Consider the following 113070-nt stretch of genomic DNA (forward strand, 5'->3'; position numbering starts at 1 on the left):
GCGAGCACCGCGACGACACCGCGCGATGCGGTCAGCTCGATCATCACCGTGAAGATCACCATGATCACCGTCGTGACACGGCGGTAGAGCGAGAACAGCATCACCATGATGACCCCGATGGTGATCAGCGTGGTCTTCAGCGTGCCGTGCCGGCCCACTTCGAACTGGTCGGTGATCAGGGGCGCGGCGCCGGTGAGAAATACCTTCAAACCTGCTGGCGGCGGCGTGGTTTCGATGATCCGGCGGACGGAGTCGACGGACTCGTTGGCCAGCGACTCACCCTGGTTGCCGGCGAGATACACCTGAACCAATGCGGCCTTGCCGTCGGCGCTCTGTGAACCGGCCGCCGTCAGCGGGTCACCCCAGAAGTTCTGCACGTGCTGGACGTGTTTGGTGTCGGCGGTGAGCTTGTCGATCAGGCCGTCGTAGTAGTGGTGCGCGGCGGCGCCCAATGGCTGATCGCCCTCCAGGACGATCATGGCCGAGCTGTCGGAGTCGAACTCGTGGAACACCTTGCCGATCTGTTTGGCCGCCTGCAGCGACGGCGCGTCCGTCGGGCTCAGTGACACGTTGTGCGACTCGGCCACGGTCTCGAGTTGCGGCACAAAGACGTTCGTGACCACGGCCAGGCCCAGCCAGAAGAAGGCGATCAGCACCGAGTATCGGCGGATGAAGTCGGGTACGCGGCCCGCGCTCATCCTGATTTGTCCAGACAGTAGGTGAAGGCGTGCACGGTGTTGACCGTTCTCTCGTCCTTGACGGCGTCATCGATGGTGATGCGGCAGCCGATCGAGTCGTTGTCGCCCTGGGCCTGGAGATTGACGAACACCGCGGGCTGCGTGGTGGTCGTGTCGTAGGTCCACGGCAACGTGACGGCGTCGGCGCGCTGCGGTTGGGCATTGACGTCCAGGTAGGTGACGGTGGCGACCGTTCCCGGCGGCCCGTACACCTCCATCACCACGTGCTTGGGGTTGAAGGGCACGATGTCGTTCACCGCGCCACTCGGCGTCGAGGTGACGTCATGCGAGGCGAAGATGCCCTGCAGCCGGTACACCGCGAACCCGGCGACCACGACCACCATCACGGCCACCACGTACATCCAGTGCTGACCGAGCCGGCGTCTGATCGAAAGTCGCTGCATCCGTGAACCTTTCGCACGGGCGAACTGCGCGGAACGTCTCTACTTCCTGGTTCATCAACGGGGTTGACGGTATGACATTAACCCCGCCGGGGCTATAATTCAACACGTAAAGAATTCTGTGAGTGGGGAGTCGAATGACGCAGCGACCTACCCGCGGTGGACGTCGCCCGGGACCCAACGAGACCCGTGAGGCGATCGAGCAGACCGCGCGAAAGCTGTTCGCGGAACTCGGATACGAGCGGACGTCCCTGCGGCAGGTCGCGTTGCAGGCCGGCGTCGACCCCGCGCTGGTCAGCCACTTCTACGGCAAGAAGTGGGATCTGTTCCTCGCCGTGGTCGAATTACCGGTCGAACCCGCCGTGGTCATCGGCCGGGTACTCGACGGCGACAAGGACGAGGCCGGCCTGCGACTGGCGACGTTCATTCTCAACGCCCTGGAGGATGAAGTCAGCAGGCGGCCCATGATCGGCATGGTGCGCGCCGCCACCTCCGAGCCGGAGGCGGCAAAGCTGGTGCGAGATTTCCTGGCGCGCAACATCATTGCGCCGATTGCTGAAGGCCTGGGGTCCGCGGATGCCGAGTACCGCGCCGCCCTGGTGATGTCGCAGGTCAACGGTTTCGCGCTGGCGCGCTATGTCTTCGGGCTCGAACCGCTGGTCAACCGCTCGAACGAACAACTCGCCGCCGACCTCGGCGTGACGCTACAGCGTTATCTGCTCGGTGAGCTCGCGCCGGACTGAGCCAGCTCATGGCGGATTAGGCGCGAGCTGTTGGTGACAACGGCGACGGACGACGCGTTGTGCAGGATCGCGGCCAGGACCGGGGACAGCCCGCCGACCGCTCCGAGTAGCAGCCCGACGGCGTTCACCGCGATCGACATGGCGTAGTTCTGCCGGATCACCCCGACCGCATGGTCGCTGAGCCCTCGGACGTCGAGCAACCGTCGCAGGTCGTCTGTCGACAGTGCCACGTCTGCGGTCTCGACGGCGACGTCGGTGCCGGCCAATCCCATTGCGATACCGATGTCCGCCGCGGCCAGTGCGGGTGCGTCGTTGACCCCGTCCCCCACCACCGCAACGGTGTAACCCTCGTCATGGAGAGTGCGCACCAGCGCGAGTTTGTCCTCGGGCAGCGCGTTGGCCTTCCATTCCGTGATGCCGAGTTCGGCGGCGACTGCCTGCGCGGTCTCGGCGTGATCGCCGGTGAGCATGACGATCCGGCGCACCCCCGAGGACCGCAGGCGCGCAAGCACTTCCGCCGCTTCGGGGCGCACCTCGTCGCGAAGGCTGATCAAACCCACCAGTTCGCCGTCGACGGCGAGCAGTAGCGGCGTCTCGGCCTGACGGCGCAGGCGCTGCACCCACTCATCGGATTCGCCGCACACGGTGACATTCTCCCGATCCAGGAGCGACGGGCTACCGAGCAGCAACGTGCGGCCGTCGGCGCGGGTCCGCATGCCCAGACCGACGAGCACCTCGCACTCCTCGTGCGGCGGAATCACGATGTGTTTGTCTTCGGTCGAACGGATCACCGCCTCGGCCAACGGATGCCGTGAGTGAATCTCCGAACTCGCCGCGTACGCAAGAATTTCCTCGGGAGTCCAACTCTCCTGAAAAGAGACAATGTTGGTGACAATGTGCCGGCCGAGAGTCAGGGTGCCGGTCTTGTCGAAGACCACGGCGTCGGCCCGGCCGGCCGCTTCCAGGTGCGAACCACCTTTGATCAGAATGCCGCGCCGGGCGCCGTTGCCGATCGCCGCACTGATCGCGGTCGGGGTGGCCAGCCCCACCGCGCACGGGCATGCCACCAGCAGCATGGTCATCGCCCGGCGTACATCGCCGGTGACGAGGAACGTCGCCGTTGCCAGAACAAATGAGGCGGGCACGAAGCGACGGGAGAAGTTCTCGCCCACCGTCTGGATCGGTGCCCGATCACGTTGCGCCTCTTCGACTCTCGCCACGATGCGGCCCAGCACGGTGTGACTGCCCACCGCCCGGGCCCGCACGACCACACGGCCCCGCACGACCACTGATCCGGCGTGTACGGCCGCACCCGGCGCCACGGTCACGGGCAGGGTCTCGCCGGTGATGGCCGACTGGTCGACGATCGCCTCGCCCGCGACGACGTCACCGTCGACGGGAATCGCGACCTGCTCATGAACGACGACCAGATCGCCGATCCGTAGCGCTTCGGCGTTGACCTGCACTTCGGTGCCGTCGTCCAACTGCACCCACGCGGTGTCCTGAACGCCGCGCAGCAGGTCCGCGATGGCTCGACGCGTACGACGCAGCGTCAGATCCTGAAGGTATTCACCAATGTTCAGCAGCCACAGCACCGTGAGTGCGACGACGTTCTCGCGCAGAACCAGACTCGCTATGGTCGCCGCGGACACCAGCAGATCAGTGCCGGGCGACTTGCCGCCGCGCAGCGCGCGCAGCGCCCCGCGCAGGAACGGGTATCCGGTGACGATGGTCGCGCCGGTCGCGAATGTCCGCGCGGCCGGCCCGAGCAGCCGCGGCCGGGACAGCCCGTAGCGACGGACTCCCAAGAGCGCCAGAGCCAACGCCCCGAGCACCATCCGCAGTACTTCGGCATTGTGAATATCGGCCGAACGCGGCGAGCGGGCGGGGACCAGCTGGGCCGGGGTGGCTTGCGCGGCCCGGATCGCAGTCAGCAGCTCCGCGGTATCGCAGCGCTGCGGCGAGTACCAGATCACCACCGACGCCGTGCGCGGGTACGCGTGGACGGTTCTGACGCCACCGACCTTGTCGACGGCGTCTTCGATCGCCACCGCTCGGACGGCGTCACCCCGCAGCCACGGGGCATGAACCCGAATCCGCCCCGCCGCAACGGATATCACCGCAAGCTCGGCGTCGGCATCGATGCTGGGCGCATCGGCCACGTCGGTCAGCACATCAGTGGTCATGGGAATGTTCGGCGTCGGCCACCGACGGCGGGGGCACTTCTTCGCCGATCCGCTCGCGCGCCTCGGCCATCACGTCGGCGACCTTCAGCCGGGCGTTCTCCGCGGCTTCCTCGGCTTTGCGCGTGCCGCGCAGCGCCCACGCTGCGGTGGTGACACTGGCTTCGTGGACCGGCGCCGCGCGCAGCGCCTTCCGCAGCACATCGTATGCCGCCACGCCGATGACGCCGGTGGCCACGGTCCGGGTGGCCTTGATCAGTGCTGGGTGAATCGACATCGGGCGGTACCTCTCGTCGTGTGATGTGTTGTTCAGTTCCGGTTTTCGGGCGTTCCGCAACGGAGCGGCATCAGTCGCGGTCGCGATCGGCGGATCAGGCCGGCGCCGCGGACACATGTCATACCGACCAACGTAATGCCTGACATCGGTGCTGTGGTGGGCTTGCACCAGTTGACGCGCCGGTAAGCACGGCAGCCGCGCCGCGACGCACTCAGACGTGGCTGTGCGCGGCGGTCCAGGCCGGCAGCGGGTCCGCATAACGCAGCCAGGCACTCGTGCCGGCCGCCATTTCGTCGTCGGTGAGGAGCGCTGAGTCGAGAAGTGCTCGTACCGAGCTGGTTTCGAGGCGGATACCGATGAAGACGATCTCCTGACCGGGATCTATGTCGGTACTCGTCCAGTACTGCGCGGGCTCGATCGTGAGATTGGGGCCGGCCTGCGACCAGATGGCGGCGATGTTCGGGCGGGTCGCGATCCAGCAGAAACCCTTGCTGCGCAACAGGCCTCGCACCTGATCGAGGGCCGCGGCGAGACGCTGCGGATGGAACGGGCGAGCAGCACGGAACGTCATGCTGCTGATGCCGTATTCCTCGGTTTCGGGAGTGTGCCCATTGGCGATCTCCTCGTCCCACCCGGGCGCTTCCGCGGCCAGTTCCGGATCGAACAACCCGGTGTCCAGAACGGTTGCCAGCGGGACGATCCCGTGCTCGGTGTGCTCGATCCGCGCGGTGGGGTTGAGGCGCCGCACGACGGCCTCGACGGTCGCAATCGTCTTCGCGCTCACCAGGTCGGTCTTGTTGACGAGGATGACGTCGGCGAACTCGACCTGATCGACCAGCAGATCGGCGATGTTGCGGCCGTCGCCGTCGGCCACCGCCAGGTTCCGGTCGGCCAGCGCCTCCCCGCGCGCCAATTCCGGCAGGAAGGTGCACGCATCGATGACGGTGACCATGGTGTCGAGTCGGGCCAGCTCGGACAGGATGAAACCGTCCTCGAACTCCCAACTGAAGGTCGCCGCCACCGGCATCGGCTCGGAGATGCCCGTCGATTCGATCACGATCTGGTCGAATCGGTTCTGCCGGGCCAGATCCGCGACCGCGGTGATGAGGTCTTCACGCAGGGTGCAGCAGATGCATCCATTGGTGAGCTCGACGAGCTTCTCTTCGGTCCGGTCGAGATGCCCCTGCCCCGCGATGAGCGCCGCGTCGATGTTCACCTCGCTCATGTCATTGACGATCACCGCCACCCGGCGCCCCTCCCGGTTGGCGAGGATGTGGTTGAGCAGCGTCGTCTTGCCTGCTCCCAGGAAGCCCGAAAGCACGGTCACCGGGATGAGGTCAGCTGAGGTCGAGGACATGACCTTAACGATAATCATTTTCATTAAGGAATGCGAGTCGATGGCCGGAATAATCCGGACTGCGGTCCGGTTGGGCAGTGCAGAGTCCGGACGAGCCGGTGCTCACACACGAGAGACAAAGGACAGGCACATGACCACCGCAACCGCTCCCCTCAGCGTCGGCACCTGGGCGATCGACACCGCCCACTCGACAGTCGAGTTCTCGGTACGCCACCTGATGGTCAGCAAGGTCCGCGGGAAGTTCGAGAACTTCAGTGGCACCATCACCGTCGACACGGACGGCACGCCGTCGGTCACCGCCGAGATCGATGTGACATCGCTCAACACCGGCAACGAACAGCGCGACGGCCACGTGAAGTCGGCAGACTTCTTCGACGCCGAGAACCACCCCGTCGCGACCTTCGTCTCGACCGCCGTGCGGCCCAACGGCTCGTCGTACCTTCTCGACGGCAACCTGACCATCAAGGGCAACACCCGCCCGGTCACCCTGAACCTGGAATTCAACGGCGTGAGCCCCGGCATGGGCAACGGCGAGGTCTCCGGCTACGAAGCGTCAGTTGTCATCAACCGCAAGGACTTCGGCGTCGACCTCGACCTGCCGATGGAGACCGGTGGCGCCGTCGTCGGCGACAAGGTGACCATCACCCTCGACATCGAGGCCGTCAAGCAGGCCTGATCGAAGAGACGACGCCGGGCCGGGTTTTCCCCTGCCTGTCGCCCGGCCCGGCGTTGTCCATCGCCATCATTTGCGTTCATTCCGGCCAGGCGTTGCCCTGAATGAGGTCAACCATGTCGATGCGTTCGAACGACGGGTCGAAGTGCGCCAGCACGTCGTCGTTCATCGTCCCGAACGTGGTGAGCGGACGATCGACCATGCCGGCGTTGAACGCCCGCAGGATGCGGTTCTTGAAATCGGGGCGCGGATGGGCGGCTACCACCTCGGCGCGCTGCCGGTCGCTGATCTCGTCGAGCCCCAGACCGATGACGTCGGTTTCGACGCCCATGATGACCACCGCGATCTCGGGCGCCAGGTGATGCGGGACCTCCGGCGTGGTGTGCAGCGCGATCGCCAACCACACGTTCGTCGCTTCCTGCTCGCTACGGCCGAAGTCCAGCAACAGTTTTCGAGCCAAGTCGGCGCCGTCGATCTCGAACCGCTGATGCTTGGTGCCGTACTCCGTCGTGAGGCCCAGGTCGTGGAACATGCCGCCCACGTAGGCAAGTTCCGGGTCGACATCGAGGCCGCGCGCAGCGGCCTTCAACGATCCCCACAGGAACACCCGGCGGGAGTGGTTGAACAAGGTGTCGTCGGTCGCCTTCCGGACGATCGAGGTGGCCTCCCGGACCAGCTCGGTATCCGGAATCGTCACTCCTGCAATGACTTCGGTCATGATCGTCAACCTTCCATCGGACTAAATTGGATACATTCCATTTTGTCCGCGGATCGACCAGACTTACAGGGCGCGCAATGCCACGCATCCCACAGATCAGGACATGATCAGACGTACTTCTCGTGCACGTAGCACCACCGCCAGTTCTCACCCGGCTCGAAGGACTGCACAATCTCGTGCCCCGGCGTCTGCGCGTGCGCACTCGCGTGTTTCATCGGCGACGAATCGCAACAGCCCACATGCCCGCACGTCAGACACAACCGCAGGTGCACCCAGCGGGTGCCGGCCGCAATGCAGTCCTGGCAGCCCTTGGTGGTCTGCGGGGTGACCAGGCGGACGTTCTTCAAGTGCGAGTCGCCGAAGATGGATGCCACGGCCGCGCCCTCCTCCGACTGTCGACGCTTACGGTAGCGCACCCGCGATCAATCCACCGTAGCGCGCGAAAGTCCATCCGCTTCGTCGAGATACGCTCAGGACGCTGCCAGGGCTGCAGCGACTGCGCGCGAGTATCTTGGTTGAGCTTCACGTCATCTCCGCGTGGACCGCACGCGCCGTTGCGTTTGCCTGAATCAGGGTCGTCGCCAGCTTTATTACGAGCTTCTCCGCCACCCCATTCCGGTCGGGTTGGCAGACTTCCTTGTCTTTGGGCAGCGGCCCACGCTTCCCTCCCAGCAACACCGTCACCACCCTGCTGGTCTGGTCACGATAACGCCGACAACACCAATACCGCGCCCGACAATCCCACTACAAGCGACGCGAATACCACGGATCACGATCTAACAGCCGCGTGCCCGACAACTCATCGAGAAGCAACAAGCACACGCACCGTGCTTACAGAGCCTCGCCGCCGGCCGAAGCTTCGAGGGCCGAGGCCACTGCCTCGAACTCTGCGAGCGCCGCCGTCAAGTCTTCAACGATTTCCCTGGCAATCACCTCAGGCGCCGGAAGGTTGTCCGCGTCCTCAAGTGACTCGTCGCGCAACCAAGTGATATCGAGGTTGACCTTGTCGCGGGCGAGGAGATCGTCGTAGGAGTACGCGTGCCAGCGAGTGGATTCGACCCGCTCGTCGCGGGGTTTGCCCGACAGATATGACTCGACGAAGTCATCAAGGTGGCTGCGCCGCAACGGATTCTGCTTGAGCGTGAAGTGCTGGTTGGTACGCAGGTCGTACACCCAGAGCTTACTGGTCCACGGGTGCTCCGACGCTGGCTTCTTGTCGAAGAACAGCACGTTGGCCTTCACGCCCTGAGCGTAGAAAATACCTGTCGGCAGTCGCAGCATGGTGTGAAGGTCGAAGTCTGCCAGGAGTTTCCGGCGCAGTGTTTCCCCTGCGCCGCCTTCAAACAACACATTGTCAGGCAGGACAACCGCCGCGCGGCCATTTATATCCAAGATCGTCATGATGTGTTGCAGGAAGTTGAGCTGCTTGTTGCTCGTAGTGACGACGAAGTCTTGACGCTCGATTTCGATATCGTCGCGAACCTCGCGTCCGTCCGCGCCAATCATCGTCAGCGACGACTTGCGCCCGAACGGAGGGTTGGATAGCACGACCGACCACCGACGGCCCGGGTCAGCGATCAACGCGTCACGCACCTCAATCAGCGACGCGCCATCCGCAGCGCCGATACCGTGCAACAGCAGATTCATCGCAGCCAACCGGGCAGTACCATCAACGAGTTCGTAGCCGGCGACTAAGCTATCGCGAAGATGAGCCCGCTGCGTCGGCGTGAGCTTACCCGCCGCTTCGGCTACGTGTTCGTGCGCGACAAGGAGGAATCCGCCTGTGCCGCATGCAGGATCGACGACGGTGTCTGCCACTGAAGGATCGATGACGTCGACGATAGCGCGGATGAGATCACGTGGCGTGAAGTACTGTCCGGCGCCAGAACCCTTGTCTGAGGCACCCTTGGCAAGCAACTCCTCATATGCGTCGCCTTTGAGGTCCGTACCCGATGCGGACCAGTTCTCTTTGTCGATGAGGTCAACAATCAGTCGCTTGAGCTTGGCTGGATCCTGAATCCGGTTCTGGGCCTTGCGGTAGATGGTGCCCAATGTTCCTGGCTGCTGACCGAGCCCGACGAGAATCTTGGTGTACTCGACTTCGAGATCGGTTCCCTCGGCATCAAGGAGCTTCTGCCAGGAGAACTCGTTGGGAACGATCTTCTGCGGGTTTAGTCTCCGCGTCGCCCGCTCGTGCGCCATTTTCAGGAACAGCAGGTACGTGAGCTGCTCGGTGTACTCGATGACACCAACGCCGTCGTCGCGCAGCACATTGCAGTACGACCACAGCTTGTCGACGAGGCGACGCGATTCAGACATGCGTTCCTTCGAAATCAGTTGAGAACATTGAGGTTTGGAGCACCCTGAAAAATTGCGTCTCCAGATAACAGCTCGAAGTGCTTGGCGATGGCGCAAGCTGCGATCCAGCGATCAGCAGTGTGAATCTTGTCGTGGAGCGGATGACCCTCGGCGCGGCAATCTGCTGAGAGCGCGGCATACGCCCCGACTACGTCGACATCTGCATAGATCGTCGGCGTGCGTTGAAGCACTTCGAGCAGACGCACCATCCGGGCAGCGCCCCAATTCGCTTGGCGGGCACCGCTGAGGACCTCGCCTTGAGTCTGAAAGGAAATGACCGTGGGCCGCCCCGCCAAGACGTCACGCCATTCCTGCGCGCGCGAATCGGCAGCTACTGGATTGACGTAGACACGACTAAACACATCGGTATCCACGACCGTCGCTCCCGGCCGGCTCATGAGCGAATTGCCTGAAGGAAAGCGGCCCATTCCTCGTCTGTGGGGTCAACACCGCCGTTCGGATCCGGCCCGGGAGCACTCGCAAGAATTTCGTCCGGAGAAACGACGTCGCGCCGCCGAAACTCGGCGACCGGATCGACTGTTTCGTGTACCCGTGCGTCATCCAAGACCACTACCCGTCCAGACGGACTGAGCATTGCCAGGCCCTCGGCATAAACCCATTGTCCGACGAGCCGCGCAGCAGCTGCGTCATCGGCGACGCGGCGCAATTCGACTGTGTTGCCGACGTCGTCGCGGAGTCGGAACTTGTGGGAATGCAGGTCCACCTTCTCGAGCCGCCCAGCCGCAGTGCCGGCGCCACCAGCAGTCTGTCGGGTCGTTGCCCAAGTCTCGGGATGGGCGTTTGAGGCCTCGATACGAATGTCCCCGCGGGACGGCGAGGCTACGACGACGGTGTCTGCGGCAGCCCTCATCGCGAGAGTCAGCTTGCCTGCCGACTCGGCGATCAATTCACTGACCCAGTCCGGCCGATGGTCGGTGCTGATCGCCGTCAGTACCTCCCAGAACCTGTCGTCGGCATCGGCCAGCCCGGGAACCTCGACGTCGAGCTTGTCGGTCGGTCCCTTGCTGAACTGGAGCACCGTGCTCCCCTGCTGAATGGCGCCCAACCGCAGTTCGGCGAACTCCTCCACGTACTGCTTGGATCGCCCAGGGCCAGCCGCGTCTGCTGCATCACGGCTGAGTCTGGTGACCAACTCCTGCAGCGCAGCCGATATGGCGCTCAGGTCTTTCAGTGTGATCTCGCCGCTGGGCGCAGAGCCGCCGACGAGGCGCAGTTCGATCTGCTTGATCATGACCATCGCCTCCCATCTGCGATTCCATGCGGTCGGTCAGTTGCCTCCGGACCATTGTGCCGCGCGAAGCCGCTCTCGCTCACAGAATAATTGCAGTGCCCACCGACAACCTGCTCGCGCCGCTACTCGACGCCGCGACTCTCCCAGTCGCCAAAAGTTGAACCGTCCGAGGCGATCCACTCTCGGCGCCCATTGCAGGAGTGTCCCCATGCAACAGCGCCCGCCGTGGAAGGTGAGCTGAACGGGATGCTCCGGGTGACCACGCCCTTCCCAGCTTCGATGACGATCGCCCCGTCGGCGATCAACTGCTCATGGTGCGCACGGTACGACGCATACGACTTAATCGTGCTTTGAGCCTTGCCAATGCCCTGCCAGACCGCCACGACAATCGACCCGGCGAGCATGGTGAACTCGCCGTCGATCTGCTGGGCCTGAGCGTCGACACCTTGCTTGGCGTTGCGCAGGTGAAATACCGGCGAATCCGAGTCCACGACGTCCCGGATTCTGGGTTTCGGGAGCGGGATGCGGATGGCATTGACGCCAAGAACCGGCAGCACGATCTCAAGTTGCGAAACGAAGTAGTCCATGTCGGAGGCATCCGCTTCGGGCAACGCCGGCGGCGACGGAGCCGTACCGTTATCCACCTTGACGCGCCCAGCTCTTGTCGCCAGATCGATGAGGCGTGACTCAAGGTAGCGGCCATGGGCCTTTGTCAGATTCGCGTCCTTCGACGTGATCACGACGACGCGATCCCAAAAATCTTTCTCCCGTTGGTGATAGCGCAAGCGCTCAGCGACGACGTCGGCCTCACCTATGTAGCAACGAGTGTTTCCGACAACAGCTTCATCTTCGCCCATCAACAGGTAGGCGCCGGTGCGTTGTGCCTCCTCACGTTTGAGGAGATCGGCCAATTCTGACCGCGGCGCCGACAGCACATGCCCAGTCCAATTGGTGATCTCAGCGGTGGTGAGTCCACCGGCACTACCGTCGACAAGAAAGATCTTGATCTGCTTGCCGCTCATACAGATTCGACTTTTCTCAACTCGGCGGAGGAACCCGTGAGGCGGCCGGAGAAAGCTGCGGATAGGATAGCGCCGCGAAGGCGATTACTACGCATCTTCGCCGCGCTTAGCTCAGCGCTGAGACGCTCGCGACTTGCATTCAATTCGTCCAGTTTCCCCAACAACGTTGCGCGAATCGACTCGGGTGGGATCGGCACTTCGATCGAACGCACTAGTGACAGGTTGAGATTCGGCTGAACCCCGCCCGCAGCCATCCGGCGCATCGCTGTGTAGTTGGCATCAAGCACCAAACGTACCCATGCCCGGAGCTCAGGATCGTCAAGAACTACCGCCGCGCAAGCCTGATTCGTAGTCGCATCGATGCCAAGTTCGGCAACGGTACCCCGCGTTCGCCCTTCCCCGTACATCGCGATCAGCAGTGAACCTGCCGGCACCAATTTGATGTTTGTCCTCGCCAGTGCCGCCTCGGTCACGAACTGAGACGGCTTTGTCACGCGGCCTTGATGTAAATCACCGCTCGTAATCCATGGAATCGTTCCATTGAGGTAGAAGTCCGAGTTTGATCTCAACGGCGTCGCACCAGTAAGCACTTGCGAAATTTGACCGAGCGGAACGACTTGAGTCCCGTTGACCGATGACAACTCCCGAACACATCTCGCAAGGAAAACGTCCTTCATCGCGGAGACTCGTCTCGCACACCTATCGAGCGCTGCGTTTGCCGAATTCAAGCGCGACAGATGGTCTTCAAGAATCTCTACGATGCGGTGCTGCTCATCCGATGGAGGTAACGGCACCGGAATTCTCCTCAACTGCTGCTGCGGAAGGTGCGCGATTGTTGAGCCGGTGGCAAACGCCGCTAACGTTCCGTTATTCGCTTGGTGCTCAAGCAGGTAACGCAGAAAGCGCACATTCAACACTGCAGAGGGTCTAATCCGGTGCAATGCCTTCTGAAATGCGATGTACTCGGGCCGGCCGCGCCAAATAGCACAGCGGCCGATCTCACCACCTTCACAAACGAGGAGATCTCCTTCAAGAACCTCGAACCGTTCGAGCTCTGCGTCGGCAAGTTCCATCGACAGCAAGTCGTCCGCGTCGATCCGCCCCCACTGAACGTTGACGTTGCGAAGATACTGAACCCGAGGTTTGCCCGAATCTCTGCCCTTGTCCAGCATTTTCCCAAGTGCCGTATCAGCGACCTCACCCAGCGGCTTAACTGGCCAGCTCACGCCGTCAACTCCGCGTTCAATTGGTCAATCAACTGTGCTGCTCGATCGCCCAAATCCCTTATCGCCCCGTCAGTTCCGCCGCGCTCTGTGAATGGCGCGTCGTCCAGGTCTTCGACCCGGATGCCCGCAGAACTCGCGATCACCGACACCATCCGGTCCAGCCACCACCGCTCGGTCTCGCTGAAGACTGCGCCCGACTGCTCCTGTTGCGCCAGCCAGGCGGCATATCGTTCACGCACCCGCTCACCGTAGGGCACCAGCTCGTCATCAACACCAGTGGCGTAGCGAATCAACGACACCAGGTCGGTAAGCGTGTGGGTGGCACTCTTGCGCACCTTCGCCCCATCCACCGCGGCATAGGCGTTCCAGATCGCGTCGGTTGTCCAATTGTGCGGTGGCCGTGAGATTCTCGCCGCCAGCCCCTCGATGACCGCGAAGTCGATACGCCGTTCGCCCGCCTCATAACCGACTTGCAGTGCGGTGATCTCGTCGCGATGTTCAGCCAGATAAGCGGCCCACGACTCCACCACCGAGCGAGCCTTGTCCGTGTCGACCACACCCCCAGCTTCGATCAGTTCGTCGCGACTGACCTCGTCGATCACTCGATCATGCGCAGCCCGGAGCTCCAAAATACGGCTGCGCAGCTCAGGGTTCGAGGCCAGCGGTTCAATCGCACGATCAATGGCTTCTCGTGTCGTGGTCGATGGTTCGACCGCATCAACGAGATTCCGGATGATGTCGCGAACCGAACCGGATGCGACCTCATCTAGTTCAACCCGCTCTTTGTCGGTGAGGTCAAGCTCCAATTTGGCTAAACGCGAAGCAAGAGTGGCTGCTTCATCCTCGGTGATCGTTAGATTGGCCGCTTTCTCCAGCAACTTCTTGAGCGGCACCGACCGTTGCCGGTTCAGGGGCGGCTCCACGAAGTCGTGCTCGGTGACGCCGACGGCGTCGACTATCACAAACCGCGTCTTCGTCTGCGCATCCGGTGTGACCGATTGAAAGTCAGCGTCCGGAATTGTCCGTGCCCCACGACCTTTCATCTGTTCGAAGTACTGCGCTGAGCGCACATCGCGCATAAAGAACACACATTCCAGTGGTTTAACATCGGTACCGGTGGCGATCATGTCGACAGTGACGGCGATGCGCAGGCTCGGGCTGGTCCGCAGGGCTTGTAACTGCTCCTTGGCATTTCGCGCGTTGTAGGTGATCTTCGCAGCGAAATCGTTGCCCTTACCGAACACTTCACGTACTTGCTTGACGATCTCCTCCGCATGGTTGTCATCTTTGGCGAAGATCAGCGTTTTCGGCACCGTGCTACGTCCCGGGAAAATCTCGGTGAAGAGCCGGTCCCGGAATGTTTCGAGCACCGTCCGGATCTGATCGGTCGCGGTCACTGCCCGATCGAGCTGTGCTGCAGCGTAATCCAGATCATCGTCTAGTGTCTCAAGCCGCTGTTCACGAGTACGCCGGTCAACCTTCGGCACGATGGTGCCTGCCTCAATCCGCGAACCCGCATCGCTGATCTTCGTGCGGATCCGGTACACGTCGAAGTCGACGTTGACGCCGTCAGCTACGGATTCGGGATAGGTGTAGTCCGACACCAGGTTCTGCCGGAAGAACGCGAACGTCTGTTTACCAGGAGTGGCCGTTAGCCCGACCACGTGGGCGTCGAAATACTCGAGGACACCCCGCCAAACCCCGTAGATGCTCCGATGAGCTTCATCGACAACGATGAGATCGAATGTCTCCGGTGGGATTTCACCGCTGTACGAAACAGTCACCGGCACCTCCGGGGTGTAATCGTCGATGTCCGGGTCGTCGGTGTCGCTCACTTCGCCAACCTTGATGGCCTTGAAAACCCGCTGAATCGTCGAAATCGATACCTTCGTCGAACCCAACAATCCCGCCTTGGACAGCTTGGCGACGTTGTACAGCTCCGTGAAACGCCGACCGTCGTCAGGCGTGCGATAGTTCTGGAATTCAGCAAGTGTCTGGTCGGCCAGGTTGTTTCGGTCGACCAGGAACAGAATTCGATTGAAGCCACCGTGTTTGAGCACGCGGTACGACTGCGCCACCGCGGTGTACGTCTTGCCGGCGCCAGTCGCCATCTGGATCAGCGACCGATCGAACTGCTGTGCAGCCAAACTCTTTTCGACGCCATTGATAGCCTCGATCTGGGCCGGGCGGAGCGGAGCAGTATCGAGCGCAGGCAGGTTCTGCACCTTAGCCCGCCATGTCGGTCGACCTGGGTCCGCTTCGGCGTCACGCAGAATGCGGGCCAACGCCTCGGGCCTAGGCACATTGAAGATCAGCCGCGCGCGTGGTTCCGGATCGAATCCGTTCGTGAAATGAGTTTCGACGCCCGAAGCCTCGAACACGAATGGCAAGCGACCTTCACGCGTCTTCGCGGCGATCCGCACATCGGCTGGCAAACCCTCGGCATACATGGCTGACTGCCACTCGACCCCAGACAACGGCGTACCGACTGGTTTCGCCTCAATGACGCCGACCACTGCCTTATCGACGTAAAGCAAATAGTCGACCCGTCCGTGGCTTGGCTCCATCACCACTTCGCGAACAGCAATGCCCGAACCCGCGAAGAGGTTCAGGTCCTTCTTATCTTGGACTACCCAGCCCGCCTGGGTGAGCTGCTCATCGATGAGCCGTCGCGCACGCGCCTCGGCCGGCAGCAGAGAATCGCCCCCCACGTCGCTCATTAGCACAGCTTATCGACTTCGATCGTATGGAAAGCCAGTATCAGACGAGTCATACCCACAACGGAGTACAAAGTCGTGCCCTCCGAGGCATCCAACCGACAGTGCTAAGCCTTATGGAGTGCACGATCTCGTGGTCCGGCGTCTTCGCATGGACACTGGCATGGCGCATCTGCGACGAATCGCAGCACCCGCCGGACCACATGCCAGACAAGGCCGCAGGTGCACCCAACGGGTGCAGGCGGCGATGCAGTCCTGGCAGCCCTTTGCGGTCTGCGGAGTGACCAGGCGGACGCTCGTTAAGTGCGAACCGCGAAGATGGATGCCACGACATCCACGGTAGCCCCGTTGCTCCCTGATTACCCGGGCGCGCTCGACACGTCGGCCGAGAGCATCTCGGCCAACTCGCCAGTCCGACGGAACCCGCCAGGCTCCTCGTCGTCTTCGTGTCGAACACCGGGGACGAACTGAAAGTCGACGACCCGCTTCGGTAAGTTGTTCGCCTGACGGCTCCACGCGAAAGCTGATGAACTGGAGCCACTTCGGGACGGACGGGGCGGGCACGATGGCACATCGGTATGACGTCGTCGTCGCCGGCGGCGGTCCGTCAGGCGCCGCCGCGGCGTGGCAGGCGGCGCAGGTGGGCGCCAAGGTGCTGGTCGTGGACAAGGCAGAGTTTCCCCGCGACAAACCGTGTGGCGACGGCTTGACGGCCCGCGCCGTCAGTTACCTGCAGAAGATGGGCCTGGCCGACGAGGTCTCCACCTTCCACCGGGTCGACCGTGTCACGGTGTTCAGCCCGAGCCGGTGGGAGATGTCCTTCCCGCAGCGCCCCGGCATGCCCGATCACGGACATACCGTCAGCCGAACGCATTTGGACACGGTGTTGCTCAGGCACGCCGAGAAGGCGGGAGCCGAGGTGCGCGAGGGCGCCGAGGTGGCGGGGCCCGAACTCGATGCCGGCGGCCGGGTGGTCGGCGTGGTTCTCAAGTCCGGCGAGAAGATCTCGGCAGACGCGGTCATCGCCGCCGACGGCGCGTACTCACCGATCAAGCGCGCCCTGCACATCGATTCGGAGTACAACGGCTACTCGGCCATCGCGATCCGCGCGGAGGTGCAGGCCAACCGACCGAACACCGATTCGCTGGACATCTACCTCAAACTGCAGTTCCAGGGCAATCAACTGCCCGGCTACGGCTGGGTGTTCCCGATGGGCAACGGCGTGCTCAACATCGGCGTGGGCTACGTCAATTGCTACCGGAACTGGCAGGCGATCAACGCCACGCAGTTGCTCGGCGAATTCCTGCGGTCCCTGCCGCGTGATTGGGAGCTACCGTCGATCACGGAATTGAAGAAGAGCAAGAGCGTGCGCGCCTGGCGACTGCCGATGGGTTTCACCGCGTGGCCGCCGTGGCGCCCGGGCGTGGTGTTCACCGGCGACGCCCTCGGTGCCGCCAAACCGGTTTCGGGCGCTGGCATTTCGAAGGCGCTCGAGGCCGGCCTGGGCGCCGGCGAGAGTGTGATCGCGGCACTGCAGAACGGTGGCCCCGACGACTTCACCAACTACACCCGGCGCCTGGAGGCTGCCTGGGGCAGGGAGTACCGCATGGGCCGCTTCGGCCACAAGCTCGCCGGTATCCCGATCATCCCGAACACCGGCATCAAGCTGCTCGACAAAGGATTCGTCCGCGACGGCGCGCTCAGAGTGATGTACGGGAAGTCATACGGCCCCCTGCACACATACTGACAGCCCTAGCGCGGCGTCCCGCCGCCGTCCACGATGACGACCTGTCCGGTGATGTAACTGCCTGCACCCGAACACAACAGCAGCGCCGTGCCCACCATTTCGTCGGGGCTGGCCAGCCGCTTCAGCAGCGTGTTGGACGCCATCACGTCGATGGCCTCCTGCGGGTTGTTGCGCACCATGTCGGTATCGACGGGACCGGGCGCGATGGCGTTCACCCGGATGCCATCGGCCGCGTAGGCGGCTGCCATCGACCTGGTGAACGACAGCAGCGCCGCCTTGCCCGCGGCGTACATCGACACGAACGGCGCGAACTGGAACGCCCCGACCGACGACATGTTCAGCACGGCGGCGGCCGGGCTGGCCTTCAAGTGCGGCAACGCTTTCTGCACCAGGAACACCGGGCCACGCAGGTTGGAGTCGTAGGACTTCGCCCAGGCCTCGGGCGTCATCTCCCCCAGCGGCTGAGCGAGAGCGTTGGCCGCGTTGTTGACCAGGACGTCGATGCCGCCGAATTCCGCGACGGTGGCGTCCACCAGCCGGTCGAGATCGTCGAGGTTGCCCATGTTCGTCGGGACACCGATCGCCTTGCCACCCAGCCCGCGCAGATGCTCGGCCGCGGCCTCGCACGCGTCGGGCTTGCGGCTCGCGACCACCAGATTGGCGCCCGCGAGCGCGAATCCCTCGGCCATCGCGAGGCCGATACCGCGCGTGCCGCCGGTCACGATGGCGGTGCGGCCGGTCATGTCGAACAGGCGGTCAATTGTGGTGCGGTCCATGGCTAGCAGTAGAACACAGGGTCATACGCGCTGACCCGGGCCGACCTGTCGAGCGGACACAAGGCCGCCGCGGCACGTCTTCATTCATTCCGCGCTGAGGGCGACAATTGTCGAGTAGACGCAGCCGTGCCCGCAGAGTCGATCCCGGTCCCTGGTTGATCCCGCGGCAGGGGCGAGAAAGTTCGAGCACGTGACGCCGCTGACGCAGAGTCAACGCAGGCGCGGGTGATTCTGCGGTCAGGGCGCGTCACCCACATGGCCCCTTACGTCTCCAACGTTCGCTCGCTGACGAACTCCCGCTCCACCCCGGTCACCGGATCAGTGAACGCCAGCCGATGCGCCAACAACTGCAATGGCGTCGAGAAATCGCCGGCAGGAACATCAAGCACCGTGGGGTACAACGGATCACCATCAATGGGCAGCCCCAGCGAGTTCATGTGCACCCGCAGTTGGTGGGTGCGACCCGTCGACGGCGTCAGCCGGAACAGCCCATCCCCAACCGGCTCAACGAAAGTCACCGCGTTGACCGCACCGGGCTCGATGACGGCCTGTAAAGACCCGCGCCGCTTCACAATTCGATTCCGCAGCTCGACGGGCTCGGGCAGCGTCCCGGCCGACGACCGCGCCAGATACGTCTTGGACGCCCCGCCGGACGCGAACATCGTCTGATACGCCCCACGGACCTCGCGTCGTGCGGTGAACACCAGGACGCCCGCCGTCAGCCGGTCCAGCCGATGTGCCGGCGAGAGCTCCCATAACTTCAGTGACCTTCGCAACCGCACCAACGCCGTCTGCACCACATGCCCGCCGCGCGGCATGGTGGCCAGGAAGTGCGGCTTGTCGACCACGACGATGTTCTCGTCGCGGTATAGCACCGGTACGTCGAACGGCACAACGACCTCGTCGGGCAGGTCCCGATACCAGTAGATGTACGCGCCCGCCGGCAGCTCGGTCGCCTCATCGACCACCGACCCGTCAGCGCAAACCACCTCGCCGGCAAGGACTTTCGCGGCCGCGTCGGCGCCGAACCGGGACCGCACCTCGGCCAGCACCGGCCCGCCGTACACCCGCAGCCGAGCAGGTCCGATCCCCTCGTAACCGGGACGGACGGGCAGACTCAATCGAGCGGAACCGGCTCGAGGATCTCCGAACGGGCCTCGGGAGCCGCCGCGCGCAGCGCATCTGCCGATTCGTCGTCGGGCTGCGTCTGTGACAGCACCTCGGCTTCGACGCGGGCCAGGTACGTCGCGACCTCGCGGTCGACGTCCTCGGCACTCCAACCCAGCACGGGCGCAACGACTTCCGCGACCTCGCGGGCGCAGTCGACGCCGCGGTGCTGGTACTCGATGGAAATCCGCATGCGGCGGGCCAGGATGTCCTCGAGGTGCAGCGCGCCCTCGGCCGCGGCCGCGTACCAGGCCTCGACCTTCAGGTACACCGGCGCCTCGGTGATGGGCTCCAGCAGCTCGGGGCGGTCGGCCGCCATGTCCAGCACCTCGCCGATCAGCGAGCCGTAGCGGTCCAGCAGGTGCCGCACCCGGTAGGGATGCAGCCCATAGTGCTGGCCCACGTGTTCGGTCTGGTTGATCAGCGCGAAGTAGCCGTCGGCCCCGAGCAGCGGCACCTTCTCCGTGATCGACGGCGCCACGCGCGTCGGCACGAACTCGCTGGCCGCGTCGATGGCGTCCTCGCCCATGACCCGGTAGGTGGTGTACTTGCCGCCGGCGATGGCCACCAGGCCGGGAGCCGGCACCGCGACGGCGTGCTCGCGGGACAGCTTGGAGGTCTCCTCGCTCTCGCCGGCCAGCAGCGGACGCAGGCCCGCGTAGACGCCGTCGATGTCGTCATGGTTGAGCGGCGTGGCCAGCACCTTGTTGACGTGCCCGAGGATGTAGTCGATGTCGGCCTTGGTCGCCGCCGGGTGCGCGAGGTCGAGGTTCCAGTCGGTGTCGGTGGTGCCGATGATCCAGTGCGTGCCCCACGGGATGACGAACAGCACCGACTTCTCGGTGCGCAGGATGATCGCCACCTCGCTGACGATGCGGTCCCGCGGGACGACGATGTGCACGCCCTTCGAGGCGCGGACCCGGAACCGGCCGCGCTGCTTCGACAGGGCCTGAATCTCGTCGGTCCACACTCCGGTGGCGTTGACCACGACGTGGCCGCAGACCTCGGTCACCGCACCGGTTTCCGAATCGCGGACCCGTACACCGGTGACCCGGTCGCCTTCGCGGAGCAACGCCACGACCTGCGTCGAAGTGCGGACGACGGCGCCGTAGTGCGCAGCGGTGCGGGCGACGGTCATGGTGTGCCGCGCGTCGTCGACGACGGTGTCGTAGTAGCGGATCGCGCCGATCAGCGAACTGCGCTTGAGCCCGGGCGCCAGGCGCAGCGCGCCGGCCTTGAGCAGGTGCTTCTGCGCGGGCACCGACTTCGCTCCGCCGAGCTGGTCGTACAGGAAGATGCCTGCGGCGATGTAGGGGCGCTCCCAGACCCGCTTGGTCAGCGGGAACAGGAACGGCAGCGGCTTCACGAGGTGCGGTGCCAGCGTGGTCAGGGACAGTTCGCGTTCGTACAGCGCCTCACGAACCAGGCCGAACTCGAGCTGCTCGAGGTAGCGCAGGCCGCCGTGGAACATCTTGCTGCTGCGGCTGGAGGTGCCGGAGGCGAAGTCGCGCGCCTCGACCAGGGCGACCTTCAGCCCGCGCGTCGCCGCGTCGAGCGCCGCACCGGCGCCGACGACACCGCCGCCGATCACGATCACGTCGAACTGCTCGGAGCCCAACCGGTTCCACGCGGTGTCGCGCTGTGCGGGGCTCAGCAGGGTCTGACCATTGCCCGGACCGGGAATCGGGTCACTCACGGCGGAACTCCTCGTGGTTACTCGTCGGTAGGCCTTGCGTGACCGAGCCTACGTGGTCGGCCTGGTTCGTGTGTCAGTCCAGATCGTCGTGAGCCATGAGCCGGCGGGCCGTCTCGATGATCGAGCCCGACAGCGACGGGTAGACCGACAGCGTCTGCGCCAGATCGGTCACCGAGATCCGGTTCTGCACGGCCAGCGCGATCGGCAGGATCAGCTCGGACGCGATCGGCGCGACCACGACGCCGCCGATCACCACGCCGGTGGCCGGGCGGCAGAAGATCTTGACGAAGCCGTGCTCGAGCAGCGACATCTTGGCGCGCGCGTTGGTGTTCAACGGCAGCATCAGGGTGCGGGCCGGAACCGTGCCGGCGTCGATCGCCGATTGCGGCACGCCGACCGCGGCGATCTCCGGGCGGGTGAACACCGCCGCCGCGACCGTCCGCAGCTTGATGGGCGAAACCCCTTCACCCAGTGCGTGATACATCGCGATGCGGCCCTGCATGGCGGCCACCGACGCCAGCGGCAGCAGCCCCGTGCAGTCACCTGCGGCGTAGATGCCCGACGCCTTGGTGCGTGACACCCGGTCGACCGTCAGGTAGTTGCCCGGGCCGAGCTCGATGCCGACCTTCTCCAGGCCCAGACCCGAGGTGTTGGGCACCGACCCGATGCTCATCAACGCATGGCTGCCCTCGACGACGCGGCCGTCGGCCAGGCTGACCTTGACGCCGGTGTCGGTACGGACCACCGAATCGGCGCGTGCGTTCTTGACCAACGTCACACCGCGCTCGGAGAACACCTCCTCCAGCACCGCGGCGGCGTCGGAGTCCTCGTGGGGCAGGATCTGGTCGCGACTGGCCACCACCGTGACCTTGACGCCCAGCTCGGTGTAGGCGTTGCAGAACTCGGCGCCGGTGACACCCGAGCCCACGATCACCAGGTGCTCCGGCAGTTCGGTGAGGTCGTACAGCTGGCGCCAGTTGAGGATGCGTTCGCCGTCGGGCACTGCGTTGGGCAGCACCCGGGGGCTCGCGCCGGTGGCGATCAGCACCACGTCGGCCTTCAGCACGCCGGACCGCCCGTCGGGCGTCGTGACCTTGACCCGGTGGTGTGCCATGCCCGGGATGCTGTCGACGAGCTCGCCGCACCCGGCCACCACGTTGACGCCGGCGCGCAGCAGCTGCCCGCCGATGTCGACCGACTGGCTCCGCGCCAGCGTCTTGACCCGATTGTTGATCTGCGGCAACGAGATCTTGGCGTCCTCGATCTTGATGTCGAAGCCCAGCCCGTCGGCGCGGCGCAGCTCGGTGCGCACCCCGGTGGACGCGATGAAGGTCTTGGACGGCACACAGTCCCAGAGCACGCAGGCACCACCGATACCGTCACGGTCGACGACGGTGACCTCGGTCGCCTCACGGCCGTAACCGGCGGCCACCAGGGCTGCCTCATACCCGGCGGGACCGCCGCCGATGATCACGATGCGGGTAGCCACGGCTACATCTAACCCTGAGTTGGGTGTTGGTCGCCCGACAACAAGCCGTAGGCTTGCCGAGTGCCGCTCTACGCCGCTTACGGATCGAACATGCATCCGGAGCAGATGCTTCAGCGGGCCCCTCATTCTCCGATGGCGGCCACGGGGTGGCTGCACGGCTGGCGGCTGACGTTCGCCGGCGCGGACATCGGCTGGGAGGGCGCGCTGGCGACGCTGGTCGAGGATCCGCTGTCGAAGGTCTTCGTCGTGCTCTACGACATGACCCGCGAGGACGAGGACCGCCTGGACCGCTGGGAAGGCTCCGAGCTCGGTATCCACAAGAAGATCCGCTGCCGGGTGCACCGGGTGTCGTCGGACACCACGACCGACCCCGTGCTGGCCTGGATGTACGTCGTCGACGCCTGGGAGGGCGGCCTGCCCTCAGCGCGCTACCTCGGCGTGATGGCCGAGGCCGCCGAGATCGCCGGCGCCCCCGCCGACTACGTCCACCACCTCCGCACCCGCCCTTCCCGCAACATCGGGCCGTAGCCAGGCCTCCCCTCTCCCCGCGAGCGGCATGTGAGGCGCCGCGGGATGTGAGGCGCCACGGGATGTGAGGCGCCACGGGACAGCTCGGGGTCAGAACGCGGCGGCCTGCTCGATGATGTTGACCAGGACCCGGACGCCGACGCCGAGGGCGCGTTCGTCGAGGTCGAAGGTCGGCTGGTGGAGGTCCAGCTGCGGGCCGACGCCGGGCCACACACCGAGCCGCGCCATGGCGCCCGGCACCTCTTCCAGGTACCACGAGAAGTCCTCGCCGCCACCGGATTGCTTGGTGTCGGCCAGGGCCTCGGCGCCCAGCGCCTCGATGGCGTGGGTCATGATCCGCGTCGACAGCTCCTCGTTGACCACGGGCGGGACACCGCGGCGGTACAGCACCGTGTGATCGACGTTCAGCGGCGCCAGCAGCGACGAAACAATCTCGCGGACAATCGATTCCATCTCCACCCAGGCGTCCCGGCTGGCGGTGCGGATGGTCCCGGCCAGGGTCCCCGTCTGCGGAATGGCGTTCGAGGCGAAACCGGCGTTGACCGCGCCCCACACCATCACGGTGCTGTGCCGCGGGTCGACGCGACGCGACAGGATGCCGGGCACCCCGGTGATCAGCGCACCGAGCGCGTAGACGAGATCACCCGTCAGATGCGGGCGGGACGTGTGCCCGCCCGGCGAGTGCAGTGTGATCTCCATCTGGTCCGCGGCCGACGTGATGGGTCCCGGAATCGTGGCGACCTTGCCGACCTCGAGCCGCGGATCACAGTGCAGCGCAAAGATTCTCGACACACCGGCCAGAGCGCCCGCAGATATCGCGTCCAGCGCGCCACCGGGCATCAGCTCCTCGGCCGCCTGGAACACCAGGCGCACACCGACCGGCAGCGTCGGCGCCGAAGCCAGCGCCAACCCGGTGCCGAGCAGCACCGCGGTGTGAGCGTCGTGCCCACATGCGTGTGCCACGTTGGGGACTGTCGAGGCGAACGGCAGGCCGGTGCGCTCGTCCATCGGCAACGCGTCCATGTCGGCGCGCAGGGCGATCCGCGGCCGGTCCTCGGGGCCGAAATCACACGTCAGGCCGGTACCGCCGGGCAGAATCTTCGGGTTCAACCCGGCCTCGGCCAGCCGCGTAGCGACAAACTTGGTGGTCTCGAACTCCTGCCGGCCCAACTCGGGGTTGGCGTGCAGATGCCGCCGCCACCCGACCAGGTCACCGTAGTTCGTGGCCAGCCAGCGCTCGGCGTGGTCCGAGAGGGTCATCCGCGCCCTGCCTTCACTTGTTGCTGAACCGCTGCCCGGTCCGCCATCTTCTGCAAAACCCGGGCGCGCTCGTCAGGTGCCTGCGCCAGTGCAACCACAGTGCGCGCCAACATGATCGAGCCTTCGGTGACGGCCTTGTCGGCACTCGGTCCCGCCGCGGCCGCGGTGAACTCCGGTTGGTGGATCGAGGCCCCGTTGGCCTCGATGCCGACCACCGGATGGATACCCGGCATCACCTGCGTGACGTTACCCATGTCGGTACTGCCAAGGGGCACAGACACTTCCAGATCCATCGGCAGCGGGGTACGGCCGAGGCGCTCCATCTCGGCACGGAACACCGTCGTCAACCACGGATCGGGCGTCAGCGCGTCGTACCGCGGTGACACCTCCGTCACCTCGTGCGTGCAGCCGGCCGCCAGCGCGCCGGCCGCGAAGCACGAAAACATGCGCACTTCCAGTTCGTCCAGCGACGCCGAGTCCGTGGCCCGCATCGTGTACAGCAATTCGGCATGCGCCGGAATGACATTCGGCGCCTGACCGCCGTCGGTGACGATGCCGTGCATCATCTGGCCGGGCGTCAACTGCTGACGCAGCAGCCCGATCGCCACCTGCGCGACCGTCACCGCATCGGCAGCATTGATGCCGAGATAGGGCGCGACGGCGGCATGGGACTCGCGCCCGCGGTACGCCACCGACACCTCGGACAGCGCCAGCGACCGCGCTCCCGCGATGTCCACCGGACCGGGGTGCAGCATCACCGATGCCGCGACATCGTCGAACACTCCGGCGTTCAGCAGCAACGCTTTTCCGCCGCCGGCCTCTTCGGCGGGCGTCCCGATCAGCGCCACGGTGATGCCGATGTCGTCGGCGACCTCGGCCAGCGCCAGGGCCGTTCCGACTGCCGACGCGGCAATGATGTTGTGCCCGCACGCATGTCCGATGCCGGGCAGCGCGTCGTACTCGGCGCAGATGCCGATCACCAGGTCGCCGCTGCCATAGTCGGCGCGGAAGGCGGTGTCCAGACCGCCGGCGGCCGGAGTGACGTGGAAGCCCCGCTCGGCCACGAGCGCCTGGGTCTTGGCGCAACTGCGGTGCTCCGCGAAAGCCAGTTCCGGCTCGGCGTGAATCGAGTGCGACAGTGCGATCAAATCGGCACGGTGACGCGCGACGGCATCGGTGACCGTCTGCAGTGCGTCTCCCGTCGGCATCATGGAAGTATCGCACCGGCCCGTTCGGCCGCGGTCGGCAACTAAGGTGGACGCCGTGACCGATCCGCAGGCCACCCCTGACTCCGCCGCCGCTGCGGCCGCCGCCACCATCCGTGACCGCACCGGAATCGCCGACTTCGACGTGGCTGTCGTCCTCGGTTCCGGCTGGGCCCCGGCCGCCGCCGTGCTGGGCGAGCCGTCCGCCGCCATCGCCATGGGTGACCTGCCCGGATTCACCCCACCGACGGCGTCAGGCCATGGTGGCCAGGTGCTCGCGCTGCAGGTCGGCGGCCGCAATGTGCTGGTCCTGCTGGGCCGCATCCACGCCTACGAGGGTCATGACCTGCGGCATGTCGTGCACCCCGTGCGCACCGCCATCGCGGCCGGCGCGGGCACCGTGGTGCTGACCAACGCCGCCGGCGGCCTGCGCGAGGAGTACTCGGTGGGCCAGCCGGTGCTGATCAGTGACCACCTGAACCTGACGGCCCGCTCACCGCTGGTCGGGGCGCAGTTCGTCGACCTCGTCGACGCCTATTCGCCGCGGCTGCGGGCACTGGCCCGCGCTGTCGACCCCACGCTGGCCGAAGGCGTGTATGCCGGGCTGCCCGGCCCGCACTACGAGACGCCCGCCGAGATCCGCATGCTGCGCACCCTGGGCGCCGATCTGGTCGGTATGTCGACGGTGCACGAGACCATCGCGGCCCGCGCCGGCGGCGCAGAGGTGCTGGGCATCTCGATGGTGACCAACCTGGCCGCCGGCATGACCGGAGACCCACTCAGCCACGCCGAGGTGCTGGAGGCCGGACGCCAGTCCGCGACCCGGATGGGCACGCTGCTGGCCGAGGTGTTGGCGAGGCTTTAGCGATTCCAATGGGGAGTAAGACATCGGGGGCAGGGCAAGAAGTCCGGAAAGCTCGGAAGACACACACGCCTAAACCCCTTTATCGGGAAGCCAATACGCTCGCGCGCGGCTTCCACCATCCAGCTGGGGGTGATTTCCGGGATACGCGCAACACCAAGGCGGAAATCGCGAACGATCGAACCCGTGGTTCGATGCGGCCGGTCGTGCGTGGCCACCGAGTGGGCCGCGACTACACACCACTGTTCAAGTTCTTGCTGGCTGCCGTGGGTCGGCACTGGCGGGATGTTCATTCCGAGGCCACTGCGCGGCTCGACACCGACGAACCCTTGTACTGGATGGTGGCGGTCAACGAAGCCGACCGTGTCGAGGTCGTCCGCCTCGGCGACTGTTCGTTCTACAGCGGCCTCTTCGTCGACGACGAGGGACTGCTTCGCGTCACCAATCCCGATCTCACCGCGGCGGAAATGACGCCCACCTGCTCATGCTGCACTCATACCTTCAACGGGGTGCCCTTCGGCACGAGCACAATGGCCCCGTGACCACCACACCCCTGACCTTCGGCACCGCCGGCCTGCGCGGCCCCATGCGTGAGGGCCTCGACGCCATGAACGTCACGACCGTCAGCCGGGCGACGTGGGCCGTGGCGAAGGTGCTCAAGGACCGTTGCCTGGGCGGGTCGACGGTCATGGTCGGCCGGGACGCGCGGCACCACTCCGACGAATTCGCCACGGCGACGGCCGAAATCTTTGCCGCCGAAGGCTTTTCGGTCGTCCTCCTCCCCTACCCGGCGCCAACCCCGGTCGTGGCGTATGCGGTACGTCGGCTCAACGCCGTCGCCGGCGTGCAGATCACCGCGTCGCACAATCCCCCGGCCGACAATGGCTACAAGGTGTATTTCGACGGCGGCATCCAGATCGTCCCGCCCACCGACCGGGACATCGAGACAGCCATGCGGCAGGCGCCGACCGACATCGCCCGCCAGCCCGTCACACCCACCGACGAGACGCTCATCGAGCAGTACGCCCGGCAGGCCGGTTCGCTACGCCGGACCGAAGGCGATGTCCGGGTGGCGCTGACCCCCATGCACGGCGTCGGAGGCGCGCTGGCGGTCGACGTCCTGCACCGCGCCGGTATCACCGATATCCACACGGTCGCAACACAGTTCACCCCGGACCCCGACTTCCCCACCGTGGCGTTCCCCAACCCCGAGGAACCCGGCGCCACGGACCTGCTGCTGGCCCTCGCCGCCGAGACCGACGCCGAAGTCGCCATCGCCCTGGACCCCGACGCGGACCGCTGCGCCGTGGGCATCCCGACCGCACAAGGCTGGCGCCTGCTGTCCGGCAACGAAACCGGTTGGCTTCTGGGCGATTACCTGCTGTCGGGCCTGACTCCCGACGAAGCCCAGAAGACCGTCGTCGCCAGCTCGCTCGTCTCGTCGCAGTTGCTCGCCACGATCGCCGCCGACCACGGGGCCCACCACGTCGAAACCCTGACCGGTTTCAAATGGCTGGCGCGCGCCGACCAGGACATCCCCGGTGCCACGTTGCGGTATGCCTACGAGGAGGCCATCGGGCACTGCGTCGACCCCGATGCCGTGCGCGACAAGGACGGCATCAGCGCAGCCGTGGTGGTCTGCGATCTGGTTGTGGCACTGCGGAATCAAGGCCAGACGGTACAGGACCGGTTGGACGCACTGGCCGCGAAGTACGGCGTCCACCGCACCGGTGCGGTCTCGGTCCACACCGACGCCGACGCGGTGATGGCCCGGCTTCGTGCCGAACCGCCGGCTCAGATCGCCGGTATCGCCGTCGGCGTCGAAGACCTGGACCAGCTTCGCGGTCAACGCCGCACCGACGCCCTGATCTTCACCGGCGAGGGCTTGCGCGTCGCCGTGCGCCCGTCGGGCACCGAGCCAAAGGTCAAGTGCTATATCGAGGTCAGCAAGCCGCCGGCCGGGGACGTCGCAGCGAGCGGCGCTGCAGCCGAGTCCGAACTACGCGCGATCGAGGCCGCCGTCACCGGCCTGCTGGCTCCAACCTGACCGCGAACCATAGGGAAATCCCTTATATCCCGCGGGCTCCGCTGCACCCTAGCCTCGACTCATCGGAGGAAAGAGGTGTCGGCATGTTGGACAACGCACTCGTTCGACGCTGCGGTAGCGCTGCGACAGTCATGATCGGCGCAATCGGCACCGCGGGTATCGCCCTCGCACCACCGGCGGCCGCCGTCCACGCCGAGCAGTACATCTCGACGTACTGCCGGCCCGCCACCGTCCAGGACTGCCGGCAGCCGGCGGTGCTCCGATTGGATCTCCCGACCGACGACTGGGTACAGCCGTCCTTCACCAATGCCGCAGACGGCTGTTCCGATATCTCGGTGCGCTTCTCGGTCAGCCCCGCGGGGACCCCGGGCACCCTCAGCAGCAGCTACCGGCTCAGCCCGGGCCAGACCGCGGTGGGCCCGCACGCCCACATGTCGGCAGGCGCGATGCAGGTGAGCGTCTTCGCCACGGGTATCGAAGGCGGCTGCAACACCGGCGCTCTCATGGCATGGGGTGGCACCGTGTCGGTCGACTCAACCGGAAAGCCGAACCTGCCCGACGCCGGTCCGCGGCCGACCCCGACCCCGATACCGACCCCGACCGGCCCGGTCGTCCACTAGCGCGGACCGAACTGCCGATCCCCCGCATCGCCCAGGCCCGGCACGATGTAGGCGTCGTCGTTCAGCTCGGCGTCGATGGTGGCGGTGAACAACTTCAGCGACGGAACTGCCTTCTCCACCAACGCAATTCCCTCGGGCGCACACACCACGCACACCGCGGTGATGTCGTCGGCCCCGCGGTCGACCAGGAGTTGCAGGGTGTACGCCATCGACCCGCCGGTGGCCAGCATCGGGTCGAGCACCATCACCGGCCGGCCACTCAGGTCCGCCGGCAGCGACTCGAGGTACGGCGTCGGTTGGTGCGTCGACTCGTCACGCGCCATGCCGACGAAGCCGACCTGAGCCTCCGGGATCAGCGCATGCGCCTGATCGACCATGCCCAGACCGGCCCGCAGCACCGGGACCAACAGCGGCGGGTTCGCCAGGCACGAGCCGGTCGTCGCGGCCACCGGCGTCTGCACCGGCAGCTCCGCGCAGGCCAACGAGCGAGTGGCCTCGTAGACCAGCATCAGCGTCAGGTCGCGCAGCGCAGCCCGGAACCCGGCATTGTCGGTGCGCTCGTCGCGCAGGGTGGTGAGCCGCGCAGCGGCAAGCGGATGATCGACGACCCGGACGTCCATGCGCGCAAACATTAGTGGAACCGAACGAGCCCGACGGCCGTCTTATCCACATGACGCGAAACCTGACCGTGGCCCCGTCGGCCCTGCACACCCTGGCCGCGGACTACCGCGGCCACAGCACCGGACTCGCCGCGCACGCCGCGGATCTGGCCGCGATCGGCGGTCAGGTCGACGTGTTCGGACCGGTCGGCGCCGCCTTCGCGGCCGCCCTGACAGAGGCGACCCGCCACCAGGCCCAGCTGGCCCACCACCTCAGCGCGCGTCTCGACGCCGGTGCCACCACCGCCGTCGCCACCGCGAACACCTTCATCGTCACCGACCACAACGCCGGCGGCCGGATCGGAACCTGGTGGTGACGGGCTCGCTGACAGCCGCGCTGGCCGCGCCGATCCGGGAGGTGCGAGCGCTGGTCGATCCAACCGGCCCCGATCCGGCGGCAGCCCTGCGGGCGGTGCAGTCCGGGCTCGACGGTGTCGCTGCCGCTGCCGACGGTGCGTGGCAGCGGGCCCAGGGCGAGTGGACCGGCGCCGCGGCGGGCGGTGCCAGCCAGTTCGCGAACGCGGCCGTCACCGCGATCGTGGCGATGGCGATGACCGCCGGTCAGCTGAGCACGCACACCGAGCAAGCCGCGGCCGCCGTGGCAAGGGCACGCGAACGGCTCGACGCCATTCTGCGAGATTTCGAGACCCGGGCCGCCGAGCTCGAGGCCGCCCTCGAATCCCCCACGGACGCCGCCGCACTCATCGACGAAGCCAGCCGGGCGCTCGATGCGGCCATCACCGTCGTCGACGAGCTGCACACCGAACTCGCCGCTCAGGCCGAGCAGGTCACCGCAACCGTGCATGCCCCCGCGCCCCAGAGCCATGGATCACCTTGGGAGACAGGCGGATCGGGTTCTGGCACCGGCCCGGCCGGTCAGGGTGCGAACTGGGCCGGCGGGCTCGGCGCGCTCGCCACACCGGCGGCGCATACCGCCCAGGCCGCGCTCGGCGCACGAAATCACCGCCGGCCGCCCGATCCGGAGAAATTCGGCGCCGGTGAAGCGGTCACGCTGCCCGACGGCAGCACCGCCACGGCGCCGAACAAGGTCGCGGCCGACGCGGTCCGGCACGCGCTCACTCAACTCGGCGTGCCGTACGTGTGGGGCGGCACGACGCCCGGCGTCGGACTGGACTGCAGCGGCCTGACGCAGTGGGCCTATCGCGAAGCCGGGCTCGACCTGCCGCGGCTGGCGCAGGAGCAGGACGTCGGCGCCGCCGTCGACCGTGGCGCGCTGCGTCCGGGCGATCTGGCGGTCTGGGATGGCCACGTCGCGATGATCGTGGGGAACGGCCTCATGGTGGAGGCGGGCGATCCGGTTCAGCTGTCCCCGATCCGAACGACCAACCTGAATCAGGGTTTCCACGGCTTCTTCCGCCCGACGGCATGACCACTGCCGAATACGACGACGCGATGGCCCGTGCCCGGGCGGCGCTCGCGGTGCTCAAGCGCGCCGCCGCGGAACTGTCGACGCCGGGCCACGATTCCGGAGCCGACGGCGCCGTGCTCCAGCACCTGCGCGACGATCTGCTTCAACACGGCCCGCCCGCCACCCGACGACAAGATGCCCCCAGCGTGGCCCAACCCACACGTCGATAGGCTGTGCCGCATGGCTGCTGACATCGTGCCGGTTCGGCTCGGGTTGACCAATGGCGATCTGTACACCCTGTGGGCGCCGCTGTGGCGCGACTCCGACGACGAGTGGGAAGCGTTCCTGGGCCACGGGGACGACCTCTACGCCTTCGAATCCGTCGCGGACCTGGCCGCTTTCGTGCGGACCAACACCGACAACGACCTCGCCGACCACCCGAAGTGGAAGGCGCTCGGCGAGGCCAACGCGCACCGCCTGAACCCTGACCAGAGCCACCTGCATGACCTCGTCGGCGTGCCCGAGCTGGTCGCCGAGAAGCCCACCGAAGAATCCGTCACCGCGCTGCGGCGGACGCTCCAGGTGGTCGGTGCCCTCGGCTCGGTCTGCGACCTGATCGCCGTCGCCAAGTTCTTCAACGGCAACCCCGTGCTGTCGACGCTCGGCGGTGGCGCCGAGGCCTTCTCGGGCCGCGCCGGTCGTAAGCGCTGGGCCGATATCGAGGCCGCTGTCGGCCGCAGCTGGGACCACGTCCTCGATGCCATCGACGCCCTGGTGACCACCCCCGAGGTCGACGCCAAGGCCGCCGAGAAGGCCCAGGCCGAGCTCGACGAGCCCGCACCCGAGCCTGAAGAAGACGAACTCGACGAGGTCGACGAGACCGACGCCGACGACGTCGTCATCGAGGACGAAGTCGACACCGACTCCGAGGAGGCGGCGCTCACCGCGCAGGCCGAGCGGCAGCTGCTCGGCAGCGACGAGGACTTCTGGGAGCGCGTCGGCATCGATCCGATCCGCATCATGACCAAGGGCGGCACCCTCTACACGCTGCGCTGCTACTACAACGACCAGCCGCGGTTCCTCGGGCGCAACGGCCGCATCAGCGTGTTCGGCTCGGAGCGCACCCTGGCCCGCTATCTGGCCGACGAGCACGAGAGCGACCTGTCCAGCTTCGAGGCGTACAGCGACATCCGCACCGCGGCCACCGACGGCTCGCTGCAGATCCGCGTCACCGAGGACAACGTCTACGTGCTCAGCGGTCTGTCCGACGACATCGCCGACGGCCCCGAGGCCGTCGACCGCGAGCAGCTGGACCTGGCGGTCGAGTTCGTCCGCGACGTCTGCGACTACGCCGAGGACGGCACCGCCGACAAGTACCTGACCACCAGCCAGCCGCTGGGCAAGTTCGTCGGTCATGTGCTGGAGCCGGAGACCGTGGGCGCCCCGTCGAAGCCGTATGCCGAAGCTGTCGCCCAGTGGGAGACGCTGGAGCGCTTCGTCGAGTCGCGCCTGCGCCAGGAATGACGCGCGCTGCGATGAGTTAGGGCCGCTGGTCGGGTCTGCACTGACATGACCCAGACCAGCGCCCAGCCCGTCGTCCGAAACCTCGCCGTCCCCGGCGCCACGCTGCAGTACGAGGTGCGTGGCGACGGGCCGGTCCTCGCCGTCATCGGTTCGCCCATGACGGCGTCCGAGTTCGCCGCGGTGGCCGACGCCCTGGCCGTCGACCACACCGTCGTGACGTACGACCCGCGCGGGCTCGGCGCCAGCCCCATCGACGAACCCGCGCAGGACTCCACGCCCGAACTGCGGGCCGACGACGTCGCCGCGATCCTCGACGACCTGGGCGCCGGCCCGGCCCACGTGTTCGGCTCGAGCGGCGGCGCCGTCACCGGCCTCGCGCTGGCCGCCAGGTACCCCGGCTGGGTCCGGACGCTGGTCGCGCATGAGCCGCCGCTGCTCGAGTTGCTGCCCGCATCGGAAGCCGCCGAGCAGCGCGCCGCGACGCGGGACATCATCGCGACCTTCCACAGCGACGGCCCGGGCGCGGCCATGGCGAAGTTCATGGCCACGGCCGGCTTCGAGCAGTCCGAGGACGGGACGCCGGTGCAGCCGGGACCGCCACCCTCATCCGACGAGATGGCCGGGCAACTCGCCGACCTGTCCCGGTTCTTCAATCATGAATTGCTCTGCACCACAACGTATGTGCCGGACCTCGAGGCGTTGCGAGCAAGCCGGGTGATCGTGGGCATCGGCGCCGATTCCGAACCCCTCATCACCCACGGCACCTCGCTGGCACTGTGCCGCCTACTGGGCGTCGAGCCCGTCACCTTCCCCGGTGACCACGGCGGGTTCATGAGCGCGCCTGCCGAATTCGCCGACGCGCTGCGGGCCGTACTGGCCGACTGAACTCCCACGTCACCCGCGCTCACAGCCGACACACAACTTCACCGCGTTGCAAAATTAGTTAGCAAGGCGTAAGAATTTCCCAAGAATCCGCTGAGTGAGCGGAGCCGCCTGCCCAGGGCAGGCGAGGCAGCAGCTTGATCGTCGGGGATTCGATCAGCGCGCGTTGAGCGGAAGGTGGTCGGGTGCGGTCGGAGTCGAAAGGCCTGCTGAAAAAGGTCTGGATACCGCTTGTCCTGGTGGCCGTGCTGGCGGTGTCGGGCCTCGTGGTGTCCCGCCTGCACGCGAAGTTCGGGTCGGAGAACCTCAACGCCCATGCCGGCGCGGGCATCGAGATCGTCCAGTTCAATCCGAAGGTCCTCGTGTACGAGGTCTACGGCCCGCCCGGAAGCTCGGCCGAGATCAGCTATTTCGACCCCGACGCCAACGTGCACTCGGTGAGTGCCGCGCTGCCCTGGTCCGTCACCCTGTCCACCACGCTGCCGACCGTCAGCGCGAACCTGATGGCGCGCAGCGACAGTGAGCGCAGCAGCGACCACATCGGCTGCCGCGTCACCGTGAACGGCACCGTCCGCGAAGAGCAATCCGCCGACGGCGTCAACGCCCAGACCTACTGCCTGGTGAAGTCCGCATGACCGACACCGTTCAGACGCAACACAATCCGGCCCTCCCGAAGCGGGGCAAGTTCGCGCATGCGCTGCGCATCCTGTCGGTGCCGATCATCCTGTTCTGGATCGCGATGGCCGTCCTGGTGAACGTGATCGCGCCGCAGCTGGAAGTCGTGGGCGAGGAGCACGCCGCACCGATGGCACCCGAGGACGCACCATCGATGCACGCCATGAAGTTGATGGGCGCCAACTTCAAGGAGTTCGACTCCAACAGCACGATCATGATCGTCGTCGAGGGCAAGGAGCCGCTCGGCCCGGACGCCCACAAGTACTACGACGAGATCATCCGCAAGCTCCAGCAGGATCCCAAGCACATTCAGCACATCCAGGACTTCTGGGGCGACACGCTGACGGCTGCCGGCGCGCAGAGCGCCGACGGCAAGGCGTCGTACGTGATGATCAACCTCGCCGGTGAGCAGGGCATGACGCTGGCCAACGAGGGCGTCGAAGCCGCCCGTAAAGCGATCGAGGAAACCAAGGCCCCGCCCGGCGTGCAGGCCTATGTTGCAGGTCCCGCGGCGCTGACTCGAGACCAACACGTCGTCGGTAACGCCAGCCTCGGCATGATCACCCTCATCACCCTCGCCGCGATCGCCGGCATGCTGCTGGTGGTCTACCGCTCGATCCGAACCACGCTGATCCAGCTGTTCCTGACCTTTCTCGCCTTGCTCACCGCTCGCGGGGTGGTCTCGGTGCTGGCCTTACACGGCGCCTTCGGGCTGACCACTTTCGCGGGCAGCATCCTGACGATGCTGGCGATCGCCGCGGCCACCGACTACGGCATCTTCATCTTCGGCCGGTACCGCGAAGACCGTGGCATGGGCCTGGATCGCGACGACTCGTACTACGCGACGTTCACGTCCGTCGCACCCGTCATCGTGGGGTCCGGATTGACCATCGCCGGAGCGACGTACTGCTTGAGCTTCTGCCGCCTGCCGTACTTCACCACGATGGGTGCCCCCGTCGCGATCGGCATGATCGTGGTGGTGGCCATCTCGGTCACCCTCGGCCCGGCCGTCCTGTTCCTCGGCAGCAAGGTGGGACTGTACGAATCCAAGCGACCGCCGCAGAGCAGGTTCTGGCGCCGCGTCGGCACCGCCGTGGTGCGTTGGCCCGCACCGATTCTGGTGGCCAGCCTGTTCATCGTGCTGGTTGGCGTCGTCGCCATCCCGGGCTACAAGCCGGCCTACAACGACCGCTATTACCTGCCTGCCGATGCCCCGGTCAACATCGGCTTCGCCGCGGCCGACCGGCACTTCACGCAGGCCCGGATGAACCCCGACATCCTGATGGTCGAGTCCACCCACGACATGCGCAATCCCGCGGACATGTTGGTGATGAACAAGATCGCGAGCAACGTGATGCACACCGAGGGCATCGCGATGGTGCAGAGCATCACCCGGCCGCTGGGCATCCCCATCCAGCACAGCTCGATTCCATTCCAGACGAGTGTCTCGGGCCAGACCAGCAACATGAATCTGCCGTTCCAGCGCAAGCAGCTCGAAGACCAGCTGCGGATGGTCGACGCGACCAACGTGTCGATCGGCATCCTGGAGAAGCAGTACGCACTGTCGCTTGAGCAGACCAAGCTGACCCAAGACTCGGCCAAGAAGTCGGAAGCGCTCCTGCAGGTCACCGAGGAGATGCGCAACAACATCGCGAACTTCGACGACCAGTTCCGGCCGATGCGCAACTACTTCTACTGGGAACCGCACTGCTTCGACATCCCCATGTGTGCGGCGGTGCGGTCGGTGTTCGACGCGCTGGACGGTATCGACGAGCTGACCGACCGGACCGGCGACGTCCAGGTCAACACCGACAAACTGGCCGACCTGGCGCCGAAGCTGACGGCGCTGCTCCCCCAGACCATTGCGTCGATGAAGACCAGCCGGGACCTGTCGCTGGCGTCGTACAACTCGCAGAAGGCCCTCATCGACCAGATGCAGGCCATGAACGACACCGCACTGTCGATGGGTGCCGCGTTCGACGGCGCCAAGAACGACGACCTGTTCTACCTGCCGCCGGAGGCCTTCCAGAACCCCGATTTCCAGCGCGGATTGAAGATGTTCATGTCGCCGGACGGCAAGTCCGCCCGCATGTTCATCACGCACCAGAGTGACCCGGCAACGGTCGAGGGGATCAACCGTGTGGCGTCTGAGCGCAAGGCTGCGCAAGAGGCCTTGAAGATGTCGTCGCTATCGGACGCCAAGATCTACCTCGGCGGCGTCGCGGCCACCTACCGGGACATGGCAGACGGCGCCCGTTACGACCTGATGATCGCCGTCGTGTCTTCGCTGACGCTGATCTTCATGATCATGCTCATCCTGACGCGCAGCGCCGTAGCAGCGTTGACGATCGTCGGGACGGCCGGGAGCTCCATCGCCGCGTCGTTCGGCGTCTCGGTGCTGCTGTGGCAGGACTTGTTCGGCATCCAGGTGGAGTGGCTGGTCATGCTGATGTCGGTCATCATCCTGTTGGCCGTCGGCTCCGACTACAACCTGCTGCTGGTCTCCCGGTTCAAGGACGAGATCCACGAGGGCCTGAAGACCGGCATCATCCGGTCCATGGCCGGCACCGGCGGTGTCGTCACATCCGCTGGCCTTGTGTTCGCGGCCACGATGGCAGGCATGCTCTACAGCGATCTGGTCGTGCTCGCCCAGATGGGTTCGACCATCGCCATCGGTCTGCTGATCGACACCTTCATCGTGCGGTCACTGCTGATGCCGTCGATCGCGGTGCTGCTCGGCCGCTGGTTCTGGTGGCCGCAGGTGGTGCATCCGCGCGGCAGGTACAACACCGAGAGGTTCGTGCCGAAGGCGTTCCAGCAGCCGCGGCAGGAGCCGGTGTCCGCGGGCGCCGCCGGGAGGTCCGGCTTCGTCGACGACGCCCCGACAGACAGCTACCCGACCAGCACCGCGTAGCGCGGTTTGATGATGTCGTCGATGATCGCCAGCCGCTCGTCGAATGGGATGAAGGCCGATTTCATGGCGTTGATGGTGAACCGCTGCAGGTCGGTCCAGCCGTAGCCGAACTCGTTCACCAGGAGCGCCATCTCCTGCGTCATGGTGGTGTCGCTCATCAGCCGGTTGTCGGTGTTGACGGTGACGCGGAAGCGCAGCCGCGCCAGCTGGTCGAACGGGTGCTCGGAGATGCTGGCCGCGGCGCCGGTCTGCACATTGCTACTCGGGCACATCTCCAGCGGAATTCGCTTGTCCCGCACGATGTTCGCCACCCGGCCGAGCCGGAAGGTGCCGTCGGGCCCCTCCTCGATGTCGTCGACGATGCGCACGCCGTGACCCAGCCGGTCGGCGCCGCAGAAGGCGATGGCCTCGTGGATGGACGGCAGGCCGAAGGCCTCCCCGGCGTGGATCGTGAACCGGGCGTTGTTGCCCCGCATGTACTCGAAGGCGTCGAGGTGGCGGGTCGGAGGGTAGCCGGCCTCGGCGCCGGCGATGTCGAACCCGACGACGCCCCGGTCGCGGAACCGGATGGCCAACTCGGCGATCTCGCGGGACCGGGCGGCATGCCGCATGGCGGTGACGAGGCAGCGGACCGAGATCGCCTGCCCTGCCGCGGCCGCGGCCTTCTCTCCATCGGCGAACCCGGCCAGCACCGCGTCGACGACCTCGTCGAGCACCAGACCGCCGTCGATGTGCAGTTCGGGCGCGAACCGCACCTCGGCGTACACGACGTTGTCGGCCGCCAGATCCTCGACGCATTCGTACGCGACGCGGTACAGCGCGTCGGTCGTCTGCATGACGCCGACGGTGTGCGCGAAGGGCTCCAGATAGCGGACCAGCGATCCGCTGTGCGCCTGGGTGCGGAACCACTTCGCGAGTTCGTCGACGTCCATGGTGGGCAGGTCGCCGTAGCCGCTCTGGTCGGCCAACTCCACCACCGTGGCGGGCCGCAGGCCGCCGTCCAGGTGATCGTGCAACAGCGCTTTGGGTGCCTGCTTGATCTGATCCAGCGTCAGGGTGGTCATAAGTCCATCTTGCGCCGGATGGTGAGTTTTAGCCCGCCGGCTCGTCCGCCAGCAGCAGCCGTGTCCGGAACAGGTCGAGAACCTGATCCAGTGCGGCGCGGGTGGGTTGACCCGGCTCGTCGATCAGGTGCTCGGTGACCACCGAGTGCGGTGCGAGGCGCGCATCCGGATTGGCGTCGGCGTCCTCGAGTTCGACGGCGATGAAGGCGTCGCCCAGCTGCTCGCGCAGGAAGTCGAAACGCTCTGCCGGCACCAGCTTGTCGCTCTTGAACCGCATGCCGATGACGTTGAGCCCTGCGGCGCACCGGCCCTTGACGACCTCCAGGTCCGCCGGCGAGATGTCGATGTTGCGGCGCTGCTTGGCGGTCAGGCCCAACGGCAGCGACGGCTGCGACAGCACCGGGGCCAGGATGACGTCGTCGGTGGCCATCGCCAGGGCGTAGCCACCGGTGAAGCACATCCCGATCGCGCCGACGCCGGGTCCGCCGCAGCGCTCGTGTTCGGCGCGGGCCAGGGCCCGCAGCCAGTCGACCACCGGCGACGTCTTGCCGGTCGCGAGGATGGTGAATTCCTTGCTGATGCACGACGGCAGCGCCGACCCCATGGCCTTGAGTGCCGCCAGATTGCTGGCGTTGGGGTCCAGTCCGGGGATGCCGAACAGGTGCGGCAGGACGGCGGTACAACCCAGGTCGGCGACCTTGCGGGCGAAGTCGAGAACCTTGGGCGTGATGCCGGGGATCTCGGCGATCACGATGACGGCGGGACCGGTCCCGCGGCGGAACACGGTGCGGGTCGTGCCATCGTGGGTGAACTCGGTGCGCTCGAAGTCGCGGAGGTCATCGTCAGCCATGCGGACGACCCTAGTGGCGGGCGGGGCCGGCGGCCATAGTTGGTTTCGCGGCTATTCGATGCGGTCGAGCACCACGTGTCGCGGCGGCGGCGCCGCGTCGTCCACCGACCAGCCGCCGTCGAGTTCTGCGAGCGCCGACGGCAGCCGCTCGGGGGTCTCGGTGTACAGCGTGAACAGGGTCTCGCCGGCGGCGACGGGCTCACCGCTGCGACGGTGGAGGTACAGCCCGGCCCCGGCCTGCACCGGGTCGCCGGGCTGGGCCCTCCCGGCCCCGAGCCGCCACACCGCCATCGCGACCGCCATGGCGTCGATGTCCCCCATGACCCCGCTGTGCGACGCCACGACCGTCTCGGTGTGCGTCCCCATCGGCAGGGGCGCCTCGGGGTCGCCGCCCTGCGCGGCGATCAATTGCCGGAAGCAGTCCATCGCGGTGCCGTCGGCCAGGGTCTGGGCGGGGTCGACGCCGTCGATGCCGGCCACGTCGAGCATCTCTCGGGCCAGTGCCAGGGTCAGCGCGACGACGTCCTCGGGCCCGCCACCGGCCAGCACGTCCAGCGACTCGGCGACCTCGACCGCGTTGCCGACAGCGCGGCCCAGCGGCCGGTCCATGTCGGTGAGCAGCGCCCGGGTCGGGACGCCGTAGGCGACGCCGAGATCGACCATGGTGCGCGCCAGCTCCCGCGACTCGGCCTCGGTCTTGAGGAACGCGCCGCGGCCGACCTTGACATCCAGCACCAGCGAGCGCGCGCCCTCGGCCAGCTTCTTGCTCATGATCGAGCTGGCGATGAGCGGCAGCGATTCCGTCGTGCCGGTGACGTCGCGCAGGGCATAGATCTTGCGGTCGGCCGGCGCCAGGTCCCCGGCCGCGAAGATCGCCGCGCCGATGCCGGAAAGTTGTTGGCGGATGCGGTCTTTCGACAGCTCGGCGGTGAATCCGGGGATCGCCTCCAGCTTGTCCAAGGTGCCGCCGGTGTGCCCGAGGCCGCGGCCGGCGGCCTGCGGGACGGCGCCGCCACAGGCCAGGATGACGGGCACCAGCGGGATGGTGATCTTGTCGCCGACGCCACCGGTGGAGTGCTTGTCCACCAGCGCGAGCGGCCGGCCGTCACGCCGCAGGTCGGTGAAATCGAAGCGCTCGCCCGAGTCCACCATGGCCGCCGTCCAGCGCGCGATCTCGGCCGGTGTCATGCCGCGCAGGAAGATCGCCATCAGCAGTGCCGACATCTGCGCGTCGGCGACGCGACCGTGGGTGTAGCCGTCGATCACCCAGTCGATCGCGGCGTCGGACAGCACGCCGCCGTCGCGCTTGGTGCGGATGACGGTCGGGGCATCGAGATGCGACACCCGAGCATGCTAACGAAGTTACTGGCCGGTAACCGGGACCCCGGCCAGAAGTGTTGCCCCGCTTGGCGTTACCGGCGGTTCAGGTCGTCCGGCCCGAACGCATCGGGCAACAGTTCGGCCAGCGGCCGCGGACCCGCGGCGTGGTCGATCAGCATGGCCGGCCCACCGTGCTCGAGCAGCACTTGCCGACACCGCCCACACGGCATCAGCACCGCCCCGGAACCGTCGACGCACGCCAGCGCGAGCAGCCGTCCACCACCGCCGGAATGTAGGGCGCAGACCACAGCACACTCCGCGCAGAGGCCAAGGCCATATGAGACATTTTCCACATTGCAGCCCACCACGATTCGGCCATCGTCGACCAGCGCCGCCGCCCCCACCGGGAAATTCGAGTAGGGCGCATAGGCCCCGCGCGAAGCAGCTATCGCATTGTCCCGCAACAGTTTCCAGTCAATCTCCGGCATCACCGACACCCCGTTCCCACCACCCCGGCACCACTCCGAGACCCGACCCGACCGCCAAGTAAGTTAATGTAGGCAAACCTAATTTCCGACGCGGGTTTGCCATTCCCCCCACACGGTAGTTCTGACTGTGCGCAAATTGGGATTAGAGTCGCCCCGAGGTTTGGGCTCGGCACGCGAAAAAGTTGCTGCCGGGTCGTGCGTCCACCGACGGCGTTGGAGGTCGAAATGAGTACAGCGGCAGCCGCGGATTCCGCCATACCCGCGCCGCGTTCATCCCAGAAGCGACGGAGCCTGTATCGCGGAGACCCGGGCATGTGGTCCTGGGTGCTACACCGCATCACCGGTGCCACCATCTTCTTCTTCTTGCTGGTCCACGTTCTGGACACGGCACTGGTCCGGGTCAGCCCCGAGGCCTACAACGAAGTGATCAACACCTACAAGACGCCGATCATCGGGTTCATGGAGATGGGCCTGGTCGCGGCGGTGCTGTACCACGCCCTCAACGGCGTGCGAGTCATTCTGATCGACTTCTGGCAGCAGGGACCCAAGTACCAGCGGGTCATGCTGTGGACCATCCTGGCCATCTGGATCGCGGTCGTCATCGCCGCAGTTGGGGTAGAGGGCATGCACATGGTTGAGCACTACGGGTGGCTCAAATGACCACTCATACCGATTCCGGCGCCGCTGAGGCGCGCCGCGGGGGCCGTCCGGCCCCGGTCATGGAGCGCGAGCACGACCGCCCCGCCGCCCTCGATCACCCGCGCGCGCCCCGGCGCGCCCGTGGTATCCCCTACTTCGAGAAGTACGCCTGGCTGTTCATGCGCTTCTCCGGCGCCGCGCTGGTGCTGCTGGCCCTCGGTCACCTGTTCATCGGGCTGATCTGGCAGAACGGCGTCTACCGCATCGACTTCAACTACGTCGCACAGCGGTGGGCCTCCCCGTTCTGGCAGATCTGGGACATGGCGCTGCTGTGGCTGGCGCTGGTGCACGGCGCCAACGGCATGCGCACCATCATCGGTGACTACGCCCGCAAGAACACCACCAAGTTCTGGCTGAACTCGATTCTGCTGCTGGCCACCGGATTCACTCTGGTGCTGGGCAGCTACGTGCTGGTCACCTTCGACGCCAACATCAAATAGGGACGCAGATGATTCAGGAACATCGCTACGACGTCGTCATCGTCGGTGCCGGTGGCGCGGGTATGCGCGCGGCCGTGGAAGCCGGCCCGCGCGTGCGCACCGCCGTGCTGACCAAGCTGTACCCGACGCGTTCGCACACCGGTGCCGCCCAGGGTGGCATGTGTGCCGCGCTCGCCAATGTCGAGGACGACAACTGGGAGTGGCACACCTTCGACACCGTCAAGGGTGGCGACTACCTCGCCGACCAGGACGCCGTCGAGGTCATGTGCAAGGAAGCCATCGACGCCGTGCTGGACCTCGAGAAGATGGGCATGCCGTTCAACCGGACGCCCGAGGGCCGCATCGACCAGCGCCGCTTCGGCGGTCACACCCGTGACCACGGCAAGGCCCCGGTCCGCCGGGCCTGCTACGCCGCCGACCGCACCGGCCACATGATCCTGCAGACGCTGTACCAAAACTGCGTCAAGCACGACGTCCAGTTCTTCAACGAGTTCTACGCGCTCGACGTGGTCCTCACCGAGACCCCCGGCGGCCCGGTTGCCACCGGCATCATCGCCTACGAGCTGGCCACCGGCGACATCCACATCTTCCACGCCAAGGCGATCGTCTTCGCCACCGGCGGCTCGGGCCGGATGTACAAGACCACCTCCAACGCCCACACCCTCACCGGCGACGGCCTGGGCATCATCTTCCGCAAGGGACTTCCCTTGGAGGACATGGAGTTCCACCAGTTCCACCCGACAGGCCTCGCCGGCCTCGGCATCCTGATCTCGGAAGCCGTGCGTGGCGAAGGTGGACGTCTGCTCAACGGCGAAGGCGAGCGCTTCATGGAGCGCTACGCCCCCACCATCGTCGACCTGGCGCCGCGCGACATCGTCGCCCGCTCGATGGTCCTCGAGGTCCTCGAAGGCCGCGGCGCCGGACCGCACAAGGACTACGTCTACATCGACGTGCGTCACCTCGGCGAGGAGGTCCTGGAGGCCAAGCTTCCCGACATCACCGAGTTCGCCCGCACCTACCTGGGCGTCGACCCCGTCACCGAACTGGTGCCGGTGTACCCGACGTGCCACTACGTCATGGGCGGTATCCCGACCACGATCAACGGCCAGGTGCTGCGCGACAACGTCAACATCGTGCCGGGTCTGTACGCCGCCGGTGAATGCGCCTGCGTCTCGGTGCACGGCGCCAACCGCCTCGGCACCAACTCGCTGCTCGACATCAACGTGTTCGGCCGTCGCGCCGGCATCGCGGCCGCCGAGTACGCGCAGAACCACAACTACGTCGACCTGCCGGACAACCCGGCCGACATGGTCGTGGGCTGGGTCGGCGACATCCTGTCCGACCACGGCAACGAGCGCGTCGCCGACATCCGCACCGCGCTGCAGCAGTCGATGGACAACAACGCCGCCGTGTTCCGCACCGAGGAGACCCTCAAGCAGGCGCTGACGGACATCCACGCGCTGAAGGAGCGGTACAGCCGAATCACGGTGCACGACAAGGGCAAGCGCTACAACAGCGACCTGCTCGAGGCCATCGAGCTGGGCTTCCTGCTCGAGCTGGCCGAGGTCACCGTCGTCGGTGCACTGAACCGCAAGGAATCGCGCGGCGGCCACGCCCGCGAGGACTACCCGGACCGCGACGACACCAACTACATGCGCCACACCATGGCCTACAAGCAGGGCGCCGACCTCCTGTCCGATATCCGGTTGGACTACAAGCCTGTCGTCCAGACCCGGTACCAGCCGATGGAACGGAAGTACTAAGCATGAGTGCACCTGTCCTCGACAAGCCTGAAGCCGGCGACCCGCCGCTGCCCCCGGTGCCGGACGGCGCCGTCATGGTCACGCTGAAGATCGCCCGGTTCAACCCGGAGAACCCGGACGCCGCCGGCTTCCAGAGCTTCCGCGTCCCCTGCCTGCCCAGCGACCGGTTGCTCAACCTGCTGCTGTACGTGAAGGGCTACCTGGACGGCACGCTGACGTTCCGCCGGTCCTGCGCGCACGGCGTGTGTGGCTCGGACGCCATGCGAATCAACGGTGTCAACCGGCTGGCCTGCAAGGTCCTCATGCGTGACCTGCTGCCGAAGAAGCCCGGCAAGGACCTGACCATCACCATCGAACCCATCCGCGGCCTGCCCGTGGAGAAGGACCTCGTGGTGGACATGGAGCCGTTCTTCGACGCCTACCGCGCCGTGAAGCCGTTCCTCATCACGTCGGGCAACCCCCCGACCCGTGAGCGCATCCAGTCGCAGACCGACCGCGCCCGCTTCGACGACACCACCAAGTGCATCCTGTGCGCCTGCTGCACCACGTCGTGCCCGGTGTACTGGAGCGAGGGCTCGTACTTCGGCCCCGCCGCCATCGTCAACGCGCACCGGTTCATCTTCGACTCGCGTGACGAGGCCGCTGCCGAGCGTCTGGACATCCTCAACGAGGTCGACGGTGTGTGGCGCTGCCGCACCACCTTCAACTGCACCGAGGCCTGCCCCCGTGGCATCCAGGTCACCAAGGCGATCCAAGAAGTCAAGCGCGCCTTGATGTTTGCCCGCTAGGGCCTGTTTCTAAGTCGAGTGTTGGCTTGTGGTCGAGATTCATTGAAATTCTCGACCACAAGCCAACACTCGTTTCAGTAGGGCGCACCTGCAGCCCGCAACTCTGTCCGAGTCCGGGCGATGATGATGTCGTGGCGGGTGCGCATGAGGTCAGCGCCGACGTGGACCAAACGCCAGCCCAATTCGCGGTACTCGGCATTCTGGTCGATGTCTTTGGTGCGCCGTCGTGGGTCCTGCCAGTGCTGGATGCCGTCGTACTGCACGCCCACTTTCCATTCCGGCCAGCCCATGTCGATGCGGCCCACGTGATACCGGCCGTCAAAGACGTCGATCTGAGTGCGCGTCGGCCGCATGCCGTTGTTGGTGAACAACAGTCGTAGCCGCGTCTCTTGTGGTGACTCTCCGCCGTAGTCAGCGAGGTCAAGCACCTGTTCCAGTTGCCTCAGTCCCCGAACTCCGGGATGCCGCTCGGCAAGTGCGAGCACCTCAGGGAGTTTCAACTGTGTTGCCTGAAGCAATGCGTCCACGCGGACAACAGCGAGCGTCTGCCCTTTCCGTCGCCCAAGGTCGAATGCCGTCCTCGCCGGCGTCGTGACGCTGATGTTGTGCCCCGACTGCTCGCACTGGTTGGTCAAATTCCAGTCGTGCACCACGCAGATCTCGTCCTCGGCGAGCGCATCGCTGTGAATGAGAATGCCCGGTGGTCGCGTCCGGCTCGGCTGGTTGAGCTCTGCTGGTTGCCTCGCGTCGATCCATAACGAGCCATGCAGGGCGGCAGCCGACAATCCGACGACGGTCGCCCTGCGTTTGGACCACAACCAGGCAGCTACGGCCTTGTCCACGGGAGTGAGCTTCTGACCACGGGGAATGTAGACGTTGCGGTACAACGCGTCATAACGAGTCCTCAGCTGATACCTGTTGACCGTGCCCGCAGCCAGGGCCTCGGTGCCGACAAATGGCATGTCGATATGACGGCTGCGATATCCGCCCGGTTCCATCTGCGTTGAGTGTTGGCTTGTGGTCGACAAATGCGTGAAATCTCGAACACAACCCAACACTCGGCGAGAAGAAATTCCCTATTTACTGGGACCACTGTTCCCGGTAAATTGGAGATATGACTCAGGCAATGGAGCCCGGTTACGAGAACCTCCTCGACGTGTTGTCCGAAGGCTCCGTACGACGGCGCTTCGACCCGTACCTCGACATCGCGTGGGATTCGCCGGACATGGCGATCGACCTGCACGATCCGCGGTGGGTGCTCTCCCCTGTCATCGACCCGCTGGGCGCCACCGAGTGGTACCAGAACCAGCCGCTGGAGCGGCAGATCGAGATCGGTCGTTGGCGCACGCTCAACACCGTCAAGGTGGGCGCGGCGTTCGAGAGCATCCTGATTCGCGGGCTGATGGCGTTCATCATGAAGCTGCCCAACAACTCGCCCGAGTTCCGGTACGCACTCCACGAGATGACCGAAGAGTGCAACCACATCCAGATGTTCCAGGAGCTGGTAAACCGCTCCGGGACCGACGTGCCCGGTATGCGGAAGCTGTTCTTCAAGCTGTCGCCGTACATCGGCCTGGTCGGTCAGTACTCGCCGACGGCGTTCATGGCCGGCATCCTCGCCGGCGAAGAGCCCATCGATCACTTCCAGAAGGGCATGATCCGCGAGGGCGCCAACCTGCCGCCGGCCGTGCTGCGCACCATGCAGATTCACATCGCCGAGGAAGCCCGGCACATCTCGTGGGCCAACGAATTCCTCAAGACGCACATGCCCGAACGCTCGTGGCGCTTCAAGGCCTTCGCCACCGTCGCCTTCCCGCTGACGTTGCGCTGGCTGGCGCACGAGATCATGGGGTCGTCGAAGTCGTTCGGCAAGCAGTTCGACATCCCGGAAGACGTCATGCGGCAAGCCTTCTGGCGCAGCCCGCAGTCGCGCAAGATCATGGCGAGTTTCTTCGACGAGACCCGCGCACTGGCCGAGGAGATCGGTCTGATGAACCGCGTGGGCCGCTGGATGTGGAAGCGCTGCGGCATCGCCGGTGAGACGGCGCGCTACCGCAGCGCCCCCAACCGCGAGGCACAGTTGATCGCCTGATGCCCCACGTCATCACGCAGTCCTGCTGCAGCGACGCGTCCTGCGTCTACGCCTGCCCGGTCAACTGCATTCACCCCACGCCCGACGAGCCCGACTTCCACACCGCCGAGATGCTCTACATCGACCCGGTGGAGTGCGTCGACTGCGGCGCGTGCGTGACGGCCTGTCCGGTCGACGCCATCAAGCACGACGGTTCGCTGGAGCCGACCGAGAAGGTCTTCCTCGAGCTCAACGCCGACTTCTACGCCGAACCCCGGCCCCGGCCACTGCTGGCGCCCGTGGTTCCCCCACTGCAGGTCCGGGCTCCGGGCACTATCAGCGTCGCGATCGTCGGCTCCGGACCGGCGGCCATGTACGCCGCCGACGAGGTGCTGACCATCCCGGCCGCACGCGTCCGGATGTACGAGCGGCTCCCCCAGACCGGCGGGCTCGCGCGCTTCGGCGTCGCGCCGGATCACCGGCGCACCCGGGCGGTGTCCCGGCAGTTCGACACCATCTGCGCCGACCCGCGGCTGGAGCTGGTGACCGGCGTCGACGTCGGCACGGATGTCACCCACCAGCAGCTGCTCGCCGACCACGACGCCGTCATCTACGCCGTGGGTGCGTCCACGGACCGGCCGCTCGAGGTACCCGGCGCCGACATGCCGGGCGTCAGCTCGGCGACCCGGTTCGTGGCTTGGTACAACGGCCATCCCGACTTCGCCGACTGCGCCTTCGATCTGTCGCAACCGCGCGCCATCGTGATCGGCAACGGCAACGTCGCGCTCGACGTCGCCCGGATCCTCACCACCGATCCCGACCGCCTCGCAGCCACCGACATCGCGCTGCACGCGTTGGAAGCGTTGCGGCAGAGCCAGATCGAAGAGGTCGTCGTCGTGGGACGACGCGGCCTCGCGCAGTCCGCGTTCACCGTGCCGGAGCTCGTCGGCCTGACGTCGATGCCCGACGTCGACGTCGCCGTCGCCGAAAAGGACCTGGCGTCACTGCCGGGCGCCGATCCGCGGGCCCGTATCCTCCGTGACCTGCCACGGCGCCCCGGCAACCGCCGCATCGTGCTGGAGTACCTGCAGTCCCCTGCCGCGATCCTCGGCGAATCCGCCGCAACCGCAGTCGAATTCGCCCGCAACGAACTGGTGGCGGCAGCCGACGGCACCGCGAAGGTCAAGCCGACCGGCGACGTGCACACCGTTACCGCCGGGCTCGTGCTCACGTCGATCGGCTATCGCGGACGGCCCGTGGCCGACCTGCCGTTCGACGACGTGCACGGCACCGTCCCCAACGAAGCCGGCCGAGTGCGGGGCGCCAGAGCGACCTACGTGACGGGCTGGATCAAACGCGGCCCGACGGGGTTCATCGGTACCAACAAGTCCTGCGCGCAGGAGACCGTGCGCAGCCTGGTGGCCGACTACAACGCGGGGTTGCTTGCCTGAGCAGCCAGCGCGGCGACCACGGCGACGAGCGGCTCATCGGGGCTGACCTCGAAGCCGATGGCCCGCGCAGCGCCGTCGATGACGTACCAGGTGAAGTCGGCGAGGTGGGCGATCATCTCGTCGCGGGTGTGCGTCGGCGCCGGGCTGCGGACCCAGGCGAACAACGTCTCCTCGACCATGGTCACGATCGCCAGCGGGACCAGTTTGAATGCGCTGTCCTCGACGCCGATGGCCAACTGGATGGCGGCGATGATGCCGTCGGCGCGTTCGATGATGCGCAGCTTCAGCTCGCCGACGGCGTCGAGCGTCTCGTCGCCCTCGAACGACGGCCCGCTGCGCGCGAACTCGTTGAGCCGCGGGTGGTCGATCATCCAGTCCGCGACGGCCTCGATGGTGCGGGTCAGAATCTCGCGCAGCGAGCCGTCGGAGACATCGAGCTTGCCGACCAGAACGGACCCGAAGTCGTCGATCAGATACGACCGCACCCGTCGCTCGAGTTCCTCCTTGCCGGAGGTCTGCCGGTAGATCACCGACTTGGCGACGCCGGCACGCTTGGCGATGGCCGCGACGGAGATGTCGGCGCCGGGCGGGCTCTCCTCCAGCAGGTCGATCATCGCCAGCAGGATCTGGGCCCGGCGTTCGGCGTTGTGCTGCTCCCACCGCGCCTCGTAGCCGCTCACCGCCGCAGGGTTCGGGGCCACAGACATGTGTCCTACGGTAGCCGCTGCGGCACCGGGTGACGCCCGCCACACCCCTGTCACACCTTGACGACCTGTCTCGTCCAACCGATATGACGACAACACCACGCATCGCGCCCCTGCCCCCGCAACGCGCCGGCCTGCTGACCCGGCTCATGTACCGCTACGCCAAGCGTGAGTTCGGCGAGGTGCCCGAACCCTTCACGGTGGCGGCGCACCACCCGCGACTGCTGGTCGCCAACGCGGTCCACGAGACCCTGTTGAAGAGCGGCTCGAAGACGCTGCCCGACGCGGTCCGCGATCTCGCCGTGCTGTGGACCGCGCGGACGGTGGGCTGCTCCTGGTGCGTCGACTTCGGCACCATGCTGATGCGGCTGGAGAGCCTGGACACCGAACGGCTCAAGCACATAGACAGCTATGCGAGTTCCGACTTGTTCACCGACGACGAGCGCGCCGCCATCGCCTACGCCGACGCGATGACCACCGATCCGCACAACGTCACCGACGAACAGGTCGACGACCTGAAGCACCGATTCGGCGAGGCCGGCGTCATCGAGCTGACCTATCAGATCGGCGTGGAGAACATGCGGGCCCGGATGTACGCCGCGCTCGGTATCACCGAGCAGGGCTTCAGCTCGGGTGACGCGTGCCGGGTGCCCTGGGCCGAGTGATCCGGGGGCGCTGGCCTCGCAGCCTGGTCAGGTGGTAGAACACGTTACAGAAATAACGGCCTCGGCCATTGAAACCGCCTGCTCAGCAAGGAGCGACCATGCACTGGTACACCGGCAACACGTTCTATGACACGGTGCTGACGGCGGCCTTTGCCTTCGCCGCATTCGTGATCATCGGCGGTTTCTTCGCGCAGAGTTCGTATGGTCGGTTCTCGACGACGAAACTCGGCTTGAACCTCAACCCCAAGCTCGGCTGGTGGCTGATGGAGATCCCGGCGACGGTCGTGTTCCTCATCAGCTATCTGGCCGGGCCGCACCGCTTCGAGCCGACATCGCTGGTGCTGGCCGGGATCTGGCTGCTGCACTACGCCAACCGGGGCTGGTTCTTCCCGCTCGCGATCCGCCAGGCGCCCGGCAAGCGCGGCACCTTCAACGTGTCGGTGATCGTGATGGGCATGCTGGTCACGTCGATGCACGGTTACCTCAACGGGACCCTGTTCAGCCACGACTTCTTCGGGCAGTACACCACCGCGTGGCTGACCGACCCCCGGTTCCTGGTCGGTCTGGTGGTGTACCTGTGCGGATTCGCGCTGTTGGTCAACTCCGAATCGATCGTCCGCAATCTGCGTGACAAGAACAATCCCGGCGGCGCGGAGTACCGGATTCCGTTCGGCGGCGGCTTCCGGTTCGTCACCAGCCCCGCATATCTGGGTGAGCTCATCGCCTGGTCCGGCTTCGCGCTGCTGACCTGGGCGCTGCCCGGCGTCGCCATCCTGCTGATCACCGCGGGCAACCTGATTCCCCGGGCACTGGGCACCCACACCTGGTACCAGGAGAAGTTCCCCGAGTACCCGACCGACCGCAAGGCACTGATCCCCTACGTCCTCTGAGCCGCTAATCAGACCGCAGCGGTGACGCCGTGAACTTGTCCGGGTTCGCGATGTCCCACAGCGCGACGACCTTGCCGTCGCGCACGGCCAGCGCCGTGACACGCGGCAGCATCTCGGGATGCTCGCCGTCGGCCGGCAGGCCGGGGCTGTACGCGCCGAGCTCGCCGTTGATGAGCGCCAACTGTGACGTCGAAAGCCATTGCGGGCCATAGCGTCTGGCCAGCCCGAACAGGAACCGTGCGACCTTGTCCGCGCCGACGATGGTGCGGGGCGCCGTCGGTGCCCGACGGTTGGAGTCGCCGGTGAACGTGGCATCGGGGTGCAGCAGTTCGACGACGGCGGCCATGTCCCCACTGGCGAGCGCGGCCATCAGCTTGCCGACGACCTCGTTGTGGCCGGCGTCCGGTGGCGGCGGCGGGGCCTCGGCGACGGCGCGCCGGGCGCGTGAGGCCAGCTGCCGCGCGCTCGCGTCCGTCACGCCGAGCACCGACGCGATCTCGGAGAACGGCACCGCGAAGCCGTCGTGCAGCACGAAGGCGACCCGTTGGTCGGGTGTCAGCCGCTCCAGCACCACCATCGCGGCGAAGCGGGCGTCCTCTCCCGCGACCACCGCGGCCAGTGGGTCAGCGGCGTCGAATCCCGTCACCACAGGTTCGGGCAGCCACTCCCCGAAGTACGCCTCGCGGCGGTACGCAGCGGACCGCAACCGGTCCAGGCCGAGGCGGCTGACGACCGTCGTCAGCCAGGCCCGGGGCTCTTCGATGGCGTCGACATCCGCACTGTGCCAACGCAGCCAGGCGTCCTGCACGATGTCCTCGGCGTCGGCGTACACACCGGTCAGCCGGTAGGCGACGGACAGCAGGTGCGGGCGCAGCCGCTCGAACTCATCGGTGTCCTGCGCTGTGGTCACCCCACCAACCTACGACTCGGTGTTCGGGGGCGGCGAACCGTAGCATCTCTTCGGCAAATCAACCGGGATGAGCAGGGAGCAGATGACCACGCCGGCACCAGACATCGTCGCCCCAGACAAAGGCCTCAAGCGGGGCGCCCTCGGTCTGGTGTCCAGCGTGGTGGTCGGGTTGGCGTCCACCGCACCGGCATACAGCCTGGCGGCGACGCTCGGCCTGGTCATCGCCGCCGGCGGCACGCTGCTCGCCGGCGTCAAAGCACCTGCCATCATGCTCATTTCGTTCGTGCCGATGTACCTCATCGCCGTCGCGTACCAGGAACTGAACAAGGCCGAGCCCGACTGCGGCACCACGTTCACCTGGGCGGCCCGGGCCTTCGGTCCCGTCGTCGGCTGGCTGGGCGGCTGGGGCATCATCGCCTCCGACGTCATCGTGATGGCCAATCTCGCGCAGATCGCGGGTTCGTACTCGTTCACGTTCGTCGGCGACCTGGGGTGGCATTCGGTCGCCAGTCTGGCGAGCAGCACCCTGTGGTCGACGGTGGCTGGCGTCATCTGGATCATCCTGATGACGTACATCTGCTACCGCGGCATCGAGGTGTCGGCGCGGCTGCAGTACGTGCTGTTGACGGTCGAGGTCGTCGTGCTGATCGTGGTGTCGGTCGTGGCGCTGGTGAAGGTCTACACACACCACGGGCACGCCTACTCGATCATGCCGTCGTGGTCCTGGTTCTGGCCTGGCGGAATGGATTTCGGCACGGTGATCGCCCCGGCGGTACTGGCCACCATCTTCATCTACTGGGGTTGGGACACCGCGGTGGCGTGCAACGAGGAGTCCGACGATCCGGGCCGCACTCCCGGCCGCGCCGCCGTCATCTCGACGTTCCTGCTGCTCGCCACCTACGCGCTGGTGACCGTCTCGACCATCGCGTTCGCGGGCGTGGGCACCGAAGGCATCGGACTGGGCAACCAGGAGAACGCCAAGGACGTGTTCACCGCCATCGGGCCATCGCTGTTCGGGGACAGCGTGATCGGGAAGATCGGCATGCTGCTGCTGTCGGCGTCGATCCTCACGTCCGCGGCCGCCTCGACGCAGACCACCATCATGCCGACCGCGCGGACGACCCTGTCGATGGGCGTATACCGGGCGCTGCCAGAGAGTTTCGCGAAGATTCATCGCCAGTACCTGACGCCCACCACCTCGACCATCGTGATGGGCGTGCTGTCGGTGCTGTGCTACGTGCTGTTCACCGCGATCAGCACCGATCTGTTGACGGCACTGATCGGTTCGGTCGGTTTGATGATCGCCTTCTACTACGCACTGACGGGCTTCGCCTGCGCCTGGTTCTACCGAAAGACGTTGACCCGCAACGTGCGTGACTTCGTGATGCGCGGCGTGCTGCCAGTGCTCGGCGGCGTCACGCTGTCGGTGGTGTTCGGCTATGGCCTGGTCCAGTACAGCAAACCGGACTGGCTCAAGGACGAAAGCCACCATGACGTCACGATTTTCGGCTTCGGCGCGGTGGGTGTGGTCGGTGTCCTCGGGCTGCTGCTGGGGGTGGTGTTGATGTTCGCCTGGCGCGTCGCGCAACCCGAGTACTTCCGTGGAATGACACTGCCGCGGCGCCATGACCTGGTGCTCGATACGCCGGCCGCCGGTCATGCCGGACCGGCGCATTTCGGCTTGCCCGACTCGGGTGACATGCCGACGGTCATCGCCCCGGACCTGTCGAACCTGCCCCCAGGTGAGACGGCGGTGGACACGGCGACCGGCGAACAATTCCGTCGCGACTGACGTTTCCCCCGCTGGACGAACCCGGACCCGCCTGCCGACGATCGCGAAAGCCCCTGATTCGACGGCAAATTGGGGGTTTCCGCGGCTGCTGACACGTAACACGCGTTACCGTCTACACGTGCCGCACAAGCCGCCCATCAACCCGGTGCGCTGGACCCCACCGCCGGTCGACGCCCTGCCCGATTTCCCGTCTGCCGACCTGACCATCGTGCCGATGCCCGGCGACGCCCCGGAGGACGTCGTCGTCGGTGCCGACGGCACGTTGTGGACCGGCCTTGTCGACGGCCGGATCGTGCGGGTCTCCGCCGACGGCGACACGGATGTGGTGGCCGATACCGGCGGCCGGCCGCTGGGGTTGCACGTCGCGCGCGACGGGCGGCTGCTGGTCTGCGACAGCTACCGGGGGCTGCTGTCGCTGGATCCCGGCACCGGCGCCCTGGAGGTGCTGGTGCCCAACATCGACGGGCGGCCCCTGCGGTTCTGCTCGAACGTGACCGAAACCGAAGACGGCACAATCTATTTCACCGAGTCGACCAGCTCGTTCCACTACGAGCATTTCCGCGCCGCGATCCTCGAGGCCCGTGGCGACGGCGGACTGTACAAACTGGCGACCGACGGCACGGTGAGCACGCTGCGCGACGGCCTGTACTTCGCCAACGGCGTCACCGTCACCGCCGATGGAACGGCGCTGGTGTTCGCCGAGACGCAGGGCCGCTGCCTGTCGAAGTACTGGTTGTCCGGGCCACAAGCCGGGACCATCACCCCGCTGGCCATCAACCTGCCCGGCATGCCCGACAACATCTCGACGGGTGCCGACGGCCGAATCTGGGTCGCGTTCGTCACCCCGATCAACGCCGCCGCGGAGTGGCTCGCACCGCGGCCGACCATTCTGCGCCAATTGGTGTGGCGACTGCCGGACGCGCTGCAGCCGCAGATGGCGTTGGAGGTGTGGGCCGTCGCCTTCGACCCCGACAGCGGCGCCGCGGTCGCGGGCGTGCGCATGCGGCATCGTCAGTTCGGACAGGTGACCGGACTCGTCGAGCACGACGGGCGACTGTGGATGAGCTCCATCGGGGTGCCCGCGCTGGCACATTGTGCGATCCCCGAGCGCCGGTAGACCTCTGTCAGCTAATTCACAGTTGTAACTTCAACCCCAACTGTCACAGCGCGGCAACACGGGATCCGGTGGTCCGTCGCCTAATCTGACGACACCATGGCGACCACCCGATCAACGGCACAACGCGCTGCAGCCCTGGCAGCAGCGTTTTTCCTGACGGCCGCACCGGCGTTGACCTATGCCGAACCCGACCCACCGGCCGCGGACCCATGCCCGTACCGCGTGAACACCCCGCCCGCGGTCGACCAGTCCGAGGTGCCGAAGGCGGGCGACCCGCCGGCCCCGATCCCCGTGCCGGCCACGCCGCTCGGCGGGGACCTGATGGGCAGCTGCGGAATCGTCGCCGCACCGGACATGCCACCGCTGCCCGGTGATGTCTCCGCCGACGCCTGGATCCTGGCCGACCTCGACAACGGCGACATCATTGCCGCCAAGGATCCGCACGGCAGGCACCGGCCGGCCAGCATCATCAAGGTGCTGATCGCGACCCAGGCACTGCGTGAACTGCCCATCAACAAGCGCGTCACCGGAACCCTGGAGGACGCTGCCGCCGAGGGCACCCGCGTCGGCGTCGACGACGGCGGCGTCTACACCGTCAACGACCTGCTGCACGGCCTGCTCATGCACTCGGGCAACGACGCGGCGCACGCACTGGCGATGCAGGTCGGCGGCATGGACACCGCGATCGACAAGATCAACGACCTGGCCGCCAAGCTGGGCGGCCGCGACACCCGGGCGGCCACCCCGTCCGGCCTCGACGGCCCCGGCATGAGCACGTCGGCCTACGACATGGGCCTGTTCTACCGCTATGCCTGGCAGAACCCGACGTTCGCCTCGATCGTGGCCACGCAGAAGTACAACTTCCCCGGCCACCCGGCCAAGCCCGGCGAGCCCGGCGATCACCCCGGCTACGAGCTGGAGAACGACAACAAGCTGCTCTACAACTACCCGGGCGCACTCGGCGGCAAGACCGGTTACACCGACGACGCCGGGCAGACATTCGTCGGCGCCGCCGACCGCGGGGGGCGTCGCCTGGTCGCGATTCTGCTGCACGGCACCCGCGTGCCGATCGCGCCGTGGGAGCAGGCCGCGCGCCTGCTGGACTACGGCTTCGCGACGCCGCCCGGCACCAAGGTCGGCACCCTGATCGAGCCGGACCCGTCACTCACGCAGCGCAAGCCCGACGCCAAGCATCCGGTGGCTGCGCCCGCCTTCGACAGCCTGACTCCGGCCGACGCGGTGCCGATCCGCGTCGGGGTCGGCGTGGTCGGGTCCGCGGTGGTGCTCTCGCTGATGATGGCCGCCCGTTCGATCAATCGGCGCCCTCAGCACTCGAACCGGTAGAGACTGACGGGCGATGACGCTCATCTCGGCCGGGACCGTTGTATTGGGAGGCTCAGCGCTCGACGCTGTGTCCCGGCCTGGGTGGTTGGAGATCGATGGCGACCGCATCGTGGCGTGCGGCGGCGGCGCTCCGCCGCGTGGCGTCGACGTCGACTTCCCGGACGGTGTGGTGGTGCCGGGATTCGTGGACATGCATGTGCACGGTGGCGGCGGATTCTCCTACAGCACCGACGATCCCGACGAGGTAGGGCGGGCAGCCGATTTTCATCGTGCCCACGGCACCACCTCGACCCTGGCCAGCCTCGTCACGGCGGCGCCGGAGGCCTTGCTGGCCCAGGTTCAGACCTTGGCCGACGCGGTACGCGCCGGCGTCGTCGCCGGGATTCATCTGGAGGGTCCGTGGCTCAGCTCGGCGCGCTGCGGTGCGCACGACGTCGCGCAGCTTCGGGACCCCGACCCCGCCGAGATCGATTCGGTACTCGCCGCCGGCGACGGCACCATCCGCATGGTCACCATCGCCCCGGAGCTGCCCGGCGCCGATGTCGCGATCGAGCGGTTCGTCGACGCGGGAGTCATTGTGGCCGTGGGCCATACCGACGCCAGCTACGAAGAGACCAAGCGGGCCCTGCAGCTGGGTGCCACCGTCGGCACGCACGTGTTCAACGGCATGCGTCCGCTGCACCACCGCGATCCGGGGCCGGCGCTGGCGCTATTGGAGGACGCCCGGGTGACCGTCGAGCTGATCGCTGACGGCGTGCACCTGCACCCTGCTCTCGTCCACCAGGTGGCGGTCACCGCGGGCTCTGATCGCGTCGCACTGATCACCGACGCGATGGCGGCTGCCGGGATGCCCGACGGGTCGTACCAACTCGGTGGGCTCGACGTCGAGGTCAGCGGCTCGGTGGCCCGGCTGCGTGAGCGGTCCACCATCGCGGGCAGCACAGCGACCATGGAAGCCTTGTTCCGCACGGCGGCAACGGGTTTGGAAGCGGCCTCGGATTCGGCGCTGCGGCACGCGGTGGCGATGACGGCGACGACGCCGGCACGCACGCTGGGTCTCGACGACGTCGGTGCCTTGGCGCCCGGGAAGTCTGCCGACCTCGTCGTGCTGGACCGCAAACTGCAGGTGCGCGCGGTCGTGCGGCGCGGGGTGTGGTCGGCCTCCGGCGCCGCCTCTCCCCGTTGACCCTGTAATCAGGGCGGGTTCTTGCGAGTAACCGAGAACCCAAGTCCGCGAGCCTGACCACACGGCGAAAATCCGACCGGACTATCACCCTATGGTCAGGTTCGCGGGCACCTGGGCCCTCAGATCACCGTGAGCGGCAGCGCCTTTCCCAGGTCAGTGCCCGCGGCGATGGACATGCGCTGGCGCCCCAGCGCCGGCCACGCCTGTACCGCGCAGAACGGCGCACACTGGTCCTGGCTCGAGCGGGTGCCGACATGGACACAGCACTGCACCAGGCGTTCTTCGATCATGCTCGAGATGTCCATGAACGGCTTGACGGTGATGCGAACCACCCGCTCCCCCAACAGCTTCCGCACCCGGTTCTTTCCACCCGGCAAGGCGGACGACGCGAGCGCCAGCAGCGTCGGCATACCCAGATCGCAGTTCTGGCAGATGGTTCGCCACACGTCGCCGATCCCGGGATGCGACAGCGAAGACTGCTCGGACAGCAGGCCCAGTAACGATTCGCGGACCGCGAGCTGCAGTTCCTGCGGCAGCTCGCTGTCGGCAATCCTGTTGGACACCAACCCCAGTCGGTCCTTGAGGACATCGTGGCCGATCAGCGAGACCAGCGACCGCCATTGCCCGGAATCGTCGCGCAGCACATAGCCGACCGAGCAGCAGTGCGGATGCGAGCACGGCAACGCGGTGAGGTCGTGCCAGGTCACGAGGCTGTCGGTCTGCGGGCCGAGCCTGCTCAGCACGCCGGTGTGGGTCAGCCGGTCGTGCACGTCCAGGTTCCCTGACCGGCCCGAGCCGAACTGCGGCTGAATGGTGATACCGCCGACGTAGGGGGTGTCCAGCGCCAGCTGGACCATGGCGCCGATCTCGTCGTCGTTGACGCCGAGCGCCGCGGCCATCACCAGCGTCGTGAAAATCTGACGTTCCGAAAGGCGTTGCAAAGCCAGCGTTTTCAGCTTACGAAGGTCGCCGCCGCGGTGGTGTCGGTGCGCCGCCTCGGAGAGCCCGTCGTACTGCAGATACACCTCGACGCGGTGGCGGCGGGTACTGAGCAGCTCGAGGAGGGCATCATCCGTGGCGATCCGGATGCCATTGGTGTTGACCAGGATTCGCGTGATGGGCCGGCTGGTCAGTTCGTCGAGCAGCTCCGCGAGGTCGGGGTGCAGCGTCGGCTCCCCGCCGGAGAGCATCAGCACATCCAGCCGCCCGTTCTCCCGGGCGAGCCGCTGATCGACGTTCGCGAGCACGTCGGCGACCGGCACCACGTTGCGCAGGTCGGGCGAAGAATCGGTGAAGCAGGTAGGGCACCGCAGATTGCAGACCTCGGCGATGTCTTCGAGCAGGATGCAGGTGTGCTGCGTCTGCATCTCCGGCAGCCCGCGCAGATAGGCGGACGGGATCGGATCGAAATTGCCTGCCATATCAGGGATGTGCGCCTTGGTCGGGGCGGTCCACTCCTCCAGATAGGTCAGAATCTCGGGGTTCTCGTCGTAGAGCGTGCGCACCAGACCGTGCGCCGGGCACCCCCGCTCCAGCCACACCCGCCCGTCTCGTTCGACCAGGCGGCCGGAGAGGCGCGCGACGTCGGCAAGCGGCCGTTCCGGCGCCTCATGGTGGCAATTCGGGCAGTACGCCGTCACGTAGCGCAACAGCCGGTCACCGCGCAGACCCATCCCGGCCGTCATGTGTACATGGTGGGGTTCAGGCCGGTGCAGTACCCGACGGTCAGGATCGAGGTGAGCGCCCAGCCGATCATCAGGCCGAGACCGAGCCCCTTGGGCACGGGGCTGCCGGTCTTCCACAACGCGAAGCCACCCCCGAAGGCGACGAGAGCCAGGAGTACCGCGCCGAACGCCAGCAGCACCTTCCCCTGGTCAGCAAGCATCACCGTGCCTAACCCGATGACGAAGTTGAGCACCGGAAACATGAAGACACCGCCGATCACGCCACCGACCGAGATCGCGTTGGGGTTCTGCGCGTTCGGTGCCGGATAGCCGTACTGCGGATATTGCGGCGGGTATTGCGGGTACTGCGGCGGATATTGGGGATATTGCGGGTACTGGGGCGGGTGCTGACCGGGCGGTACGCCGTTGCCGGGTTCGTCATCCGGATAATCAATTGGCGGTTCGGACACGGTCGCCCTCCTTGTCTGCCGACGAAATCCGGTAGTAGCCACGGCCATGGCCCCGCCATACCCGGAAACCCAAGAGCGCCAAGGACGGCAGCAGCACCCATTGCGGCCGCGTCAGGTCCAGCCACACCGTCTCGTTGGCACGCACGAACTCCACGAAGAACCGGAACACCGCGTAGGCGGCGATGTAAATGACGAACAGCTCGCCGGGATGGGTGATGCGGGGCCGCAGCCACATGAGCACCGCGAAAGCCGCCAACTGGAACGCGATTTCGTACGCAAACGACGGGTGCATGGCGAGCCCGGCGACGCACCCCGGGCATTCGGGGGTAGTCGCCGGCGCATGTACTCCCCAGGGCAGTGTCGTCGGGCGTCCGGGCGCCTCCGTCAGGAGGCAGCCGATTCTGCCGATCGCCATCCCCAGCGCGACCGCGGGCGCGAACAGGTCGCCCGTCTTGCCGCGATATCCGCCGAGCCGCTTGGCGATCAGCACGCCGAGGTAGGCACCGAGCAGTCCGCCGAGGATGCTCTTGGAGCCGTACTCCCACGCCTGCGCGACAGTCGGGTTGGCGCTGAAATCGAGGTGACGCGCCAACCCCGACGCCCGCATGCCGATCGCCCCGCCGACGAGGGCGCCGGTGACGGCCACCAGTGACTGTTCGTTCACGGCGCCGCGGCGGCGCGCCTCGTGGACGAACACGATCACGGCGGCCAGCACGCCCAGCCCCACGAACAGACCGTGCACCGGCACCTGCACCGGTCCGATCTGCCACTGCGGGATCATTGCGATCACAGTGGCAAACCTACCGGCCGGATTCGTCAGTGCACGATGATCCCGCGAATGTTCTTGCCCTCGCGAAGGTCCTGATAGCCCTGGTTGACCTCTTCGAGGGTGTACCGCGTGGTCACCAGGTCGTCGAGTTGCAGCTGGCCGTCGTTGTAGAGCCGCAGCAGACGGATGATGTCGTACTGCGGGTTGGCCGAGCCGAACAGCGAGCCGCGAATGGTCTTCTCGAACAACGTCAGTTCCAGGCCCGAGACGTGGATCGTCAGCTTCTCGGGGTTGGCCATGCCGATCACGACGACCGTCCCGCCCTTGCCGATGGCGCTGAAGGCCGACGTGACGACGTCCTCGTCGACGGTTCCGACGCAGATGATGGCCTGATCGGCGCCCTGCCCCCAGGACAGTTCGTTGATCTTCTCGGCGGCGGCCTCGGCGCTGGCGAAGACATGTGTCGCACCGAATTTCAGTGCGGTATCGCGTTTGAAAGGCACGGGGTCGACGGCCACGATGTACTTCGCTCCGGCATGCGCGGCGCCCTGGACGGCGTTGATGCCGATGCCGCCGATGCCGTACACGACGGTGATGTCGCCGGGCCGCACGTTGCCCGCGTAGGTGGCGCCGCCCCATCCGGTCGGCACACCACAGCCGACGAGCACGGCGGTCTCCAGCGGCAGCCAGTCGTCGATCTTGACCACCGAGTGCTGCGAGATGGTGGCCTTCTTCGCGAACGTGCCCAGCATGCACATGGCACCGAAATCCGTGCCGCCCTTGTGGAATCGGAACGAGCCGTCGGGCATGGAGCCCTCGAGGATGGTTGCGCCCATGTCGCACAGGGCCTGCCGACCGGTCGAGCAGTAGCGGCAGTGGCCACAGCTGGGGATGAAGCTGCATACGACGTGGTCACCGGGCTTGACCTTGGTGACGCCGGGGCCGACGTCCTCGATGATGCCGGCGCCCTCGTGCCCACCGACTATGGGATAGCGCGGCGGGAGGTCACCGTCGGACAGGTGGAGGTCGGAGTGACAGAGCCCGGCGGCGGTGTAGTTGATCAGCACCTCGCCGGGGCCGGGACCGTCGAGATCGAGTTCCATGATCTCGAACGGCTTGCCCGGTTCCAGGAGAACGGCAGCGGTGGTCTTCATCGATGTATTCCTTAAGTTCGTAGTTGCAGTTATTTCGTGATGTTGTGACGGTTACGTTGAACTGCGACCCGGGTGGGTCGGGTGAGGTCGACATGGGGTCTTTGCCGGCCTGGTGGTGCGGCTTGAAAGGACTGGCCGCCCGGCCCACCTGGACTTCCTCGGGCCGCTGATTGAGATCTGCGATGTGATCGCTTGTTTAAGGAAATGCCGGCGAGGTTGTCCGTGGGGATCCTGTTGGCAGACAAGCGAAAAGAGGTTCCATGGCCGAAGACCAGGTGTGGGCTGGGGTCGACGTCGGCAAAGAACACCACTGGGTGTGCGTCGTGGACGGCAACGGCAACGTGGTGTTGTCGCGCAAGGTCGTCAACGATGAACACACGATGCGTGACCTGGTCGCCGAGATCGACAAGCTCGCCGGTGAGGTGTCCTGGACAGTGGACTTGAGCAACGTGTTTGCCGCCCTGCTGTTGACGGTGCTGGCCGATGCCGGCAAGACGGTGCGGTACCTTGCGGGCCGGCAAGTGTGGCAGGCCTCGGTCACCTACCGCGGTGGTGAGTCCAAGACCGATGCCAAAGATGCCCGGGTCATCGCCGATCAATCCCGGATGCGCGGCGAGGACCTTCCGGTCCTGCGTCCCGGCGACGATCTGATCACCGAACTGCGGATGCTCACCGCCCATCGCGCTGATCTGGTCGCCGACCGAACCCGGACCATCAACCGGCTGCGCCAACAACTGCTGGCCGTGTGCCCGGCCCTCGAACGCGTCGCTGAGCTGACCCAGGACCGTGGTTGGGCAGTGCTGCTGGCGCATTACCAACGACCGAAAGCGATTCGCCGAACCGGTGTTTCGCGGCTGACCAAAGTATTGGCGGCAGCGGGAGTACGCAACGCTGCCACGATCGCGGCAGCGGCGGTGACGGCCTCTAAGGCCCAGACCGTCCGCCTGGCCGGTGAGGACGTCGGTGCAGGATTGGTCGCCGAACTGGCCCAGGGGGTGATGAACCTCGATGAGCGCATCAAACACACCGACGCGGACATCGAGGAACGATTTCGCCGCCATCCGCTCGCCGAGGTGATCACCAGCCTGCCTGGTATCGGCTTCCGGCTCGGCGCCGAATTCCTCGCGGTGGTCGGCGACCCCGCTCTGCTCGAATCGCCCGACCAGCTCGCCGCCTGGGCCGGGCTGGCTCCGGTAGCCAAAGACTCCGGTAAACGCACCGGCCGGCTGCACACCCCCAAGCGCTACAGTCGTCGACTGCGCCGCGTCATGTACATGTCCGCGCTGACCGCGATCCGCTGCGACCCCGCATCCAAGGCGTATTACCAGCGCAAACGGGACCAAGGCAAGCGGCCGATCCCGGCCACCATTTGCCTGGCCCGCCGACGGGTCAATGTCCTCTACGCGCTCATCCGCGACAACAGAACCTGGCAGCCCAACACGCCTCAGATCACCACTGCGGCGGCTTGACAGGCTCATTGAGAGTCCTTTCAGGCCGAGTGGGTTTCGTGCAGGTTGCCGTGCGCCGGCGCCAGATCGCGCTCGAGGAAGTCGAGCTGGTCGGCCAGAACCCGCTGCTGCCAGGGACCGTCGTAGAAATCGAGGTGGTCGGCGGGGTATTCGCGCAACTGTGCCCAGTACCCGGCGCGGCGGGCTGCCTTGCGAGCCGCAGCGGGCGGCGCGATGCGATCGTCGGTGCCGGGCTGCACGAGGATCGGGCACGTCAGCTTTCCGGCTTTGGTGATCGGCCGGTTCAGCGCGACGCCGAGGGAGTGTCGGCCGCGGACCTCGTTACGCCACGTCGCTCCGGCGACAGGGAGCCAGGCCTCTTCCGAACCTGAGGTGGCGATCACCGCGTTGGATCCGGGCTGCCCCACCACCGGCACCATGTGCGACGGCCGCCCGAGCGCGCTGCCGACAACGTCCCGCAGGGCGTTGACGGTCGAGCGCACCAGGTAGCCGGTCCCGCAGGTGCGTCGCAGGTGCGACAGGGTCGCCACCCCGTCGACGGCGGGGTTCATCGAGATGACGGCCGCGATGCGCTGGTCCCGGGCCGCGACCGCGATGACGTGACCGCCGGCGTACGACGTGCCCCACAACACGATCCGGTCCGGGTCAACCCCGGGCAGGTGCCGCGCCGCGGCGACGGCGGCGTGGTAGTCCTGCCGCTGCTTCTTGACCGAAATATCCTGGCGCGGTTCGCCTTCGGAATCGCCGAAGCCCCGGTAGTCGAACACCAGCACGTCCAGTCCGGCGGCGGCGAAGGGCTCGGCGAAGCCGAGCAGCGCGGTGTCCTTCGTGCCGCTGAAACCGTGCGCCATCACCACGCACGGCCGGCCCGATTCACCGGCGAGTGCGTCGGTGGCGGCAGGCAGATGCCAAGCGGCACAGCGCACCCCGTGGCTGTAGAAGTAGAGCTGTTTCATGGCGGTTTCTCCCCTACGAGGCGTACGCGACGGTCTTGACGGACGAGAACCGCAGGCCAGGGTCCTCGATGGCACCGCCCCGCAACCGCTCGGCATCCATCTCGTAGGCGTGCTTGACCAGCCACGAACCGCTGTCGCCGCTGCGGGGGAACTGCTGAATGCCGCGCTGGACGTAGCCCGACGACAGGTCCATCAGCGGGCCGCGCGCCATGTCGGGGTTCTCGACCACCGGGACGACGACGTCGTGCCCGTGGGCGTCCATGTGGTCCAACAGGCGGCAGAAGTGCTCGCACACCAGGTCGACCTTCAGGGTCCAGGCGATGTTGGTGTAGCCCATCGCGAACGCCATGTTGGGTACGTCGGAGACCATCATCGCCTTGTACACCGTGTGGTCGGGCAGGTCGAGCGCCTGGCCGTCAACGCTCAGCGCGATCTTGCCGAACGCCGCCATGTTCAAACCCGTTGCGGTGACGATGATGTCGGCCTCCAGCTCCTGGCCGGATTTCAGCAGGATGCCGCGCTTGGTGAACCGCTCGATCTGGTCGGTGACCACCGACGCCTTGCCGGCCTTGATGGCCTTGAACAGGTCGCCGTCGGGCACCATGGCCAGGCGCTGCTCCCACGGGTTGTACCGCGGCGTGAAATGGGTGTCGACGTCGAAGCCCTTGGGCAGCTGCCGGGCCACGTTGGCGATCAACAGCTTTCGCATGGTCTTCGGGTATTTCTGGCACAGCTTGAACAGGCCGCGGCTGGTCGCGATGTTCTTGCGCCGCACGATCGGGAACGCGCGCTCGTGGCCCAGGACCTTGTTGAGGGTGTTGGTGATCGGGTCGGCCGCCGGCACCGACAGCACGTAGCTCGGGGACCGCTGCAGCATGGTGATGTGGGCGGTCTTGTCGGCCATCGACGGGATCAGCGTGACAGCCGTTGCGCCACTTCCGATCACGACGACCTTCTTGCCGGCGTAGTCCAGGTCCTCGGGCCACAGCTGCGGGTGGATCACCGGGCCTTCGAAGTCGTCCTTGCCGGGGAAGTCCGGGATGAAGGGCTTCTCGTAGTCGTAGTACCCGGTGCCCAGGAACAGGAAGCGGCCGGTGAACGTCGTCGTCTCGTCTCCGTGCGTGGTGGTGACGGTCCACCGTCCGGTGTCGGAGTCGAAGTTCGCGTTCTGCACGCGCTGGCCGAACCGGACGTGCTCGCCGATCCCGTTCTCGTCGACGGCCTGCTGCAGGTAGTCGAGGATGATGTGGCCGTCGGCGATGGACTTGCGGTGCGTCCACGGCTTGAAGCCGAAACCGAAGGTGGGCATGTCGGAGTCCGAGCGGATGCCGGGGTACTTGTGCAGGCTCCAGGTGCCGCCGATGGCGTCGCGCCCCTCGATGATCAGGAACGACGTGCCCGGGCGGTTCGCCTTCAGGTGGTATGCCGCGCCGATGCCGGAGATACCCGCTCCGATGATCAACACATCGACATCGCGCGTCTCGGACCGCTTCATTGAGGTGGACACTGTGACTCCTGGTCGTTTGGAGGTGCTTTGTGATGGCACTAACGCTATGGACGCCGCGACACACAGCACAGGTGCGGCCGCCCAGTACTCGACCGGTGATATGTGCAGGGGCATACTTCGGTGATGCCCGCCGAGACACCGTCGCCTGAGGTCATCGATCTCATGGGCGACGTCGCCGAGCTGATGCTGGCCGAACTCGACGACCTGGTTGCCGAGATGGACGCCGCCGCGGTCGAGCTCTCGCCCACCGCCGGCTCCGACGCGGCCGTGCTGGCGGATACCTCGGCCAGCAATCGCGCCAATGCCGCCCGGCTGCTGTCGTTGTTCGCCCGCCGCGACGCCAAGATGGCGGCCATCGACGTCCCGCCCGAGGCCCTCGACATCGCCCGCACGGTCGCCCGGCGCGGCATGGACCTCGACGTGATCTTCCAGTCGTACCGGCGCGGCCAGAACGTCGCGTGGCGTCGCTACATGGTGCACGCCACGCAACTCGTGCCGTCCGGCCCGCTGTTGATCGAATTGCTGGAAGTCGCGTCCCGGCGCATGTTCGAGTACGTCGACCATGTCGTCGCCAACGTCATCGCCGCAGCGCAACGCGAGCGCGAGGAGGTGCTCGGCGGGGCCATCGCCCGCCGCGCCGAAACGATCCGGCTGATCCTCGACGGCGCCGCCATCGACACCGGGCGGGCCGGCGAACGCCTGGGATACGACCTGCGGCAGCGCCACACCGCACTGGTGCTGTGGACGCCGCCGCACGGCGATGTGCAGGGGGCACTCGAATCCGCCGCGGCGGTGCTGGCGCGAGCCGCAGGCACTCGCCCGCCGCTGACGTTGTCCGTCGGCCCGTCCACGTTGTGGGCCTGGCTGGGCAGCAGTTCCGAGCCGGTGGTCGATGCACTGTCTGACGCAATCACACAGGCGCAGAACCATATTCGCGTCGCGGTGGGTCCGACGCGGCCGGGCATCACCGGCTTTCGCCGCTCCCACGAGGCGGCGCTGGCGATCCAGAGTCTGCTCGCCGGGCACCCCGGCGGCACGCGGGTGGCCCTCTTCCGCGACCTCGAGGTCACCGCACTGGCGGCCCAGAACCCTGATCGCGCAGCCGAATTCGTCTCGGCAACCCTGGGTCCGCTCGCGGAGGACACGTCGGCGGCGGCCCGCCTGCGCGATACCCTGCGCGTCTTCCTCGACGAAGCCGACAACGCGCCACGCGCCGCCGGCCGGCTGCACACCCACCGCAATACCGTGCTGCAGCGGGTGGCGCGGGCGACCGAGCTCCTCGGCTACCAGCCCGGTGAACGGCGGCTGGCAATGGAACTCGCATTGGAACTGGCGCACCAGCTCGGTCCGAGGGTGCTGACCGCGCCGCAGCGGGGCGCCTAGCCGTCACGTCGTCGGCAGCGTCACGTCCAGCCGGAATCCGCCGGGCACATGCGCGGCGGACACCTCGCCGCCGTGCGCTTCGACGATGCCCCGCACGATGGCCAAGCCGATGCCGGCGCCCGCCCCGCCGCCTTCCGGGGTGCGGGCCGCCGTGCCGCGCCAGCCCATGTCGAACATCCGCCCCAGATCCTGGGACTGCACGCCGGGCCCCTGGTCCAGCACCGTGAGCACGATCCGGTCGCCGTCGAGCCGCTGTGCCGAAACCTCGATCTCGGAATGCTCCGGTGCATGCCGAATGCTGTTGACCAACAGGTTCGCCACCACCCGGGACAGTTCTCCGGCGTCGGCGTGCAGCACCACGTCGGCCATCCCGGCGTGGGTGATGCGGATGCCGCGGGTGGCCGCGAGGGCCTGCATGTCGGACACGACATCGGACACCAGGTCCAGGAGCACTACCGGCTCCTTGCTGAGCTTCAGCATGCCGCTCTGAATCTTGGACAACTCGAACAGGCCGTCGACCATGCCGTTGACGGAGTCCACCTGATCGCGGATCTGCCGGATGTATTCGGCCGGGTCGTCGACCACGCCTTCCTCGAGCGCTTCGGCCATCGCACGCATGCCGGCCAGTGGTGTCCGCAGATCATGCGAAACCCAGGCGACCAGCTGCCGCCGGGACTGATCCAGCTGTTCGACTTCCGCACGGGCAGCGGCCAATTGCGCCGACGACTGCGCCAGCTGGCTCGACAACTCGGCGAATTCCCTCGAGCTGTCGACGTCCGCCGTGACGACTTCGCCGCTGCCGATCTGCTGGGCCGCACGTTGCAGCCGGGCCAGCGACCGCCGCAGCCGTCGCAGCATGAAGCCGGCGGCGAGGCCGGCCATGAGCGCCGAGATGGCGAGTACCGCGAGCAGGACCTGCAGATCGTGCGACGACAGGTACATCTCGATCGAGATGGCCACCGTGGAGGCGACGATCGCGACGATGGTCGCGCAGATCAGGACCGACACCTGCGTCCCGATGGACCCGCGCCGATTGAGTTGCATGACAAGGACGGCCGCGCCCGTGGCCACCGACGTACAGATCAGGGCCGTCACCGCGATGATGACGAGGTCCACCGCGCCGAGGATCATGACGACCGCCCCGACGGCGTGAATCGGTATCCCGTGCCCCACTCGGTGCGCAGATAGACGGGATCGCGCGGGTCGGCCTCGATCTTCTCGCGGAGCCTCCGGATGTGCACCGTCACCGTCGACGCGTCGCCGGTGCTCCAGCCCCACACTTCCCGCAGCATCTCGTCGCGGGAGACGACGCGGTCGGGGTTCTTGAGCAGGAAGAGCAGGAGCTCGTACTCGCGTGCGGTCAGCTCGACATCGGCACTGCCGCAGGTGATCCGGCGCATCGTCGGGTCGATCCGGAACCGGCCGACCACGAACGGGGCGAGCGGCGACTGGTGGGAGACCCTGTGCCGCAACACTTTCGAAATGCGCAGTTGCAGTTCGCGCAGTGCGAACGGCTTCGCCAGGTAGTCGTCGGCGCCGAGTTCGAGGCCGTCGATCCGGTGCCCGCTCGCACCGAGCGCGGTCAGCATGATCACCGGAACATCCGAGCGGGTGCGGATCTCGCGCAGCAGGTCGTCACCCGACAGCCCCGGCAGCATGCGGTCGAGCACCAGTACGTCGGGCGTCGAGCGTTGCACGGCGTCGCGCGCGGTTTCCCCGTCGGAGAACTCGTCGATTCGAAACCCTTTGGCGCGCAGGTACGCCGCCACCGCGGTCCGCACCCGCTGGTCGTCTTCGACCAGCACGACGTGCGCTCCGCCGCCGTCGTCGGAACTCACGGGCGCATCCACATAGCACCTCTCATGGTGCTGAGCCTAGACAGCCGGCGGCGCGACGGGCCGGTTCTTACGGTTCTGAAATGTTTGTCGAACGCGCCCGGCGCGCTCCCTAACTTCATCGGCGACGGGGTGATCGGCACCCCACGACGCTCGAAGGAGTTCCACATGGTCATCAAGCCGATCGCAGCTACAGCAGCTGCGGTGTTCGCCCTGACCCTCACCGCGTGCGGTGCGAACGAGATGAAGTCGGCCGGTTCGTCCAGCCCCTCCAGTTCCGCCATGTCGTCCAGCATGACCTCCGCAATGACCTCCGCAATGACCTCCGCGATGACCTCATCGAGCGCCGCCGCTCGCACGGGCCACTTCACCGGCCTCAACGGCAAGCACGTCGCCGGTACGGCGACCGTCAGCGGCATGAATCTCGAATTCACCGACTTCTCCTCCGACGAGGGCCCGGACCTGCACGTGTACCTGACGAAGGGCTCCACCGAGTCCGACGTCGCCGCGGGCAAGGAGATCGCCGCCATCAAGTTCGACCAGGCCACACAGTCGTTCCCGCTGACCGGCATCGACACCATGGGCTACACCACCGTCGTCATCCACTGCGACAAGGCGAAGGCAGTCTTCGGCGCTGCCTCGCTGATGTGATGACCGGTCTGATGACCACCCGCGCACTGACCACGCGCGACCGCGCCGACCTGGCCGCGTCGATACTCTTCGGCGCGGTCCGGGTCGGGCTCGGACTGCTGTGGCTCCACGAGGGCTACGTGAAGTTCCGGGCGCACTTCGGGCGCGCGGACATCCTGCTCGTCGTCGACGGCGCGTCGGCGAATTCGCGGGTGCCGGAATACTTCCGGTTCGTGTCCGAGCACCTGCTGCGGCCGACGGCAGACCTGGCCGGCGTCATGACGCCGCTGACCGAAGTGGCACTGGGGCTGGTCCTGGTGCTCGGTGTGTTCGGCACGCTGTCCGCGGTCGTATCCGCGGGATTGCTTGCGGTCTATTGGAGTTCGGACCAGCTCATCGCGCAGTACCCGATCATGGCGGTGCTGAGCGTGGGCGTCCTTGCCGGACAGGGTTATTCGAGCCGCTGGACGATCATGGCACTGATTCACCGCCGTCGGGATACCGAGAAAGAGGGATGACCGGGATCACAGCTTTCCGGTGCGCAGGTCTTGGCTGCTCTTCAGAACGGCCGAGTCCAGACTCCAGTTCTGCGGCTGCACCCGCTCCCAGAGGCTGCCCTTGCCGGCCGCCTTGCCGAATTCGTCCTCGCGCCGGAACCACTGCTCGGCGCTGCGGATCCGGTTGGGATGGATTTCGTCCAGCAGCGCGTAGTTCCGCTCGATGATGCCGTCTTTCCACAAGTTCCAGAAACCGGTGAAGTTGGCTCGAAAAGTCATGGTGCTCGGGTCATCCGGGGCCGCGTTGTATCCGGCAGGGGTATCGGCGACGCCGCCGAGCGGGCCCTGCCAGTACGCGTCGATGTCCGTGTCGACGTATCGGGCAGGATGTCCGGTGACCGTTTCGAACGCTCGGGCCAGTTCGCGGTACGGGATGTGGTCGATGGCCACCTCGAGGTCCATGCCGTTGGACCGGCCGGTGTTGTCGAAGAGCCACCTCACGTAGTAGCCGCAATCCTCAAGGGAGACATGGGGTACCGCGCCGTCGCCGAGGGGCACCCGCCAGGTGACGACGCCGTCCTCCACACTGGGCGCCATCGGCGTCAGGGGTGAGATCGTCATTTCGATGTACGGGCCCGACGTGAAGATGGCGGCACCCATCCGGGCCGAATTCGCCTGATTCTGCAGCAGGATCCATTCGGCGATGCGCCCCTTGCCGTCGTAGTGCCCGACACGGTACTTGGAGTCGTAGCCGGCTTTCTTGAGCCCGTAGTCGAGGTTTCCGTACACGAAGAACTTGACGCCTTCTTCGATGGCGATCTCGTAAGTGCGCATCGCCCAATACATCTCGGTCTTCTCGCCGGTGTTGAATCCGTCGATGTTGACGAACGCACCGTCGCATTCGCGGAAGCCTTCTCGCAGCACGGCTTCATCGGTGAATGTCCCTTCGAGTGCCGAGATGCCGCCCAATTGGAGCAACGATTCGGCCCGGGCACTCGTGGCGTCACGAGTGAGAAATCGAACGGAATACCTGCCGTCGGCGACGAGGGCGCGGGCGACGGGAAGTCCCTGGGCTCCCGTCGCTCCGATCATGAAGATCTTCGAGGTGGCGTGTGACGACATTGCAGCTTCTCCTAATAGTGTATATACAACATTTGGGGCCATCGACAAGGACAAACCCCATCGATTTCTAGTCGCCGGGCGACAGGCCGCCGACGCTCGTCGCGAGGGACCGGACCGCCGTGACGCCGCCGGCACCCAGCAGTTCGGCGGCCTCTTGCTGCGCCCGTCGCCATGCCGGCATCACGGTCTCGATCTTCTTGCGACCCGACGCGGTCAGCATGACCTCACGCACGCCCTTGGCGCTCACCGACACCGCCTCCACCCAACCGTGTTTCATCAACAGGCTCAGATTGCGGCTGACGGTCGACCGCTCCAACTGCAGCACCTCACCGATCCGGGCCGGCGAGCACGGGCCGATCTTCCCCAGCGCCGCCAGGAGATTGATCTGGGCGATGCTGACGCCATGTTCTTCGAGGGCGTGGTCGTACAGGCTCGTCACCGCCCGGCCGAGTAGCCGGACGCGGACCGCCAGGCAGTTACCGGCGATCTCATCGACAGCGGCGGTGGCCATGCCGCCATTGTTGCATATACATCATTACCCTGGCAATGGACCGTCGCCGGAGCTATCCCCTGCGCCGACGCACCAGCCGCGAAAGACTCAGCCCACCGAGCAGACCCACGGCCGCGCCCACCGCCACGCTGTTCGCGTCGACGCCCTCGCGCTCGCGGTAGCGGGTGACGATCGCAGCCGGTCCGGGCGGCGCCACCGGGGCCAGCGCCATGGTGTCCGCGGCGGTTGCCGCCCACGCGGTCGAGAACAGGATCAGCCGGGCGGTGATGTAGGCGAACACCATCAGACCCAACACGGGACCGAACGTGGCACCGGCCGGGCCGTGCATGACGGTCCGCAGGTAGATCGAGGCGACCTGCTTGAACAGTTCGAAGCCCACCGCGGCGATCAGGGCCGCACGGGCCGAGCTGCGCAGGCTGACCTTCTCGCGCGGCAACCGGGCGATGATCCAGGTGAACATGAGCCACGCCACGAGGAACGACACCGCGATCGACGCCACCCGCAGCAGCGCATTGAGGCCCGGGACGTGCCCGACACCGAACCAGTGCAGGACTGTCGCCATCAACCCGGTGTCACCCAGAGCGGTCAGGCCGATCGTGACGACGATGGCCAGGAATGCCGACACCAGCGCCAGCAGATCGGACAGCTTGGTGCCCACCCAGCCGTCGGGTTCGCTCTGTTGCTCCCACATCTCGGTGAGGGCCTTACGCAGGTTCGCCATCCAGCCGAGGCCGGCCCACGCCGCGGTCGCCAGGCCGATGACGCCGACCGACGTGCGCGATTTCACGGCCGAGTCCATCAGGCCGACCAGCTGATTTCCGAAGTCGCCCGCGACGGCGGACCGGATGTGCACCTCGAGCTCGGCCAGCAGGTCCGGGCGGGAGGCCAGTACGAAACCACCCACGGCAAAACCGACCATGAGCAGCGGGAACAGCGCGAACACCGTGAAGTAGGTGATGCCGGCGGCGTAGAAGTCGCCGTTGCAGTCCTGGTAGCGGTCCTGGGCCCGCATGATCCGATCCAGCCACGGATGCCGCTGACGCAGTCGGTAGAGTAGGCCCGGCTGGTCCGAGTCGGTCATTTTCGGCAAACCCCCTTGTCTGCCGAAAAGCCTAGTGTGCGACGCCGCGGGTGTCCCCCCCGCGGCGTCCGCAACGTCAGCGCAGACGCGGTAGGAAGCCCAGTCGGTCGTTGACGCGCTGCAGGGTCTTGAACGCCACCTGCTCGGCGCGCTCGGCACCGGTGGCCAGCACCGATTCCAGTTCGGCCGGGTCGGCCAGCAGCTCGTCGACCCGGTTCTTGATCGGGGTGACGTACTCGACTACGGCTTCGGCGGTTTCCTTCTTCAGGTCGCCGTAACCGCGTCCCTCGTACCCGGCCACCAGCGTGTCGATGGCGGTTCCGATGACCGCCGACTGGATGGTCAGCAGGTTGGAGATGCCGGGCTTGGCCTCGGTGTCGAACCGGATCTCGCGCTCACTGTCGGTGACCGCCGAGCGAATCTTCTTGGCGCTCTTGGCCGGATCGTCGAGCAGGTTGATCAGCCCGGCGTCGGTCGCGGCCGACTTGCTCATCTTGGCGGTCGGGTCCTGCAGGTCGTAGATCTTGGCGGTGGCCTTGGGGATCATGGCCTCGGGCACCACGAAGGTGTCGGGGAAGCGCGCGTTGAACCGCTGCGCGAGGTCCCGGGCCAGCTCCAGGTGCTGACGCTGGTCCTCACCGACGGGCACCAGGTCGGTGTCGTAGAGCAGGATGTCGGCGGCCATGAGCACCGGATAGGTGAACAGGCCGATCGTGGTGGCGTCGGCGCCCTGCTTCTGCGACTTGTCCTTGAACTGCGTCATCCGCGACGCCTGCCCGAAGCCGGTGAAGCAACCCAGCAACCACGCCAGCTGGGTGTGTTCGGCGACGTGGCTCTGCACGAACACCGTGCTGCGGGTCGGGTCGATACCGAGCGCGAGGTACTGCGCGGCCGTCACCAGCGTGCGCCGACGCAGCGTCTCGGGGTCCTGCGGGACGGTGATGGCGTGCAGGTCGACGACACAGAAGAACGCGTCGTAGCCGTCCTGCAGGTGGGCCCAGTTCTGCACCGCGCCCAGGGCATTGCCCAGGTGAAGCGAGTCGGAGGTGGGCTGTGCCCCGGAAAAGACGACGCGCTTGTCCGCGCCTGCACCGCTGTTGCTCATGATGGCTTCGATTTTCGCACTGTTGTCATCCGGTTTTGTCCGGGGCTCGGTCTACGCTGGGGAAAGTGGGTTCCCGTGCGATGCCGACCTCCGACAAGGAGACGAAGTGAGCGCCGATCCAACGTCCCCCGGCCACCTGATGGCCGCCGAGATCACCGAACAGCCGCAGGTGTGGCGCCGGCTGCTGGACGATGGCCGCGGCCCCATCCGGGCCGCCGCGGCTCAGATCGCGGCGGCTGCGCCACGCTTCGTGCTGTTCGTGGCACGAGGCACCAGCGACCACGCCGCGCTGTACGCGAAATACCTCGTCGAGATCAACCACGGCCTGCCGGCAGGGCTGGTCTCCCCGTCGACCATGACCGTCTACGGCGCCCAACCCGATCTGCGCGACGTGCTGTACGTCGCGGTGAGCCAGTCCGGTGGTTCGCCGGACCTCGTGCGCTCGGTCGAGGTGGCCCGCGCCCAAGGTGCGCTGACGGTCGCCGTCACCAACAACCCGGCGTCGGATCTGGCTGCGGCAGCCGAGATTCACATCGACGTGCTGGCCGGGGCCGAGAAGTCGGTGGCCGCGACCAAGTCCTACACCGCGGAGCTGCTCGCCCTGCAGCTGCTGCTCGGACGGGATGGCGACGGCGTCGACGCGCTGCCCGACCTCGGCGAGCAGGTGCTCGCTACCGGGGAGCTGGTCCGCGAGGTCGCGCAGCGGTATCGGTTCGCGCAACGACTCATCGCCACCGCCCGCGGCTACTCCTACCCCACTGCCCGCGAGGCCGCCCTCAAGCTGATGGAGACGTCTTACCTTTCCACACAGGCGTTTTCGGGCGCCGACCTGTTGCACGGTCCACTCGCCACCGTCGACCCCCAGGTGCCGGTGCTCGCGGTGGTGCCCGAGGGCGCCGGCGGCCAGGCCATGGCGCCGGTGCTGGAACGGCTGGCCGAGCGTCATGCCGATGTCTTCGGGGTCGGAGCGCCGACGGCCCTGGCCGGCCTGGCCGGTGGTATCGCGCTGCCCAGCGGGGTCAGCGACGAACTCTCTCCGCTGCTGGAAATCCTTCCGCTGCAACAACTTGCCCTGCACCTGGCACTGGCCCGCGGTGGCGACCCGGACCAGCCGCGCGGGCTGCGAAAGGTCACGGAGACGCTCTGACGCCGAGCGCTCGTGTTCAGTCGGGTCGAGGCGCCAGACGTTGCAGCACGCCGAAGAAGACGCGCCGCTCCTCGGCGCTCAGCTCGCCGAGCCACTGCTCCTCGCCGCGCTGAATGTCGGCCTGCACGGCGTCTTTGAGCCGGCGGCCGGCCGGCGTGATCGACAGCAGCCGAACCCGGCGGTCGTCGGGGTCCGGCGTGCGCTCGATGTAGCCGCGGTCCTGCAGGTCATCGAGCGTGCGGATGATGCGGGTCTTGTCGGCGCCGATCGCCTGCGCCAGAACAGCTTGCGACCGCATCGGGGTCTCGTCGAGCGCCAGTAGCACGACGTAACCCCACATCGAGATGCCATGGGCGTCCAGGACAGGCTGCTCGGCAGCCATCAGCTCACGCAACAGCGGCGCGAGCAGCGCGGCGAGGTCAGGGCGCTTGACCGACATCCGACCATCGTAGGCATTGCCATATCGTATGCGACTGCATACGATAAGCTCATGCGTACATTACCCACCGAACTTCTCACCGCCCATCGCCGCGCCGTCCTGGCCTCGATCGACGTCGTCAACACCGTCGGTCGTGCCGACCTGCTGCGCCCGACGCCGTGCGCAGCTTGGGATTTGGCCGACCTCATCGCCCACATGACCGTCCAGCACCGCGGCTTCGCGGCCGCCGCCCGTGGCCACGGCAGTGACCTCGCACTCTGGGATCCCGCCACCGTGCGCGACACGCAGGACCCTGTCGGCGATTACGCCGCGGCCGCCCACGATGTGCTGGACGCATTCGCCGGCGCCGATCCCGAAAGCCAGTTCGCGCTACCGGAATTGGGCACCTCGGTGCCGGCCGAGATGGCGATCGGATTTCACCTGATCGACTACGCGGTGCACGGCTGGGACGTCGCGGCCGGCCTCGGCGTTCCCTTCACGCTGTCCGACGACGTCGTCGCCGTAGCCCTCCCCCTGGCCCTTGCCGTGCCCGACGGGGACTTCCGCAGCATGCCCAATGCGCCGTTCGGACCGGCCCGGACCGACGACAGCACAACGGATTTCGAGCGGCTGCTCCAGCACCTCGGCCGGGATCCGCAGTGGGGCGATGCGTTCCATGACGAGTCACTGCATCCCGTCCAGTAACAGATTGAGGTCTTCCGGCCCTGTTATCAGTAACTTTCGGCCACTGAGGTCAAGTGCCACCGCATCGATACCGTCCGTCGTATGACTTACGTAATCGGACGAGAATGCGTTGACGTCACCGACATGTCCTGCGTGCAGGAGTGCCCGGCCGACTGCATCTACCAAGGCGATCGGGCGCTGTACATCAATCCGCAGGAATGTGTGGATTGCGGTGCCTGCAAGCTGATCTGCCGAGTCGATGCGATCTACTACGAGGACGAGCTGCCCGACGACCAGCTCGCGTACCTCGCTGACAATGCCGCATTCTTCGAGGAGGTACTCCCCGGACGCGACGCGCCCGTGGGCTCCCCCGGCGGCGCCAGTGCGCTCGGTCGCATCGGAGTGGACACCCCGCTGGTGTCGGCCCTACCCCTTCGGAGCTGAGCCGACCGCCAGACGATCGTCGATACCGCGGCCGAGTCCGATCAGCTGTACTCGACCGTCACCGGCGCGTGGTCCGACCAGCGCAGCGCATACGCCGCAGCCCGCTCCACCCGCGCCGCATGGGCTTTGGGCGCCAGCTTGGCGTTGGCCAGGTGGTAGTCGATGCGCCACCCGGCATCGTTGTCGAAAGCCTTACCGCGCCATGACCACCAGCTGTATGGCCCGGGCACGTCGGGGTGCAGCTCCCGGACCACGTCGGTCCAGCCGGAAGCCATCAGCTCGGCCAACCACTGCCGCTCGCTGGGCAGGAACCCGGACTTCTTGACGTTGGCCTTCCACGCCTTCAGGTCCAGTTCCGTCGCGCAGATGTTCCAGTCGCCGCAGATCACCACGTCGCGGCGCTTGCGGGTCAGCTCGGCCATCCGGCCGGCGAGCGCCACCATGAAGCGCTCCTTCTCCACCTGCTTGTCGGTCTCGGCCTCACCGGTGGGCACGTAGACGCTGGCGACCGTGACGCCGTCGGTGTCGACCTCCACATACCGCCCGTGCGCGACGAATTCACAGTCCGGGCTGAGCCCCACCCGCACCGCGGTGATGGGGGCCCGCGACAGCACCGCCACGCCGTTGCGGCCCTTGGCAGACGGCTCGGCCGACGCCAGCTGCCAGCCCGCATCCAGCGCGGGCGCCAGGGCCTGCGTCAGCTGCGCGTCGTCGGCCCGGGTCTCCTGCAGGCAGATGACGTCGGACGTGGTGTCCTTCAGCCACGGCAGCAGCCCGAGGTTCTCCGCCGAGCGCTCTTTGACCGCGGCGCGGATGCCGTTGACGTTGATGGTGGTGACGATCACGAAGCAGAACCCTAACGTCCCGGTACGACAATGCACCCGGGGCAAATACGCCCCGGGTGCATTGTCGCGCGATGAGCGATTACTCCTGAGCGGAAGCCAGCGCCGCGTTGAAAGTGGCGCTCGGCCGCATCACGGCCGTCGTCTTCTCCGGGTCCGGCGCGTAGTACCCGCCGATGTCGGCCGCGCTGCCTTGTGCCGCAGCCAGTTCCGCGACGATCTTCTCCTCGTTCTCGGCCAGGGTCTTGGCCAGCGGAGCGAACTTGGCGGCCAGCTCGGCGTCCTCGGTCTGCTTGGCCAGCTCCTGCGCCCAGTACATGGCGAGGTAGAACTGGCTGCCGCGGTTGTCCAGCTCGCCGGTGCGCCGCGACGGACTCTTGTTCTCGTCCAACAGCTTTCCGGTCGCGCTGTCGAGCGTCTTGGCCAGCAGCAGGGCCTTGGCATCGTCGGTCTTGTTGCCCAGGTCCTCCAGGCTGGCGCCCAGGGCCAGGAACTCACCGAGGGAGTCCCAGCGCAGGTGGTTCTCCTCGACCAGCTGCTGCACGTGCTTGGGTGCCGAACCGCCGGCGCCCGTCTCGTACAGGCCGCCACCGGCCATCAGCGGCACGATCGACAGCATCTTGGCGCTGGTACCCAGCTCCAGGATCGGGAACAGATCGGTGAGGTAGTCGCGCAGGATGTTGCCGGTCGCGGCGATCGTGTCCTGACCGCGCATGGCCCGCTCGATGGTGTGCCGCATGGCGCGTTCCTGCGACATCACGGAGATGTCGAGGCCCTCGGTGTCGTGGTCCTTGAGGTAGGTCGCGACCTTCTTGCGCAGCTCGGCCTCGTGCGGACGCTCCTGATCCAGCCAGAACACCACGGGCATGCCCGAGAGCCGGGCGCGGGTGACGGCCAGCTTGACCCAGTCGCGGATCGGCAGGTCCTTGACGACCGGCATGCGCCAGATGTCACCCTCTTCCACCGCGGTGGTCAGCAACACCTCGCCGCTGTCGATGTCAACGATGTTGGCAATGCCGTCTTCGGGAATCTCGAAGGTCTTGTCGTGGCTGCCGTACTCCTCGGCCTTCTGCGCCATCAGACCGACGTTGGGCACGGTGCCCATGGTCCGCGGGTCGAACTGGCCGTGCGTCTTACAGAAGTTGATGATCTCCTGGTACATCCGGGAGAACGTCGACTCGGGGTTGACGGCCTTGGTGTCCTTGAGCTTTCCGTCGGCGCCGTACATCTTGCCGCCGAGCCGGATCATGGCCGGCATCGAGGCGTCGACGATGACGTCGGACGGCGAGTGGAAGTTGGTGATGCCGCGAGCCGAGTCGACCATCGCCAGCTCGGGGCGGTGCTCGTGGCACTTGTGCAGGTCGTCGACGATCTCGTCGTGCAGCGACTTGGGCAGCGTCGAAATCTTGTCGTACAGGTCCGAGAGCCCGTTGTTGACGTTGACGCCGAGCTCGTCAAACAGCTTCTGGTGCTTGGCGAATGCGTCCTTGTAGAAGATGCGCACGGCGTGGCCGAACACGATCGGGTGGCTGACCTTCATCATGGTCGCCTTGACGTGCAGGGAGAACATGACGCCCGTCTTGTAGGCGTCCTCCATCTGCTCCTCGTAGAACTGGATGAGCGCCTTCTTGCTCATGTACATCGAGTCGATGATGTCGCCCGCGTCGAGCTTGACCTCGGGCTTGAGCTCAATTGTCTTGCCGGTCTTGGTCTTGAGCACCATCTTGACGCGGCGGTCCTTGTCGAGCGTCATGGACTGCTCGCCGTGGTAGAAGTCGCCGGTCTTCATGGTCGCGACGTGCGTGCGGGAGGCCTGCGACCACTCGCCCATGCTGTGCGGGTGCTTGCGGGCGTACTCCTTGACGGCCTTCGGCGCACGACGGTCCGAGTTGCCTTCGCGCAGAACGGGGTTCACCGCGCTGCCGAGACACTTGCCGTAGCGGTCCTTGATCGCCTTCTCTTCGTCGGTCTTCGGGTCGCCCGGGTAGTCGGGCAGGTTGTAGCCCTTCTCCTTGAGCTCCTTGATGGCGGCGACGAGCTGCGGCACCGAGGCGCTGATGTTGGGCAGCTTGATGATGTTGGTGTCCGGGAACTGGGTCAGCCGGCCCAGCTCGCCGAGGTTGTCGGGGACCTTCTGCTCGTCGGTCAGGTAGTCGCTGAACTCGGCGAGGATGCGGGCCGCCACCGAGATGTCACTGGTCTGGACGTCGATACCGGCGGCGCCGGCGAAGGTGCGGACGACCGGCAGGAACGCGTACGTCGCGAGCAGCGGCGCCTCGTCGGTCAACGTGTAGATGATGGATGGTTTCTCGCCACTCATGGTCACTCTCCCGGCGTCACGGACGGTACGTACGAAAATCTATGTCGAGTCCGGCGTCTGCACATGACTACCCCGTCGCACGACGGTTACGAAACTACCGTGACCGGCGGGGCGAGTTTCCGGTGGTCCGGTCTGTCATGCACAGATCTGGATCGATACCGACAGGCTGCGCGAAGCGGACCGACGACGACACGCCGTGTCCCGCCCACCGGACGGCACCAGCTAGCAGTTGCCCGGCCTCGTGAGTTACCCTCGAGTCCGGTCATGAGTGCCAGCGTCAAGCCCCGGCTTGCTGGCCGGCAACCCTCCATCCGCGGTGGGGTGCCCCGGGAGACGACCAGGTTGAGCAGCCGTACATCGGCTGCGAGGCAAGCGCGGGTCCGCCACCACGGACCCGGATGACTGGGTGAGTGGAGGCTTCCTATGCGTCGCTGTCTGTGATTCGTGCGAGTTCGCGCACCCCTTCGTCGTACCTAAAAACTCACAGGAGACACCCCTAACATGACCACTGAGGCCATCGACCCCACCGCGCGCTGGAGCTTCGAGACGAAGCAGATCCACGCAGGTCAGAGCCCCGACAGCGCCACCAATGCCCGGGCGCTGCCGATCTACCAGACGACGTCGTACACGTTCCGCGACACCGACCACGCCGCTGCCCTGTTCGGGCTGGCCGAGCCGGGCAACATCTACACCCGCATCATGAACCCGACCACCGATGTGGTCGAGCAGCGCGTCGCCGCTCTCGAGGGCGGTGTCGCCGCACTGTTCCTGTCGTCCGGGCAGGCTGCCGCGACCTTCGCGATCCTGAACATCGCCGGCACCGGCGACCACGTGGTGGCCTCACCGCGGCTGTACGGCGGCACCTACAACCTGCTGCACTACACGCTGCCCAAGCTCGGCGTCGACGTCAGCTTCGTGGCGGACCCCGACGACCTCGATTCGTGGCGCGCCGCCGTCCGCCCGAACACCAAGGCGTTCTTCGCCGAGACCATCTCCAACCCAAAAATTGATGTGCTCGACATTCCTGGTGTTTCGGGCGTCGCGCACGACAACGGCGTGCCGCTGATCGTCGACAACACCGTCGCCACCCCGTACCTGATCCAGCCGCTGGCTCACGGCGCCGACATCGTCGTGCACTCGGCCACCAAGTACCTGGGCGGGCACGGCTCGGCGATCGCCGGCGTCATCGTCGACGGTGGCACCTTCGACTGGACCAACGGCAAGTTCCCCGGCTTCACCGAGCCCGACCCGAGCTACCACGGTGTGGTGTTCGCCGAGCTGGGCGCACCGGCCTACGCGCTCAAGGCGCGCGTGCAGCTGCTGCGCGATCTGGGCAGCGCCGCCGCCCCCTTCAACTCCTTCCTCATCGCGCAGGGATTGGAAACGCTGTCTCTGCGCGTTGAACGCCATGTGTCCAACGCGCAGAAGGTCGCCGAGTACCTCGAGGGCCGCCCGGACGTGCTCTCGGTGAACTACGCCGGCCTGCCGTCGTCCCCGTGGTACGAGCTGGGCCGCAAGCTGGCCCCCAAGGGCACCGGTGCGGTGCTGTCGTTCGAACTGACCGGTGGCGTCGAGGCGGGCAAGGCGTTCGTGAACGCCCTGACGCTGCACAGCCACGTCGCCAACATCGGTGACGTCCGGTCGCTGGTGATCCACCCCGCGTCGACGACGCACCAGCAGCTGACCGCCGAGGAGCAGCTGGCTTCCGGAGTCACCCCGGGCCTGGTGCGGCTGGCTGTCGGCATCGAGGGCATCGAAGACATCCTCGCCGACCTGGAGCAGGGCTTCGCTGCTGCTGGATCGGTGGGGGGTGCCGACCGAAAGGCGGCCTTGGTGTGACGATTATCGACGTGCCCGTGTCTGACATCTCCGCAGCGCCGCTGCTGCCTGCCGAAGGCGAAACCGGTGTGGTGAACATCGGCTCGCTGACGCTGGAGAGCGGCATCGTGCTGCCCGACGTGTCCATCGCGGTACAGCGCTGGGGTGAGCTGTCCCCCGCCGCCGACAACGTCGTGATGGTGCTGCACGCGCTGACCGGTGACTCCCACGTCACCGGGCCGGCCGGGCCGGACCATCCGACGGGCGGCTGGTGGGACGGCGTCGCCGGTCCGGGTGCCCCGATCGACACCGACCGCTGGTGCGCCATCGCCACCAACGTGCTCGGCGGCTGCCGCGGCTCGACGGGCCCCAGCTCGCTCGCTCCCGATGGAAAGCCCTGGGGCTCAAGGTTTCCCACCATCACCGTGCGCGACCAGGTTAACGCCGACCTGGCGGCGCTGGCCGCCCTCGGCATCACCCAGGTGGCCGCGGTCGTCGGTGGCTCGATGGGCGGCGCGCGGGCGCTGGAATGGCTTGTGGGACACCCCGACACGGTGCGGGCCGGGCTGGTGCTGGCGGTCGGCGCCCGGGCCACCGCCGACCAGATCGGCACGCAGTGCGCGCAGGTCGCGGCCATCAAGGCCGACCCGAACTGGGCCGGCGGCGACTACTACCTGACGGGTCTCACGCCGGACGACGGCATCCAGATCGCCCGCCGTTTCGCGCACCTGACGTACCGCGGCGAGAAGGAACTCGACGACCGGTTCCGCAACACCGCACAGAACCACGAAAAGAGTTCCAGCGACGGCCTTTACGCGGTCGAGAGCTACCTGGAGTACCAGGGCCGCAAGCTGGCCGCACGGTTCGATGCGGGCACGTATGTCGCGCTGACGGATGCGCTGAGCAGTCACGATGTCGGGCGCGGACGCGGCGGGGTCGCGGCGGCCCTGCGGTCCTGTCCGGTGCCGGTGATCGTCGGCGGCATCACGTCCGACCGGCTGTATCCCATTCGGCTGCAGGAGGAACTGGCCACGTTGTTGCCGGGTTGTCCGGGCCTCGAGGTCATCGAGTCCGACTACGGCCACGACGGTTTCCTGGTCGAGACCGACAAGGTGGGCCTGTTGATCCGCCAGACCCTGGACTTGGCGTCCCGGTGACGGGCGAACGCTCGCTGTCCTTCGGGGAGCAGGCCGCCGCGTACGAACGCGGACGGCCGTCCTATCCGCCGGAGTCCATCAACTGGCTGCTGCCCGCGGGGTCCGTCGACGTCCTCGACCTCGGCGCCGGTACCGGCAAGCTGACCGTCCGGCTGGCCGAGCGCGGCCTGGCGGTCACTGCCGTCGACCCCATCCCCGAGATGCTCGAGGTACTCAGCGGGTCGTTGCCGTCGGTGCCGGCGCTGCTCGGCACGGCCGAGGAAATCCCGTTGCCCGACAACAATGTCGACGCGGTCCTGGTCGCGCAGGCCTGGCACTGGTTCGACCCGGAACGGGCCGCGGCCGAAGTGGCCCGAGTGCTGCGGCCGGGCGGCCGGCTGGGTCTGGTCTGGAACATCCGCGACGAGCGGCTGGGCTGGGTCAAGGAATTGAACCGCATCATCGGCTGCGAGCACGACCCGTCGGCCGACTCACTGTGCGGCGACTTCACCGACATCGAGACCCACCGCTTCGAGTGGACGAGTTACCTTACCCCGCAAGCGCTTCTGGACCTCGTCGCGTCCCGGAGCTACTGCATCACCTCGCCCGCCGATGTACGCCGCAAGGTATTGGGCGAGGTACGCGAGCTCCTCAGCACACATCCGGCGCTGGCCAGCAGCACCGGGTTGGCGTTGCCGTATGTGACGCACTGCGTGCGGGCGACGCTGGCCTAGGAGCGTGGGTCAGTAACACGCGTGGTGGGGTGCTGGGTTGATGGTCGGGTGCGGGCGATGATGGGGTGTGCCTGATGATCTCGATGTGGACGGGTTGTTCGAGGTAGACCCGCGCCAGCGTGTGGATTCACATTCCGGGGCGCCGAAAGCGCCGGTGGACAAGACGTTTCGCCGGTTCGATCCGGATCAGGGGTTGCTGTTGCCGCCATCGTTGGATGACTGGCTGCCCACCGAGCATCTGGCCCGGTTCGTCGCTGAGCTGGTCGATGAGTACCTGGACCTGTCGCGGATCCTCGGCGCGTATACCGAGGTGCGGGGTGGGCCGCCTTACGATCCGCGGTTGATGGTGCGGATCCTGCTGTACGGCTACACCACGGGGGTGCGTTCATCGCGGGCCCTGGAACGCAAATGTGTTGATGAGGTGCCGTTTCGGTGGCTGGCTGCCGGGTCGGCCCCGGACTACCGGGCGATCGCCCGGTTCCGTAAACGTCATCTGTCGGCGTTGGGGCACCTGTTCGTCCAAGCGTTGGCGTTGTGCCAGGCCGCGGGCATGGTCAGCCTGGGCAGGGTCGCTCTGGACGGGACCAAGCTGCGGGCCAACGCGTCCAAACGCAAAGCGATGAGTTATGCCCGGATGACCGAGAAAGAAAAGGCGCTCGCCGTCGAGGTGTCGGCGTTGTTGGCCGAGGCCGAACGCATCGACAAAGCCGAGGACCGGCAGTTCGGCAAGGACCGGCGCGGTGATGAGCTGCCCGCCGAACTGGCCCGGCGCGAAACCCGGCTGGTCAAGATCCGGGAAGCCAAGGCCGCGCTGGAGGCCGAGGCCGCCGAGGCGGCCCGCGAACAGGCCGAAGCCAAGGCCCGTGAGCGTGGCGATGATGACGACACCACCACCGGCAAGGGAGCAGAGGCGGCGGCCACGGCCACGCCCAAACCCAAGGCGCAGCGTAATTTCACCGATCCGGACTCCAAGATCATGCTCACCGCTGATGGGGCGTTTCATCAGTGCTACAACGCCGCGGCCGTGGTGGATGCCGATCATCAGGTGATCGTGGCCGCCGAGTTGGGCACCAACGCCACCGATATCGCCACGTTGATGCCGATGACACACCAGGTGGTGGCCAATACCGGTGTGGTGCCCGCCCAGGTGCTCGCTGATGCCGGTTACAGCAGTGCCGCCAACTGCGATGCCGCGGCCGAATACACCGCCACCTGCGGGACCGAGTTTTTCATCGCACCCGGTCGGCGTCGTCGCGATGACCCGGTGCCGGTGGCTCCGCGGGGTCGCATCCCCGCGGGCGCGACGGCCAAGCAACGCATGGCCCGCAAGCTCACCACCAAGGAAGGCCAGCGGGTGTACGCCCGCCGTAAGGCCATCGTGGAACCGGTGTTCGGTCAAATGTCGACCCTGCAGAACGCCAAACATCTGCTGCTGCGTGGGTTTGAGCAGGCCCGCGCCGAATGGCTGCTGCTCGCGGCCTGCCACAACCTACGAAAACTGCACGGCCACATCGGAATTGCCGGGCTCAGCGCACTGCCCGCCCAGTAAACGGGGTTGCGGACGCATCCACCACACCGCCAAACACACCGATGCATCGGCACACACGACGAATGTGCCGCCAGATCACAAATGTCGATCTGGCGATCTCACCGCATGCTCACATAACCCACCCAAACCGTTACTGACCCACGCTCCTAGGCGCCCGGTTCACCGGGAGCCAGAAAACCTCCGATCACCGCGGTGCCCGGGCCGACGTGCGCGCCGGGGCCGGGCACCGCGGTCGTCGTCAGCGCCCCGAGCTCCCCGCCACATTCGGCACAGACGGCCTTTGCCGTTGTGACACAGCCGCATTCATCGTGAACAAGTAGCGCCGGCGGCCCACCCTCGCCGGCCGTCCACTTGTCACCCCACGCGAGCAGGGTCGCGATCACCGGGTAGAGGTCGCGTCCCTTGTCGGTGAGCACGTACTCGAAACGCGGAGGCGCACTTTGGTATTGGCGCCGTGTCACGATTCCGTGGCGCTCCAGGTCCTCCAACCGCGCGGCCAGCACGTTCGATGCGATGCCGAGATCACGACGGATGTCTTCGAACCGGGCCATCCCCGCGAACAGGTCCCGCAGCACCAGGGCCGTCCACCGTGGGCCCACGATGTCGAGCGTCCGCGCGATCGAGCAGGAGATGTCGCCGAAGGACTGTTTGGACACTGCACAAGCGTAGTCCATTGCTTTCTGCAATGGACTCTGAATGAGTGGGTTGCAAATAACAAGTGACGCTCAGGGGGTCCTGATGACGACAAGCACAGATTCCGTCGCGACGTTCTGCGCGGCCACCCGCAGCGGTGACGTCGACCGGTTCATCGCCGCACTCGCACCCGACGCCGAGCTGATCTCCCCGCTGTCCGGGCGCATGGTGTTCCGCGGCCGCGACGACCTCCGGGTGCTCCTGACCGCGGTATATGCCGGGATGCGAAACCTGGAGTGGGAGAACGTCATCGGCGACGGTCCCACGCGCGTCGCGGTGAGTCGCGGACGGATCGCGGGACTGACCATCACCGATGCCCTGGTGTTCGAAGTCGACGATACGGGGTTGATCCGGCGGCTGCGACCGCACCTGCGGCCGTGGCTTGCGGTGACGGTCTTCGCCCTGCTGCTCGGCCCCAGGCTCGCCGCCCACCCCGGCGTCGCACGCCGGGCGCTCAGGCGCTGATCTCGGCCGGACCGAACCAGCGCGCTAGCGCGGCCCGCAGGTGCTCCGCGTCTTCGGCCCCGAAAGTGTCTGCCGCCCAAGCGACATAACCGTCGGGCCGGATCAGCATGGCGGCAGGCCCGTCCGCCATGGCGGCTTCCACCGTGTCGACGCGCCGCTCCCACGGTGCGGCGGCCGCGGCCGCCGCACCGCCGGACAGGTCGAGGACCACGCCCCGACCGCTGTGTAGCAGGTCGGTGAGCCGGCGCCCGTCGTCCATCGTCTCGTCCGGCACCATGAATCCGGTGAGGCGGTGGGTGGTGCCGCCCATCTCGTAGCGCACGTCGGCCCCCGCCAGTAGTCCGGCCATATGTGCGGTGGCGTCGGGCAGCTGGAAGAGTTCACCGAGAAGCGTGCGCAGGGCGCGCACCTCGGGTCCGGGCGCGGTGAGCGCGATCTGCGCCAGAGAGTGCATCATGACGCGCTCGCCGACCGGATAACGCTCGGACTCATACGTGTCGATCAATTCCTCCGGCGCCCAGCCGTTGATGACGGCAGCCAGCTTCCAGCCCAGATTCAGGGTGTCCTGCAGACCGAGGTTGAGCCCCGGACCACCCATCGCCGAATGCACGTGTGCGGCATCACCGATCAGCAGAATGCGGCCGGACCGGTACGCGTCGGCCTGCCGGGTGTTCTGGCCGTCGACGCGGCGCTTCGCGAACGGACCGGGCCCGGCCGGAACGTCGAACGGCACGTCGACCCCGAGCACCCGCCGCAGGCTCTGCCTCAGCTCGTCGTAGGTCAACTCCCCCAGCGCGTCGTCCGCCAGCGAACCGAACTCCAGCGTGCCCAGCATCGGCGGATCTCCGTGCGCCTCGAAGAAGATCACCATGCCGGTGTCATAGCGGTTGTGCCCGAAGGGAATCCGGCCGAAGCCGGGTACGTCGAGCTCGCCGTCGGCGGTGCGGAACTCGTCAGCGATGTGCACATGCGCCAACCGGGCCACCGTCGGGGACGTGTACCCCGGGAAGCCGATACCCGACTGCTTACGGACGGTGCTACGGCCGCCGTCGGCACCCACCAGCCAATCGGCGTGCAGTACATAGGGACCGTCGGGCGCGGCCACGTCGACGGTGACGCCGTCAGGTCCGGCCGACAGCGCGGTCACGGCGTGTCCCCATCGCACCTCGACCCCGAGAGCCTGTGCCCGCTCGTACAGCAGCTGGACCAGCCGCGGCTGCTTCATCAGCACAGCACGCATCGGATTGTCCTCGACACCAACAAAATCCAGCGGCAGGCCGGAGAACATCCAGCCGTAAGCGGGTTGCGGCGCGTTGGGATCGCCCGTGAATGCCTGGTAGAGGCCACGCATGTCGAGCTGCCGGATCACCTGTCCGACACGGCCGTTCGCTTTGGGCTCGTCGCCGGGTCCGGGCAGCGCGTCGAGAAGGACGGGTTTGATGCCGGCGAGGGCCAGTTCACAGGCCATCATCAGGCCGTTGGGTCCGGCGCCGGAGATCACGACGTCAGCGGGCATGGTCACTCCTTCGTTCTGGTCGGTTCGGGCAGTCCCGCGATGACGGCGTCGAAACCCGCACGCATCAGCTTGGTGATGGACACGGGCGGATCGGCGTTCGCGTACGCCTCCATCGCGGTGTCCCCGATGGCGCGCACCACGGCCACCACGAGGCGCGGGTACATGTCGTCGGGACCAAGACCCGTTCGCTCGGCGATGGCCGCCACCCAGTCCTGGTAGAGGATCTGCGGCACCGCGTTACGGACTTCGGTGCGCATCAGCAGTTTTCGCACTTCGATGAGCTCGCGGCGGTCCGGGATGAGATCGGCACCGGTGATGTCGACCATCTCCTCCTCGAGGGTGCCCGTCATCGCTTCGATGATCGATGTCCACAGCGGCTCATCGGCCGGCCGCGACCGAAACACCGCGAGACTGCGCTGCATCCGCTCGGCCATGCGGTAGGCCAATGCCTCGTACTTACCGGTGAAGTAGTTGTTGAACGTCCGCAACGACACTCCCGCCAGCGCGGCGATCTCCTCGCGCGTGACAGCGTCCAGCCCGCCGCGGTCGAACGCCAGCTGCAGCGCCGCGTCACTGAGCGCCCGACGGGTGTCGAGCTTCTTTCGTTCGCGCAGACCGGTGTCAGCTGATTCGGGCATGCCGCCACCGTACAGACAATTTTGCACACCGGGCAACTTTGCCCAGCGGGCAATTTCCTGTGAACATGGCTGACTCAAGTCATTGACTCAGGTCAGTAAAGCGGGTACAACTTGAGCCACCATGACCCGCGCCACCGCCAAACCTTCGCTGCGAGAAGCCAAACGGCTGGAAACCCGCCAGCGCGTCCTCGATGCCGCGATCACCGAGTTCAAGCGCACGGGAATGGCAGATGCCGATGTCGGGGCCATCATCAAATCGGCCGGCGTCGCACACGGCACGTTCTACTTCCATTTCCCCACGAAGGAGCACGTGCTCTTCGAGCTCGAACGCCAAGCGGAGGAGACGGCCGGCCGCGAGCTCGCCGCGTTCCTGCAGACCCCGCACACCCTCGAAGAGGCCCTGAACGAGGTGGTCCGGGTCATCGTGGCCGTCGAACAGCGGCTCGGCCGACTGCTCTTCAAAGACGTACTGGCCCTGCACTTTTCCTCGAACCGCCCGCTCGACGACGAATGGACCGACCACCGGGTGATCGTGCTGGTGGTCCAGGAGATCGAACGGGCCCGCCAGGCCGGGGAGGCCGATGCGGATGTCGACGCGTTCCACAGCGCGGTCTACTTCCTGCTCAGCCTCTATGCCCTGCTGACCACGAGTCGCGGCGCGGACCAGATCCGCACCGCCCTGCTGGACAACTTCGTCCACACCGCGCTGCGAGGTATCGCGGCCCGATAACCGGAGGAGACACCATGTGGCAGGAGATCGCCCGTCTCGCCATCGCATGGGGCGCCATGGCCGCCCTGATCGCGTTCTGGTACTGGATGTTCTCGAACATCGGCACGTTCTGAATCGGCCGGTCCGCCTGTGTCCCGATCGATCGCCGCCGCAGAGCTCGAACGCGCCTGCGCGTTGACCGCGGTGGCATTGTCCGGGCGACGACGGGCCGGGGTGCGGCTGATCTCCGGCGACCTGCGCCACTTCGGTTTGAGCGCAAGCCGTTCCGTCGTCCACGTCCCCTACCCGGCACCGGCGCCCGACTGGTCGCTGCGGACCTACACATGTGGTGTTGCCCTGCAGTGCGCACCGTCGAAAGACCGCATCGCGCAGTACCCACTGCACCAGTTGTCCGAGCGCGAACTCGCTGCGCTCCGCCTGGTCGAGGGTGCGGTGGCACTGGGTTGGGTGGCCGGGCGGTGGCCCGGCCTGCTTCCCGAGGCGCGTCGGGTGCTGCCCGAACTGGAGCCGGCCGATCCGGACCTCTGTGCAACCGAAATTCTCTCCCGCACAGATATCTTGGCGCAGTCCCGGGAACGATTGCCCGATCATCCGCTGCTCGGCGCACCGCCGCTGAGCGCGGCCGCCACCCGCACACTGGCGAGCGCGATCCGGCGCACCCTCGGCCGTATGCCGTGGTCGTCAACCCGCTCGGACACCCAACGGCTGATGTCGATCCCGGTCGGCGGCGAGGGCGGCGTGCGCAACGCCAACCTGCCACCGGCCAGCCGACCCGAGGACGACGACCTCGACATCCGGCCCGACCAACGCGCGGGAATCCCCTATCCCGAATGGAATTCGTGGCGTGGCCAGTTCCTGCCCGATCACGTCGCGGTCCTGGAACGGCGACAGACCCGGCACGACCGCCGCGGTGGTGCGTCGCCCGACATCCGGCGCTGGTTCGATGAGCCGACCCACCGCACGATGATCAACCGACTGGAGGACGGCAGCGACCTCGATGTCGACGCCTACGTCGCGGCCTACGCGGACGGGCGCGCCGGGTCACAGCAGGAGGCGAAGGTGTTCCGCGCCTTACTGCCAAGTGCGCGCGACACCGTCACCGCCGTACTGATGGACGGCAGCTCGTCGCTGGGAATCCATCAGGGCCGGGTGTTCGACCTCGAATTGGCCTGTGCCGACGGGCTTTCCCGCGCCATGACGGTGGCTCGCGAGCGCCACGGCATCTTCGTCTTCAGCGGCAACACCCGCCACCGCGTCGAGGTTCGATGCCTGAAAGACTTCAGCGACAACCACTTTGCGCTACCCAGCCGGTCCGGCCTGGTGACCGGCGGCTACACCCGACTCGGCGCACCCATCCGGCACATGACCAGCCGCCTCCTGACCCAGCCCGCGCAGCGCCGGGTTCTCATCGTGATCGGCGACGGGCTCATCTCCGACGAAGGCTACGAAGGCCGGTACGCGTGGGCCGACGTCGCGCACGCCGTCGGTGAAGCCGACGAGGCGGGCGTCGGCGTCTACTACCTGGGGCTGGGACCGGTCCGGGTGGATCCACTGCCCGAGGTCTTCGGCTCCCGGCGATCCCGCCGAATCCGCCGTATCGACGAACTTCCCCGCGTCCTGGCGCACGTGCACCGAGAGTTGGTTTCCGCATGACTGATTCGCCATACCTGCCGGCCGGCGACGAGATGACCACTTTCAGTCTGGCGTATCAGCGTCGGCTGCCGGTCATGCTCACCGGGCCCACGGGCTGCGGCAAGACGCGCTTCGTCGAGCACATGGGAAACCTGTTGGGGCGCCCCGTGGTCACCATCAGCTGTCATGACGACCTCACCAGTTCGGACCTGGTCGGCCGGTTCGTCGTCGCCGGCGGTGACGTGCTCTGGACCGACGGCCCACTGACCCGCGCCGTCAAAGATGGCGCCATCTGTTATCTCGACGAGGTGGTGGAGGCGCGTCATGACTCGCTGGCGATCCTGCATTCACTGACCGACCACCGCCGCACCCTCTATCTGGACCGCGCCGGCGAAGTGGTGCCGGCACCCGATTCCTTCCTGCTGGTCTGCTCGTACAACCCGGCGTACCGGCATTCGCTCAAGGACCTCAAGCCGTCGTTCCGCCAGCGCTTCGTCACCATCGCGATGACATATCTGCCACCCGACCGCGAGGCCGAAGTCCTCGTCGGCGAATCCGGCATCGACATCGGCGCCGCCATGCGGCTCGTGCAGTGCGCCAACAGCATTCGCCAGGCCGAAGACGCCTTCCATTTCGAGCCGCCGTCGACGCGCGTGCTGGTCTCGGCGGCGCACCTGGTCGCCGCGGGTGCCGACGAGATGTCGGCCGCTGAAGCGGCGGTGCTGGCCCCGCTGAGCAGCGATGGCGCCATCAATGAAGGCCTGCGCGAGATCGCCGCCGCGTGCCTGCAACCGGCGGGTATCCACTGACCACGAATGTCACAGTCAGAAAAGGAGTTTCACGGCCATGAATGAGCAGGACCGCAAACGCAAACGGGCACTGATCGTCTTCCAGCTGTTCGCCTACGGCTGGCTATTGGCGATGTTCCTGATCCAACTGCACATGTCGATCGTCCGTGGCTGGTGGTCACTGTGAGTACGACAGCAGTCCCGGCCGTCAGCTACGACCAGCACCACGACGAATCCCGGCTGGCGCAACGACAAGCCGACCGCTGGCTCATCACCGGCACCCTGTTGATGGGATCGATGTTCATCGGCTTCGTCGGGCTGCCGTTCTTCCTGCGGGGCGTCTGGCTGCAGCGGCGGGCACAGAAGGCCGGGCTGTCGGTGCGGCCGATCATCGTGACGCTGATCGGCTATCTGGTGATTCTCGACGCCGCGCTCAACAGCATCGGGTGGTCGTTGGATCTGCTGGCCAATCACACGCTGCTGAACCGCACCATCATCACGGCGTGGGGCAACATGTTCGACGCCGGATACTTCTGGCACTACAACGAATTGTGGATCGGTGGGGCCGGCGCGCCGGGCGAAAAAGCCTGGGAGGTGGCGCTGATCCTGACGGTGTTCACCATGCGCATCGCAGCCGGAATCGCGTTCCTGCAGATGAAGCGGTGGGGGCACCAATGGCTCATCATCACCTGCTGGTTCGGCATCGTCATCTGGATCGGTTACACGTTCAACATGACGATGTTCGCCGACATCCGTTACGCCGGTGTGGTTTTCCCCGTCGTCGGCTGGTGGTTGTACGACATCTTCTACATCACGCCGTTCCTGGCCATCCCGTATCTGCACACCGTCAATCGCGAAATCTTCAGCGACTAAAGGAATTCCATGACCACCACCGAAGCCGAATCCACGCCGGCCCTCCCCTTGGGCACCACACCCGTCTACGCCAACATGCACAAGTGGCTCAAGCGCGGGCTCTTCATCTGCCTGTTCGGCCTCGTCATCGAGGGGTCGTTCACCATGCCGGCGCTGGCCGTCTGGTACGGCTGGCCGACGTTGTCGTTCCGAGAGATCTGCAGCGAGCTGATGAAGGTGCGCTACTCCGACGACACCGTGGAATGCAAGTTCCCCTACGACTTTTCAGGTGCGCCATTCGGTGGGCCTGCCGAGGCGACCGGGCAGAAAACCGCCCAGGACACCTGGGGCGTGCAGCCGGTGCCGCACTACCACCGGCTCGGTTTCCGCGAGCTGGTGCAGATTCACGAAGATCGGCTCGCCCGCGCGGGCGGTCACTGACAGCGATTTGTGCACGGTTTTCCGCGGCTACCGCGGAAAACCGTGCACAAATCCCAGAGATCAGAAGGCGTAGGCGCCGAACCGGCCCCAGGCGACGAACAGTGCCAGACCCAGCAGCACCACGTTGACGGCGACATTCGGGTACTCCTTGCGCCGGCCGTGCACGACGATCGCGCCGACCATGACCACCGCCAGGCCGAGGGCGGCCAGCGGGGTGAGTACCGGGAGGATGTGCACGAGCGGCGGCACGATCAGGCCGATCGCGCCGGCCACTTCGGCCGCGCCGATACCGCGGATGGCGTTCGGGTCCACGTCGGCGAGTCCGCCGAGGCCCTGCGCGACCAGCTTCTCCTTGGGAAGGACCAGCTTCATGATGCCGCTTCCGGCGAAGACGAAGGCCAGTACGCCGGCGACGATCCACAGTGCGGTGTTCATGTTGCGCTCCTCAGGGCTGAAGTTTCACGGTCGGAATGACTCGACCGAATTAAACGGACTTTAGTCCGATTCAATTCCCCGCGCGAGTGCGACATGAACGCGTCGCCGCTAGATCGGGGCGACGCGGTCGGCCCAGGGCATCGCCTCCTCGAGTTGAGCGGCCAGCTTGATGAGCAGCGATTCACCTCCGAGCGGAGCCACGAACTGGACACCGAGCGGCAGCCCGTCGGCGGTCCAGTGCAGCGGCAACGAGATGGCCGGGCGGCCGGTCAGGTTCGCCAACTGCGTATACGGCACCCAGCCCAGGTTCTTCTCCACCATGTCGTCGACGATCTTCGTGTATCGCAGGAAGGATGCGGTGCGGGTCTTGAGCAACACGTCGACCGCGGGCCGCAGGGCGGCCGGTAAGTCGAACTCGCCGATCTTCGGGGGCGGCGTCGCCAGCGTCGGCGTCAGTAGCAGGTCGTAGGACTCGAAGAACGTGGTGAGCCGGCGGGCATGGTCGTGGCGCCGTTGCACAGCGGCCACGTAGTCGACGCTGCTGGTCGCGCGTCCGAGCGCCGCCATGATCAGCGTCTCGCGCTCGAACGCATCGTCGCCCGCACCCGTCAGCCGCTTGGCATCGGCGACCTCCCACGCCAGAAACACAAACCAGGTGAGCAGGAAGTCCCGCGCCAACTCAACCGTCGTCGAACGGCGCCTGCGGCAACTCCTCCACGTGGTGGCCGAGCTCGGTCAGGGTGCGCACAGTCGCCTCCACCGCTGCGAACGCCTCAGGGTGCGGCGTCGGCGTGATCGCCGCGGGCACCCGGACGCCGATCCGCAGTTTCGCCGGGCGCTCACCCACAGCCGACGCGAACGACGTCGTCGGCATCCCCGGCACATAGGCCCCGCTGGGCTCGCCGCCGCTGATGACGTCGAACATCGCGGCGGTGTCGCGCACCGTCCGCGAGACCACCCCCTGCACCGCTGCGCCGTGCATCATCTCGCCGCTGCCGGGGCCGAAGGGGGTCAGCCCGCGTCCGGGCTTCAGCCCGACCAGTCCGCAGCAGGCCGCTGGGATGCGCGTTGATCCGCCACCGTCGTTGGCACCGGCGCAGGGCACGATTCCCGCGGCGACCGCGGCGGCCGAGCCGCCCGACGAGCCGCCCGGGGTTCGCGTCAGATCCCATGGATTGCGCGCGGGTCCCCAGACCTCGGGTTCGGAAATGGCCTTCGCCCCGAACTCCGGCAGGTTGGTCTTGCCGAATATCACCAACCCGGCGTCGAGCCAGCGCTGCACGATGGTCGCGTGTTCCGTGGCCGGCAACGACTTCAACGAACGGGAGCCGTGTGAGCTCGGCAAGCCCGCGTAGTCCTGCGCCAGGTCCTTGATCAGGAACGGCACACCCGCAAATGGACCACTGAGCTCGTCCGACGGCAACGCGGCGGGCACATCACGGACGATGGCATTGATCTTGGGATTCACTGCCGCAGCCCGGTCCCGGGCCAGCGTCAGCAATTCCGCCGGCGACACCTCTTTGTCGGCAACCAGCTTCGCCAGCCCGGTGGCGTCGTATGTGCGGTACTCATCGAAGTTCACAGTGTGATCTTCGGTGCGGCCGGGAAGTCGCTCTTGACATATCGAGACACGGATTTCGACACTGACGAACGTGGACGAGTCGATCAGAGCCGGCGTGCTGCAGGACTTCGCCCCGTTCATCCGCGAACTCTCCGGCGATCCCGACCGGTTGTACCGGCAGAGCGGGCTGGACCCGGATGCATTGCACGATGCCGAGACGATGGTCCCCCTCGACGCCGTCGCGCTCCTCCTCGAGAACGCCGCCCGGCAGCACCGGCTGCCCACGCTCGGCCTCCGGCTGGGCAGCCGTCAGGACCTGTCGATATTGGGCCTGCTCGCCGTCGTCGTGCAGAACAGCGACACGGTGTACGAGGCGACGGCCAACGCATCCCGGTATCTGTTCTTTCACAGCCCCTGCTACGAGTTGGTCATCGAGGACCCCAGCCCGCACCTGCCCGGCTGCATCACGGTGCGTTTCGACGTCCAACTCGAGCGCGCGGTCCCACAGCGGCAGTTGATCGATGCGTACCTGTCGTCGACATACCGGATGGCACAGAGTCTTTCGCCAATTCCACTGCGCCTGCAGGGCGTATCCCTCCCACACTCGCCGGTCGGAGCGCGCAGCGCCTACCGTGCCCATTTCGATGCGCCTGTCGCTTTCGAACAGCCCTACGCGGCGATACATTTGGAGCGCGATCTGCTGCACGCCCGAATCCAGTCCATCAAGCCGCACCTCCGCAGCCAGGCGATCGCGTACATCGCCACCCGTTATCCCGCAGCCGGACAAAGCCTTTCGGAACGTGTGCAGCGCACACTGAAGAGCACCATCGGAGCCAACCGGGGCACCAAGGCGGAGATCGCCGATCTGCTCAACATGCATCCGCGGACGTTGCAGCGGCGACTGTCAGACGAGCACGCCACGTTCGAGGACATCCGGGCCGACGTCTACCGGTCGGCGACGCGCCGGTTGCTGCTCGAAACCGAGCTGCCCCTGAGCCAGGTCGCGGCCGTCCTCGGCTACTCCGAACAGTCGTCCATGACGAGGTCGGTCAAGCGCTGGTTCGGGGTCACCCCGGCACAGCTGCGCAAGGACGGCCCGGTCGCGCTGCTCCCGACGGCGTGAGGCACCGGCCTCGGGCCAAAAGCTAGGCCGTGCCCAACGGATTGATGGTCCACGCCACGTACAGCATGACGGCGCTGACCGACGCTGTTGTCGCGACGTCGATGATCCGGCTGCGCACCACGAGCAGGCCGGCACGGTCATCGGTCAGCAACAGCCGCATGACCGCCGCGATCCCGACGCCGATCGCCATCACGAGCGCGCCGCGGCGCCAGTAGCCGCCGACCACCAACGCGAAAGCCACCACGAAGAACACGCCCACCGACAGGATCGGCCATTGGCCGGCGAATACCTTCCGGGCGAATTCCTTTGCGGTCAAGACAGTTTCGCCTCTTCAGCCTCGACCACGTTGGCCAGCAGGAAGGCCCGGGTCAGCGGTCCGACACCACCGGGGTTGGGCGACACGTGACCGGCGACCTCCCACACGTCGGGGTGGACGTCGCCGGCGAGCTTGCCGTCGACCCGGCTGACACCCACGTCGACGACGGCCGCGCCCGGCTTGACCATGTCGGCAGTCAGCATGTGCGGCACACCGACCGCCGCGATGATGATGTCGGCCTGCCGGGTCAGCGCCGGCAGATCACGAGTTCCGGTGTGGCACAACGTCACTGTCGCGTTCTCCGAACGCCGCGTGAGCAGCAGGCCCATCGGCCGGCCCACGGTGACGCCGCGGCCTATCACCACGACATGCGCACCGGCGATCGGCACCTCGAAACGGCGCAGCAGGTGCACGATGCCGCGCGGCGTGCACGGCAGCGGTGCGGGCTCGTTCAGCACCAACCGACCCAGATTGGTCGGGTGCAGCCCGTCGGCGTCCTTGTCGGGGTCGATGCGCTCCAGCGCGGCGTTCTCGTCGAGATGCTTGGGCAGCGGCAGCTGCACGATGTAGCCCGTGCACTCCGGGTTGGCGTTCAGCTCGTCGATGACGGCGTTCAGCTCGGCCTGACTGATGTCGGCGGGCAGGTCCCGGCGGATCGAGTTTATGCCGACCTTGGCGCAGTCGGCGTGCTTGCCGCGCACGTAGGCGTGTGAGCCCGGGTCGTCGCCGACCAGCACCGTGCCCAGACCCGGCGTCCGGCCGGCAGCAGTCAAGGCCGCCACCCGCTTGGTCAGGTCAGTGAAGATCTCGTCGCGTGTGGCCTTGCCGTCCAGCGTGATTGCACCCACGAGGAACATTGTGTCAGGCCCGCGGGAACCGCCGTTGACACCACCCAGGACGGCGTGGTCAGCTGCGGAAGTGAACACCCAGCCCAATGTGTCCACTGACGTCTTCAGTGCGGCCAAGCTCGGTCCGATCACGTTGCGGAACCGGGTGATCAAGGCGGCGACGTTCGAGGCGGCGACCCCGGACGCGCTGGTCACCGACGATCTGATCCGCTATCACCGGCTGCCCGCCGCCGGTGGGGTGGGGATGACCACGGTCGCCTATTGCGCGGTGTCCCCGGGCGGGCGCACCGATGGGTGGCAGTTGTGGATGCGCCCCGAGGCCGTGCCCGGGCTGCGCAGACTCACTGATGCGGTGCACGGCGAGGGGGCGGCGATCAGCGCGCAGATCGGGCACGCCGGCCCGGTCGCCAACCCCCGCACCAACAAAGCCCACGCCCTGGCCCCGGTGCGGTTCTTCAACCCGCTGTCGATGCGCTTCGCCAAAAAAGCCACCCGCGCCGACATCGACGCGGTGATGGCCGCACACGCGAACGCCGCCACACTCGCGATCGACGCCGGGTTCGACGCCGTCGAAGTCCACTTGGGCCACAACTACTTCGCCTCCTCGTTCCTGTCGCCGTTGATCAACAAGCGCCGCGACGAGTTCGGCGGCACCCTGGCCAACCGGGCCAAGGTGGCCCGCGGCACCGTGGCCGCGGTACGTGAGGCGGTCGGGGATCAGATCGCGGTGATCGCCAAACTGACCATGACCGACGGCGTGCGCGGCGGCATCCCTATCGACGAATCCCTGCAGACCGCGACGTGGCTGCAAGAGGACGGCAACCTCGATGCCCTGGAGCTGACCGCCGGCAGTTCGCTGGTGAACCCGATGTACCTGTTCCGTGGGGACGCCCCGGTCAAGGAGTTCGCCGCGAACTTCAAGCCCCCGCTGCGTTGGGGCATCCGGATGAGTGGGCACCGGTTCTTCCGTGAATACCCGTACCGGGAGGCGTTCCTGCTCGAGCAGGCCCGCCAGTTCCGGGCCGAGCTGTCGATGCCGTTGATCCTGCTGGGTGGCATCACCAACCGCCAGACGATGGATCTGGCCATGGCCGAGGGGTTCGAGTTCGTCGCGATGGGCCGGGCCCTGCTGGCCGAACCTGACCTGCTGGGCCGCATCCAGGCCGACAACACCACGAAATCAGGCTGCACACACTGCAATCTGTGCATGCCCACCATCTACACCCGGACCCACTGCGTAGTGACCGGCAAGCCGTACTGACCCGGCTGGTCCCCAGGAAAGTCCCCGGCAACGGATAGAGTTGCCTTCGATGACTGGACCAGCCGCACTGCCAGCGCTAACCGTTCGCCATGACGCCACCACGCGCACGTTCGCCCCGGGAAACGACGTCGTCGTCGGCCGCGATCTGCGCGCCGACTTCCGCGTCGCCCACCCGCTGATCTCGCGCGCACACCTGATGCTGCGTTTCGATCACGGCCGCTGGGTCGCGGTCGACAACGGCAGCCTCAACGGCATGTACGTCAACGGGCAGCGTGTCCCGGCCGCCGATCTGCACAACGGCTCGGCGGTGAACATCGGTAACCCCGACGGACCGCTGCTGACCTTCGAGGTCGGCCAGCACCTGGGCCCGGCCGGCACGCCGCCGACGACGTCCATGCCCGTCGCCCCCACGCCGTCGACCAACCACCGGCCCAGCGCGACCTGGCCCAGCCAGCAGCCGTACACGCCGCCGTCGGCGGCACAGCAGCGCTACCCGAGCGGTCCGCAGACCTTCAGCCCGTCGGGTCCGCAGCCGCAGTATCCGAGTGGCCCGCAGCCGCAGTATGGCCAGCAACAGCCACCGCGCTACCCGACCGGCCCCCAGCAGTACGCGCCGCCGTCGGCGCCGATGTCGCGGCCGGCGCCGGCGCGCGTCGTTCCTGAAGAGTCGAGCTCGCCTGCCACCCAGTTCGGGCCGACCGCCGTCGCGCGGCCCAGCGAGAACAACCTCGGCACGACGATGCTCAAGATCCTGCGGCCCGGCCGCAACGCCGACGTGCCGGCCGGCGCCATCAAGATCGGTCGCGGTACCGACAACGACATCGTCATCCCCGACGTCCTGGCGTCGCGGCACCACGCGACGTTGGTGCCGTCCGCCGGCGGCGGCGCGCAGATCATCGACAACCGCAGCATCAACGGCACGTTCGTCAACGGCCAGCGGGTCGAAGAAGCGATGCTGCGGGACGGCGACACCGTCACCATCGGTAACGTCGACCTCGTCTACAGCGGCGGCACTTTGGCCCGCCGCACGGTCACCACCGCCGACACCCGCACCGGCGGCCTCGAGGTCCACGGCCTGACATGGACCATCGAGGGCAACAAGACCCTGCTGAACAACATCTCGCTGGACGCCCGCCCCGGCACGCTGACCGCGGTGATCGGCCCGTCCGGCGCCGGCAAGTCGACGTTCTCCAAGCAGGTCGCCGGCCTGACCCACCCGACCAGTGGCACCGTCACCTTCGAGGGCCACGACATCCACGCCGAGTACGCCTCGCTGCGATCCCGGATCGGCATGGTGCCGCAGGACGACGTGGTGCACGGTGATCTGACCGTCCGGCAGGCCCTGATGTACGCCGCCGAGCTGCGACTGCCGCCGGACACCACGAAGGAAGACCGCGAACAGGTCGTCATGCAGGTGCTCGAAGAGCTCGAGATGACGAAGCATCTGGACACCCGGGTGGCGAAGCTGTCCGGCGGTCAGCGCAAACGTGCCTCCGTGGCGCTCGAGCTGCTGACGGGGCCGTCGTTGCTGATCCTGGATGAGCCGACCTCGGGCCTGGACCCGGCACTCGACCGCCAGGTGATGACGATGCTGCGCCAGCTGGCCGATGCCGGTCGTGTCGTTCTCGTGGTCACGCACTCGCTGACCTACCTGGACGTCTGCGATCAGGTGCTGCTGTTGGCGCCCGGCGGCATGACGGCGTTCTGCGGCCCGCCGAGTCAGATCGGGCCCGAGCTGGGCACCACCAACTGGGCCGACATCTTCTCGTCGGTGGCCGGCGATCCGGAGGCGGCCCACCAGCAATTCCTGCAGCGCTCCGGGCCGCCGCCCCCGCAGCCGGCCGCGGCAACACCGGCCGATCTGGGTGCGCCGGCGAAGACGTCGCTGCTGCGGCAGTTCTCCACCATCGCCCGACGGCAGGTGAAGCTGATCCTGGCCGACCGCGCCTACACCGCGTTCCTGCTGTTCTTGCCGTTCATCATGGGTGTGCTGTCCCTATCGGTGCCCGGCGGCGGCCCGAACAAATCCGGTGTGGGCTTCGGTAAACCACTCCCGGCCGGCCCACCCGATTTCGGCGCCGCCCCGAGCGAACCCGGCCAGATCCTGGTGATGATGAACGTCGGCGCCATCTTCATGGGCACCGCGCTGACCATTCGCGCGCTGATCGGTGAGCGGGCGATCTTCCGTCGGGAACAGGCCGTCGGCCTCTCGACCACCGCCTACCTGGCGGCCAAGGTTGCGGTGTTCACTGCCTTCGCCGTCGTGCAGTCCTCGATCGTCGTGGCCATCACGATCATCGGCAAGGGCTGGGGCGCGGGGTCGGTCACCAATGGTTCGGTGATACCCAGCCGCAGCATCGAGATGTTCGTCGATATCTCGATGACGTGTGTGGCCGCGGCCATGACCGGTCTGGCGTTGTCCGGTCTGGCCAAATCCGCCGAGCAGATCATGCCGCTGCTCGTCGTGGCCGTGATGAGCCAGTTGGTGTTCTCGGGCGGCTTGATTCCGGTGACCGGCCGAGTGGTGCTCGATCAATTGTCCTGGCTCACCCCGGCGCGGTGGGGCTTCGCGTCGTCGGCGTCGACCATCGATCTGACCAGATTGGTGCCTGAGCCGGTGCTGCCCAATGACAAATTCTGGCATCACACCACCGGCGCGTGGTGGACCGACATCGGCGCCCTGCTGCTGCTCTCGGCGGTCTATCTCGGCTTCGTGCGCTGGCGTATCCGCCTCAAAGCGGACTGACGGACTAGCTGGACAAATCCAGCCCGTGGGCGACGGCGTAGGCGATGGCCTGGTCGACGTCGATGCGGGCGCCCCGCAACCCGGCCGTGGTCCAGAACGTCGCATCGGTCCGGGCGGCGCGCAGATCCGCCTGCTCGAACTTCGCGTCCTGCACTCGTGCGCCGCGCAGATCGGCGGCGCGCAGCACGGCCTTGCGCAGGTCGGTGCCGACCAGCGAGGCCTCGGACAACCGGCAGTCGGTCAGGTCCACCGCACGCAGATCGCAGCCGGCCAGCACCGCGAGCCGCAGGTCGACCTCGATCATGGTGATGGGCCGCATCGAGCACTCGGTGAACGTCGACCCCAGCAAGGTGCAGTGCCGGAACGTGCTGTGCGCCAGCCGTGTCCGCCGGAAGGTGCAGTTGCGGAACGCCGAGCCCGAATGCTCGGATTCGGTGAGGTCGACGCCGCTGAAGTCGCAGTCGGTGAAGACGACCCGCTCGGTGCGCAGCCGGCTCAGGTCCCCGTCGTATTCGTCGCGAAAGACGACTCCGGTGAATTCCGTGTCTTGCCAGTGCTCGTCGGGAACCGTCACGTGTTCGTACGATAGCCCCCATGGCAGACATGGCACGCCCCGCTGACCGCCTGTCGAGACGTGGTTTCCTGACGCTGACCGCAGCCGGACTGACCGCGTCACTGAGCACGCCGATTGCCTTGGCCGACAACGGCAAACCCGTCGGCTCCGCCGGCAACGGCAAACTGATCGACTTCACACATCTCCAGGTGCCCGTCGACCAGGTGGTCGCCGCCGGCTACACCGGCGTCATCGTCTACGTGTCGGAACTACGGCCGGGCGCCACCTTCGACTTCAAGCCCGTCAGCCGCGGCTACACCGATGCGCTGCGGGCCTCGGGCCTGCAGGTGGTGAGCGTCTACCAGTACGGCAAGCCGGGCTGGGTCAACAGCCCGTCGGACTACACCCGCGGCTTCGACGGCGGCGTGGCCGACGCCCGCACCGCGCTGCGCCTGCATGGGGCTGCCGGTGGCCCGGACACGGCGCCGATCTTCTTCAGCGTCGACGAGGACATCTCCGCCGACACGTGGAAAAACGTTGCGCTGCAATGGTTCAAGGGCATCAATTCGGTGCTCGGGGTGCAGCGCACCGGCATCTACGGCGGCGCCCGTCAGGTCACCTGGGCGGCCGACGACGGTGTCATCGGCCGCTCCTCCACGCCCGGACATCGGTGGGCCTGGCAGACGCGAGCCTGGTCCGGCGGAGCCCGCGCGCCGATGGCGGTGCTGTATCAGGCGACGGTGGTGACGGCGTCCGATCCGGGCACCATGATCGGCGACATCCACGTCGACGAGGACGACATCCTGGCCGCGGACTACGGCCAGTGGGACCTGGCCCGTTAGGCCGGGGCGCCCAGCCGCGTCAGCGCGTATTCGGTGACGGTGATGAGCGCGTCGCGCGCCGACTGCCGCTGCCGCGCGTCGACGGTGACGACCGGGATGTGGTCGGCCAATGCCAGCGCCTTACGGACCGCATGACCGGGATGCCTTGGTGCGCCGTCGAATTCGTTGACGGCGATGATGAACGGCAGACCGCGCGCCTCGAAGAAGTCGACAGCGGCGAAGCTGTCCTGCAGCCGCCGGACGTCGACCAGGATGATTGCGCCGATGGCGCCGCGCACCAGGTCGTCCCACATGAACCAGAACCGGCGCTGCCCCGGTGTGCCGAACAGGTAGAGCACCAGGTCGTCCGCCAGGGTGATGCGGCCGAAGTCCATGGCCACCGTGGTGGTGTTCTTGTCGGGGGTGCCGGCGAGGGCGTCGACGCCGACCGAGGCGTTGGTGACGATGGCCTCGGTGCGCAGCGGCATGATCTCGGAGACCGCGCCGACGAACGTCGTCTTACCGGCACCGAACCCACCCGAGATGACAATCTTCGTCGACGCGGGGGCGTGCCGATCAGAGTGCCCGTAGGCCACGCAGTGTCCTCCCGATCAATTCACGCCGGTCGTCGATGCTCGCCGTGGTGCCGAGCGTGGCGTGTACTTGAAGATAACCCTGCGTGACGAGGTCGCCGATCAGCACACGCGCAACACCGAGTGGTATTGCTAACTTTGCCGCGACCTCGGCCACCGAGGGCCGGGTGGAACCGAGTTTGAGGATCTCGCCGCGCACGTCGTTGCCGGGCCAGTACGACGCCGGGGCGGCCGCCAGCGGGTAGATCGGCGCTTCCACGGGCAGCTCGATCTCGGTGGTGGTCCGGCCCGCGGTCAGCGTGTAGGGCCGCACCAGGCTGGGCTGCTCCGCGGTGAACGCGGACTCCCAGGCGTCAGATGTCGGCTCCATGGTTGTCCCCTATCGGGTCCTGCGGGCGGATTGCACGACGGTCCCGACGCGTTCGACGAGAATCGCCATCTCGTAGCCGATCTGGCCGATGTCGCACGACCGGGTCGCCAGCGTCGCGAGGTTCGAACCGTCGCCGACGCGCATCAGCAGCAGGTAGCCGTGCTCCATCTCGACCACGGACTGCAGCACGTGCCCGCCGTCGAACAGCTGCGAGGCGCCGGTGGCCAGACTGGCCAGCCCGGAGGCGACGGCGGCGAGCTGGTCGGCCCGCTCGGTGGGCATCCGCGAGCTCGCGGCCATCAGCAGTCCGTCGGCCGACACCAGGATGGCGTGCGCCACGCCGGACACCTCGTCGGCGAATTTCGTGACCAGCCAGTCCAGCGACTCGCGCTGGGTCGTGCGCGTCATCACCGGCCTCCCGTGTCCCGGGACTGCGACCGACCGGCGTGCACGCCGCCGAAGTGTCCGCTGATGCTGGCCCGCACCGCGGCGGGATCCCGCCGCGGTGCGCCCTCGTCGGTGGTTTCGGGGTGGACGCCCTCGTCGGGCGAACCGGGGATCAGCCGGGCACCGGGCTGACGGACCGGCAGGCCCGCCTCGGTGTGCTCGACGACCGGCGCGTCCTGTGCGGCGGCCGCCGCCGACCAACCCTGGTCCCACACCGTCTGCCAGTCGAGGTCGGTGCTGTTCGCCAACTGCGTGGGATCGTCGATCAGCCATTCCGAGAGCATCTTCTGGTAGATGGCGTCCTCACTTCCGGCGGTGGTGCTCGGCTGGGGCGTCGGGGCGGGGCGGACCGGCGGCGCGGGCTGGACAGCGGGGCGGACCGGCTCGCGCGCCGGACGCACCGGCTCGGGCGTCGCGTTCGGAGTCTGGGCCCGGGCCGCGAAGAACGACGACGTGTCGGTCGGCGCTGGTGCGGGTCGCTCGACGGGCGACTCGGTGTGGCCGGCGATGCCGCTGGCTCCGGGATTGCGCTGCGGCAGGTTGACGCCGCTGAGGTCGCCCGCGTCGGCGGGGCCGGCGCCGAACCCGTTACGGGCCGGGGGCGCCACGTACGCCGGCTCGACCGACGGAGCGGGCGGCGCCGGGGGCTGAGCGACGGGCTGGGCCACGGCGCCGAAGGTCGCGAACCCGCCGGTGTCGGGGCCGAGGCCCGGCAGTTCCGTCACGCCGGTCTCCGCGGTCGACGAGCCGTCCCAGTAGGTCCCGAAGTCCGGGATGGCGGGCAGCCCGGCCTGTAGCTCGACGGGAACGTAGATGCCCGCGGTGGTGCCCGAGTCGGGATCCCCTTCGACGGTGTCGCGCAGCCGGACGACCAGGCCGTGCTGAGTGGCCAGCCGGCCGACCACGAACAGGCCCATGTGCCGCGCGGTGTAGGTGTTGACCTCGCCGCCCGAGCGCAGACGGCTGTTGGCCATGCGCAGATCGGCTTCGGTCATGCCCAGGCCGCCGTCGCTGACCTCGATCACCAGGGCACCGTTGGGCGCGTGCACCGCGGAGACCTGCACCTCCGACGTCGGTGGCGAGTACCGCAGCGCGTTGTCGAGCAGCTCGGCCATCATGTGCACCAGGTCGCCTGCGACCGAACCGTGGATCTCGGTGTCGGGGGCGGCGACGATGGCCACTCGTTTGTAGTCCTCGACCTCGGACGCCGCGGCATTGATCACCGCGGTCACCGGCACCGGCTCGCCTTGTTCGTGCGGCACGTTGGTGCCGGCCAGCACCAGCAGGTTGGCGCCGTTGCGCCGCATCCGCGCGGCCAGGTGGTCCAGCCGGAACAGCTTGGCCAGCCGCTGCGGGTCCTGTTCGTCACGCTCCAACTGATCGATGACGGTCAGCTGCTGGTCGATCAACGACCGGCTGCGCCGTGACAGCGTCTCGAACATGTCGCTGACCTGAAGCTGGAGCCGGGCCTGCTCACCGGCGAGCAGCACGGCCTGTTCGTGCAGCTCGTCGACCGCGTGCGCAACCTGCCCGATCTCCTCGGTGCTCTGCACCGGCAGCGGGCGGACGGTGACGTCGGCGCCGGACCGGACCTCGTCGAGCTCACGGACCAGGTCTTCGTGCGCGACCTTGAGGGCGCTGGTACGCAGTCGCCGCAGCGGCCGGATCAGCGTCCGCGCCATGTACAACACGATGAGCAGGGCCAGCACCATCACGGCGCCGACGATGGCCGAATCGCGGATGGCTTCGGTGCGCTTGGCGTTGGCCTGATCGTCGACCGCCGAGACGACGGTCGCGGACACGCTGTCGAGCACCTTGCCGGCGATGCCGCTGGTGGTCTGGATCGACTGGCTCAGGTCGGGATTGTTGACGAGCGGCACATTGGGGTCGGACATCATCGACATCCGCTTGACCATCTCCTGGGCCAGCTTCTGAGCTTCGGGCGAGCCGACACCCAGGACTTCACTCATGCCGAACAACGTCGACGGCTCGGTGCCGGCCAAGGTCGTCATCGAGCTGCGCAGTTCGTTGTCCGGCAGTTCGCCGCCGAGGGTGACGAGCAGCTGCTGCATCATCATCTGACCGCGGGCGCCGACGGCCCGGCTCAGGCCCTGCGTCTGGGCGCGGATCTTCTCGTCGTCGATGCGTACCGAACCGGTGATCGTGTCCTCGGCGGTCAGCAGGAGCGGCGCGTACGACGTCACGCGCTCGCGCAGTCCGATGCTGTTGGCCGCGACCTTGTTGAGCAGCCCCTGGCCACCGTCGAGCAGGGTTTTGACGCCGGTTCCGACGTCGGTGGCGACGTCGGTCTCCGTCAGCCGGTGCTGCAGCCGCCGTTTGCTCTCGTCGTAGGCGCTGAGCGCCTGTTGCGCGTCGCCGCCGGTGGACGTGGCCAGTATCGCGGCGTCGAACGTCGCCATATAGTTCTCGATGGCCGGCACCATTTCGGCGCGGTCCGCTGCGCGGCGCAAATCCGCGGCGTCCGTCCAGCCCGAATAGATGCGCATTCCGCCGAACGTGCCGGCCAGCGCCAAAGGCACAAAGGCGATGGCGAAAACTTTCCAGGCGACCGGCCAATTCGACGGCGCGAAGCGCGACGGGCGTTTCGCGGGCGCGCGGGTGACCTGATCAGCTGCCGAAAACTGTTGCGCAGCAGTCATCGCGGCTCGGCTTTCCCGCCGGCCATCGGTCCGCAAACAGTTACAGGCGCTTGGTTCATATTGGTGTTCCCCGCCGGATTATCAGCCCACTCGGGCACGGGAAATCCGCCTGGCAATCTGTCGCAGTATGACAGCGATGAGCAGCCGTTTCCATGCTTCACATCCAACGAACAGCGTTCGTGACCTATGTGTTGCACAGTTGTGTGGTAAAAGCGCGCGGTATTGGTGATTTAGAGTGCCTAGATGGCACGGAGCCGGCTGACCCCCGAGCAACGTCGGGACCAGATCCTCGATCTCGGGATGGCGGCATTCTCTGTCCTGCCGTTCGAGCAGGTGGCGATGGAGGACATCGCGGCGCAGGCCGGAATCTCGCGGGCTTTGATCTACCACTACTTCCCCAGCAAGAAGGAACTGTTCGCGGCGCTCTGGGCGCGGGCGCACGAGAAGCTGGCTCACGACTCGCACTTCACCGCCGTCGACACCGTGCGGGCCCAGATCCGCAGTGCGCTCGTCGCGCACTTCACGTTCTACGAGCAGAACCTGACGCTGATGATGATCGCCAATCGCAGCGCCATAGCCGCCGATCCCGCGGTGCGCAGCCCGATCACCTTCGAACTCACCCGGCTGCGCGACCACGCACTGGACGCCCTGGACCTCGCGGGGTCCGGTCGCGATCTGGTGTCGGTGGCGCTGTCCGGATGGCTGGCGCTGGTGCGCGAAGTGGCATTGGAATGGCTTGAGCTGCAGAGCTTTTCTCGTGACGCCGCCGTCGACCTGTGCCTGACCGCACTCGACGCCCTGGTGTCACCGCATGCGGATCTGAACCAGGTGCCCCATGGCGCCGGCGATTCAGCGGCAGCACAGTAACCTACTTCGGCCCCACCTAGACCAAGACAGAGAGGCGCCACGGTGGCACTGAAGGTGCTGTTCTACTCACCCCGGATCGCGCCGAACACCGGCAATGCGATCCGGATGGTCGCCGCCACCGGCGCCGAGCTGCATCTGGTCGAGCCGCTCGGCTTCGACCTGTCCGAGCCGAAACTGCGTCGTGCGGGGCTGGACTACCACGATCTGGCATCGGTGACGGTGCACCCCGATCTGCCGACCGCCTGGCAGGCACTCCTGCCGGCACGGGTGTTCGCCTTTACCGCGCACGCGAATTCGTCGTTCGCCGACGTGGCCTACCAGGGGAACGACGTGTTGATGTTCGGCCCCGAGCCCACCGGCCTGGACCCCGAGACCCTCGCCGACCCGCACATCACCCAGCAGGTCCGGATCCCGATGATCCCGGGCCGGCGGTCGCTGAACCTGTCCAACGCCGCGGCCGTCGCGGTGTACGAGGCGTGGCGTCAGCTCGGCTTCGCCGAGGGCATCTGACCGAGCCGACGCCTCAGCTCACCAGGTGTCCCAGTGGGCGAGCTGCTCGGCCGGCAGTCGCTGGGCCTTCTTGAAATCGGTGCCCTTGGTGTAGGCGATGGGGAACAGTCCGCCCTGCGTGTAGCGCTCGAACGGGATGCCCAGGAGCTCGGCCGCCTTCCGCTCACCGTCGCCGAGCAGGTGCAGTGTCGTCCACGCGGAGCCCAGTCCGCGCGAGCGCAGCGCGAGCATGAAGCTCCAGACCGCCGGCAGCAGCGAGCCCCAGTACGAGGCCTGCATGCCGGCCTCGGCGCGGTCGGGCCGGCCCTCCAGGCACGGGATCATCAGCACCGGCGCCTTCTCGAAGTTCTCGTTGAGGAACTCCGCCGAGCTCTTCACCGCGCCGGCCCGGTCGTCACGCATGTCGCCGCGCTGCGGTGCGTCCATCGCGAGGTACGGGGTGGCGTTGGTGCGGTAGATGTCGGCCAGCGCCTTCTTCTTGGCCTCGTCCTCGACGAAGACGAACTGCCAGCCCTGGTTGTTGGAGCCGGTCGGCGCCTGCAGCGCCAGATCGAGACACTCCATGATCACCTCGCGCGGCACGGGCTTCTCGAAGTCGAGTCGCTTACGCACCGATCGAGTCGAGGTCAGCACTTCGTCAGCGGTGAGGTTCAGCGTCATAGCCGCACATTACCGCCGGCCCGCCGGCACCCTGGTGGCGGCGGGCTCGGTGCCCGTCAGTGCCGGGGCAGCTTCGTCACTGCGCGCACGATCGGCACCAGCGACTTCTGCCAGAGCGACTTCGACAGGCCGAACGGCGGGTCGAGGTTGAGCACCTTGGACGTCGAAATGGTCTGGGATTCGGTGTATTTCAGCAGACCCTCGGCACCGTGCCGGCGGCCCACACCCGAGATGCCCATGCCGCCCATCGGTGCGCCGAGGCTGCCCCAGGCCAGGGCGTAACCCTCGTCGACGTTGACCGTGCCGGACCGCAGGCGCGACGCGATCTGCTCGCCCTCCTCGATGGAGGCGGCCCACACGCTGGCGTTGAGCCCGTACTCGGTGTCGTTGGCCTTGGCGATGGCCTCATCGACGTCGGCGACCGGGTAGATCGACACCAGCGGGCCGAAGGTCTCGTTGTTGGCGCACTCCATGTCGGAGGTGACGTCGGTGAGGACAGTCGGCTCGTAGAACAGCGGGCCGATGTCCGGGCGGGCGTTGCCACCGGCAATCACCTTGGCGCCCTTGACCTTCGCGTCGTCGACGTGACCGGAGACGGTCTTGAGCTGGCCCTCGGAGATGAGGCTGCCCATGTCCACGCTGAAGTCGTAGGCGGTGCCGAGCTGCATCTTGCGCACCTGGTCACCGAACTTGCGGGTGAACTCGTCGGCGATGTCGCGTTCGACGTAGATGCGCTCGATCGAGATGCAGAGCTGGCCGGCGTTCGAGAAGCAGGCCCGGGTGGCGGCCTTGGCCACCTTGTCGAGGTTGGCGCCCTGGGCGACGATCATCGCGTTCTTGCCGCCGAGTTCGGCGGAGAACCCGATGAGGCGACGACCGGCGTGCTCGGCGAGGTGGCTGCCGGTGGCCGAGGAGCCGGTGAACATCAGGTAGTCGCAGTTGTCGGCGATCGCGGTGCCGACAACCGAGCCCGGTCCGGGGACCACGGCGTAGAGCGCCCGCGGCAGACCGGCGCGGTACAGCAGCTCGGCGCAGGCCAGCGCGCAGTACGGGGTCTGGCTGTCCGGCTTGAGCACCACGGCGTTGCCCGCGAGCAGGGCGGGGACGGCGTCGGAGACCGTCAGCGTCATCGGGTAGTTCCACGGCGAGATGACGCCGACGACACCCTTGGGCTGGTAGGCGACGGTGGTCCGGTTCAGGCCCGGAAGCAGCGGCGCGACGCGGCGCGGCTTGAGCAGCTTGGCCGCGACCTTGGCGTAGTAGTCCGCGTTGGCGAACAGGTCGATGATCTCTTCCTGGGCCGCCCACCGCGCCTTGCCGGCTTCGGCCTGCAGCAGGTCCATGAGGAATTCCCGGTTCTCTAGAACCAGGTCGCGGTAGCGCGCGATCACCGCGGCCCGCTCGGCGACCGGACGCTTGACCCAATCACGCTGGGCGGCACGCGCTTTGGCGAACGCCTTCTCAGCATCTTCGGCGGTCGCGACCGGGATGGTGGCCAGCAGCTTACCGGTGAAGACCTCGTCGATGGTGCGGGTCGGCCGGGCGTCGATGTTCTCAATGGCGGCCAGTTGACGCAGACGATCGAAAACCTGCGCGGACGGTGCGGGCATACTGGCTCTCCTGAGTCGATCACGGATGCGCGGTCAATTTTGCGGTACCGGCGGTCTCGGTAACACTACTCGACAGCGTGCCGCTGCCATAGATCCAGCTTTTTACAAATCGGGGATTATGTCAATGAAATTGGCAAAATTACCCACTTCGTCTGGTGGTCAGCCCGTCATCAGGGTGATTCGGTCGGTCGATATGCGGTCGACGCTTGGGATTCCGCGTTGACCTTGCACCTACGGCGCATTTGTTCGAGTGGGGTGTGCCCTCAGGTCAGGGTCAGTGGTTCTGAGCGCTGAAATCGAGTTGACCCTGCATCCTGGGCGGAGTTGTACGAGTACCTCTCAGCCAGGACGCACACTCAACCGCCAAAGCGCCGCCTGCCGAATCTCCCTCAACGGAAGTCCCGGGATTTCGCCATCACCCGCAGGTCGAGCCGGCCCATCCGGTCCGCGATCACGGTGACCGCCCCACTGGCGTTCTGCACGATGCCGCGCACCAACAGCGCCGGCGCTGTCTGCGCCAGCTTGCGATGGCGGGACCACACCCCTGGTGCACACAGCACGTTGACCATGCCGGTCTCGTCCTCCAGGTTGATGAACGTCACCCCCTGCGCGGTGGCCGGACGTTGCCGGTGCGTCACCGCGCCGGCCACCACGATGCGGGTGCCGTCGGGCACCTCCAGCAGCTTGTTCGCGGGCACCACGTCCAGCGCGTCGAGGCCTTCCCGCAGGAACTGCGTCGGGTAGCTGTCCGGCGAGATACCCGTGGCCCACACATCGGCGGCCGCCAGTTCCAGTTCCGTCATGCCGGGCAGCGCCGGTATGCCGCCGGCCGACCCGACGCCGGGCAACCGGTCGGGGCGTTCCGCGGCCGCCGCTCCGGCCGCCCACAACCCCTCCCGCCTGGTGATGCCGAAGCATCCCAGTGCGCCTGCCGTCGCCAGCGCCTCGGCCTGGGGTACCGACAGCTGCACCCGCCCGGTCAGGTCGAGCAGAGAGGCAAACGGCCCGTTGGCATTTCGTTCGTCGACGATGCGCTGGGCCAACTCGTCCCCGATATGCCGGACCGTCCCCAGTCCCAGCCGCACCTCGGTGCCGCGGTTCTCGCACGTCGCGTACGCCAGGCTGGCGTTCACATCCGGCCCGTGCACCAGCACCCCGTGCCGGCGGGCATCGGCCACCAGCGACTGCGGCGAGTAGAAGCCCATCGGCTGGGCCCGCAGCAATGCCGCACAGAACACCGCGGGGTGGTGCAGCTTGAACCACGACGAGGAGAACACCAGCGACGCGAAACTCAGCGCATGACTCTCCGGAAAACCGAAATTGGCGAAGGCTTCGAGCTTTTCGTAGATCCGCTCGGCTGTCGGCCCGGTGATGCCGTGCAGTTCCCGCATGCCGTCGTAGAACCGTCCGCGCAGCTGCCGCATCCGTTCGGTGGACCGTTTGGACCCCATGGCCCGCCGCAGCTGATCGGCCTCGGCCGGGGTGAACCCAGCACAGTCGACAGCCAGCTGCATGAGCTGCTCCTGGAACAGCGGCACCCCGAGCGTCCTGGTCAGTGCCGCTTCCATGGACTTGTGCTCGCAGGTCGCGTCCTCCAGTCCGTTGTGCCGCCGGATGTACGGGTGCACCGAGCCGCCCTGGATCGGGCCGGGCCGGATCAGTGCCACCTCGACCACCAGGTCATAGAACTTCTTGGGTTTCAGCCGCGGCAACGTGGCCATCTGGGCCCGGGACTCGACCTGGAACACCCCGACCGAGTCGGCGCGCTGCAGCATCTCGTACACCGCCGGCTCGGTCAGATCCAGCTTGGCCAGATCCACCTCGATACCCATGTGCTCCCGGGCCAGGTCGATCATGTAGTGCAGGGCCGAGAGCATGCCCAGCCCGAGCAGGTCGAACTTCACCAAACCTATTGCGGCACAGTCGTCCTTGTCCCACTGCAGCACACTGCGGTTCTCCATCCGCGCCCACTCCACCGGGCAGACGTCGGCGATCGGCCGGTCGCAGATCACCATGCCGCCGGAGTGAATTCCCATGTGCCGCGGCAGATTCCTGATCTGCAACGCCAGGTCGACCACCGCCGCGGGGATGTCCTCGACGTCCGGCGAGTCGGCCAGTCCGTTCCACCGGCTGATCTGCTTGCTCCAGGCATCCTGCTGCCCCTGTGAAAACCCCAGGGCCCGAGCCATGTCCCGTACCGCGCTACGACCGCGGTAGGTGATGACATTGGCCACCTGCGCGGCGTAGTCCCGGCCGTACTTCTCGTAGACGAACTGGATGACGTTCTCGCGCAGGTCCGATTCGATGTCGATGTCGATGTCCGGCGGGCCGTCGCGCGCCGGGGACAGGAACCGTTCGAACAGCAGCTCGTTGGCCACCGGGTCGACGTTCGTGATCCCCAGTGCGTAACAGACCGCCGAGTTGGCGGCCGACCCCCGGCCCTGACACAGGATGTCACTGTTCCGGCAGAACTCGGTGATGCTGTGCACCACCAGGAAATAGCCCGGAAACTCCAGCTGCTCAATGATTTTGAGCTCGTGTTCGATCTGCCGGTACGCCTTCTCCCGGTCCGCGTCCGGTTTCCAGCCGTAGCGACGGGCCGCCCCCTCCGCCACCAGCTCACGCAGCCAACTGATCTCGGTATGCCCTTCCGGCACGTCGAACGGCGGCAATTTCGGTGCGATCAAACGCAATTCGAACGCACACTGCTCCCCCAGTTCGGCAGCGTTCGTCACCGCACCCGGGTGGTGGGCGAACAGCCGGGCCATCTCCGCCCCGGACCGCAGGTGCGACCCGCCCAGCGGGGCCAGCCAGCCTTCGGCCTCATCCATCGAGTTGCGGGCCCGGATGGCGCCCATCGCCATCGCCAGCTTTCCCCGCGACGGCGCGGCGAAATGCGCGGCGGTGGTGGCGACGACGCCGATGCCGAACCGCGGCGCCAGCTCCGCCAGCGTCGCATTGCGTTCGTCGTCGAGCGGATGCCCGTGGTGGGTCAGTTCGATGGTCACCCGGTCCGCGCCGAACCTGTCCACCAAATCGGCCAGCGCCGCGTCCGCCGCTTCCGTACCACCTGACGACAGGGCTTGGCGCACATGGCCTTTACGGCAGCCGGTGAGGATCTGCCAGTGCCCGCCCGCGGCCTCGGTGAGGGCGTCCAGGTCGTAACTCAGCACCCCCTTCTCGCCGCCGGCCAGATGCGCCCGGGCCAGTTCCCGCGACAGCCGCCGATACCCCTCGGGCCCGCGGGCCAGGACCAGCAGATGCGGCCCGGGCGGGTCGGGCAACTCGGTGCGCGGAGTGTTGCTGAGCGACAGTTCGGCGCCGAAAACCGTCGCCATGTCGAGTTCCTTGGCGGCCTCGGCGAAACGCACGACACCGTAGAGCCCGTCGTGATCGGTCAGTGCGATGGCCCGCAGATCCAGCCGGACAGCCTCCTCCACCAGCTCCTCCGGCGTACTGGCGCCGTCCAGGAAGCTGTACGCGGAGTGGGCGTGCAGCTCGGCATACGGCACCGCCGTTCCCGGCCGCGCCGGGCGGTTGACCGGCCGATAGTCACCGCGCTTACGCGACCACGCCGGGCTGTCACCGCCGTCGGCCGGCGACTCGGGGGAAGCGCCGGCCACCCGAGGTTTACCCTCGAGCACCCGCTGCATCTCCGCCCAGCTCGGCGGCCCATTGTGCCAACCCACCACATCAGAGTATTCGAAACTTTGTTCGAACACCAGATGTCCTGGTCCGCGGGAACTCAGCGGCCTCCCGTGCGACTAGATCCCAAAGGGCGCCAGAGAGGGACGGACGATGGCCATGCTGAGGCACTTGGGCAATCTGGAACGCGAGGTGATGGATCACCTCTGGGACGCGGACGGGCCACAGACCGTTCGCGAGGTCCATCACGCCATCTGCGCCGAACGCAAACTCGCGTACACCACCGTCATGACGGTGCTGCGCAGACTCGCCGGCAAGGGCGTGGTCCGCCAACTCCGCGATGATCGGGCACACCGCTACGTCGCGTCGCGCAGCCGTGATCAGCTGGTGGCCGGCCTCATGGTCGACGCGCTCGGAC

The 113070-nt window shown here is 66.9% G+C and carries 107 protein-coding genes, 2 pseudogenes and 1 riboswitch (2 of these 110 running past the window's edge); of the genes and pseudogenes, 52 read left to right on the forward strand and 57 right to left on the reverse strand.

Features of this window, described 5'->3' with window-relative positions:
* Positions 1–698, reverse strand: the beginning of a protein-coding gene (locus ACJEIK_RS20890; RefSeq protein WP_409430213.1) for an RND family transporter. Its footprint begins 2212 nt before the window's first position; the window shows 698 of its 2910 coding nt (coding positions 1–698); the start codon lies at positions 696–698; its stop codon lies off the left edge, out of view.
* On the reverse strand, positions 695–1141 hold the full coding sequence (locus ACJEIK_RS20895; RefSeq protein ID WP_212806646.1) for an MmpS family transport accessory protein: 447 nt from the start codon (positions 1139–1141) through the stop codon (positions 695–697). The genes ACJEIK_RS20890 and ACJEIK_RS20895 overlap by 4 nt, the downstream gene beginning before the upstream one ends.
* Positions 1142–1275: 134 nt before the next feature.
* Between ACJEIK_RS20895 and ACJEIK_RS20900 the strand changes: the two genes are divergently transcribed.
* Positions 1276–1881 (forward strand): TetR family transcriptional regulator, encoded by a 606-nt coding sequence (locus ACJEIK_RS20900; protein WP_409430214.1) that lies wholly within the window; start codon positions 1276–1278, stop codon positions 1879–1881.
* Here the strand turns inward: ACJEIK_RS20900 and ACJEIK_RS20905 are convergent.
* The 3 genes from ACJEIK_RS20905 to ACJEIK_RS20915 form a co-directional block, all read right to left on the reverse strand.
* A complete protein-coding gene (locus ACJEIK_RS20905) occupies positions 1851–4067 on the reverse strand; it encodes a heavy metal translocating P-type ATPase (protein ID WP_409430215.1) in 2217 nt (738 codons plus the stop codon). The genes ACJEIK_RS20900 and ACJEIK_RS20905 overlap by 31 nt on opposite strands.
* Positions 4057–4341, reverse strand: coding sequence for a DUF1490 family protein (locus ACJEIK_RS20910; RefSeq protein ID WP_061007103.1), 285 nt, complete (start codon positions 4339–4341; stop codon positions 4057–4059). The genes ACJEIK_RS20905 and ACJEIK_RS20910 overlap by 11 nt, the downstream gene beginning before the upstream one ends.
* Before the next feature lie 211 nt (positions 4342–4552).
* Positions 4553–5698: a GTP-binding protein gene (locus tag ACJEIK_RS20915; protein ID WP_406775028.1), complete on the reverse strand. Its 1146-nt coding sequence runs from the start codon at positions 5696–5698 to the stop codon at positions 4553–4555.
* A 130-nt stretch (positions 5699–5828) separates the two neighbouring features.
* Here ACJEIK_RS20915 and ACJEIK_RS20920 point away from each other — a divergent pair, with 130 nt between their 5' ends.
* Entirely contained in the window at positions 5829–6374 is a 546-nt protein-coding gene (locus ACJEIK_RS20920; RefSeq protein ID WP_409430216.1) for a YceI family protein, read from the forward strand.
* A 76-nt stretch (positions 6375–6450) separates the two neighbouring features.
* Here ACJEIK_RS20920 and ACJEIK_RS20925 read toward each other — a convergent pair whose 3' ends face one another.
* From ACJEIK_RS20925 to ACJEIK_RS20960, 8 genes and pseudogenes are all read right to left on the reverse strand, one after another.
* Positions 6451–7089 (reverse strand): HD domain-containing protein, encoded by a 639-nt coding sequence (locus ACJEIK_RS20925; RefSeq protein WP_409430217.1) that lies wholly within the window; start codon positions 7087–7089, stop codon positions 6451–6453.
* 107 nt (positions 7090–7196) lie between these two features.
* Positions 7197–7463, reverse strand: coding sequence for a UBP-type zinc finger domain-containing protein (locus ACJEIK_RS20930; RefSeq protein ID WP_061007099.1), 267 nt, complete (start codon positions 7461–7463; stop codon positions 7197–7199).
* Positions 7464–7920: 457 nt separating this feature from the next.
* Positions 7921–9408, reverse strand: coding sequence for an N-6 DNA methylase (locus ACJEIK_RS20935; protein ID WP_409430218.1), 1488 nt, complete (start codon positions 9406–9408; stop codon positions 7921–7923).
* Positions 9409–9422: 14 nt separating this feature from the next.
* Positions 9423–9821 carry a PIN domain-containing protein gene (locus ACJEIK_RS20940; protein ID WP_234880727.1) on the reverse strand — a complete coding sequence of 133 codons (399 nt, stop codon included), beginning with the start codon at positions 9819–9821 and terminating at the stop codon, positions 9423–9425.
* A 20-nt stretch (positions 9822–9841) separates the two neighbouring features.
* Positions 9842–9931: pseudogene (locus ACJEIK_RS20945) on the reverse strand (hypothetical protein); the annotation flags it as partial.
* An 890-nt stretch (positions 9932–10821) separates the two neighbouring features.
* Positions 10822–11721 carry a DUF4357 domain-containing protein gene (locus ACJEIK_RS20950; protein WP_409430219.1) on the reverse strand — a complete coding sequence of 300 codons (900 nt, stop codon included), beginning with the start codon at positions 11719–11721 and terminating at the stop codon, positions 10822–10824.
* Positions 11718–12947, reverse strand: coding sequence for a restriction endonuclease subunit S (locus tag ACJEIK_RS20955; RefSeq protein WP_409430220.1), 1230 nt, complete (start codon positions 12945–12947; stop codon positions 11718–11720). The genes ACJEIK_RS20950 and ACJEIK_RS20955 overlap by 4 nt, the downstream gene beginning before the upstream one ends.
* Positions 12944–15667, reverse strand: coding sequence for a DEAD/DEAH box helicase family protein (locus ACJEIK_RS20960; RefSeq protein ID WP_409430221.1), 2724 nt, complete (start codon positions 15665–15667; stop codon positions 12944–12946). Before ACJEIK_RS20960 ends, ACJEIK_RS20955 begins: the two co-directional genes overlap by 4 nt.
* A gap of 562 nt (positions 15668–16229) precedes the next feature.
* Between ACJEIK_RS20960 and ACJEIK_RS20965 the strand changes: the two genes are divergently transcribed.
* Positions 16230–17411: a geranylgeranyl reductase family protein gene (locus ACJEIK_RS20965; RefSeq protein ID WP_409430222.1), complete on the forward strand. Its 1182-nt coding sequence runs from the start codon at positions 16230–16232 to the stop codon at positions 17409–17411.
* A gap of 5 nt (positions 17412–17416) precedes the next feature.
* Here ACJEIK_RS20965 and ACJEIK_RS20970 read toward each other — a convergent pair whose 3' ends face one another.
* The 4 genes from ACJEIK_RS20970 to ACJEIK_RS20985 form a co-directional block, all read right to left on the reverse strand.
* Complete coding sequence (locus ACJEIK_RS20970; protein WP_409430223.1) at positions 17417–18187, reverse strand: SDR family NAD(P)-dependent oxidoreductase; 771 nt, start codon at positions 18185–18187, stop codon at positions 17417–17419.
* A 263-nt stretch (positions 18188–18450) separates the two neighbouring features.
* Positions 18451–19308, reverse strand: a complete 858-nt coding sequence (locus tag ACJEIK_RS20975; RefSeq protein WP_409430224.1) for a pseudouridine synthase — start codon at positions 19306–19308, stop codon at positions 18451–18453.
* Positions 19305–21050 carry a glycerol-3-phosphate dehydrogenase/oxidase gene (locus tag ACJEIK_RS20980; RefSeq protein WP_409430225.1) on the reverse strand — a complete coding sequence of 582 codons (1746 nt, stop codon included), beginning with the start codon at positions 21048–21050 and terminating at the stop codon, positions 19305–19307. The genes ACJEIK_RS20975 and ACJEIK_RS20980 overlap by 4 nt, the downstream gene beginning before the upstream one ends.
* 73 nt (positions 21051–21123) lie before the next feature.
* Positions 21124–22539, reverse strand: coding sequence for an NAD(P)H-quinone dehydrogenase (locus tag ACJEIK_RS20985; protein WP_061009623.1), 1416 nt, complete (start codon positions 22537–22539; stop codon positions 21124–21126).
* A 60-nt stretch (positions 22540–22599) separates the two neighbouring features.
* Here ACJEIK_RS20985 and ACJEIK_RS20990 point away from each other — a divergent pair, with 60 nt between their 5' ends.
* On the forward strand, positions 22600–23067 hold the full coding sequence (locus ACJEIK_RS20990) for a gamma-glutamylcyclotransferase (RefSeq protein WP_061009621.1): 468 nt from the start codon (positions 22600–22602) through the stop codon (positions 23065–23067).
* Between the two features lie 90 nt (positions 23068–23157).
* Here the strand turns inward: ACJEIK_RS20990 and ACJEIK_RS20995 are convergent, their stop codons facing one another.
* Positions 23158–24327 (reverse strand): M20 family metallopeptidase, encoded by a 1170-nt coding sequence (locus ACJEIK_RS20995; protein ID WP_061001954.1) that lies wholly within the window; start codon positions 24325–24327, stop codon positions 23158–23160.
* The gene (locus ACJEIK_RS21000; protein WP_064858275.1) at positions 24324–25535 is read right to left on the reverse strand and encodes a M20 family metallopeptidase; all 1212 of its coding nucleotides are present in this window, start codon (positions 25533–25535) and stop codon (positions 24324–24326) included. Before ACJEIK_RS21000 ends, ACJEIK_RS20995 begins: the two co-directional genes overlap by 4 nt.
* A gap of 55 nt (positions 25536–25590) precedes the next feature.
* Here ACJEIK_RS21000 and ACJEIK_RS21005 point away from each other — a divergent pair, with 55 nt between their 5' ends.
* The 4 genes from ACJEIK_RS21005 (at position 25591) to ACJEIK_RS21020 (ending at position 29061) form a co-directional block, all read left to right on the forward strand.
* On the forward strand, positions 25591–26397 hold the full coding sequence (locus ACJEIK_RS21005) for a purine-nucleoside phosphorylase (RefSeq protein WP_409430226.1): 807 nt from the start codon (positions 25591–25593) through the stop codon (positions 26395–26397).
* 8 nt (positions 26398–26405) lie between these two features.
* Positions 26406–26936: a hypothetical protein gene (locus ACJEIK_RS21010; protein ID WP_409430227.1), complete on the forward strand. Its 531-nt coding sequence runs from the start codon at positions 26406–26408 to the stop codon at positions 26934–26936.
* On the forward strand, positions 26933–28441 hold the full coding sequence (locus tag ACJEIK_RS21015) for a phospho-sugar mutase (protein ID WP_409430228.1): 1509 nt from the start codon (positions 26933–26935) through the stop codon (positions 28439–28441). The genes ACJEIK_RS21010 and ACJEIK_RS21015 overlap by 4 nt, the downstream gene beginning before the upstream one ends.
* Before the next feature lie 83 nt (positions 28442–28524).
* Positions 28525–29061, forward strand: coding sequence for a hypothetical protein (locus ACJEIK_RS21020; protein ID WP_267323779.1), 537 nt, complete (start codon positions 28525–28527; stop codon positions 29059–29061).
* On the opposite strand, the gene upp is transcribed toward ACJEIK_RS21020, so the two are convergent.
* Complete coding sequence (gene upp, locus ACJEIK_RS21025; RefSeq protein WP_064858277.1) at positions 29058–29681, reverse strand: uracil phosphoribosyltransferase; 624 nt, start codon at positions 29679–29681, stop codon at positions 29058–29060. The genes ACJEIK_RS21020 and upp overlap by 4 nt on opposite strands.
* Before the next feature lie 50 nt (positions 29682–29731).
* On the opposite strand from upp, the gene ACJEIK_RS21030 reads away from it, so the two are divergent.
* The 7 genes from ACJEIK_RS21030 to ACJEIK_RS21060 all read left to right on the forward strand — a co-directional run bounded on the left by ACJEIK_RS21030 (position 29732) and on the right by ACJEIK_RS21060 (position 37084).
* Positions 29732–30037, forward strand: coding sequence for a type VII secretion target (locus tag ACJEIK_RS21030; RefSeq protein ID WP_267323780.1), 306 nt, complete (start codon positions 29732–29734; stop codon positions 30035–30037).
* On the forward strand, positions 30034–31110 hold the full coding sequence (locus ACJEIK_RS21035; RefSeq protein WP_064858278.1) for a C40 family peptidase: 1077 nt from the start codon (positions 30034–30036) through the stop codon (positions 31108–31110). The genes ACJEIK_RS21030 and ACJEIK_RS21035 overlap by 4 nt, the downstream gene beginning before the upstream one ends.
* Positions 31107–31319 carry a hypothetical protein gene (locus ACJEIK_RS21040; protein ID WP_064858267.1) on the forward strand — a complete coding sequence of 71 codons (213 nt, stop codon included), beginning with the start codon at positions 31107–31109 and terminating at the stop codon, positions 31317–31319. The genes ACJEIK_RS21035 and ACJEIK_RS21040 overlap by 4 nt, the downstream gene beginning before the upstream one ends.
* A 10-nt stretch (positions 31320–31329) precedes the next feature.
* Complete coding sequence (locus ACJEIK_RS21045; RefSeq protein WP_064858268.1) at positions 31330–32613, forward strand: hypothetical protein; 1284 nt, start codon at positions 31330–31332, stop codon at positions 32611–32613.
* Between the two features lie 45 nt (positions 32614–32658).
* Positions 32659–33498: an alpha/beta fold hydrolase gene (locus ACJEIK_RS21050; protein ID WP_133427767.1), complete on the forward strand. Its 840-nt coding sequence runs from the start codon at positions 32659–32661 to the stop codon at positions 33496–33498.
* A gap of 182 nt (positions 33499–33680) precedes the next feature.
* Positions 33681–34130: an MmpS family transport accessory protein gene (locus ACJEIK_RS21055; protein WP_237163026.1), complete on the forward strand. Its 450-nt coding sequence runs from the start codon at positions 33681–33683 to the stop codon at positions 34128–34130.
* Positions 34127–37084 carry an RND family transporter gene (locus ACJEIK_RS21060; RefSeq protein WP_133427766.1) on the forward strand — a complete coding sequence of 986 codons (2958 nt, stop codon included), beginning with the start codon at positions 34127–34129 and terminating at the stop codon, positions 37082–37084. Before ACJEIK_RS21055 ends, ACJEIK_RS21060 begins: the two co-directional genes overlap by 4 nt.
* On the opposite strand, the gene ACJEIK_RS21065 is transcribed toward ACJEIK_RS21060, so the two are convergent.
* The 4 genes from ACJEIK_RS21065 to ACJEIK_RS21080 all read right to left on the reverse strand — a co-directional run bounded on the left by ACJEIK_RS21065 (position 37063) and on the right by ACJEIK_RS21080 (position 40806).
* Positions 37063–38148: an adenosine deaminase gene (locus ACJEIK_RS21065; RefSeq protein WP_133427765.1), complete on the reverse strand. Its 1086-nt coding sequence runs from the start codon at positions 38146–38148 to the stop codon at positions 37063–37065. The genes ACJEIK_RS21060 and ACJEIK_RS21065 overlap by 22 nt on opposite strands.
* Before the next feature lie 28 nt (positions 38149–38176).
* Positions 38177–38998 carry a dienelactone hydrolase family protein gene (locus tag ACJEIK_RS21070; RefSeq protein ID WP_061001975.1) on the reverse strand — a complete coding sequence of 274 codons (822 nt, stop codon included), beginning with the start codon at positions 38996–38998 and terminating at the stop codon, positions 38177–38179.
* 51 nt (positions 38999–39049) lie between these two features.
* A complete protein-coding gene (locus ACJEIK_RS21075; RefSeq protein ID WP_133427764.1) occupies positions 39050–40342 on the reverse strand; it encodes a thymidine phosphorylase in 1293 nt (430 codons plus the stop codon).
* 68 nt (positions 40343–40410) lie between these two features.
* Entirely contained in the window at positions 40411–40806 is a 396-nt protein-coding gene (locus ACJEIK_RS21080; protein ID WP_267324338.1) for a cytidine deaminase, read from the reverse strand.
* 225 nt (positions 40807–41031) lie between these two features.
* Between ACJEIK_RS21080 and sdhC the strand changes: the two genes are divergently transcribed.
* Genes sdhC through ACJEIK_RS21100 form a run of 4 tightly spaced genes read left to right on the forward strand, consistent with a single transcriptional unit; the run spans position 41032 to position 44496 of the window.
* Positions 41032–41466: a succinate dehydrogenase, cytochrome b556 subunit gene (gene sdhC, locus ACJEIK_RS21085; RefSeq protein ID WP_073693516.1), complete on the forward strand. Its 435-nt coding sequence runs from the start codon at positions 41032–41034 to the stop codon at positions 41464–41466.
* Positions 41463–41945: a succinate dehydrogenase hydrophobic membrane anchor subunit gene (locus tag ACJEIK_RS21090; protein WP_174557601.1), complete on the forward strand. Its 483-nt coding sequence runs from the start codon at positions 41463–41465 to the stop codon at positions 41943–41945. Before sdhC ends, ACJEIK_RS21090 begins: the two co-directional genes overlap by 4 nt.
* A gap of 8 nt (positions 41946–41953) precedes the next feature.
* The gene (gene sdhA / locus ACJEIK_RS21095; RefSeq protein ID WP_133427763.1) at positions 41954–43708 is read left to right on the forward strand and encodes a succinate dehydrogenase flavoprotein subunit; all 1755 of its coding nucleotides are present in this window, start codon (positions 41954–41956) and stop codon (positions 43706–43708) included.
* Between the two features lie 2 nt (positions 43709–43710).
* Positions 43711–44496 carry a succinate dehydrogenase iron-sulfur subunit gene (locus tag ACJEIK_RS21100; protein ID WP_064858274.1) on the forward strand — a complete coding sequence of 262 codons (786 nt, stop codon included), beginning with the start codon at positions 43711–43713 and terminating at the stop codon, positions 44494–44496.
* Between the two features lie 74 nt (positions 44497–44570).
* Here ACJEIK_RS21100 and ACJEIK_RS21105 read toward each other — a convergent pair whose 3' ends face one another.
* Positions 44571–45494 carry a hypothetical protein gene (locus ACJEIK_RS21105; protein WP_237163025.1) on the reverse strand — a complete coding sequence of 308 codons (924 nt, stop codon included), beginning with the start codon at positions 45492–45494 and terminating at the stop codon, positions 44571–44573.
* 116 nt (positions 45495–45610) lie between these two features.
* Here ACJEIK_RS21105 and ACJEIK_RS21110 point away from each other — a divergent pair, with 116 nt between their 5' ends.
* Both ACJEIK_RS21110 and ACJEIK_RS21115 read left to right on the forward strand, forming a co-directional pair.
* Positions 45611–46588, forward strand: coding sequence for an AurF N-oxygenase family protein (locus ACJEIK_RS21110; RefSeq protein WP_409430229.1), 978 nt, complete (start codon positions 45611–45613; stop codon positions 46586–46588).
* Positions 46588–48018: an FAD-dependent oxidoreductase gene (locus tag ACJEIK_RS21115; RefSeq protein WP_409430230.1), complete on the forward strand. Its 1431-nt coding sequence runs from the start codon at positions 46588–46590 to the stop codon at positions 48016–48018. The genes ACJEIK_RS21110 and ACJEIK_RS21115 overlap by 1 nt, the downstream gene beginning before the upstream one ends.
* On the opposite strand, the gene ACJEIK_RS21120 is transcribed toward ACJEIK_RS21115, so the two are convergent.
* On the reverse strand, positions 47994–48725 hold the full coding sequence (locus ACJEIK_RS21120) for a TetR/AcrR family transcriptional regulator (RefSeq protein ID WP_409430231.1): 732 nt from the start codon (positions 48723–48725) through the stop codon (positions 47994–47996). The genes ACJEIK_RS21115 and ACJEIK_RS21120 overlap by 25 nt on opposite strands.
* Positions 48726–48808: 83 nt before the next feature.
* Here ACJEIK_RS21120 and ACJEIK_RS21125 point away from each other — a divergent pair, with 83 nt between their 5' ends.
* Together ACJEIK_RS21125 and ACJEIK_RS21130 are read left to right on the forward strand one after the other, a co-directional pair.
* The gene (locus ACJEIK_RS21125) at positions 48809–49387 is read left to right on the forward strand and encodes a carboxymuconolactone decarboxylase family protein (RefSeq protein WP_409430232.1); all 579 of its coding nucleotides are present in this window, start codon (positions 48809–48811) and stop codon (positions 49385–49387) included.
* Positions 49388–49485: 98 nt separating this feature from the next.
* Positions 49486–50277, forward strand: coding sequence for a 3-oxo-5-alpha-steroid 4-dehydrogenase (locus ACJEIK_RS21130; protein WP_064982718.1), 792 nt, complete (start codon positions 49486–49488; stop codon positions 50275–50277).
* 4 nt (positions 50278–50281) lie between these two features.
* Here the strand turns inward: ACJEIK_RS21130 and ACJEIK_RS21135 are convergent, their stop codons facing one another.
* On the reverse strand, positions 50282–51187 hold the full coding sequence (locus tag ACJEIK_RS21135; RefSeq protein WP_409430233.1) for a sigma-70 family RNA polymerase sigma factor: 906 nt from the start codon (positions 51185–51187) through the stop codon (positions 50282–50284).
* An 82-nt stretch (positions 51188–51269) separates the two neighbouring features.
* On the opposite strand from ACJEIK_RS21135, the gene ACJEIK_RS21140 reads away from it, so the two are divergent.
* From ACJEIK_RS21140 to nagA, 4 genes are all read left to right on the forward strand, one after another.
* Entirely contained in the window at positions 51270–52979 is a 1710-nt protein-coding gene (locus ACJEIK_RS21140; protein ID WP_133427758.1) for an APC family permease, read from the forward strand.
* Between the two features lie 118 nt (positions 52980–53097).
* The gene (locus ACJEIK_RS21145; protein WP_133427757.1) at positions 53098–54096 is read left to right on the forward strand and encodes an SMP-30/gluconolactonase/LRE family protein; all 999 of its coding nucleotides are present in this window, start codon (positions 53098–53100) and stop codon (positions 54094–54096) included.
* A gap of 96 nt (positions 54097–54192) precedes the next feature.
* Positions 54193–55440 carry a D-alanyl-D-alanine carboxypeptidase family protein gene (locus tag ACJEIK_RS21150; RefSeq protein WP_409430234.1) on the forward strand — a complete coding sequence of 416 codons (1248 nt, stop codon included), beginning with the start codon at positions 54193–54195 and terminating at the stop codon, positions 55438–55440.
* Between the two features lie 13 nt (positions 55441–55453).
* Complete coding sequence (gene nagA / locus ACJEIK_RS21155; RefSeq protein ID WP_267323786.1) at positions 55454–56626, forward strand: N-acetylglucosamine-6-phosphate deacetylase; 1173 nt, start codon at positions 55454–55456, stop codon at positions 56624–56626.
* 119 nt (positions 56627–56745) lie between these two features.
* On the opposite strand, the gene ACJEIK_RS21160 is transcribed toward nagA, so the two are convergent.
* Genes ACJEIK_RS21160 through ACJEIK_RS21175 form a run of 4 tightly spaced genes read right to left on the reverse strand, consistent with a single transcriptional unit; the run spans position 56746 to position 60683 of the window.
* Complete coding sequence (locus ACJEIK_RS21160) at positions 56746–58311, reverse strand: radical SAM protein (RefSeq protein WP_267323787.1); 1566 nt, start codon at positions 58309–58311, stop codon at positions 56746–56748.
* Complete coding sequence (locus tag ACJEIK_RS21165; protein WP_267323788.1) at positions 58308–58760, reverse strand: hypothetical protein; 453 nt, start codon at positions 58758–58760, stop codon at positions 58308–58310. Before ACJEIK_RS21165 ends, ACJEIK_RS21160 begins: the two co-directional genes overlap by 4 nt.
* A complete protein-coding gene (locus tag ACJEIK_RS21170) occupies positions 58741–59541 on the reverse strand; it encodes a prolipoprotein diacylglyceryl transferase (RefSeq protein ID WP_267324339.1) in 801 nt (266 codons plus the stop codon). The genes ACJEIK_RS21165 and ACJEIK_RS21170 overlap by 20 nt, the downstream gene beginning before the upstream one ends.
* Before the next feature lie 35 nt (positions 59542–59576).
* Complete coding sequence (locus ACJEIK_RS21175; protein WP_267323789.1) at positions 59577–60683, reverse strand: NDMA-dependent alcohol dehydrogenase; 1107 nt, start codon at positions 60681–60683, stop codon at positions 59577–59579.
* A 260-nt stretch (positions 60684–60943) separates the two neighbouring features.
* Here ACJEIK_RS21175 and ACJEIK_RS21180 point away from each other — a divergent pair, with 260 nt between their 5' ends.
* Positions 60944–62152, forward strand: coding sequence for an IS110 family transposase (locus ACJEIK_RS21180; RefSeq protein WP_133425495.1), 1209 nt, complete (start codon positions 60944–60946; stop codon positions 62150–62152).
* Between the two features lie 20 nt (positions 62153–62172).
* Here the strand turns inward: ACJEIK_RS21180 and ACJEIK_RS21185 are convergent, their stop codons facing one another.
* Both ACJEIK_RS21185 and ACJEIK_RS21190 read right to left on the reverse strand, forming a co-directional pair.
* The gene (locus ACJEIK_RS21185) at positions 62173–63108 is read right to left on the reverse strand and encodes an alpha/beta hydrolase (protein WP_409430235.1); all 936 of its coding nucleotides are present in this window, start codon (positions 63106–63108) and stop codon (positions 62173–62175) included.
* Positions 63109–63121: 13 nt separating this feature from the next.
* Complete coding sequence (locus tag ACJEIK_RS21190) at positions 63122–64603, reverse strand: flavin-containing monooxygenase (RefSeq protein ID WP_409431736.1); 1482 nt, start codon at positions 64601–64603, stop codon at positions 63122–63124.
* A 135-nt stretch (positions 64604–64738) separates the two neighbouring features.
* On the opposite strand from ACJEIK_RS21190, the gene ACJEIK_RS21195 reads away from it, so the two are divergent.
* A complete protein-coding gene (locus tag ACJEIK_RS21195) occupies positions 64739–65998 on the forward strand; it encodes a CdaR family transcriptional regulator (RefSeq protein WP_212806697.1) in 1260 nt (419 codons plus the stop codon).
* A gap of 3 nt (positions 65999–66001) precedes the next feature.
* Here ACJEIK_RS21195 and ACJEIK_RS21200 read toward each other — a convergent pair whose 3' ends face one another.
* On the reverse strand, positions 66002–67129 hold the full coding sequence (locus tag ACJEIK_RS21200; RefSeq protein ID WP_409430236.1) for a sensor histidine kinase: 1128 nt from the start codon (positions 67127–67129) through the stop codon (positions 66002–66004).
* The gene (locus ACJEIK_RS21205) at positions 67126–67836 is read right to left on the reverse strand and encodes a response regulator transcription factor (protein ID WP_244872803.1); all 711 of its coding nucleotides are present in this window, start codon (positions 67834–67836) and stop codon (positions 67126–67128) included. Before ACJEIK_RS21205 ends, ACJEIK_RS21200 begins: the two co-directional genes overlap by 4 nt.
* 165 nt (positions 67837–68001) lie before the next feature.
* Between ACJEIK_RS21205 and ACJEIK_RS21210 the strand changes: the two genes are divergently transcribed.
* The gene (locus tag ACJEIK_RS21210; RefSeq protein WP_409430237.1) at positions 68002–68484 is read left to right on the forward strand and encodes a DM13 domain-containing protein; all 483 of its coding nucleotides are present in this window, start codon (positions 68002–68004) and stop codon (positions 68482–68484) included.
* 11 nt (positions 68485–68495) lie between these two features.
* Positions 68496–68981: a hypothetical protein gene (locus ACJEIK_RS21215; protein ID WP_409430238.1), complete on the forward strand. Its 486-nt coding sequence runs from the start codon at positions 68496–68498 to the stop codon at positions 68979–68981.
* A gap of 6 nt (positions 68982–68987) precedes the next feature.
* On the opposite strand, the gene ACJEIK_RS21220 is transcribed toward ACJEIK_RS21215, so the two are convergent.
* From ACJEIK_RS21220 to trpS, 4 genes are all read right to left on the reverse strand, one after another.
* Positions 68988–70082 (reverse strand): NmrA family NAD(P)-binding protein, encoded by a 1095-nt coding sequence (locus ACJEIK_RS21220; RefSeq protein ID WP_267323796.1) that lies wholly within the window; start codon positions 70080–70082, stop codon positions 68988–68990.
* Positions 70083–70149: 67 nt separating this feature from the next.
* Entirely contained in the window at positions 70150–70593 is a 444-nt protein-coding gene (locus ACJEIK_RS21225; RefSeq protein ID WP_267323797.1) for a MarR family winged helix-turn-helix transcriptional regulator, read from the reverse strand.
* A 52-nt stretch (positions 70594–70645) separates the two neighbouring features.
* Positions 70646–71674: an inner membrane protein YhjD gene (gene yhjD / locus ACJEIK_RS21230; RefSeq protein ID WP_267323798.1), complete on the reverse strand. Its 1029-nt coding sequence runs from the start codon at positions 71672–71674 to the stop codon at positions 70646–70648.
* 76 nt (positions 71675–71750) lie between these two features.
* The gene (trpS, locus tag ACJEIK_RS21235) at positions 71751–72779 is read right to left on the reverse strand and encodes a tryptophan--tRNA ligase (protein WP_409430239.1); all 1029 of its coding nucleotides are present in this window, start codon (positions 72777–72779) and stop codon (positions 71751–71753) included.
* A 139-nt stretch (positions 72780–72918) separates the two neighbouring features.
* Here trpS and ACJEIK_RS21240 point away from each other — a divergent pair, with 139 nt between their 5' ends.
* Positions 72919–73926, forward strand: a complete 1008-nt coding sequence (locus ACJEIK_RS21240) for an SIS domain-containing protein (protein ID WP_267324340.1) — start codon at positions 72919–72921, stop codon at positions 73924–73926.
* A 16-nt stretch (positions 73927–73942) separates the two neighbouring features.
* Here the strand turns inward: ACJEIK_RS21240 and ACJEIK_RS21245 are convergent, their stop codons facing one another.
* Positions 73943–74365 (reverse strand): MarR family winged helix-turn-helix transcriptional regulator, encoded by a 423-nt coding sequence (locus ACJEIK_RS21245; RefSeq protein ID WP_267323799.1) that lies wholly within the window; start codon positions 74363–74365, stop codon positions 73943–73945.
* 51 nt (positions 74366–74416) lie between these two features.
* Between ACJEIK_RS21245 and ACJEIK_RS21250 the strand changes: the two genes are divergently transcribed.
* The gene (locus ACJEIK_RS21250) at positions 74417–75049 is read left to right on the forward strand and encodes a TIGR03086 family metal-binding protein (RefSeq protein WP_267323800.1); all 633 of its coding nucleotides are present in this window, start codon (positions 74417–74419) and stop codon (positions 75047–75049) included.
* Between the two features lie 81 nt (positions 75050–75130).
* Entirely contained in the window at positions 75131–75472 is a 342-nt protein-coding gene (gene fdxA, locus ACJEIK_RS21255; RefSeq protein WP_267323801.1) for a ferredoxin, read from the forward strand.
* 41 nt (positions 75473–75513) lie between these two features.
* Here the strand turns inward: fdxA and ACJEIK_RS21260 are convergent, their stop codons facing one another.
* Together ACJEIK_RS21260 and ACJEIK_RS21265 are read right to left on the reverse strand one after the other, a co-directional pair.
* Positions 75514–76317 (reverse strand): exodeoxyribonuclease III, encoded by an 804-nt coding sequence (locus tag ACJEIK_RS21260; protein WP_267323802.1) that lies wholly within the window; start codon positions 76315–76317, stop codon positions 75514–75516.
* 79 nt (positions 76318–76396) lie between these two features.
* Complete coding sequence (locus tag ACJEIK_RS21265) at positions 76397–78634, reverse strand: NADP-dependent isocitrate dehydrogenase (RefSeq protein ID WP_133427750.1); 2238 nt, start codon at positions 78632–78634, stop codon at positions 76397–76399.
* Between the two features lie 260 nt (positions 78635–78894).
* Positions 78895–79015, forward strand: a riboswitch (SAM riboswitch).
* Between the two features lie 120 nt (positions 79016–79135).
* Between ACJEIK_RS21265 and ACJEIK_RS21270 the strand changes: the two genes are divergently transcribed.
* The 4 genes from ACJEIK_RS21270 (at position 79136) to ACJEIK_RS21285 (ending at position 83871) form a co-directional block, all read left to right on the forward strand.
* Positions 79136–80473, forward strand: coding sequence for a bifunctional o-acetylhomoserine/o-acetylserine sulfhydrylase (locus ACJEIK_RS21270; protein ID WP_267323803.1), 1338 nt, complete (start codon positions 79136–79138; stop codon positions 80471–80473).
* On the forward strand, positions 80470–81609 hold the full coding sequence (locus ACJEIK_RS21275; protein ID WP_061004893.1) for a homoserine O-acetyltransferase: 1140 nt from the start codon (positions 80470–80472) through the stop codon (positions 81607–81609). Before ACJEIK_RS21270 ends, ACJEIK_RS21275 begins: the two co-directional genes overlap by 4 nt.
* Positions 81606–82322, forward strand: a complete 717-nt coding sequence (locus tag ACJEIK_RS21280) for a class I SAM-dependent methyltransferase (protein ID WP_267323804.1) — start codon at positions 81606–81608, stop codon at positions 82320–82322. The genes ACJEIK_RS21275 and ACJEIK_RS21280 overlap by 4 nt, the downstream gene beginning before the upstream one ends.
* A 94-nt stretch (positions 82323–82416) precedes the next feature.
* Positions 82417–83871 carry an IS1182 family transposase gene (locus tag ACJEIK_RS21285; RefSeq protein WP_409431737.1) on the forward strand — a complete coding sequence of 485 codons (1455 nt, stop codon included), beginning with the start codon at positions 82417–82419 and terminating at the stop codon, positions 83869–83871.
* Positions 83872–84017: 146 nt separating this feature from the next.
* Here the strand turns inward: ACJEIK_RS21285 and ACJEIK_RS21290 are convergent, their stop codons facing one another.
* The gene (locus ACJEIK_RS21290; RefSeq protein ID WP_267323805.1) at positions 84018–84527 is read right to left on the reverse strand and encodes a helix-turn-helix domain-containing protein; all 510 of its coding nucleotides are present in this window, start codon (positions 84525–84527) and stop codon (positions 84018–84020) included.
* A gap of 82 nt (positions 84528–84609) precedes the next feature.
* Between ACJEIK_RS21290 and ACJEIK_RS21295 the strand changes: the two genes are divergently transcribed.
* Complete coding sequence (locus tag ACJEIK_RS21295; RefSeq protein ID WP_409430240.1) at positions 84610–85029, forward strand: nuclear transport factor 2 family protein; 420 nt, start codon at positions 84610–84612, stop codon at positions 85027–85029.
* Here ACJEIK_RS21295 and ACJEIK_RS21300 read toward each other — a convergent pair.
* Together ACJEIK_RS21300 and ACJEIK_RS21305 are read right to left on the reverse strand one after the other, a co-directional pair.
* Positions 85019–86545 carry an FAD-dependent monooxygenase gene (locus ACJEIK_RS21300; RefSeq protein ID WP_409430241.1) on the reverse strand — a complete coding sequence of 509 codons (1527 nt, stop codon included), beginning with the start codon at positions 86543–86545 and terminating at the stop codon, positions 85019–85021. The two genes, ACJEIK_RS21295 and ACJEIK_RS21300, sit on opposite strands and share 11 nt — an antisense overlap.
* A gap of 2 nt (positions 86546–86547) precedes the next feature.
* Complete coding sequence (locus ACJEIK_RS21305) at positions 86548–87183, reverse strand: TetR family transcriptional regulator (protein WP_409430242.1); 636 nt, start codon at positions 87181–87183, stop codon at positions 86548–86550.
* A 121-nt stretch (positions 87184–87304) separates the two neighbouring features.
* Between ACJEIK_RS21305 and ACJEIK_RS21310 the strand changes: the two genes are divergently transcribed.
* From ACJEIK_RS21310 to ACJEIK_RS21335, 6 genes are all read left to right on the forward strand, one after another.
* Positions 87305–87913, forward strand: a complete 609-nt coding sequence (locus tag ACJEIK_RS21310; protein ID WP_409430243.1) for a TetR/AcrR family transcriptional regulator — start codon at positions 87305–87307, stop codon at positions 87911–87913.
* Between the two features lie 129 nt (positions 87914–88042).
* A complete protein-coding gene (locus tag ACJEIK_RS21315) occupies positions 88043–89566 on the forward strand; it encodes a nitric oxide reductase activation protein NorD (protein WP_409430244.1) in 1524 nt (507 codons plus the stop codon).
* Positions 89563–90354 (forward strand): CbbQ/NirQ/NorQ/GpvN family protein, encoded by a 792-nt coding sequence (locus ACJEIK_RS21320; RefSeq protein ID WP_135355419.1) that lies wholly within the window; start codon positions 89563–89565, stop codon positions 90352–90354. Before ACJEIK_RS21315 ends, ACJEIK_RS21320 begins: the two co-directional genes overlap by 4 nt.
* 37 nt (positions 90355–90391) lie before the next feature.
* Entirely contained in the window at positions 90392–90520 is a 129-nt protein-coding gene (locus ACJEIK_RS21325) for a hypothetical protein (protein WP_256370088.1), read from the forward strand.
* Positions 90517–91206, forward strand: a complete 690-nt coding sequence (locus ACJEIK_RS21330; protein ID WP_244602186.1) for a hypothetical protein — start codon at positions 90517–90519, stop codon at positions 91204–91206. The genes ACJEIK_RS21325 and ACJEIK_RS21330 overlap by 4 nt, the downstream gene beginning before the upstream one ends.
* Before the next feature lie 9 nt (positions 91207–91215).
* Positions 91216–91626 carry a hypothetical protein gene (locus ACJEIK_RS21335; protein WP_061004789.1) on the forward strand — a complete coding sequence of 137 codons (411 nt, stop codon included), beginning with the start codon at positions 91216–91218 and terminating at the stop codon, positions 91624–91626.
* A 60-nt stretch (positions 91627–91686) separates the two neighbouring features.
* On the opposite strand, the gene ACJEIK_RS21340 is transcribed toward ACJEIK_RS21335, so the two are convergent.
* Entirely contained in the window at positions 91687–92061 is a 375-nt protein-coding gene (locus tag ACJEIK_RS21340) for a DoxX family protein (protein WP_061004791.1), read from the reverse strand.
* Positions 92062–92169: 108 nt separating this feature from the next.
* Positions 92170–93643 (reverse strand): annotated as a pseudogene (locus ACJEIK_RS21345) (amidase).
* A gap of 70 nt (positions 93644–93713) precedes the next feature.
* On the opposite strand from ACJEIK_RS21345, the gene ACJEIK_RS21350 reads away from it, so the two are divergent.
* Positions 93714–94745: an AraC family transcriptional regulator gene (locus ACJEIK_RS21350; RefSeq protein ID WP_064860845.1), complete on the forward strand. Its 1032-nt coding sequence runs from the start codon at positions 93714–93716 to the stop codon at positions 94743–94745.
* 22 nt (positions 94746–94767) lie between these two features.
* Here ACJEIK_RS21350 and ACJEIK_RS21355 read toward each other — a convergent pair whose 3' ends face one another.
* Positions 94768–95061: a DUF3017 domain-containing protein gene (locus ACJEIK_RS21355; RefSeq protein WP_020104182.1), complete on the reverse strand. Its 294-nt coding sequence runs from the start codon at positions 95059–95061 to the stop codon at positions 94768–94770.
* Positions 95058–95909, reverse strand: a complete 852-nt coding sequence (locus ACJEIK_RS21360) for a bifunctional methylenetetrahydrofolate dehydrogenase/methenyltetrahydrofolate cyclohydrolase (protein ID WP_029105851.1) — start codon at positions 95907–95909, stop codon at positions 95058–95060. Before ACJEIK_RS21360 ends, ACJEIK_RS21355 begins: the two co-directional genes overlap by 4 nt.
* A 70-nt stretch (positions 95910–95979) precedes the next feature.
* On the opposite strand from ACJEIK_RS21360, the gene ACJEIK_RS21365 reads away from it, so the two are divergent.
* Together ACJEIK_RS21365 and ACJEIK_RS21370 are read left to right on the forward strand one after the other, a co-directional pair.
* Positions 95980–97170, forward strand: a complete 1191-nt coding sequence (locus tag ACJEIK_RS21365) for an NADH:flavin oxidoreductase (protein WP_409430245.1) — start codon at positions 95980–95982, stop codon at positions 97168–97170.
* A gap of 49 nt (positions 97171–97219) precedes the next feature.
* Positions 97220–99916: an FHA domain-containing protein gene (locus ACJEIK_RS21370; protein WP_133428133.1), complete on the forward strand. Its 2697-nt coding sequence runs from the start codon at positions 97220–97222 to the stop codon at positions 99914–99916.
* 4 nt (positions 99917–99920) lie between these two features.
* On the opposite strand, the gene ACJEIK_RS21375 is transcribed toward ACJEIK_RS21370, so the two are convergent.
* Positions 99921–100490 (reverse strand): pentapeptide repeat-containing protein, encoded by a 570-nt coding sequence (locus tag ACJEIK_RS21375; RefSeq protein WP_061001424.1) that lies wholly within the window; start codon positions 100488–100490, stop codon positions 99921–99923.
* A gap of 20 nt (positions 100491–100510) precedes the next feature.
* Here ACJEIK_RS21375 and ACJEIK_RS21380 point away from each other — a divergent pair, with 20 nt between their 5' ends.
* A complete protein-coding gene (locus tag ACJEIK_RS21380) occupies positions 100511–101311 on the forward strand; it encodes a DUF1906 domain-containing protein (protein WP_409430246.1) in 801 nt (266 codons plus the stop codon).
* Here ACJEIK_RS21380 and ACJEIK_RS21385 read toward each other — a convergent pair.
* Genes ACJEIK_RS21385 through ACJEIK_RS21400 form a run of 4 tightly spaced genes read right to left on the reverse strand, consistent with a single transcriptional unit; the run spans position 101308 to position 105360 of the window.
* Positions 101308–101886, reverse strand: a complete 579-nt coding sequence (locus ACJEIK_RS21385; protein WP_061001426.1) for a GTP-binding protein — start codon at positions 101884–101886, stop codon at positions 101308–101310. The two genes, ACJEIK_RS21380 and ACJEIK_RS21385, sit on opposite strands and share 4 nt — an antisense overlap.
* Complete coding sequence (locus ACJEIK_RS21390; protein WP_409430247.1) at positions 101867–102253, reverse strand: DUF742 domain-containing protein; 387 nt, start codon at positions 102251–102253, stop codon at positions 101867–101869. The genes ACJEIK_RS21385 and ACJEIK_RS21390 overlap by 20 nt, the downstream gene beginning before the upstream one ends.
* Positions 102254–102262: 9 nt before the next feature.
* The gene (locus ACJEIK_RS21395) at positions 102263–102661 is read right to left on the reverse strand and encodes a roadblock/LC7 domain-containing protein (protein ID WP_061001428.1); all 399 of its coding nucleotides are present in this window, start codon (positions 102659–102661) and stop codon (positions 102263–102265) included.
* Positions 102661–105360, reverse strand: coding sequence for an ATP-binding protein (locus ACJEIK_RS21400; protein ID WP_409430248.1), 2700 nt, complete (start codon positions 105358–105360; stop codon positions 102661–102663). The genes ACJEIK_RS21395 and ACJEIK_RS21400 overlap by 1 nt, the downstream gene beginning before the upstream one ends.
* A gap of 243 nt (positions 105361–105603) precedes the next feature.
* Here ACJEIK_RS21400 and ACJEIK_RS21405 point away from each other — a divergent pair, with 243 nt between their 5' ends.
* Both ACJEIK_RS21405 and ACJEIK_RS21410 read left to right on the forward strand, forming a co-directional pair.
* A complete protein-coding gene (locus ACJEIK_RS21405; protein ID WP_409430249.1) occupies positions 105604–106227 on the forward strand; it encodes a TetR/AcrR family transcriptional regulator in 624 nt (207 codons plus the stop codon).
* Positions 106228–106332: 105 nt separating this feature from the next.
* Positions 106333–106737, forward strand: coding sequence for a tRNA (cytidine(34)-2'-O)-methyltransferase (locus ACJEIK_RS21410; RefSeq protein WP_061007069.1), 405 nt, complete (start codon positions 106333–106335; stop codon positions 106735–106737).
* Positions 106738–106755: 18 nt separating this feature from the next.
* Here the strand turns inward: ACJEIK_RS21410 and ACJEIK_RS21415 are convergent, their stop codons facing one another.
* The 3 genes from ACJEIK_RS21415 to ACJEIK_RS21425 form a co-directional block, all read right to left on the reverse strand.
* Entirely contained in the window at positions 106756–107397 is a 642-nt protein-coding gene (locus ACJEIK_RS21415; protein ID WP_061007030.1) for a nitroreductase family protein, read from the reverse strand.
* A gap of 56 nt (positions 107398–107453) precedes the next feature.
* Positions 107454–109007, reverse strand: coding sequence for a succinic semialdehyde dehydrogenase (locus ACJEIK_RS21420; RefSeq protein ID WP_409430250.1), 1554 nt, complete (start codon positions 109005–109007; stop codon positions 107454–107456).
* Between the two features lie 389 nt (positions 109008–109396).
* Entirely contained in the window at positions 109397–112696 is a 3300-nt protein-coding gene (locus tag ACJEIK_RS21425; RefSeq protein WP_409430251.1) for an error-prone DNA polymerase, read from the reverse strand.
* Between the two features lie 109 nt (positions 112697–112805).
* On the opposite strand from ACJEIK_RS21425, the gene ACJEIK_RS21430 reads away from it, so the two are divergent.
* On the forward strand, positions 112806–113070 hold the 5' portion of the coding sequence (locus tag ACJEIK_RS21430; RefSeq protein ID WP_133428128.1) for a BlaI/MecI/CopY family transcriptional regulator. The gene runs 140 nt beyond the window's last position; only the first 265 of its 405 coding nucleotides appear in the window; its start codon is at positions 112806–112808; the stop codon falls past the right edge of the window.

This window comes from Mycobacterium sp. SMC-16, assembly GCF_046250085.1.
GTDB classification, from domain to species: Bacteria; Actinomycetota; Actinomycetes; order Mycobacteriales; family Mycobacteriaceae; genus Mycobacterium; species Mycobacterium phocaicum.

Bases quoted from the DNA above. Each gene is read 5' to 3' on its own strand.
- ACJEIK_RS20895 (WP_212806646.1), bottom strand. From the start codon at position 1,141: ATGCAGCGACTTTCGATCAGACGCCGGCTCGGTCAGCACTGGATGTAC.
- ACJEIK_RS20900 (WP_409430214.1), top strand. From the start codon at position 1,276: ATGACGCAGCGACCTACCCGCGGTGGACGTCGCCCGGGACCCAACGAG.
- ACJEIK_RS20905 (WP_409430215.1), bottom strand. From the start codon at position 4,067: ATGACCACTGATGTGCTGACCGACGTGGCCGATGCGCCCAGCATCGAT.
- ACJEIK_RS20910 (WP_061007103.1), bottom strand. From the start codon at position 4,341: ATGTCGATTCACCCAGCACTGATCAAGGCCACCCGGACCGTGGCCACC.
- ACJEIK_RS20915 (WP_406775028.1), bottom strand. From the start codon at position 5,698: ATGTCCTCGACCTCAGCTGACCTCATCCCGGTGACCGTGCTTTCGGGC.
- ACJEIK_RS20920 (WP_409430216.1), top strand. From the start codon at position 5,829: ATGACCACCGCAACCGCTCCCCTCAGCGTCGGCACCTGGGCGATCGAC.
- ACJEIK_RS20925 (WP_409430217.1), bottom strand. From the start codon at position 7,089: ATGACCGAAGTCATTGCAGGAGTGACGATTCCGGATACCGAGCTGGTC.
- ACJEIK_RS20935 (WP_409430218.1), bottom strand. From the start codon at position 9,408: ATGTCTGAATCGCGTCGCCTCGTCGACAAGCTGTGGTCGTACTGCAAT.
- ACJEIK_RS20950 (WP_409430219.1), bottom strand. From the start codon at position 11,721: ATGAGCGGCAAGCAGATCAAGATCTTTCTTGTCGACGGTAGTGCCGGT.
- ACJEIK_RS20960 (WP_409430221.1), bottom strand. From the start codon at position 15,667: ATGAGCGACGTGGGGGGCGATTCTCTGCTGCCGGCCGAGGCGCGTGCG.
- ACJEIK_RS20965 (WP_409430222.1), top strand. From the start codon at position 16,230: ATGGCACATCGGTATGACGTCGTCGTCGCCGGCGGCGGTCCGTCAGGC.
- ACJEIK_RS20970 (WP_409430223.1), bottom strand. From the start codon at position 18,187: ATGGACCGCACCACAATTGACCGCCTGTTCGACATGACCGGCCGCACC.
- ACJEIK_RS20995 (WP_061001954.1), bottom strand. From the start codon at position 24,327: ATGACCCTCTCGGACCACGCCGAGCGCTGGCTGGCCACGAACTACGGT.
- ACJEIK_RS21000 (WP_064858275.1), bottom strand. From the start codon at position 25,535: ATGCCGACGGGAGACGCACTGCAGACGGTCACCGATGCCGTCGCGCGT.
- ACJEIK_RS21010 (WP_409430227.1), top strand. From the start codon at position 26,406: ATGGGGAGTAAGACATCGGGGGCAGGGCAAGAAGTCCGGAAAGCTCGG.
- ACJEIK_RS21020 (WP_267323779.1), top strand. From the start codon at position 28,525: ATGTTGGACAACGCACTCGTTCGACGCTGCGGTAGCGCTGCGACAGTC.
- upp (WP_064858277.1), bottom strand. From the start codon at position 29,681: ATGGACGTCCGGGTCGTCGATCATCCGCTTGCCGCTGCGCGGCTCACC.
- ACJEIK_RS21030 (WP_267323780.1), top strand. From the start codon at position 29,732: ATGACGCGAAACCTGACCGTGGCCCCGTCGGCCCTGCACACCCTGGCC.
- ACJEIK_RS21040 (WP_064858267.1), top strand. From the start codon at position 31,107: ATGACCACTGCCGAATACGACGACGCGATGGCCCGTGCCCGGGCGGCG.
- ACJEIK_RS21045 (WP_064858268.1), top strand. From the start codon at position 31,330: ATGGCTGCTGACATCGTGCCGGTTCGGCTCGGGTTGACCAATGGCGAT.
- ACJEIK_RS21050 (WP_133427767.1), top strand. From the start codon at position 32,659: ATGACCCAGACCAGCGCCCAGCCCGTCGTCCGAAACCTCGCCGTCCCC.
- ACJEIK_RS21060 (WP_133427766.1), top strand. From the start codon at position 34,127: ATGACCGACACCGTTCAGACGCAACACAATCCGGCCCTCCCGAAGCGG.
- ACJEIK_RS21065 (WP_133427765.1), bottom strand. From the start codon at position 38,148: ATGACCACCCTGACGCTGGATCAGATCAAGCAGGCACCCAAAGCGCTG.
- ACJEIK_RS21070 (WP_061001975.1), bottom strand. From the start codon at position 38,998: ATGGCTGACGATGACCTCCGCGACTTCGAGCGCACCGAGTTCACCCAC.
- ACJEIK_RS21080 (WP_267324338.1), bottom strand. From the start codon at position 40,806: ATGCCGGAGATTGACTGGAAACTGTTGCGGGACAATGCGATAGCTGCT.
- sdhC (WP_073693516.1), top strand. From the start codon at position 41,032: ATGAGTACAGCGGCAGCCGCGGATTCCGCCATACCCGCGCCGCGTTCA.
- ACJEIK_RS21090 (WP_174557601.1), top strand. From the start codon at position 41,463: ATGACCACTCATACCGATTCCGGCGCCGCTGAGGCGCGCCGCGGGGGC.
- sdhA (WP_133427763.1), top strand. From the start codon at position 41,954: ATGATTCAGGAACATCGCTACGACGTCGTCATCGTCGGTGCCGGTGGC.
- ACJEIK_RS21100 (WP_064858274.1), top strand. From the start codon at position 43,711: ATGAGTGCACCTGTCCTCGACAAGCCTGAAGCCGGCGACCCGCCGCTG.
- ACJEIK_RS21105 (WP_237163025.1), bottom strand. From the start codon at position 45,494: ATGGAACCGGGCGGATATCGCAGCCGTCATATCGACATGCCATTTGTC.
- ACJEIK_RS21110 (WP_409430229.1), top strand. From the start codon at position 45,611: ATGACTCAGGCAATGGAGCCCGGTTACGAGAACCTCCTCGACGTGTTG.
- ACJEIK_RS21115 (WP_409430230.1), top strand. From the start codon at position 46,588: ATGCCCCACGTCATCACGCAGTCCTGCTGCAGCGACGCGTCCTGCGTC.
- ACJEIK_RS21120 (WP_409430231.1), bottom strand. From the start codon at position 48,725: ATGTCTGTGGCCCCGAACCCTGCGGCGGTGAGCGGCTACGAGGCGCGG.
- ACJEIK_RS21125 (WP_409430232.1), top strand. From the start codon at position 48,809: ATGACGACAACACCACGCATCGCGCCCCTGCCCCCGCAACGCGCCGGC.
- ACJEIK_RS21130 (WP_064982718.1), top strand. From the start codon at position 49,486: ATGCACTGGTACACCGGCAACACGTTCTATGACACGGTGCTGACGGCG.
- ACJEIK_RS21140 (WP_133427758.1), top strand. From the start codon at position 51,270: ATGACCACGCCGGCACCAGACATCGTCGCCCCAGACAAAGGCCTCAAG.
- ACJEIK_RS21150 (WP_409430234.1), top strand. From the start codon at position 54,193: ATGGCGACCACCCGATCAACGGCACAACGCGCTGCAGCCCTGGCAGCA.
- nagA (WP_267323786.1), top strand. From the start codon at position 55,454: ATGACGCTCATCTCGGCCGGGACCGTTGTATTGGGAGGCTCAGCGCTC.
- ACJEIK_RS21160 (WP_267323787.1), bottom strand. From the start codon at position 58,311: ATGACGGCCGGGATGGGTCTGCGCGGTGACCGGCTGTTGCGCTACGTG.
- ACJEIK_RS21170 (WP_267324339.1), bottom strand. From the start codon at position 59,541: ATGATCCCGCAGTGGCAGATCGGACCGGTGCAGGTGCCGGTGCACGGT.
- ACJEIK_RS21175 (WP_267323789.1), bottom strand. From the start codon at position 60,683: ATGAAGACCACCGCTGCCGTTCTCCTGGAACCGGGCAAGCCGTTCGAG.
- ACJEIK_RS21180 (WP_133425495.1), top strand. From the start codon at position 60,944: ATGGCCGAAGACCAGGTGTGGGCTGGGGTCGACGTCGGCAAAGAACAC.
- ACJEIK_RS21185 (WP_409430235.1), bottom strand. From the start codon at position 63,108: ATGAAACAGCTCTACTTCTACAGCCACGGGGTGCGCTGTGCCGCTTGG.
- ACJEIK_RS21190 (WP_409431736.1), bottom strand. From the start codon at position 64,603: ATGAAGCGGTCCGAGACGCGCGATGTCGATGTGTTGATCATCGGAGCG.
- ACJEIK_RS21195 (WP_212806697.1), top strand. From the start codon at position 64,739: ATGCCCGCCGAGACACCGTCGCCTGAGGTCATCGATCTCATGGGCGAC.
- ACJEIK_RS21200 (WP_409430236.1), bottom strand. From the start codon at position 67,129: ATGATCCTCGGCGCGGTGGACCTCGTCATCATCGCGGTGACGGCCCTG.
- ACJEIK_RS21210 (WP_409430237.1), top strand. From the start codon at position 68,002: ATGGTCATCAAGCCGATCGCAGCTACAGCAGCTGCGGTGTTCGCCCTG.
- ACJEIK_RS21215 (WP_409430238.1), top strand. From the start codon at position 68,496: ATGACCACCCGCGCACTGACCACGCGCGACCGCGCCGACCTGGCCGCG.
- ACJEIK_RS21220 (WP_267323796.1), bottom strand. From the start codon at position 70,082: ATGTCGTCACACGCCACCTCGAAGATCTTCATGATCGGAGCGACGGGA.
- ACJEIK_RS21225 (WP_267323797.1), bottom strand. From the start codon at position 70,593: ATGGCCACCGCCGCTGTCGATGAGATCGCCGGTAACTGCCTGGCGGTC.
- yhjD (WP_267323798.1), bottom strand. From the start codon at position 71,674: ATGACCGACTCGGACCAGCCGGGCCTACTCTACCGACTGCGTCAGCGG.
- trpS (WP_409430239.1), bottom strand. From the start codon at position 72,779: ATGAGCAACAGCGGTGCAGGCGCGGACAAGCGCGTCGTCTTTTCCGGG.
- ACJEIK_RS21240 (WP_267324340.1), top strand. From the start codon at position 72,919: ATGGCCGCCGAGATCACCGAACAGCCGCAGGTGTGGCGCCGGCTGCTG.
- ACJEIK_RS21245 (WP_267323799.1), bottom strand. From the start codon at position 74,365: ATGTCGGTCAAGCGCCCTGACCTCGCCGCGCTGCTCGCGCCGCTGTTG.
- ACJEIK_RS21250 (WP_267323800.1), top strand. From the start codon at position 74,417: ATGCGTACATTACCCACCGAACTTCTCACCGCCCATCGCCGCGCCGTC.
- fdxA (WP_267323801.1), top strand. From the start codon at position 75,131: ATGACTTACGTAATCGGACGAGAATGCGTTGACGTCACCGACATGTCC.
- ACJEIK_RS21265 (WP_133427750.1), bottom strand. From the start codon at position 78,634: ATGAGTGGCGAGAAACCATCCATCATCTACACGTTGACCGACGAGGCG.
- ACJEIK_RS21270 (WP_267323803.1), top strand. From the start codon at position 79,136: ATGACCACTGAGGCCATCGACCCCACCGCGCGCTGGAGCTTCGAGACG.
- ACJEIK_RS21295 (WP_409430240.1), top strand. From the start codon at position 84,610: ATGACGACAAGCACAGATTCCGTCGCGACGTTCTGCGCGGCCACCCGC.
- ACJEIK_RS21300 (WP_409430241.1), bottom strand. From the start codon at position 86,545: ATGCCCGCTGACGTCGTGATCTCCGGCGCCGGACCCAACGGCCTGATG.
- ACJEIK_RS21305 (WP_409430242.1), bottom strand. From the start codon at position 87,183: ATGCCCGAATCAGCTGACACCGGTCTGCGCGAACGAAAGAAGCTCGAC.
- ACJEIK_RS21310 (WP_409430243.1), top strand. From the start codon at position 87,305: ATGACCCGCGCCACCGCCAAACCTTCGCTGCGAGAAGCCAAACGGCTG.
- ACJEIK_RS21320 (WP_135355419.1), top strand. From the start codon at position 89,563: ATGACTGATTCGCCATACCTGCCGGCCGGCGACGAGATGACCACTTTC.
- ACJEIK_RS21325 (WP_256370088.1), top strand. From the start codon at position 90,392: ATGAATGAGCAGGACCGCAAACGCAAACGGGCACTGATCGTCTTCCAG.
- ACJEIK_RS21335 (WP_061004789.1), top strand. From the start codon at position 91,216: ATGACCACCACCGAAGCCGAATCCACGCCGGCCCTCCCCTTGGGCACC.
- ACJEIK_RS21340 (WP_061004791.1), bottom strand. From the start codon at position 92,061: ATGAACACCGCACTGTGGATCGTCGCCGGCGTACTGGCCTTCGTCTTC.
- ACJEIK_RS21370 (WP_133428133.1), top strand. From the start codon at position 97,220: ATGACTGGACCAGCCGCACTGCCAGCGCTAACCGTTCGCCATGACGCC.
- ACJEIK_RS21380 (WP_409430246.1), top strand. From the start codon at position 100,511: ATGGCAGACATGGCACGCCCCGCTGACCGCCTGTCGAGACGTGGTTTC.
- ACJEIK_RS21390 (WP_409430247.1), bottom strand. From the start codon at position 102,253: ATGGAGCCGACATCTGACGCCTGGGAGTCCGCGTTCACCGCGGAGCAG.
- ACJEIK_RS21395 (WP_061001428.1), bottom strand. From the start codon at position 102,661: ATGACGCGCACGACCCAGCGCGAGTCGCTGGACTGGCTGGTCACGAAA.
- ACJEIK_RS21400 (WP_409430248.1), bottom strand. From the start codon at position 105,360: ATGACTGCTGCGCAACAGTTTTCGGCAGCTGATCAGGTCACCCGCGCG.
- ACJEIK_RS21405 (WP_409430249.1), top strand. From the start codon at position 105,604: ATGGCACGGAGCCGGCTGACCCCCGAGCAACGTCGGGACCAGATCCTC.
- ACJEIK_RS21410 (WP_061007069.1), top strand. From the start codon at position 106,333: ATGGTCGCCGCCACCGGCGCCGAGCTGCATCTGGTCGAGCCGCTCGGC.
- ACJEIK_RS21415 (WP_061007030.1), bottom strand. From the start codon at position 107,397: ATGACGCTGAACCTCACCGCTGACGAAGTGCTGACCTCGACTCGATCG.
- ACJEIK_RS21420 (WP_409430250.1), bottom strand. From the start codon at position 109,007: ATGCCCGCACCGTCCGCGCAGGTTTTCGATCGTCTGCGTCAACTGGCC.